The organism is uncultured Chloroflexus sp., from assembly GCF_938091255.1.
Taxonomy (GTDB): Bacteria; Chloroflexota; Chloroflexia; order Chloroflexales; family Chloroflexaceae; genus Chloroflexus.
Window position 1 is genome coordinate 57,672 of the sequence record NZ_CALLJH010000028.1, and the last position, 115,343, is coordinate 173,014.

At 57.7% G+C, this 115,343-nt stretch carries 95 protein-coding genes (2 of these 95 cut by a window edge); 41 read left to right on the forward strand and 54 right to left on the reverse strand.

Going from position 1 to position 115,343, the window contains the following annotated elements; translation table 11 throughout:
- The 3 genes from Q1A00_RS10350 to Q1A00_RS10360 form a co-directional block, all read right to left on the reverse strand.
- Positions 1-647, reverse strand: the 5' portion of a protein-coding gene (locus tag Q1A00_RS10350; protein ID WP_299756640.1) for an AI-2E family transporter. Its footprint begins 616 nt before the window's first position; 647 of the gene's 1,263 nt are visible here — the first part of the coding sequence; the start codon lies at positions 645-647; its stop codon lies off the left edge, out of view.
- 40 nt (positions 648-687) lie between these two features.
- Positions 688-1,233, reverse strand: a complete 546-nt coding sequence (locus tag Q1A00_RS10355; protein ID WP_298404886.1) for a helix-turn-helix domain-containing protein — start codon at positions 1,231-1,233, stop codon at positions 688-690.
- Between the two features lie 231 nt (positions 1,234-1,464).
- Positions 1,465-4,056 (reverse strand): FHA domain-containing protein, encoded by a 2,592-nt coding sequence (locus Q1A00_RS10360; RefSeq protein ID WP_299756644.1) that lies wholly within the window; start codon positions 4,054-4,056, stop codon positions 1,465-1,467.
- Between the two features lie 246 nt (positions 4,057-4,302).
- Here Q1A00_RS10360 and Q1A00_RS10365 point away from each other — a divergent pair, with 246 nt between their 5' ends.
- The 5 genes from Q1A00_RS10365 (at position 4,303) to Q1A00_RS10385 (ending at position 11,407) form a co-directional block, all read left to right on the forward strand.
- Positions 4,303-5,562, forward strand: a complete 1,260-nt coding sequence (locus Q1A00_RS10365; protein WP_298404880.1) for a protein phosphatase 2C domain-containing protein — start codon at positions 4,303-4,305, stop codon at positions 5,560-5,562.
- A 10-nt stretch (positions 5,563-5,572) separates the two neighbouring features.
- Positions 5,573-7,297, forward strand: coding sequence for a Stp1/IreP family PP2C-type Ser/Thr phosphatase (locus Q1A00_RS10370; protein ID WP_298404877.1), 1,725 nt, complete (start codon positions 5,573-5,575; stop codon positions 7,295-7,297).
- Positions 7,294-8,589 carry a serine/threonine-protein kinase gene (locus Q1A00_RS10375; protein WP_298404875.1) on the forward strand — a complete coding sequence of 432 codons (1,296 nt, stop codon included), beginning with the start codon at positions 7,294-7,296 and terminating at the stop codon, positions 8,587-8,589. Before Q1A00_RS10370 ends, Q1A00_RS10375 begins: the two co-directional genes overlap by 4 nt.
- Before the next feature lie 53 nt (positions 8,590-8,642).
- Complete coding sequence (locus tag Q1A00_RS10380; RefSeq protein WP_298404873.1) at positions 8,643-9,890, forward strand: VWA domain-containing protein; 1,248 nt, start codon at positions 8,643-8,645, stop codon at positions 9,888-9,890.
- A 68-nt stretch (positions 9,891-9,958) separates the two neighbouring features.
- Positions 9,959-11,407 (forward strand): zinc ribbon domain-containing protein, encoded by a 1,449-nt coding sequence (locus Q1A00_RS10385; protein ID WP_298490352.1) that lies wholly within the window; start codon positions 9,959-9,961, stop codon positions 11,405-11,407.
- On the opposite strand, the gene Q1A00_RS10390 is transcribed toward Q1A00_RS10385, so the two are convergent.
- The 3 genes from Q1A00_RS10390 to Q1A00_RS10400 all read right to left on the reverse strand — a co-directional run bounded on the left by Q1A00_RS10390 (position 11,400) and on the right by Q1A00_RS10400 (position 14,460).
- Complete coding sequence (locus tag Q1A00_RS10390) at positions 11,400-11,792, reverse strand: hypothetical protein (RefSeq protein ID WP_298404869.1); 393 nt, start codon at positions 11,790-11,792, stop codon at positions 11,400-11,402. The genes Q1A00_RS10385 and Q1A00_RS10390 overlap by 8 nt on opposite strands.
- A gap of 237 nt (positions 11,793-12,029) precedes the next feature.
- Positions 12,030-13,460, reverse strand: coding sequence for a VWA domain-containing protein (locus Q1A00_RS10395; RefSeq protein ID WP_298404868.1), 1,431 nt, complete (start codon positions 13,458-13,460; stop codon positions 12,030-12,032).
- Positions 13,461-13,470: 10 nt separating this feature from the next.
- On the reverse strand, positions 13,471-14,460 hold the full coding sequence (locus tag Q1A00_RS10400; RefSeq protein WP_298404866.1) for a MoxR family ATPase: 990 nt from the start codon (positions 14,458-14,460) through the stop codon (positions 13,471-13,473).
- 238 nt (positions 14,461-14,698) lie between these two features.
- On the opposite strand from Q1A00_RS10400, the gene Q1A00_RS10405 reads away from it, so the two are divergent.
- Positions 14,699-15,352, forward strand: a complete 654-nt coding sequence (locus tag Q1A00_RS10405) for an HAD family hydrolase (protein ID WP_298404865.1) — start codon at positions 14,699-14,701, stop codon at positions 15,350-15,352.
- On the opposite strand, the gene Q1A00_RS10410 is transcribed toward Q1A00_RS10405, so the two are convergent.
- From Q1A00_RS10410 to recO, 4 genes are all read right to left on the reverse strand, one after another.
- Positions 15,349-18,144: a C1 family peptidase gene (locus Q1A00_RS10410; protein ID WP_298404862.1), complete on the reverse strand. Its 2,796-nt coding sequence runs from the start codon at positions 18,142-18,144 to the stop codon at positions 15,349-15,351. The two genes, Q1A00_RS10405 and Q1A00_RS10410, sit on opposite strands and share 4 nt — an antisense overlap.
- A gap of 161 nt (positions 18,145-18,305) precedes the next feature.
- Positions 18,306-19,124, reverse strand: coding sequence for a purine-nucleoside phosphorylase (locus tag Q1A00_RS10415; RefSeq protein WP_298404860.1), 819 nt, complete (start codon positions 19,122-19,124; stop codon positions 18,306-18,308).
- Between the two features lie 245 nt (positions 19,125-19,369).
- Positions 19,370-20,059, reverse strand: a complete 690-nt coding sequence (locus Q1A00_RS10420) for a PH domain-containing protein (RefSeq protein ID WP_298404858.1) — start codon at positions 20,057-20,059, stop codon at positions 19,370-19,372.
- A 44-nt stretch (positions 20,060-20,103) separates the two neighbouring features.
- Positions 20,104-20,859, reverse strand: coding sequence for a DNA repair protein RecO (recO, locus tag Q1A00_RS10425; RefSeq protein WP_298404855.1), 756 nt, complete (start codon positions 20,857-20,859; stop codon positions 20,104-20,106).
- Positions 20,860-21,153: 294 nt separating this feature from the next.
- On the opposite strand from recO, the gene smc reads away from it, so the two are divergent.
- From smc to dnaG, 4 genes are all read left to right on the forward strand, one after another.
- Positions 21,154-24,723: a chromosome segregation protein SMC gene (gene smc, locus Q1A00_RS10430; protein ID WP_298404852.1), complete on the forward strand. Its 3,570-nt coding sequence runs from the start codon at positions 21,154-21,156 to the stop codon at positions 24,721-24,723.
- Positions 24,720-25,334, forward strand: coding sequence for a hypothetical protein (locus Q1A00_RS10435; RefSeq protein ID WP_298404849.1), 615 nt, complete (start codon positions 24,720-24,722; stop codon positions 25,332-25,334). Before smc ends, Q1A00_RS10435 begins: the two co-directional genes overlap by 4 nt.
- A gap of 104 nt (positions 25,335-25,438) precedes the next feature.
- Positions 25,439-26,506, forward strand: coding sequence for a deoxyguanosinetriphosphate triphosphohydrolase (locus Q1A00_RS10440; RefSeq protein WP_298404847.1), 1,068 nt, complete (start codon positions 25,439-25,441; stop codon positions 26,504-26,506).
- Positions 26,507-26,524: 18 nt separating this feature from the next.
- Positions 26,525-28,561, forward strand: a complete 2,037-nt coding sequence (dnaG, locus tag Q1A00_RS10445; protein WP_298404843.1) for a DNA primase — start codon at positions 26,525-26,527, stop codon at positions 28,559-28,561.
- A gap of 201 nt (positions 28,562-28,762) precedes the next feature.
- Here the strand turns inward: dnaG and bchE are convergent, their stop codons facing one another.
- From bchE to Q1A00_RS10465, 4 genes are all read right to left on the reverse strand, one after another.
- Positions 28,763-30,418 carry a magnesium-protoporphyrin IX monomethyl ester anaerobic oxidative cyclase gene (gene bchE / locus Q1A00_RS10450; RefSeq protein WP_298404841.1) on the reverse strand — a complete coding sequence of 552 codons (1,656 nt, stop codon included), beginning with the start codon at positions 30,416-30,418 and terminating at the stop codon, positions 28,763-28,765.
- A gap of 77 nt (positions 30,419-30,495) precedes the next feature.
- Positions 30,496-31,107 carry a bacteriochlorophyll 4-vinyl reductase gene (gene bchJ / locus Q1A00_RS10455; protein WP_298482189.1) on the reverse strand — a complete coding sequence of 204 codons (612 nt, stop codon included), beginning with the start codon at positions 31,105-31,107 and terminating at the stop codon, positions 30,496-30,498.
- A 171-nt stretch (positions 31,108-31,278) separates the two neighbouring features.
- Positions 31,279-32,070, reverse strand: coding sequence for a TlyA family RNA methyltransferase (locus Q1A00_RS10460; protein ID WP_298404835.1), 792 nt, complete (start codon positions 32,068-32,070; stop codon positions 31,279-31,281).
- A 1-nt stretch (position 32,071) separates the two neighbouring features.
- A complete protein-coding gene (locus tag Q1A00_RS10465; protein WP_298404833.1) occupies positions 32,072-32,413 on the reverse strand; it encodes a hypothetical protein in 342 nt (113 codons plus the stop codon).
- A gap of 86 nt (positions 32,414-32,499) precedes the next feature.
- Between Q1A00_RS10465 and Q1A00_RS10470 the strand changes: the two genes are divergently transcribed.
- Positions 32,500-33,057: an energy-coupling factor ABC transporter ATP-binding protein gene (locus Q1A00_RS10470; protein ID WP_298482201.1), complete on the forward strand. Its 558-nt coding sequence runs from the start codon at positions 32,500-32,502 to the stop codon at positions 33,055-33,057.
- Positions 33,058-33,192: 135 nt separating this feature from the next.
- On the opposite strand, the gene Q1A00_RS10475 is transcribed toward Q1A00_RS10470, so the two are convergent.
- The 3 genes from Q1A00_RS10475 to Q1A00_RS10485 form a co-directional block, all read right to left on the reverse strand.
- Positions 33,193-33,702, reverse strand: coding sequence for an NUDIX domain-containing protein (locus tag Q1A00_RS10475; protein WP_298404831.1), 510 nt, complete (start codon positions 33,700-33,702; stop codon positions 33,193-33,195).
- Positions 33,703-33,787: 85 nt separating this feature from the next.
- Positions 33,788-34,852 carry a GTP-binding protein gene (locus Q1A00_RS10480; RefSeq protein ID WP_298404829.1) on the reverse strand — a complete coding sequence of 355 codons (1,065 nt, stop codon included), beginning with the start codon at positions 34,850-34,852 and terminating at the stop codon, positions 33,788-33,790.
- Between the two features lie 11 nt (positions 34,853-34,863).
- Positions 34,864-35,100: an FmdB family zinc ribbon protein gene (locus Q1A00_RS10485; protein WP_298404826.1), complete on the reverse strand. Its 237-nt coding sequence runs from the start codon at positions 35,098-35,100 to the stop codon at positions 34,864-34,866.
- A 293-nt stretch (positions 35,101-35,393) separates the two neighbouring features.
- On the opposite strand from Q1A00_RS10485, the gene Q1A00_RS10490 reads away from it, so the two are divergent.
- The 3 genes from Q1A00_RS10490 (at position 35,394) to Q1A00_RS10500 (ending at position 37,090) form a co-directional block, all read left to right on the forward strand.
- Positions 35,394-35,891: a glutathione peroxidase gene (locus Q1A00_RS10490; RefSeq protein WP_298404823.1), complete on the forward strand. Its 498-nt coding sequence runs from the start codon at positions 35,394-35,396 to the stop codon at positions 35,889-35,891.
- 232 nt (positions 35,892-36,123) lie between these two features.
- On the forward strand, positions 36,124-36,543 hold the full coding sequence (locus tag Q1A00_RS10495; protein WP_298404820.1) for an NUDIX hydrolase: 420 nt from the start codon (positions 36,124-36,126) through the stop codon (positions 36,541-36,543).
- Between the two features lie 103 nt (positions 36,544-36,646).
- Entirely contained in the window at positions 36,647-37,090 is a 444-nt protein-coding gene (locus Q1A00_RS10500; RefSeq protein ID WP_298404817.1) for a hypothetical protein, read from the forward strand.
- Between the two features lie 81 nt (positions 37,091-37,171).
- Here the strand turns inward: Q1A00_RS10500 and Q1A00_RS10505 are convergent, their stop codons facing one another.
- Both Q1A00_RS10505 and Q1A00_RS10510 read right to left on the reverse strand, forming a co-directional pair.
- Positions 37,172-37,663, reverse strand: coding sequence for a plastocyanin/azurin family copper-binding protein (locus tag Q1A00_RS10505; protein ID WP_298482191.1), 492 nt, complete (start codon positions 37,661-37,663; stop codon positions 37,172-37,174).
- Between the two features lie 117 nt (positions 37,664-37,780).
- Positions 37,781-38,905, reverse strand: a complete 1,125-nt coding sequence (locus Q1A00_RS10510; RefSeq protein WP_299756663.1) for a pseudouridine synthase — start codon at positions 38,903-38,905, stop codon at positions 37,781-37,783.
- Between the two features lie 298 nt (positions 38,906-39,203).
- Here Q1A00_RS10510 and Q1A00_RS10515 point away from each other — a divergent pair, with 298 nt between their 5' ends.
- Positions 39,204-42,656, forward strand: coding sequence for an adenylate/guanylate cyclase domain-containing protein (locus Q1A00_RS10515; RefSeq protein ID WP_299756666.1), 3,453 nt, complete (start codon positions 39,204-39,206; stop codon positions 42,654-42,656).
- A 34-nt stretch (positions 42,657-42,690) separates the two neighbouring features.
- Here the strand turns inward: Q1A00_RS10515 and Q1A00_RS10520 are convergent, their stop codons facing one another.
- The 3 genes from Q1A00_RS10520 to pdxH all read right to left on the reverse strand — a co-directional run bounded on the left by Q1A00_RS10520 (position 42,691) and on the right by pdxH (position 44,447).
- Positions 42,691-43,143 (reverse strand): septum formation initiator family protein, encoded by a 453-nt coding sequence (locus Q1A00_RS10520; protein WP_298403513.1) that lies wholly within the window; start codon positions 43,141-43,143, stop codon positions 42,691-42,693.
- 101 nt (positions 43,144-43,244) lie between these two features.
- The gene (locus Q1A00_RS10525; RefSeq protein WP_298403514.1) at positions 43,245-43,670 is read right to left on the reverse strand and encodes a polymer-forming cytoskeletal protein; all 426 of its coding nucleotides are present in this window, start codon (positions 43,668-43,670) and stop codon (positions 43,245-43,247) included.
- 138 nt (positions 43,671-43,808) lie between these two features.
- Entirely contained in the window at positions 43,809-44,447 is a 639-nt protein-coding gene (gene pdxH, locus Q1A00_RS10530; protein ID WP_366144837.1) for a pyridoxamine 5'-phosphate oxidase, read from the reverse strand.
- Between the two features lie 46 nt (positions 44,448-44,493).
- On the opposite strand from pdxH, the gene Q1A00_RS10535 reads away from it, so the two are divergent.
- On the forward strand, positions 44,494-45,051 hold the full coding sequence (locus tag Q1A00_RS10535) for a hypothetical protein (protein ID WP_298403519.1): 558 nt from the start codon (positions 44,494-44,496) through the stop codon (positions 45,049-45,051).
- 32 nt (positions 45,052-45,083) lie between these two features.
- Positions 45,084-46,304: a glycosyltransferase family 4 protein gene (locus Q1A00_RS10540; RefSeq protein WP_298403521.1), complete on the forward strand. Its 1,221-nt coding sequence runs from the start codon at positions 45,084-45,086 to the stop codon at positions 46,302-46,304.
- Positions 46,305-46,346: 42 nt separating this feature from the next.
- On the opposite strand, the gene Q1A00_RS10545 is transcribed toward Q1A00_RS10540, so the two are convergent.
- The 9 genes from Q1A00_RS10545 to Q1A00_RS10585 form a co-directional block, all read right to left on the reverse strand.
- Complete coding sequence (locus Q1A00_RS10545) at positions 46,347-47,096, reverse strand: amino acid ABC transporter ATP-binding protein (protein ID WP_298403522.1); 750 nt, start codon at positions 47,094-47,096, stop codon at positions 46,347-46,349.
- Between the two features lie 39 nt (positions 47,097-47,135).
- Positions 47,136-48,368: an amino acid ABC transporter permease gene (locus Q1A00_RS10550; RefSeq protein ID WP_298403524.1), complete on the reverse strand. Its 1,233-nt coding sequence runs from the start codon at positions 48,366-48,368 to the stop codon at positions 47,136-47,138.
- Positions 48,369-48,378: 10 nt separating this feature from the next.
- Entirely contained in the window at positions 48,379-49,581 is a 1,203-nt protein-coding gene (locus Q1A00_RS10555) for an ABC transporter permease subunit (RefSeq protein ID WP_298403527.1), read from the reverse strand.
- A 272-nt stretch (positions 49,582-49,853) separates the two neighbouring features.
- On the reverse strand, positions 49,854-51,014 hold the full coding sequence (locus tag Q1A00_RS10560; RefSeq protein ID WP_298403529.1) for an amino acid ABC transporter substrate-binding protein: 1,161 nt from the start codon (positions 51,012-51,014) through the stop codon (positions 49,854-49,856).
- Positions 51,015-51,341: 327 nt separating this feature from the next.
- Complete coding sequence (locus tag Q1A00_RS10565) at positions 51,342-52,100, reverse strand: MBL fold metallo-hydrolase (protein ID WP_299756674.1); 759 nt, start codon at positions 52,098-52,100, stop codon at positions 51,342-51,344.
- Between the two features lie 17 nt (positions 52,101-52,117).
- Positions 52,118-52,771: a response regulator transcription factor gene (locus tag Q1A00_RS10570; RefSeq protein WP_298403533.1), complete on the reverse strand. Its 654-nt coding sequence runs from the start codon at positions 52,769-52,771 to the stop codon at positions 52,118-52,120.
- A gap of 199 nt (positions 52,772-52,970) precedes the next feature.
- Positions 52,971-55,151, reverse strand: coding sequence for a GAF domain-containing protein (locus Q1A00_RS10575; RefSeq protein WP_298403535.1), 2,181 nt, complete (start codon positions 55,149-55,151; stop codon positions 52,971-52,973).
- 320 nt (positions 55,152-55,471) lie between these two features.
- Positions 55,472-56,218 carry a ScpA family protein gene (locus Q1A00_RS10580; RefSeq protein WP_298403538.1) on the reverse strand — a complete coding sequence of 249 codons (747 nt, stop codon included), beginning with the start codon at positions 56,216-56,218 and terminating at the stop codon, positions 55,472-55,474.
- 112 nt (positions 56,219-56,330) lie between these two features.
- Entirely contained in the window at positions 56,331-56,819 is a 489-nt protein-coding gene (locus tag Q1A00_RS10585) for an HDIG domain-containing metalloprotein (protein WP_298482197.1), read from the reverse strand.
- 183 nt (positions 56,820-57,002) lie between these two features.
- Between Q1A00_RS10585 and Q1A00_RS10590 the strand changes: the two genes are divergently transcribed.
- Positions 57,003-57,554: a TlpA disulfide reductase family protein gene (locus Q1A00_RS10590; protein ID WP_298403542.1), complete on the forward strand. Its 552-nt coding sequence runs from the start codon at positions 57,003-57,005 to the stop codon at positions 57,552-57,554.
- Positions 57,551-58,402, forward strand: coding sequence for a DUF2085 domain-containing protein (locus Q1A00_RS10595; RefSeq protein ID WP_298403544.1), 852 nt, complete (start codon positions 57,551-57,553; stop codon positions 58,400-58,402). The genes Q1A00_RS10590 and Q1A00_RS10595 overlap by 4 nt, the downstream gene beginning before the upstream one ends.
- A 121-nt stretch (positions 58,403-58,523) precedes the next feature.
- Here Q1A00_RS10595 and Q1A00_RS10600 read toward each other — a convergent pair whose 3' ends face one another.
- The gene (locus Q1A00_RS10600; protein ID WP_298403547.1) at positions 58,524-58,964 is read right to left on the reverse strand and encodes an Rrf2 family transcriptional regulator; all 441 of its coding nucleotides are present in this window, start codon (positions 58,962-58,964) and stop codon (positions 58,524-58,526) included.
- 485 nt (positions 58,965-59,449) lie between these two features.
- Here Q1A00_RS10600 and Q1A00_RS10605 point away from each other — a divergent pair, with 485 nt between their 5' ends.
- The gene (locus Q1A00_RS10605; protein WP_298403550.1) at positions 59,450-61,870 is read left to right on the forward strand and encodes a 3-hydroxyacyl-CoA dehydrogenase/enoyl-CoA hydratase family protein; all 2,421 of its coding nucleotides are present in this window, start codon (positions 59,450-59,452) and stop codon (positions 61,868-61,870) included.
- 279 nt (positions 61,871-62,149) lie between these two features.
- Positions 62,150-63,328 (forward strand): thiolase family protein, encoded by a 1,179-nt coding sequence (locus tag Q1A00_RS10610; protein WP_298482975.1) that lies wholly within the window; start codon positions 62,150-62,152, stop codon positions 63,326-63,328.
- A 44-nt stretch (positions 63,329-63,372) separates the two neighbouring features.
- Here the strand turns inward: Q1A00_RS10610 and Q1A00_RS10615 are convergent, their stop codons facing one another.
- From Q1A00_RS10615 to leuB, 8 genes are all read right to left on the reverse strand, one after another.
- The gene (locus tag Q1A00_RS10615; protein ID WP_299756683.1) at positions 63,373-64,404 is read right to left on the reverse strand and encodes an NAD(+)/NADH kinase; all 1,032 of its coding nucleotides are present in this window, start codon (positions 64,402-64,404) and stop codon (positions 63,373-63,375) included.
- A gap of 103 nt (positions 64,405-64,507) precedes the next feature.
- On the reverse strand, positions 64,508-65,905 hold the full coding sequence (locus Q1A00_RS10620) for an alpha/beta fold hydrolase (RefSeq protein ID WP_299756686.1): 1,398 nt from the start codon (positions 65,903-65,905) through the stop codon (positions 64,508-64,510).
- Between the two features lie 30 nt (positions 65,906-65,935).
- A complete protein-coding gene (locus Q1A00_RS10625) occupies positions 65,936-66,970 on the reverse strand; it encodes an alpha-ketoacid dehydrogenase subunit beta (RefSeq protein WP_298403561.1) in 1,035 nt (344 codons plus the stop codon).
- A gap of 36 nt (positions 66,971-67,006) precedes the next feature.
- A complete protein-coding gene (locus Q1A00_RS10630; RefSeq protein WP_298403565.1) occupies positions 67,007-68,023 on the reverse strand; it encodes a thiamine pyrophosphate-dependent dehydrogenase E1 component subunit alpha in 1,017 nt (338 codons plus the stop codon).
- 425 nt (positions 68,024-68,448) lie between these two features.
- Entirely contained in the window at positions 68,449-69,792 is a 1,344-nt protein-coding gene (locus tag Q1A00_RS10635) for a phosphomannomutase/phosphoglucomutase (RefSeq protein ID WP_298403569.1), read from the reverse strand.
- Between the two features lie 221 nt (positions 69,793-70,013).
- Positions 70,014-70,937, reverse strand: a complete 924-nt coding sequence (gene meaB / locus Q1A00_RS10640; RefSeq protein ID WP_298403572.1) for a methylmalonyl Co-A mutase-associated GTPase MeaB — start codon at positions 70,935-70,937, stop codon at positions 70,014-70,016.
- Between the two features lie 3 nt (positions 70,938-70,940).
- Positions 70,941-71,348, reverse strand: a complete 408-nt coding sequence (locus Q1A00_RS10645; protein WP_066786266.1) for a cobalamin B12-binding domain-containing protein — start codon at positions 71,346-71,348, stop codon at positions 70,941-70,943.
- Between the two features lie 443 nt (positions 71,349-71,791).
- The gene (gene leuB, locus Q1A00_RS10650) at positions 71,792-72,868 is read right to left on the reverse strand and encodes a 3-isopropylmalate dehydrogenase (RefSeq protein WP_298403577.1); all 1,077 of its coding nucleotides are present in this window, start codon (positions 72,866-72,868) and stop codon (positions 71,792-71,794) included.
- A 114-nt stretch (positions 72,869-72,982) separates the two neighbouring features.
- On the opposite strand from leuB, the gene Q1A00_RS10655 reads away from it, so the two are divergent.
- Positions 72,983-73,201 (forward strand): hypothetical protein, encoded by a 219-nt coding sequence (locus Q1A00_RS10655; RefSeq protein ID WP_298403580.1) that lies wholly within the window; start codon positions 72,983-72,985, stop codon positions 73,199-73,201.
- 2 nt (positions 73,202-73,203) lie between these two features.
- On the opposite strand, the gene Q1A00_RS10660 is transcribed toward Q1A00_RS10655, so the two are convergent.
- A complete protein-coding gene (locus Q1A00_RS10660; RefSeq protein ID WP_298403581.1) occupies positions 73,204-76,698 on the reverse strand; it encodes a BTAD domain-containing putative transcriptional regulator in 3,495 nt (1,164 codons plus the stop codon).
- Positions 76,699-76,838: 140 nt separating this feature from the next.
- Here Q1A00_RS10660 and Q1A00_RS10665 point away from each other — a divergent pair, with 140 nt between their 5' ends.
- From Q1A00_RS10665 to Q1A00_RS10680, 4 genes are read left to right on the forward strand one after another with little or no spacing between them, the layout of a single operon-like run.
- On the forward strand, positions 76,839-77,714 hold the full coding sequence (locus tag Q1A00_RS10665) for a hypothetical protein (RefSeq protein WP_298403584.1): 876 nt from the start codon (positions 76,839-76,841) through the stop codon (positions 77,712-77,714).
- Entirely contained in the window at positions 77,711-78,334 is a 624-nt protein-coding gene (locus Q1A00_RS10670; RefSeq protein ID WP_298482971.1) for a YigZ family protein, read from the forward strand. Before Q1A00_RS10665 ends, Q1A00_RS10670 begins: the two co-directional genes overlap by 4 nt.
- Before the next feature lie 8 nt (positions 78,335-78,342).
- Positions 78,343-78,774, forward strand: a complete 432-nt coding sequence (locus Q1A00_RS10675; RefSeq protein ID WP_298403589.1) for a DUF2231 domain-containing protein — start codon at positions 78,343-78,345, stop codon at positions 78,772-78,774.
- A 10-nt stretch (positions 78,775-78,784) separates the two neighbouring features.
- Positions 78,785-79,465 (forward strand): 1-acyl-sn-glycerol-3-phosphate acyltransferase, encoded by a 681-nt coding sequence (locus Q1A00_RS10680; RefSeq protein WP_298403593.1) that lies wholly within the window; start codon positions 78,785-78,787, stop codon positions 79,463-79,465.
- Positions 79,466-79,488: 23 nt separating this feature from the next.
- Here Q1A00_RS10680 and Q1A00_RS10685 read toward each other — a convergent pair whose 3' ends face one another.
- The 3 genes from Q1A00_RS10685 to fmt form a co-directional block, all read right to left on the reverse strand.
- Entirely contained in the window at positions 79,489-80,082 is a 594-nt protein-coding gene (locus tag Q1A00_RS10685; protein WP_298403596.1) for an SH3 domain-containing protein, read from the reverse strand.
- Positions 80,083-80,104: 22 nt separating this feature from the next.
- Positions 80,105-80,539, reverse strand: a complete 435-nt coding sequence (locus Q1A00_RS10690) for a hypothetical protein (protein ID WP_298403598.1) — start codon at positions 80,537-80,539, stop codon at positions 80,105-80,107.
- A gap of 123 nt (positions 80,540-80,662) precedes the next feature.
- A complete protein-coding gene (gene fmt / locus Q1A00_RS10695) occupies positions 80,663-81,616 on the reverse strand; it encodes a methionyl-tRNA formyltransferase (protein ID WP_298403600.1) in 954 nt (317 codons plus the stop codon).
- A gap of 96 nt (positions 81,617-81,712) precedes the next feature.
- Here fmt and Q1A00_RS10700 point away from each other — a divergent pair, with 96 nt between their 5' ends.
- From Q1A00_RS10700 to Q1A00_RS10725, 6 genes are all read left to right on the forward strand, one after another.
- Entirely contained in the window at positions 81,713-82,657 is a 945-nt protein-coding gene (locus Q1A00_RS10700; protein ID WP_298403602.1) for an alcohol dehydrogenase catalytic domain-containing protein, read from the forward strand.
- A complete protein-coding gene (locus Q1A00_RS10705; RefSeq protein WP_298482969.1) occupies positions 82,650-83,591 on the forward strand; it encodes a response regulator in 942 nt (313 codons plus the stop codon). The genes Q1A00_RS10700 and Q1A00_RS10705 overlap by 8 nt, the downstream gene beginning before the upstream one ends.
- Before the next feature lie 204 nt (positions 83,592-83,795).
- Positions 83,796-87,137 carry a tetratricopeptide repeat protein gene (locus tag Q1A00_RS10710; RefSeq protein WP_298403607.1) on the forward strand — a complete coding sequence of 1,114 codons (3,342 nt, stop codon included), beginning with the start codon at positions 83,796-83,798 and terminating at the stop codon, positions 87,135-87,137.
- Positions 87,134-87,742: a hypothetical protein gene (locus Q1A00_RS10715; protein ID WP_298403610.1), complete on the forward strand. Its 609-nt coding sequence runs from the start codon at positions 87,134-87,136 to the stop codon at positions 87,740-87,742. Before Q1A00_RS10710 ends, Q1A00_RS10715 begins: the two co-directional genes overlap by 4 nt.
- Entirely contained in the window at positions 87,739-88,545 is an 807-nt protein-coding gene (locus tag Q1A00_RS10720) for a formylglycine-generating enzyme family protein (RefSeq protein WP_299756700.1), read from the forward strand. Before Q1A00_RS10715 ends, Q1A00_RS10720 begins: the two co-directional genes overlap by 4 nt.
- A 131-nt stretch (positions 88,546-88,676) precedes the next feature.
- Positions 88,677-89,516 (forward strand): YecA family protein, encoded by an 840-nt coding sequence (locus Q1A00_RS10725; protein WP_298403615.1) that lies wholly within the window; start codon positions 88,677-88,679, stop codon positions 89,514-89,516.
- Positions 89,517-89,520: 4 nt separating this feature from the next.
- On the opposite strand, the gene Q1A00_RS10730 is transcribed toward Q1A00_RS10725, so the two are convergent.
- The 3 genes from Q1A00_RS10730 to Q1A00_RS10740 form a co-directional block, all read right to left on the reverse strand.
- Positions 89,521-93,057 carry a GAF domain-containing protein gene (locus Q1A00_RS10730; protein WP_299756704.1) on the reverse strand — a complete coding sequence of 1,179 codons (3,537 nt, stop codon included), beginning with the start codon at positions 93,055-93,057 and terminating at the stop codon, positions 89,521-89,523.
- Positions 93,058-93,260: 203 nt separating this feature from the next.
- Positions 93,261-93,992, reverse strand: coding sequence for an amino acid hydroxylase (locus Q1A00_RS10735; RefSeq protein ID WP_298403619.1), 732 nt, complete (start codon positions 93,990-93,992; stop codon positions 93,261-93,263).
- 81 nt (positions 93,993-94,073) lie between these two features.
- Positions 94,074-94,391, reverse strand: a complete 318-nt coding sequence (locus tag Q1A00_RS10740; RefSeq protein WP_298403621.1) for a metal-sulfur cluster assembly factor — start codon at positions 94,389-94,391, stop codon at positions 94,074-94,076.
- Positions 94,392-94,510: 119 nt separating this feature from the next.
- On the opposite strand from Q1A00_RS10740, the gene Q1A00_RS10745 reads away from it, so the two are divergent.
- From Q1A00_RS10745 to Q1A00_RS10765, 5 genes are all read left to right on the forward strand, one after another.
- Entirely contained in the window at positions 94,511-96,139 is a 1,629-nt protein-coding gene (locus Q1A00_RS10745; RefSeq protein ID WP_298403623.1) for an aspartate:alanine exchanger family transporter, read from the forward strand.
- A 295-nt stretch (positions 96,140-96,434) separates the two neighbouring features.
- Positions 96,435-97,667: a zinc metallochaperone GTPase ZigA gene (gene zigA, locus Q1A00_RS10750; RefSeq protein ID WP_298403626.1), complete on the forward strand. Its 1,233-nt coding sequence runs from the start codon at positions 96,435-96,437 to the stop codon at positions 97,665-97,667.
- Between the two features lie 63 nt (positions 97,668-97,730).
- A complete protein-coding gene (locus Q1A00_RS10755; RefSeq protein WP_298403629.1) occupies positions 97,731-98,096 on the forward strand; it encodes a SaoD/DsrE family protein in 366 nt (121 codons plus the stop codon).
- A gap of 172 nt (positions 98,097-98,268) precedes the next feature.
- The gene (gene rpmB / locus Q1A00_RS10760) at positions 98,269-98,517 is read left to right on the forward strand and encodes a 50S ribosomal protein L28 (RefSeq protein ID WP_298403632.1); all 249 of its coding nucleotides are present in this window, start codon (positions 98,269-98,271) and stop codon (positions 98,515-98,517) included.
- Position 98,518: 1 nt separating this feature from the next.
- Positions 98,519-99,682 (forward strand): FAD/NAD(P)-binding protein, encoded by a 1,164-nt coding sequence (locus Q1A00_RS10765; RefSeq protein ID WP_298403633.1) that lies wholly within the window; start codon positions 98,519-98,521, stop codon positions 99,680-99,682.
- A gap of 100 nt (positions 99,683-99,782) precedes the next feature.
- On the opposite strand, the gene Q1A00_RS10770 is transcribed toward Q1A00_RS10765, so the two are convergent.
- Positions 99,783-100,832: a hypothetical protein gene (locus Q1A00_RS10770; protein ID WP_298403635.1), complete on the reverse strand. Its 1,050-nt coding sequence runs from the start codon at positions 100,830-100,832 to the stop codon at positions 99,783-99,785.
- A gap of 316 nt (positions 100,833-101,148) precedes the next feature.
- Here Q1A00_RS10770 and Q1A00_RS10775 point away from each other — a divergent pair, with 316 nt between their 5' ends.
- The 3 genes from Q1A00_RS10775 to Q1A00_RS10785 are packed head-to-tail and all read left to right on the forward strand — an operon-like array spanning position 101,149 to position 103,998.
- Positions 101,149-101,967 carry a tripartite tricarboxylate transporter substrate binding protein gene (locus tag Q1A00_RS10775; RefSeq protein WP_299756711.1) on the forward strand — a complete coding sequence of 273 codons (819 nt, stop codon included), beginning with the start codon at positions 101,149-101,151 and terminating at the stop codon, positions 101,965-101,967.
- Complete coding sequence (locus Q1A00_RS10780; protein WP_298403640.1) at positions 101,964-102,455, forward strand: tripartite tricarboxylate transporter TctB family protein; 492 nt, start codon at positions 101,964-101,966, stop codon at positions 102,453-102,455. Before Q1A00_RS10775 ends, Q1A00_RS10780 begins: the two co-directional genes overlap by 4 nt.
- Positions 102,456-102,468: 13 nt before the next feature.
- Positions 102,469-103,998: a tripartite tricarboxylate transporter permease gene (locus Q1A00_RS10785; protein ID WP_299756714.1), complete on the forward strand. Its 1,530-nt coding sequence runs from the start codon at positions 102,469-102,471 to the stop codon at positions 103,996-103,998.
- 158 nt (positions 103,999-104,156) lie between these two features.
- On the opposite strand, the gene Q1A00_RS10790 is transcribed toward Q1A00_RS10785, so the two are convergent.
- The 6 genes from Q1A00_RS10790 to Q1A00_RS10815 form a co-directional block, all read right to left on the reverse strand.
- Entirely contained in the window at positions 104,157-106,889 is a 2,733-nt protein-coding gene (locus tag Q1A00_RS10790) for a phosphoenolpyruvate carboxylase (RefSeq protein WP_298403646.1), read from the reverse strand.
- A gap of 181 nt (positions 106,890-107,070) precedes the next feature.
- The gene (locus tag Q1A00_RS10795) at positions 107,071-109,662 is read right to left on the reverse strand and encodes a hypothetical protein (RefSeq protein WP_299756717.1); all 2,592 of its coding nucleotides are present in this window, start codon (positions 109,660-109,662) and stop codon (positions 107,071-107,073) included.
- A gap of 129 nt (positions 109,663-109,791) precedes the next feature.
- Positions 109,792-112,377 carry a VWA domain-containing protein gene (locus Q1A00_RS10800; RefSeq protein ID WP_299756720.1) on the reverse strand — a complete coding sequence of 862 codons (2,586 nt, stop codon included), beginning with the start codon at positions 112,375-112,377 and terminating at the stop codon, positions 109,792-109,794.
- A gap of 53 nt (positions 112,378-112,430) precedes the next feature.
- Positions 112,431-113,027 carry a TadE/TadG family type IV pilus assembly protein gene (locus Q1A00_RS10805; RefSeq protein WP_299756723.1) on the reverse strand — a complete coding sequence of 199 codons (597 nt, stop codon included), beginning with the start codon at positions 113,025-113,027 and terminating at the stop codon, positions 112,431-112,433.
- Between the two features lie 12 nt (positions 113,028-113,039).
- Complete coding sequence (locus Q1A00_RS10810; RefSeq protein WP_299756726.1) at positions 113,040-113,612, reverse strand: TadE/TadG family type IV pilus assembly protein; 573 nt, start codon at positions 113,610-113,612, stop codon at positions 113,040-113,042.
- 144 nt (positions 113,613-113,756) lie between these two features.
- Positions 113,757-114,473 carry an alpha/beta hydrolase-fold protein gene (locus Q1A00_RS10815; RefSeq protein ID WP_298406963.1) on the reverse strand — a complete coding sequence of 239 codons (717 nt, stop codon included), beginning with the start codon at positions 114,471-114,473 and terminating at the stop codon, positions 113,757-113,759.
- 219 nt (positions 114,474-114,692) lie between these two features.
- On the opposite strand from Q1A00_RS10815, the gene Q1A00_RS10820 reads away from it, so the two are divergent.
- Positions 114,693-115,343, forward strand: partial view of an MFS transporter gene (locus Q1A00_RS10820; protein ID WP_299756730.1) — the 5' portion only. It continues 537 nt past the right edge of the window; only the first 651 of its 1,188 coding nucleotides appear in the window; its start codon is at positions 114,693-114,695; its stop codon lies beyond the right edge, outside the window.

The following is a 115,343-nucleotide window of genomic DNA, read 5'->3' on the forward strand; positions in this document are numbered from 1 at the left end:
GAGAGCATCGCCCACACATCAGCTCGCAAGCGCGGGTGGATCAAGTTGTTGAAATACTCGCGCCCGGCGCGGGCATCCATCAAGACATAGAAAAGCCAAAACGGGACAAGAAAGAAGCCAAGCAGGAAGGTCACAGTATTGAAGACCGAGAGCACGCTATTGATCAAAAACTGGCCAATTCCTTGCAAGTAGCCCACGAAATTAGCCCGCAGCGTGCTCAACCCCTCAGCAGTGGCTGAGGCAATGGCATTCTGCACTTCCGCCTGCACGGGTGGCGGCAAGCTAGCCAGCAACTGTTCGTACTCATCAATCAGCCGGTTGGCTTCGCGCTGAATCGTCGCAATATCCGGCAACGCGCGGACCAATTCGGCGATCTGGGCAATGAGCGGCGGCACCACAAACGCAATCGCAGCGACAATAACGCCGAAGATAACCACATAGACCGACAGAATTGCCAGCCAGCGCGGCAGCCACCGCTCAAAACAATTCACTAACGGCAAGAATAGATAAGCGAGCACACCACCAAAAATAAACGGTGTAATCGCCGAAGTGGCGTTGCTCACGAGCCAACTAACGAGATAGAGCGAAACAGCGACTAACAGCCAACGCGCACCAAGACGGATCCGTTCAGGGGTGAAGAAGTTCATGCAACCTCTACAACACTACCGGCTTGGCATCGATCGAGCATCAGCGTTCATCACGTGGGTTCAACGTACTGACCGTCAACATCGTTGCGATCGAATTGCCGGTATTTGTCCAGCTATAGGCCGTATCATCACGAAAGAAGAGCGTATCGCCAGCGGCGAGGTCATATTGCTCTTCACCTAAAGTATACCGCACATTGCCGGCCAGCACATATACCATCTGGCTGCCCCGCGATGAGAAACCCTGCTGGCTGCTACCGGGATAGGCCTCGATCAAGCGCGCATCAAGATCGCTATTAGGTGGCAGCAATGAAAAGACTTGCACCGGCGCATCATCAAGCGACAAGCGCACCCGATCGGCAGGCCGCACGATCTGACCAACTTGCTGATTATCTTCACCCTCGAAGAAATGGGTCATCTGCACGCTGAAAAACTGCGCCAGTTTGCGCAGATTAGCCACCGAAATATTGACTTTATCACGTTCGAGGCGGCTGAGGAATGATGGGGTCAACCCCGATCCTTCAGACACCTCTTGCAGCGTCAGACCACGCTCCTGACGCAATCGCCCGATCTTTTGTCCGAGTGACATACACTATCTCGAAATAATACAAAAGTAAGCGCACACAACCGGCGCGCTCTACGGTTGCCATTATCTCAACTGTTTCAATTTGTCAATTGTGATTATACGCCAACGGTAGCCTTACGTCAAGGTGTTGCACAGGGGTAATAGCAAAGGTTTAGACGATATTAAAGCAGGATGACGCAAAAAATGCACAGGTTTCATTAATGTAAATGACGTATTAGTTCATGCGATGGATAATTATACCATCCGATCACGACGGCGCAGCACCCATGCTGCAATCGCCAAACAACCGATCGCATACCCGATCAAGGCCAACCAGCGCCCGACCAGATGCACTGGATCGTGGCTGAACGCGGCTTCCGTTTCGAGAAAAGCCGGTGTGCAACCGGACGGAATACTACCCTGATCATCCGTATTCGGCAAATTACACAACTGATTAAGATCTAGGCTCGCGCCCAGCGCATCCATCGCCCAACGGCTGATCGTCAACCACGAGAGCGGGGTAGCTAGCCCTTCGATCGTGAAGATGAGGCCGGCAAACAAAATCTGGGGGATTAGCGCAAACGGCACCAGACTAATCGCCCGATCAGGCGTCGCCGAGGCCGCACTAATAGCTAATCCCAGCGCCATACCCGCGCTGGAAGACAAGACCAGCGTGAGAAACGTTTCAATGAGCGGCGGCAACAGAATGCCGACCTCACCCGGCAATGCCACTTTCAGCAACACCATGCCGAGCAAGACGATCGTCTGCACCAATACCAGCGCGCTCAGCACCGTCACTTTCGAGAGGAGGTACGGACCGATACGCAGATTCACCAACCGTTCACGCCGGTACACGGCTTGTTCTTTCGTAATTTCGCGCGCCGCGTTAATGATACCAAACCAGACACTCACCGTTGCCAGCATAAAAAGCAGCTTCTTGGCCTCACCGCGCTGGATGAGGTCTTGGGCCTGCACACCAGTCAGCGCATCGCTGCGCGCCACCAACAGCAGCAGCAACGCAATGATAGGCGCTTGCAGCAACAAGATTAGTAGGTTCCGCCGATCTTGCAGCATCAGGTCAAAATAGCGCCGGGTGAGCAAGACAAACTGCCGCCACGCCGACACGCGCTGCGGCGACTGCACGGTAGCGTTCCTCTGCACCGGCGGCCCGCTTGGCGTTGTCGCCAGCCGGTTGGCGACATATTGCTGGTACAACGGCGAATGACGATAGCGGATCTCCCATAATTCGGCCAAACTAGGCGGCGTCTGCGCTGCCGGATGGGCCGCTCGCCACCCCTCATATTCAGCTCGCAGATCTTGTTGCACCACTGGATGATCGGCAGCGGCCACTCCCTCGATCTTGGTGTAGATATCAGCAAAATCGCCGCTGGTAATTTGAAAGAAGCGCAGCGCCTCAGCCGGCGGGCCAAAGAAGACCATGCGCCCGTTGCCAGCCATAAAAATCACGTGGTCGCACTGCGTGATATTGGCGGTAGCGTGCGTTACCAGCACCACCGTGCGCCCACTGTCGGCCAATCGGCGCAGAGTATACATCATCTTCTTTTCGAGACCGGGATCGAGGCCACTGGTCGGCTCATCAAGGAAGAAGAGGCTAGGGTCAGCAAGCAGCTCCGCGCCAATGCTCACCCGCTTGCGCTGGCCGCCCGATAGCGCCTCAATCGGCTTGTCACGGTGCGGCGCCATTTCCACATCGTCGAGCACGCGCTCGATCCGCGTCTTCACCTCGCTATCGGCAGTGTCCGCCGGCAACCGCAGCCGTGCGGCATATTCCAAGGCCCGCTGCACCGGCAACACCCGATGGAGAATATCGTCTTGCGGCACGTAACCTAATACCGCCTGATAAGCCGCAAAATTGCGGTAAAAATCATCGCCATTGACCAGTACCTGCCCCCGCTCGGCGGGAGCATAACCGCAGAGCGCTTTCATCAGAGTACTTTTGCCGGTACCGGAACCGCCGACAATCGCGACAAATTCGCGCGGCGCAATCGAGAGCGAGACATCGTTGAGAATCACCCGCTGCACACCGTTACGGGTAACGACCCGCGACAGATTGCGCGCATCAATGCGCAATACCCCTTGTTGATCGTAGCGATCAAGACTGGTAACGTTGTACACAAGCTTGAACGCACCGATCTGGATCACATCACCGGCCTTGAGCGACACTGGCGTCATCACGCGCTGGCCATTGACAAACGTGCCATTGGTGCTGCCCATATCGCGCAGAACAACGCCGCCGGGAGTGCGATCAAGCTGGGCATGAAAGCGCGACACTTGCGGATTATCGAGAATGATGTCACATCCCACCCGGCCAATGGTTATTTCTGGATCGTTAGGATCGAGCGGAAATTGGGTCGGAGCCGCACGCAGCGCATCCGCCGTTGCTAACGCCGCATTGCGGTAGGTCAATGAGACAAAATTGCCGGTCGCCGGATCGCCAATCCGGATCACATCGCCATCGGCCAACACGCGCTCGGTGACACGCTGGCCAGCAAAGAGCAGACCATTGCGGCTGCCCACATCAACAATCCGGTGGCCTTGACCATCCGGCTCAATCCGGGCATGGCGAGCACTGACAAAACGCGACTGCAAGACTAGATCATTATCCGGGGCGCGCCCAAGCGTAACCGGTTGCGCGCCTAAGACCACATCACGTTCGACGCTAGGTTCGCTGATATGCAACACCGCACTGCCGGCAGCGATAATTGTCGCTGGTGTATAAGCCGCAGACGCGGGCAACGACCTCCCGCACGACGGGCAGAAGCGAGCGTCAGCGCGGGCCAGCGGGGCTTGGCAAAACGGGCACAACGGCGGCTGGGCAATCGCCACAGAACGGCTCCTATGCTATAATGCGAGGCGTTCGAACCGATCTTGTGATAGCACAGATTACCATGATTTGCAACTAGATGCGCCCCAACCGTTGCGGCTATCCACTATGAAACGCGCTTTGGGAGGGTCGGGCAAGTTGCAAGAGGGTAGGCCTCGTTACCTGAACCTCATTGCATCCCGTCTCTTTTTCTGAACGTCATATCACGCAGGCAGCGTAACGCATCTCGGCAGCGACAAGGATCAGCGGTGGCAACACAAGATATCGGGCGATGCAGAGTTTGCGGCAAAGCAACCGGGACAGCCCAGCAGGTTTGTCCACACTGCGGCGCACCGCTGGATCCCTTCCCCGAACGAGTAATCGTAACCGGCGAACGGCAATTAGCCCTTACCACCGACACCATCAGCTTACATGATTTGGTAGCGCTTGTGGAAGCGGGGGTTGCGTTCTGGCGGCGGCGCTACGAGAGTTCCACCGGGGTGGCGCGCGAGCAGGCAGCGTATGCGCTGCATGAATTGTCGCAAATGCTCGCCAGCCTTGCCCAACAGATCGCGCAAGGGCGCGAGACAGTGCAAATCACCACTCGCCTTCCCGTCCAGCGCCGTTACCCGCTTGCCTGCCCGCTCTGCGGGCGCGGCAACCGTGCCCAAGCGCGGTTTTGCGTCTCGTGCGGCGCGGCGCTGCAACCATCGCGGCGGGCTGGCGTCCCGCCACCGCCGCTGCAAGCCCAAATTGCCGTGCGTAGCCACATTGGTCAGGTGCGTGCGGTCAACGAAGATACGGTATATGCCGGCACCCTGAGCCGCGGCGATGAACCGTTTGGCGCATTGTTGTTGGTCGCCGACGGCATGGGTGGCGCGGCTGCCGGTGAGATTGCTTCACAGATCGCCGCCGAGACGGTCAAAACCAGCTTGCAACAGGCATTGAATCAAGCCTTGCCCGATCATGATGATGGCTGGCTGGCGCTGTTGCAGGCAGCGGCGCAAACTGCGCACGAACAGGTCGCAGCGGCGGCTCGCATTGATCAGCGCCGGGCCGGGATGGGCACCACGTTGACGGTTGCGCTTGCGATTGGCCGGCGGGCGTATCTCGCCCACGTCGGTGATAGCCGGGCCTACCTGATCACGCCGGGCAGCTCTGGCGAACCGCCAGCGTGGCAACAACTAACTACCGATCATACGATCGTAGCGCGCTTGGTTGATATTGGTCAACTCAGCCCAGCAGCAGCGCGCACGCACCCGCAACGCCACATCCTTTACCGTTCGCTCGGGGCCGACCAACCATTAGCAGCCGATACGCGCGCCCAACCACTGGCATCCGGCGATATTTTGCTACTCTGCTCTGATGGGTTGTACAATCACGTCAGCGATGATGAGCTGGCCCGCTTGGCCGTCAGCCAGTCACCAGATCGGGCTGCTACGTCCTTGATCGAACTCGCCAACCAGCGTGGCGGCCAAGATAATATCTCAGTCGCGATCGCTCGCTTTACGAACCGATCTGCAACTTAGGCTAAGGTTTATGCGTTGTTCTATATGTGGGGCGGAAAATCGCGCGCACGCTCGTTGCTGCGCTGTCTGCGGCCAGCCATTGCCGGGACGCCAGCCATTGCCAGCCAGCGAGGGGTTGCTGAGCGAGATGCTCACCCAAGCGATTGCGCCACCAACATCACTGTATGCCGGCGAGGAGGAAACGATGGAGACCAACTTGCCACTCTTTGCCAACCGGTTTGCGCCGCTCTATCCTCTCACCGAACCATGGCCGGTTGGCCCGCTCAAAGTACGCGATCTGGCACCGTGGCAACGCTGTTGGGCCTGTGGCTCAACCGCTAACGACGCCAACGAGTCGTACTGCATCGATTGTGGCGCCGCGCTGGAAGGGCGTGTCTACCCCGCTTTCCTCTCGCAACGCGATGAGCCGTCTGGCCCAGCTTTGATTGACCGGCTGGCCGACCCGCTGGCCCGCGCTATCTTACCCGACATTGTCGAACAGTGCGATTTGAATGGCATGCAACTGACGGTGCTAGCCGATACGGAGTTGACGCCCTTGGCGACACCGCTCGATGAGACAACAGCGTTGACGATTGGCGCCTCGCTTGCCCAATTGCTGGTGAATCTGCATGGCTCCGGTATCACTCTTGGCTCGCTCACGATCGATGATCTCGGCTTGAGCGGGCCGGCAACGGTCTGCTTGCGGCAGGCCAACCAGCTACGGTTAGTCAGTGACACCGAGCGTGAAGCTGCGTTTCAGGCCGACTTGTTGGCGTTGGCGGAAGCGCTGGAACGGCTGACCGCCATCCCGCGCACGACCCAACGGTTGAGTGAAGAAACGGTGGCGGACGTTGAACAGATACCCGATGGCTTAGGGGTGGTCTTACGCCAGATCCGCACCGGTGAGCTGCGTGATGCTGCCGCAGTCGCAGCCCGCTTGACCGCCTTACGCGATGAACGTACCCATCCCGTGCCTCTCTTCCAACTCGCCGGTTCGTATACCGATGTCGGGCGCGTGCGCGATCACAACGAAGATAGCCTGTTTACGCTGACCCTTTGCCTCGAAAACAATGGCCAGCGCCAGAGCTGCGGCGTGTACATTGTCGCCGACGGTATGGGCGGCCATGCCGCTGGCGAAGTCGCGAGCGGGATGGCAGTACGCACAGCGGCGCGTGTAATCATTGACAACTATCTGCAACAAATGATCGCTGGATCGCGTCCGTATCACGAGACTGAGATACGCGAACTGGTGCGGCAAGCAGTGTTATCCGCTAACGAGGCTATCTATCACGCGAGCCGTGTCCAAGCGAACGATATGGGATCGACGTTGACCATGGCGTTAGTCATAGGCGATCGGGCTGTGATCGCAAATGTTGGCGATAGCCGCACCTATCTATTTCGCGATGATAAGCTGCGCCGGATTAGCAAAGACCACTCGTTGGTGATGCGGCTAGTGGAGCTTGGCCATCTGCGCGAAGAGGACATCTACACCCACCCGCAACGCAATGCGGTGCTCCGTTCGCTCGGTGATCGAGCTGAGCCAGAAGTTGATCTCTTTAGTCTACGATTGCTCCCCGGCGATGCGCTCTTGCTCTGTTCCGACGGCCAATGGGAGATGACGCGCGATTCGGAGATGGAACGGATTATAACCGAAGAACCCGATCCGCAACGGGCCAGCGCCGCGCTAGTCGCCGCGGCTAATCGGGCTGGTGGCGAGGACAATATCGCAGTGATTCTGGTGAGAATGACACTATGAACTGTCCACAATGCGGTGCAACGATCCATAATGACGTACTTTTCTGCCCTGAATGCGGCGCGCGCATACCCACCAGCGGCCAGCTAGCGAACGCAGCGCCACCGTTGCAGGTGTTGCAGGGCCGGTATGAATTACGCCGCCGGCTAGGTGCCGGTGGCATGGGATCGGTCTATCTGGCGACTGATCGCCGGCTCACAACGGCTCAATGGGCGGTGAAGGAAATGAGCGACATGTCGATCACTTCACCGCTTGAGCGCCAACAAGCTCAAGCGGCCTTCCGGCAAGAGGCGGAGTTGCTGGCTAAACTCAACCATCCCTATTTGCCGCGCGTGACCGACCACTTTGAAGAGAATGGCCGCCACTATTTAGTCATGGAGTTTGTGCCCGGCGAGAACTTGCGCGATTACACCAATCGTGTCGGTTTGCCCCGGCCCCTGCATGAAGTTTTACGCTGGACAGCGCAAATCTGCGAGGTGCTTGCTTACCTGCACGCGCAACAGCCGCCGATTATCTTTCGCGATCTCAAACCAACCAACGTGATGATTACGCCTGACGGCACAATCAAGTTGGTTGATTTTGGCATCGCTCGCCTGTTCAAACCGGGCAAAGAACGCGACACCCAAGCCTTCGGCACCCCCGGTTACAGCGCCCCCGAACAGTACGGTCGCGGTCAGACCGATCCACGATCTGACATTTATAGTCTCGGCGTGTTGATGCACCATCTGCTGACCGGCCACGATCCAAGCACCACTCCGTTCCGGCTGCCACCGGTCAACCAACTCAATCCCTCAGTTCCGCCATATATCGCGGCTGCCATTACGCGCGCCACTGACAACGATCCTGCCAAGCGGTTCGCTAGCCTGATCGAGTTGCAACAGGCCCTGTTCGGAAGCAGCAATTTGGTAAACCGACAAGCCGGCCTGCCCCCGGTAGCGCAAGCGGCGCGCGTTGAAGCGATGGCCCCCGCACCGGCGATGAGGGCGGCAAGCACTGGCTTGGCAACCGCCGGACTCTGGATTGGGATTATCAGCACGGTGCTGATGGTGATTGCATTGGGAATGGTTGGTCTTGATCCGGCCCTTGAAAGTAATGATATATTGGCTGGTTTGGGCGTGTTGATTGCGATAGGCGCCGCTCTGTTCGCTGTCATTAGCGGCATCCTGAGTCTGATCGCTCTCGTGAGTCCGAATACGGCCCAAACCGTGCATGGCCGCCGTGATGCCGCGATCGGGTTCGCCGCCAGCGCCGGCGCGTACCTGCTTTGTTGTGTGTTGGGGTTTTTCATTGCGTAGCTAGGCGGATATGTCGCCGACGTTGCGTTCGATGCTATACAAGGATGTTGCGTATGTCTCTGCAGATCACGCTCACCTGCCAGTGGGGCCGCGCGCCAATCCCAGCTAGCGCTACGCCGCAAGTCGGCTATTTGCTGGTCGAGGCTTTGGCGCCGGCTTCGCCGGCAACGGCAATGCCGCTCAATCTCTGTTTTGTGCTCGATCGCTCAGGCTCGATGCAGGGCGCCAAACTCGCCAGCATGAAAGCCGCCACTCGCCGGGTAATCGAACTGCTCCGTCCCCACGATGTCGCAGCCATCGTGATCTTCGACGATACGGTGCAGACACTGGTGCCAGCAGCGCCGGTTGGCGATAAAGCGGCGTTGCTAACCGCCGTTGATACTATCACCGAAGCCGGTGGCACGGCGCTGTCGCTTGGGATGCAGGCCGGACAAACCGAGCTGCAAAAGTATCTCGGTCCCGATCGCATCAGTCGTATGGTATTGCTCACCGATGGCCAGACATGGGGTGACGAACTGCTCTGCCGCGATTTGGCTCAAGAACTTGGCAAGGCTGGCGTGCGGATCACGGCGCTGGGGCTGGGGGCCGAGTGGAACGAGCAGTTGCTCGATGATATTGCCGCTGCTAGCGATGGTCACTCTGATTACATAGCCGAGCCGGAACAGATCACGACCTTCTTCCAACAGGCAGTGGAAGCGGCACAAGCGACCGTCGCCACCGATGCTCGCCTATTGCTGCGGTTCGTCCGTGATGTTACGCCACGCGCAGTCTATCGGGTCAAACCGGTCATTGCCAATCTGGGATACCAGCCCATTGGTGACACTGCGGTGGCTGTGCGGTTAGGCGATCTGGCAGGCGGCCAACCGGCAGCCGTGCTGCTTGACCTGATGCTGCCGCCACGAGCTAGTGGCCGGTTTCGGCTGGCGCAGGCCGAATTGCACCTAACGCCGGTGGACCAAACGGCTGAAATGATCATCAAACAAGACGTACTGCTTGAGGTAGCCGATCAGGCCGGGCCAGAGAGTTACAATCCTACCGTGATGAATCTGGTCGAGCGTGTGACAGCGTTTAAGCTGCAAACGCGCGCGTTGAGTGAAGCGGCTAGCGGCAACGTCGCCGGCGCAACCCAGAAATTACGCGCCGCAGCGACGCGCTTGCTTGATTTAGGGGAACTGGAGCTAGCTGAAAAGACTAACCAACAAGCGGCAGCGCTCGAACAGGGCCAACAACTAAGCGCCGCAGCGCAGAAAGAGCTACGCTATGCGACTCGACGGCTGACGCAGCGGCTGGAAGATGAGTAAGCAAACGATGCGATGGAATCGCGCAATCGCCATTCGGGAGCGATTGCTTGCCAAGGTGAGGAACGACTATGATCATCTGTCCTTCCTGTGGAGCGCAGAATGAGCCTACCAACCGCTTCTGCGATCAGTGCGGCACCCGCTTAACCGGCGCAGCGCCAACCGCTCCCGCGCCCACAGCCGTCTCGCCCGATCAACCTACCGCTCTCGCGCCATCCTGCCCGGTGTGCGGCGCGACGGTACTCCCCGGTGAACGGTTCTGTGACAATTGCGGCGCCGACTTGCTGGCAACACCAGTTGCATCGCCAATAACACCTGATCAGGCAACGTTGCTCGCGCCACCTAGCGCACCGCAACTCTTCTGCCCTGATTGCGGCGATCCGGTGTTGCCCGGCGAACGGTTCTGCGACAATTGCGGCGCTGACCTGAGCAGGTTGTTTGCCCCGCCGCCCGCCGCTGACACGCCTACCGTCATTGCCCCGCCGCCGGTAGAAGAGCCTGTTGCCGTCCATACGCCACCGGCAAGCGAAGCACCAGCTCCTACGCCAGCCATCCCGGCAGAAGGGCCAACCATGATCGCGCCGCCAGTGGCCGAACCACCCGCGCCGCCAGTGGCCGAACCACCCGCGCCGCCAGTGGCCGAATCACCCGCACCGCCAGTGGCCGAACCACCCGCGCCGCCTGCTACGTCAGCCGCCCCAGCAGTTGCACCTATCGATCTAATAGCCGAGCGTGCCCGGCTGGAAGCGTTGCTGGCTGCACACCGGGACACAGTCGCCCAATACGAACAGATGGCTGCCCGCTATCCCGCCGGCAGCGTACCGACGTTCATCACCGCTGGGCTCGATGCGGCACGGGCCGAACTGGCCAAGACCGAGGCGGAATTGGCGGCGCTCCCCACCGGCCCTGATCCGGCAGAGGTTGCTCGGCTCGAAGCATTATTGGCGGCGCACCGCGACACCATTGCTCAATACGCGCAGATGGCTGCCCGCTATCCCGCCGGCAGCGTGCCAGCATTCATCACTGCCGGTCTCGATGCAGCGCGGGCCGAACTAGCCAAGACTGAGGCCGAACTCGTTGCCCTGACCGGCAGCACCCCAACGCCAGCGGCACCTGCGGCAGCGCCGGCTGAGCCAGTAGCCGCCCATCCGGCAGTCCCAACCCCCATTGCTACCCCTATCCCAACCCCACCGCCAGCGGTAGCCCGGTTGGAGCTAGCTGATGGCAGTGAGATTATCCTTGAGCCGGGCAAACACGAGTACGTGATTGGACGCGAGGACCCGGTGAGCAACATCTTTCCCGAAATTGACTTGACCTCTTACGGTGGCGAGTCGGGTGGCGTGAGTCGCCAGCATGCCAAAATCGTACATACCGGCGATCAGTGGAGTATCGTTGATCTCAACAGCACCAACCACACACGGGTGAACGGCACGCGGATCGAACCGCAAACGCCAACCCCGATTAGTGATGGCACAAAATTGCAATTCGGGCGATTGGTGGCAACCTTCCGGATCAGTTAACTGTAGGGGCGGTGGCGCCGCAAACCGCACATACTAGCGGATCGCCGGTTGCCACCGCCCACACGTTGCAAGCTGGGCAGCGAAAACTGAGTACACGCGGCGTTGGCGTAGGCAGAATCGGCGGTTGCCGCCACGCCGTGCGTAGACTGGCATAATAAGGCGCACCGAGCAAGGTCGCATGCTCGACTCGATCACCAGCAAACTGCAACTCAAGGATCATCCCCGGTACCAGCAGGTGGCGCGCAATCACATTGGTTAGCGCCGCATCGTCGATCGTCACCGTCTGCTCAGGACCACCATCCGGCCACGGCTGCGCCGCCAACGTCACCGTCTCGCCAGCAAAAAAGCCGCCGACATTCAACACTTCCCGAATCACAACCCGCATTACGCATCATTCCTTATTATGTAGAGTGCAGCAGCCGCATTGCCGCACTCTATGAACTCGTGCCGAACAAGAGCATGCTAGGCAATGATACAGCCAACCAGCGCACTGCTCAAACTCTCGCCGGCAACAAAGCCGCCGGCGTTCAACCTGATGCAGAGTGCAGCAGCCGCACGCTAGAATAGCGCTTAACCCGTGCCGAGCAAAAGGGTTTGATACGCGGCAGCAAAACATTCCCTGCTACGGATGCAAAAACAACCGGTCAATCGCTGTCGCCAATTGGCGCAACGTCGTCACCTCATGCATTGCATCGCACATCGGCGCATACTTATAGATATCGCTACTCAGCGAACCGGGATCGTAGACCCCCCACTTCGCGCGCTCTTCAGTCGCAAACCAGACGATGCGGCGGGCACGACGGCGAATCTGCTCGAAGGCTGGCAAATTGGGATCATTCTCGTTGTTGCGGCCATCGCCGAGCACAATCACCGTCGTGCGCCCGTCAACCAGATGCAACTGATCGCGGCAAAACTCGCCGAGGGCATTCCCCAAATCGGTGCTATAGCTGCGGGTAGGCCGGATTTCGGCCAACACCTGCGCAATCGCCTGTTCGGGGCGCGATTCGGCGAAGTAGTGAGACATATCGTAGAGCCGGTCGATGAAGGCAAAAGAACGGGTGCGACTAACCTGATCGTGCAGCGCATAGATCATCAGCAGCATGCACGACATCACCTGTTGCGTACTGACGCTGCGGTCACACAAGATGACCAGCTTCGGCTTGAGATGGCGTTTACGGTGGCGCACGAGCATCGGCACACCACCAAAACGCTGGTTGGTGCGGATGGTTGCCTTAGCGTCGAGCGTGCCGGTCTTGCCGCGGCGCTGGCGTAACGCCAACCGAGTGCGCAGGCGCGCGGCCAATTTGCGCACCAGTGTGCGCATTTCCGGCAATAGGCTCTCATCGATCCGCTCGAGCGGCATATCGAGCAGCTCGCGCTCGCTGGGCCGACCTTGACCTTGGCGAGGCCCTTGCCCTTGCGCCTGCTCTTGCATCTGCTGGGACACTTGCTGGCCGATCTGCTGCTCAAGCGCCGCGAGATTTTCGCGCGCCGCCTGCTCGATCGCGCGCAGCGCCTCTTCGCGCATGCCTTGCTCACGCAGTTGCTCAAGCAATTGGCGCAGCATCTGCTGCAACCGGTTCATCTGCAATTCGCGCATTGCCTGCCGCGCCATCCAATCGCGGTAGCGCGGGTTGGTGAGGTGCGGCGGCGAGACGTTAGCCAGCATTGCGCGGATTTGCTGATTGCTGAGCGGTTGGCCGCTGACCATGCTCTGAAAGAGCTGGCCGAGCGGGCTAGGTGGGAATTGGGCGAGCAGTTGCTGCAACTGGCGCAAGAGCTGCTGCTGCTCTTCGGGCGAGAGCTGGCCGCCGCCGGGTTGCTGCATCGCCGGCGGCGCATCTTTGCCAAAATAGAGCGGAAAGAGATCGTTAAAAATCGCCTGATCCTGCCGCTCTTTAATCAACGCCGCCTGCAATGCCAGCCGGAAGATATTGCGATCGCTAATGCCGGCCTGCTCAATCGCCCGCAAGGCATCAGCCGACTCGGCCACGCTGATCCGCACGCCAGCCGCACGCAACCCGGCAATAAACTCGGTAATCCGTCGCTCCATACTTGCTCCGCTAGTTATTGCTCCAATCACCGCCACGATAACCGCCGCGCGGACGGTCGGGCCGGTCGGGCCGATCCGGACGGTCAGGGCGGTCAGGTCGGTCGCCCTGCTGCAACAGCCGGCGCGCCCGTTGCAAATCGCTCTCGTACTTGAGCAGCACGTTGAGCGTGGTATCAAGGGTCGCCTTATCAAGCTGGCGAGCGTTCAATTCGACCAGCGCCCGTGCCCAATCGAGCGTCTCGGAGACGCTGGGATGCTTCTTGAGGTCAAGCGTGCGCAGGCGCTGCACCAGCGCTACGGCCTCGCGGGCCAGCTTGGGCGCAAGGCCGGGCACCTTCAACTGCACCACCCGCAACTCAGCCTCGAGGTCGGGGTAATCGATGTGAATGTAGAGGCAACGGCGCTTGAGCGCCTCGCTCAGCTCACGGGTATTATTCGAAGTGAGAATAACGGTCGGAATATGCTTGGCCCTGAGCGTGCCCAATTCCGGCACCGAAACTTGAAAATCGCTCAGCACTTCAAGCAGGAAGGCTTCAAACTCGGCGTCAGCCCGATCGATCTCATCGATCAGCAGCACCACTGGTTGATCGCTGGTAATGGCGCGCAACAACGGGCGTGGCAGCAAGAAACGCTCAGAAAAGAAGACATCCTCCTGCGCAGCGAGCCGATCGGCGGCTTCGCGCAGACTTTGCGCATCGCCGAGCATCTCGGATAACTTCTCGCGCAACAGTTGGGTATAGAGCAACTGCTTCGCGTATTCCCACTCGTACAACGCCTTGGTCTCATCGAGACCTTCGTAACACTGAAGGCGAATGAGCTCGCGGCCCTGCGCCGCAGCCCACGCTTTGGCCAGCTCGGTCTTGCCGACGCCAGCAGGTCCTTCGGCGAGCAACGGCTTGCCTAGCCGTTCGGCAAGGAAGATTGCAGTGCTGATCTCATCAGAGGCGATATAATTGTGTCGCCCCAACATTTCACGCACATCGGCCATTGAATTGAGCATGCCGGGGGCCTTTCTGTGATGAGTAACGACGTGAAGGATGGCACATATACGTAGCCACAAACATCGCAACTAGCAAGCGCAGCAAGAGGAGTTTCATCGAGCCAATGGTTGCACTGCGCCACCCAACTTACCCGCAGGAATCTCCTGTTTCATGACCCTGCACCATTAATTGGATATTTTCATTATAGCACCGTTTCTTGGCGCAAACCGGCCATCACTCTTGCGGTATACTAACTGCATGAGCAGACAACGACCATTTCGTGCCATCTTATTCGACCTTGACGGCACACTGACCGACCCTTTCACCGGTATTGCCCGCAGCGTTAACTACGCGCTGGCACAGATCGGTCACCCGCCGCTACCCGATGACGAACTGCGCGGCTGGATCGGGCCGCCGCTGCATGCGTCATTCGAGCAATTGCTTGGCGATCCGGCGCTGGCCGATCAGGCGGTTGCCCATTACCGACAACGCTACTGGGAAATTGGGATGTTCGAGAATGCGGTCTTTCCCGGCATTCCCGACCTCTTGCGCGACCTGCACGCGGCTGGGGTACGGCTATTCGTCGCCACTTCCAAGATTCGCCCGCCCACCGAACGGATCTTGGCCCACTTCGGGTTGCAAGCCTACTTCGAGGCCATCGCCGCCGTTGACCCCGACGACCGCAACAGCAACAAGGCAATGGTCATCGCCACCCTGCTGCCCCGGCTCGGCACCGACCGGGCATGGGCCGTAATGGTTGGCGACACCACCTACGACATTGCCGGCGCGCGGACACACCGGATGCCATGCATTGCCGTCACCTACGGCTACGGTGCCTACCACGACCTTTATCGGGCCGCGCCGTTAGCGCTGGCCCGCTCGGTGGCGGAATTGCGGGAGTTGGTGAGTTAAAGCGCCAACCGGGCCGCCGGATCGCCGAGCAGCATATAGTTGCGGGCGTCATTGCGCGCCATCCACAGCGTGGATAACTCGCGCGGTTCGGGTTGCTTGCCAAATTTGATGTTCTCTAACTCTTCGGCGAGTGTCATCGAGCGAGCGGCTTGAATGATGTTGAATTGATCGGTCGCACTGCCGAGCCGTTTGCCGGTGATCAGCCGCCCAATCACATCTTCAAAGCTTTGGGTCTGGCTGCGCGCGCCATCCATGCTGAAGCCATACGTCCATGCGCGTTCGACATGGCCAACCACGCCGAGCGCGCCGCGCAGCAGTATCTGCTGCGGCAGTTGGGCAACGAAGGTGAAGGGCGCGATCAGCGGGCGGCCTCTGTTGGGATCGAAGATAAATTCGTCTTGCCGCGGACAACCGGCACCATAGCAGGCAAACAGCAGCGCCACCATCCCTTCGAGCGAGAGGGTGCTTGGCAGGTCTTCGGCAGCAAACCAATGCTCGCGCTTGATTCCACCGAAGCCTGTCCAGTCTTGCGTCACTAGGGCGCCTTGGTATGGGATCAGTTCGCGGTCGTTGGCCGGCAGGCCAAGGCCATGGGTGGCACTGAAGAGGATGGCTGGCGGCTGATTATCCTCACGCAGCGCCTGTTCAAGGTTGCTGCGAGTAGCATCGTTGGCCAGCAACAGCCGTTTGCCATACCCCAACCGCTGCGGCAGGCTTTGGTCATGCCAACGCGAAAGTGGCGTCACTAGCTCAATCGCGCTGCGCTCGGTCGATTTATCAAGGTCGTGGCGGGTGCCGAAATAGACAATTTCACGGCGTAAGCGTATCTCGTTCGCCTTGCGTCGCTCGTAGTCAACCAGCCGTTGGGCGTAGGTCGTGTAATCAGCATAGCGATGCTGGCCGCGTTCATCGGTAAAGCAAACTCTTCCCACCCCCCAGAAGATATCGAGTTCATACTGGAAGTTGAAGCTGATGAAGGCTTGATCGTTCGGCGCCAGCGGGCCGGGCCGGGCCGCGATCAGCAGGTAGAACGGCACGCCTTGGCTCGGTTTGACCGGACCGGCCATTGTGCCGTGGCGGGCTAACCAACCATTAACCCGCTCGTTTGGACGGCACACCAGCACCGGCACGCGCTGTTCCCACGGCTGGCGGATGTCGGCGTAGCGGCTGGCCCATTCGGCGCAGGTTTCGCCGGGGCGGAAGGTGACTGCCGGCAAGGAAATGCCTTGTTGCTGGGCACGATGATCGATCAACGGCCACAGCGCCTCGATCAGGCGAGCGTCATCGGTGGCGCTAACCACTAATGCCCAGCGCGCTTGAGCCAAATCCTCTTGATCGACATCAGCAACCACGCCGAAATGCTTCTCTTCGGCCTCGTTACGAGTCTTATGCAGAGTCTGCAACTCTTTCGGATCTTCGCTGCGTTGAGCGAGATCGCTGGCGGTTTTAGCGTCAATCCGCAACAACGGCTCGCCGCGCCGGCCATCAATCCCGTTGGGGTAGAGTTCGTCGGTGCTCTGTTCATTGGCAATCAAGATGAGCGGGCCACTATAACCGGCGACTACTGGCGACAGGATTGGTTCCGGCGTTACTGGCGCTACCTCAACCGGCGCCACTGATTGCGGCTGGCCGCCAGCTAACGCACCGATCCGCTCGATTAGCGTGTCGAGGCGTGTACGGATGGCCTGCACTTCGGCAAGGATAGCGGCTAAGGTTTCACCGGAAGCAGCGTCTAATGCCGGCGTTGCCACCTTCGGCTGTTCAACGATCACCCCAGTGGCGATCAACGCTGCCAACCCTTCATCAAAGATTAGTTGGTATGGCACATAACAATAGCCGGGGCCATCCGGGTTCTCGTTCGCCCAGTCACTCCCCCACGAATTGCGCACAATGAAATAGCCGCCACCGGGGGCGGAAGGGTCATCGCGGTAGCCCAAAGCGCACATTGCATGCCCACCCAACCGCTGCTCGCCGGGCAAGGCGCGGCGCACCCGTCCGATCCGGCGCACTTGGCCGCTGCTCGTCCAATGCTCACCGATCATCAACCCGATCAGCACCGGCTTACCAGCGGCCAACGCCGCCTTGATCTGATTGACATCGCGGGCCGGCAACTGATCGATGCCGGCAATCCGGCGCTGCTTGGCCTCGCGGAAGGCAACATCGCTGGGTCGTTCGTGGCCGGGATTAGTATGGTCAACCGGTTCTGGTCGGTACGGCCACGTCTCTTCGCGGCAGACCCCCAATTCGGCAACCGCGCGCAGCGCTACCAGCGGGTTTGTGCCGACATCGCCGGGAATACGGTCACGTTCCTTGCTGATCCAATAGATAAACTGCTCGGAGAGATCGGTGGGATCGTTGCTCAGCGTCTGCACCATAGCCGCGATAGTAAACGCGACACAAGTATTGCGCGGCCCTTGGCTGACCGGTGGCGGCAGGGTCATCAGCGGCGGTACTTCGCTCGGCAGACCGACCGGCGGGCTAAAGGCAGCGGCATCAACTTCGGGCAGATCGTCGAAAATCGCGCCAGTGCCGACCGGTTCCATCGCCACATCAACGCTGAACGAGCTAGCATCAGGCACGACCTCGAGCGCCGCCATCACCATAGCCCGCACGTCGTCATCGCTGCGGCCCAGCGCCTGCGCCAGCGCAGCCAGCCCGCTGCCCAAGCCGGTATTGCTCGACCGCGCAGTCGCCACCAACTCTTCGACGCTGGTAATCCAATAGGCGGCCAAGGCTGTGCGGGTCGCTTCATCTATCGCGGCTACTTCGGTCAGCGGGGTCAGGGTGCGCATAACAATCTCCTTGGAACGCAAAGAGTGCAAAAGGTTTGAACGCAACGACGCGAAGGGCGCAAAGGGTTTGAGATGTTGCACACAAGCGCGCTTATACCATCCTCTAAGAACCTTCGCATCGTTGCGTTTATCATCCTCTGCGGCTTTGCGCCTTCCTCCATTCACATTCGTGCCAAGATTCCGCGCAACAACGCTGCAAATCGCGGCTTGGCCGCCTCACCGGCTTCGATCACCTCAATGTGATTCGCCGGCGGCCCATCGGGCAGGGCAAGGTTGGTAATCAGCGAAAAACCAAGCACACGCATCCCGCCGTGAATGGCAACGATAATCTCTGGCGCGGTAGACATCCCTACGGCGTCAGCTCCCAGCATGCGCACCATCCGAATCTCGGCGGCGCTCTCGAAATGCGGACCGCTTAACATGCAGTAGACCCCTTCGCGCAACGTGATGTTGAGATCGGCGGCAACGGCGCGGGCCAACGGTACCAGTTCATTATCAAACGCACCTACCATAGCTGGAAACCGCGGCCCTAGCCGCTCGTCATTCGGCCCGCGCAGCGGATGGTGGCCAGCCATCCCCGGCAAAAAGATCTGGTCACTAATCCGCATAATATCGCCGACCTGCCAATCGGGGCATAACCCGCCGGCGGCATTCGTGACAATCAATGTATCACAGCCGAGCGCGCGCAACACCCGCACCGGGAAGGTCACCTCTTGCATGCTGTAACCCTCGTAAAAGTGAAAGCGCCCACGCATCACCGCCACCGGCTGTCCGGCCAATAACCCAACCGCCAGCTCGCCGCGATGGCCAATCACCTTTGGCTCGTGGAAACCGGGAATATCGCGGTACGGGATCACCGCTGCGTCATCCATTTCATCTGCCAGCGCACTCAGACCAGAACCAAGGATCAAGCCAACCCGCGGTATGTGGCGCAGGCGCGGCGCAATCGCAGCGCGAGCCTGTTCGATATCGTTATACATGCGACACCTACTTGGTTATTCAACGTACAAGGACTATAACGGTTTCTCGAGTTGATTGCTATTGCGCTGGCGCTCCTCGTTGTTCATCGCATCGCCGTGCGTAGAGACAGTGCGATGCCCTATCCCCGCGCGGCGATGCCGCCCTGTGAGCACAGAATCTATCAGCTCAGGCATCCCTGAGGCTAAAACAGGCGACTGCTTCGGGGGCTGCGCCCCCGCGCAATGACAACCGGGTTGACCAACGACTAAATCCGGCTCAACAGATCGCGCTTCTTGGCCTCAAACTCTTCGGGGGAAAGAATGCCACGATCGCGGAGGTGAGCCAGTTCTTCCAGTGTGCGCTGGATATCGATCGCCCGACCGGATTGACGGCTGGGAGTGTACCCATCGGTATCAAGATAGCCATAGCCGCGATCGAGGTTATGCTTAGCTTCGAGCAGCATTCGCTTGAATTCAACCGGCGCTTCAATGCGATCCATCACGTTGGCGCCCTCGCTGCCTGATGCGGTCAAGATTTCAATCGTACCAAAATTGAAGATACGCCCCAAAATGCTCTGGCGTAGCTCGATGTCGTTGATCTTTTCGAGCGATGAATCGATCACTCGCTTATTAAACACACCGCGCACTTGCAAGACCCGCCGATCAGTAATGATGATCTGCTCGGAATTCCAGCGTAGAAAGTCGATGAATCCGCTAATGAGCACAATAATGCTGATCACGATGCAAATCAGCAGGATCAAATTACTGATACTAATCCCGCCAATCATCGCCGTTGGGTTATCGCGAAACGCCATATTTGAGGCGACGCCAGCCGCAACCAATATGGCAATTAATGTGAGTTCGGCCAAAATGTTGACAATAAGCACATAAATGTGCTGGCGGGCAACGTATAGGATTTGTTCTCCCCGCCCGAGCAGGCTTTCTACGTAGTTCATGGCCCGCCCTCCTCTGTTGTTGGCAACGTTGTAGTCATACTATCCTACCGCGACGAAAGTAGACGATCGAGAAAATCAGCAGATTTGAGATCGCGTTCCAGCAGATGGCGCAAACTGGCGCGCAGCAACTCGGCTGCTTCCCGGCGTGTCGCTGCCGAGATGCGCAATTCTTCACTAGCGGCGACTGGTTGGGCCTGAAGGTAGCGTAAGAGGCGAAAGGTCGCTTCGCTCATCGGCAAGGCAGCCGGGTCAGCCGCTCGATCACGCGGGCAGAGCACACCGCCAAGCGCCGGACTGTAGCGATCGGCTTCAGGGGTGAGCAGTTCATCGCACACCACACAGCGGTGGAGTTGTGGGCGATAGCCAAGCAAGTGCAGTAGGTGCAACTCGAAACTGCGCAGCGCTAGCTCAGGCAGAGGACTACGATCGAGCGATCCGAACGCCTCAACTAACAATTGGAACAGCGGCGGATTCTCCTCCGCTTCAGTGGTGAGGCGATCGTACAATTCGGCGACGTAATAGCCGCACCCAAGCCGCGTTAAATCGGTGCGCAGCACCGGAAAGGTATTCACAATTTGACTCTGAGTGACAATATCAAGATTACGCCCGACGGCAAGCATCATCTGCGCGTGGGTGAAGAGTTCGATATGGCCTGCGAGCCGGCTCTTCATCTTGCGCGCGCCTTTGGCGATGACCCATCGCTTCCCGGTTGGCGTAGCAATGAGTAACAGGCGGTCGGCTTCAGCCACATCGCTGCGGCGAAGGATCACCGCTTCACTGCGATAGACTCGCTCTCGCATGGATCTGGTCGCCATTGCGCGCCGTCAGGCTAGGCTGGCGATGCGCCTTGCGCGGGAATTCATTGATTGCCCGCCAGATAATGATACTCACTTGATCGTTGATCAGTTCATGACCATTGCAATTCTCTTGCACGCTGTATTATAGCCGCTCATAAGAGGCCGATCAAGCAGGTTTTCGCTTTACCACTGCACCGGTCTAGGGTACAATAATGAGCCGGTACGCTTGGCACTATCACTGCAATGCGCAAATGTAGGAACGCTCTGCGGCGTTCCTAACCGTTACGGTTAGCCCAGATGTATCTCAAACGGCTCGAAATCCAAGGCTTTAAAACTTTCGCTGCCCGCACCGTGTTCGAGTTTCAACCGGGGATTACTGCCGTGGTTGGCCCGAACGGTAGCGGCAAGTCAAATTTGGCCGACGCGGTGCGTTGGGTACTGGGCGAGCAGAGTATGGCGACGCTGCGCTGCAAACAGGCCAGCGAGCTGCTGTTTGCCGGCGGTGGCCGTCGCCCGCCCGCCGGTCTGGCCGAAGTCGCGCTGACGATTGACAATACCGACCGCTTGCTGCCGCTCGATTTTGATGAGGTGACAATCACCCGCCGCGTCACCCGCACCGGTGACAATGAGTATTTCATCAACCGCGCTCGCGTCCGTCTGCGCGATTTGCTGGCTGCAATCGAGCCACTCGGCGGTTCGTATACGATTATCAATCAGGGGTTGGTTGACGCTGCCCTCACCCTACGCCCCGCTGAGCGCCGTCGCCTGTTTGAAGACGCGGCAGAAATCGGCGGCTATGAGCTGCGCAAGGCCGAGGCCCTCCGCCGTTTGCGCGAGAGCGAGACCAATTTGCAGCGCGTGACCGATTTGCTGGCCGAGCTGGAGCCGCGCTTGCGCGCGTTGCGCCGGCAGGCCGGTCAAGCTCGCCAGTACCGCGAGTGGCAGGCCGAATTGCAGACGTTGTTGGCCCACTGGCACCATGCCCAGTGGCGCGAGGCCCAAGCCCAAGCCCAACAGGCGCAAGCGCAGGCGCAACAGGCCGATGACGAGCTGGCTCGCCGGCGCGCGGTGCAGGCTGAAGCGGCAGCGGCGGTGCAGGCCCGCCGCGTTGCGCTGCGCGAACAGCGCGAGGCGCTAGGTGCGTTGCACCATCAGGCTTCGGCGCTGCACCACCAAGCCGAGACATTGCAACGCGAGCTGGCCGTCGAGTATGAGCGGATCGCCGCTGCCGCGCGCCGCCACGACGAGCTAGAGCGGCAAATGTCGGCACTGGCGGAACAGCAGCGGCTGGCCGCGCAAGAGCGTGATCGCGTGGCTGCCGAGGCCGCGCAGGCCGCGCAAGAGGTGGCGGCAGCACGGCGTGATTTGGCGCTGGCCGAACGCGAACGGCAGGCCGGCGAACATGCGCGGATCAGATTGGCTACCGAACTCAAGGCTGCGCAAGAGCGCGCGTTGCAAGCTGCCCGCGCCGAAGCGACGGTCGCGAGCCAGATCGAGCAGATAATCGCCCAACAGGCCCGTTTGCGCGCCGAAAGCGAACGCTTGGCCACCGCTTTGGCACAGGCTGCCGGCACAACCGGCGCGGCCCAAGCTGCCGTGGCTGAAGCGCAAGCTGCGCTGGTCGCCGCTGAACAAGCGTATCAGGAGAACACAGCGGCGGTACAAGCCGCGCGCCAAGAACTCGATCGCCTGCGCGCGGCCCGCGCCGCCGCCGACGAAGAGCGCGCTACCCGCCGCCACACACTAGCCGAACGTGAAGCCCGCCTAGAGGCACTTATCCGCCTTGCCCGCTCGCATGCCGGTGCGTTTGCCGGTGTTAAGGCGGCGTTGGAATGGGCCGAACGCAACGGCCGCACCGGCTTTACGCTGGTGCAACAGATCATCCGTGTGCCCGCCGAATTGGAAACCGCGATCGAAGTTGCGCTTGGCGCGCGCCTGCAACACATCGTGGTCGAACAGTGGCGCGATGCCGAAGAGGCGATTGCCGAATTGCGCCGCACCGGCGTCGGTCGGGCTACCTTCTTGCCGCTCGATACGCTGCGCCGGCCCAGCAGCGATTCCCGCCGCCCTGCCTTCTCGGCGCAGGTAATCGGCGTCGCTGCCGAGCTGGTCGAGTACGATCCACGCTATGCCGTGGTGGTCGCACAGTTGCTTGGCCGCACACTGGTTGTCGCCGATTTGGCGACCGCCCGCGCCGAGCTGCGCCATTTGCCGTCCGGCTGGACAATTGTCACGCTTGCCGGCGAGCAAGTGCAGAGTGGTGGCGCTGTCACCGGCGGCGCTCCTACCCGTGAGAGCGGCGCGTTGCGCCGTGAGCGCGAGCTGCGCGAACTGCCAGAACAGGTTGCGGCGGCGCGAGCCGCGCTTGAGGCGATTGACCGGCAGCGCGTCGCGCTCGATCAAGAGTTGCAGTCGGCTACTACCCGCCTGCGCAGCGCCGAGCACGCCGAACGTGAAGCGCAGCGCCGACGTGAAGCGGCCCGCAATGCGCTCGATCAGGCCCAACGCCGCACCCGGCAAGTGGAACAAGAACAACAATGGGTGATGGCGCAACAAGAGCGGCTGGGGCAAGAGTTAGCAACGCTCGCCGAACAGTTGACCGCCTTGCACGAACGCCAAACCGGTTTGCACGCCGAACGCGCCGCTGCTGAAGCAGCTCTCACCGCAGTGCGCGAACGGCAAGAGCAGCAGGCTAGCGCTGATCGCGCCAGCCAAGAGCGGTTGGCCAACCTGCGCGCTGCACTCAGCGCCGCCGAAAGCCGGCAGGGCATGCTCTCTGAAGTGCTCGCCGGCCACGAACGCACGCTCGCCAACCTCGTGCGCCAGCGCAGCGAACTGGAAACCACGCTACAGGCATTGCGCGACGAGCGCACCCAACGCGAAACGGCATATGCGGCGGCACTGGCTCGTCAGCAGCAATTGCTGGCCGAACTGCACGGCCTGCAGGCGCAGATTGAGCCGGCGGAAACCGAATTGGCTGCCGCCGAAGCCGAATTGGCTCGCCTCGAAGCCGCTGAAGCGCAAGCTACTACCGATCTATTAGCCGCCGAAGCCGCCCATAGCCGGTTGGCCCGCGAAGCGCAACGCGCTGCTGACCGCCTTGAAACGCTCTTCGAGCGGGCCGTCGCCGATGGTATTGACCTGACCGCACCGCCTCCCGCCAACGATAGCCCACCGTTAGCCGAACTGCCGGCAGCGATTGAAGCGTTACGCAGCCGCATCATCCGCCTCGGCACGGTCAACCCGCTGGCACTGGAAGAGTATGAAGAGGCCAACAACCGCTCTGCCTTCCTCACCGCGCAAGCCGATGACCTCCGCGCCGCCAGCGCGACTCTCCACCAACTTATTGATGAACTCGATCGCGCGATGAACGACCGCTTCCAGCACACCTTTCAAGCCGTCGCCGCCGAATTCAGCGCCACCTTCCAAGAACTGTTCGGCGGCGGCAGCGCCCGCCTTGAGCTGATCGAGACCGATCTCGACAGCAGCGAGAGTAATGGCAAACGCCCCCAGCAAGGCGTCGAGATTATCGCCCGCCCGCCGGGCAAACGTCCGCAAAACATTGCCCTGCTCTCCGGCGGCGAACGCACACTCACCGCAGTGGCGTTGCTCTTCGCGATTTTGAAAGTCAATCCGAGCCCATTCTGTATTCTCGACGAAACTGACGCTGCGCTCGATGAGAGCAATGTGGGCCGGTTTCGCGAGATGTTACAACGCCTGACCGATCGCACTCAATTCATCGTGATCACCCATAATCGTGGTACGATTGAAGTAGCCGATACGCTTTACGGAGTGAGCATGGGTGACGATGGCGCTTCGCGGGTAGTCTCGTTGCGCGTGGAAGAGTACGTGGGGGAAGAGGCATGATCCATGCTGCCGAATTGGCCGACCTCTTGAGCGGGCGAATCGGATCGTTGACGATCACGCCTGATGGCGCATTGCGCCACGACGATCCCCCGCCGGGAGCGATCTTTCCCGGCAGCTTCAACCCGCTTCACGCCGGGCATCTGGGGTTGCAACGAGCAGTGGTGGTGATGACCGGCCAGCCAGTGCATTTCGAGCTGACGATACGCAATGCTGACAAAGGCGAGTTGCCGCTGGCCGAGATTGAACGGCGCGTCGCCCAATTCCGCGGCAAGCATTATGTCATTCTCGCTGCTGCGCCGCTCTTCGTGCAAAAGGCGCGCCTCTACCCCAGACGTGCCTTTGTGCTGGGGTACGATACCGCGCTGCGGCTCGTCGATCCGCGTTACTACGGCAGCGCCGAGGCGATGTCAGCCGCCTTCGCTGCCATTGCCGCCGCCAACTGCCGCTTCTTCGTCGCCGGTAGGCAGATCGACGGGCGGTTTCACACGCTTGCCGATCTCACCTTGCCGGCGGGGTACGAATCGCTCTTCATCCCGGTGCCCGAACACCTCTTCCGGCATGACATCTCTTCGACCGAATTGCGCGCAAAAGCGGTGCAAGAACAACCCTAACCTAGACGCAACGTGTGGTAAAGTAGTGACACAGCGTTGCTGTGTCCTACCCAAGAAACATAGCAACGCTGTACCCCTACATTCCACACCAACGGAGCACCCGTATGACCCGGCCTTCGGTGCGTGAAATGCATGAAGCGCTCGAAGCGCAAATCCTCTCGCCATACGCGGCCAAGAGCGCCGATGCCGTGCGCGACCGGCCCGAACCGCCCTGCCCGATTCGCACTGCTTACCAACGCGACCGTGACCGCATCTTGCACTCGAAACCGTTTCGCCGGCTCAAACACAAAACCCAAGTCTTTATCGCCCCCTTGGGCGATCACTACCGCACCCGGCTCACGCACACGCTGGAGGTCACGCAGGTGGCGCGCACCGTCGCCCGCGCATTGCGCCTCAACGAAGACCTGACCGAGGCGATCGGTCTCGGTCACGATATTGGTCATGCGCCGTTTGGTCACGCTGGTGAAACTGCGCTCAGCCGGATCTGTTCCAGCCACTTTCGCCACAACGAACAATCGCGCCGGATTGTCGAAGTGCTGGAACAGCACGGCGAAGGGATGAACCTTACCTATGCCGTGCGCGAGGGGATCTACATGCACTCCAAGGGGCGACGCGACATCACTGCCAAAGCGTGGGGCACCGCCAGCACCCTCGAAGGCCAGATTATCAAACTCTGCGATAGCGTGGCTTATATCAACCACGACATTGACGACGCTATTCGCGCCGGCATTCTGCGCACCGAAGACCTGCCCGCCGATTGCATCGAGCTGCTCGGTGACAGCCACAGCAAACGCCTTGCCACCATGGTCGGCGATATGATCGAGCATAACTGGTGGGCAACCGGCGAAGGCGTTCCGCCTGACCCGCCATTGATCTCGATGAGTCCGACCATCTTGGCTGCCACCAACAAGCTGCGCGATTTTCTTTACCAAACTGTCTATTGGCGGTCAGAAGCGAAAGCGGAAGATGAGAAGGTGCGTTTCATTATTGAAACGCTCTACACCCATTTTATGCGCCATCCCGAAGAGCTGCCCGCTGAGTTGATGGCGATTATCGAACGGCGGGGCGAGCCGGTTGAACAAGCGGTCATTGATTATATCGCCGGTATGACCGACCGGTACGCATTGACCGTATTCAAACGCATATTTATCCCGCGCACGTGGGGCGGGTAACGGCTGAGATGCACGGTCGTGCGTCTCCTTGATACCGTCTACGATAACCATCACGACCATGGCATTCACAGCATTGGCACCATGAGCGTCATCGACGAAATCAAAGCCAACATCGACATCGTTGACCTCATCAATTCGATGGGGGTAGGACTGCGGCGCAGTGGGCGCAGCTTTGTCGGTTTTTGTCCATTTCATCCCAACAGCCGCACCCCCGCCTTCCACGTCTACCCCGACACCCAGAGCTTCTACTGCTTTGGTTGCCACGCCTCTGGCACGGCCTTCGATTTCGTAATGCGCAAACAGGGCCTCGATTTCAAAGGGGCTTTGGAGTTATTGGCTGAACGGGCCGGCATCCGGCTCGAACCCAAAAATGACGCCCAACGCCAAGAAGACGCACGCCGGGCGCGGCTGCTAGAGATCAACGGCGTCGCTGCTCGCTATTTCAACTATGTGCTGCTCAACCTCAGTCGCGGCGCTCCCGGTCGCGAATATGTCGCTCGCCGCGGCATCAACCAAGAGGCGATTGATGCCTTTCAGATCGGCTATAGCCTCGACGACTGGGGCCACCTCTTTACCTATCTGCACGACAAAAAGGGCTATAGCGTCGAAGACATTATCGCCGCCGGTCTCGCCATCCCCGGCGAGCGTGGCCCGTATGATCGCTTTCGCAACCGCATCATCTTTCCCATCCGCAACGCGCGCGGCGAAGTAATCGGCTTTGGCGGCAGAGCATTGGGTGACGCCCAACCCAAGTATCTCAACACGCCGGAAACCCCGCTCTTCAAGAAGAGCGAGGTGCTCTACGGCCTCGACCTCGCCCGCGACGCCATCCGCGCCACTAATCGCGCCATCGTGGTTGAAGGGTACGTTGATGTCATTACCGCCCATCAACACGGCTTCCGCAACGTAGTGGCGCCGCTCGGCACGGCGTTAAGCAAAGCGCATATCAACCAGCTCAAACGCCTAACCGACGCCGTTTATCTAGCGCTTGACGCCGATGCTGCCGGCCAGAAAGCGACCTTGCGCGGTCTCGAAACTATCCGCGCCGCTACTGAAGAGGAGGGCGAGGGCCGGATAGTGACAACTGCCCAAGGCATTGTGCGACTCGAAAACGATGTCACCATTCGCATCATCAGATTGCCGGCGGGGCGCGATCCCGACGAGGTGATCGCTGCTGACCCCGCACTCTGGCAACAGTTGGTTGAGGAAGCTGCGCCGGTGATGGATTTTTACCTCGAAGCCTACACCGCCGGCCTCGATATGCACGATCCGGCCCAACAGCGGCTGGCGCTTGAGCGGATCATCCCGCTGCTGAGTGAGCTTGACGGCGCGGCTCAGCGCGTCTACGTAGCCCGCGCTGAGCAAATGACCGGCGTGCGCAGCGAGCTGATCGTCGATCTGCTGCGGGCGCGAGTGCAACCGGCTCGGCGCAACGAACGAGCGCGCCGCAATAGCCCGCCGCCACCCCCGCCGCCACCCGCACCGGCGCCGATTGCTGCCTCGCCACTCGACGAGCGCCGTCGCAAGACCGAAGCCTACCTGCTGGCGCTGGCGCTGCGCTACCCCAGCGTCAATGTCGCGATTGAAAAACTGCTCGAAGAGTACAATGCCCGCTGGCGCGAGGCAGGCGAACTGTTCGGGGCCGGTTTGGAAGACCTGCTCGAAGAGCCGTTGCATCAAGCGATTTGGCGCGCTTACCTTGCCACCCCGCTCGAACTGCGCCCCACCGATGCCGAGAGTTTGCAGGCGTGGGTTGAAACCCTTGGCGAACCGCTCACCAGCGAAGCCCAAGCATTGATCGCGACGCTCAACCGCCGGCCCGACGACGTGCGCTACCGCCACGAAGCTGAACAATGCGCTCGCATCTTGCGTAAAGCACAGGTGATGGCTCGCATCCACCGTTACAACGAACGCCTACGCGAACTCGACAACGAGGAAGAGATTCAGCGCATCTTGCACCACATTCGTGAATTGAGTACCTACGCCGAACAGATCACCCAACCCCGCCGGTCGAGCACCTTCCCCGATCTGCGCGATCTCTTAGGACAAGGATAAACTCTGGTGCAGATGCGGTTTACAGCAGCGGGCTTCGTAAACCAAGCCCGGCCCTAAAGGGCCGGGCTGAAGCGTAGCCACCAAGAGCTACAAAAGATACGAAAACACTCGCATGGGTTGCGTCTGGTTGTGGCCTTTGCTCACCAATCCCTTCTCCCTCTCTCCCGCCGGGAGAGGGGGTAAGGGGGTGAGGGCCGCCACTTATGACGCCGGCTTGGCCGGAGTCGCCGCATGAGCGTTCTCGTTCACCGCCACTTCCAACGGCAAGTTGAGCGGATTCTCGGCCTGAATCTTGATCTCTTCGGGATCGATGCCGGGAGCCGCGCCGCCGAAGGTGGTATCGGCATTCATCTCTTTGCGCTGCTTCATCGCCGCGATCTGCTCCGGCGTCAGCACGCGCGACTCGTCAAAGCCGAGATCGATCTCGAGCTGGGCACCACGCATGTGGATGCGACCAAGGTCATAGAAGCGGCGAGTGACGGTGGTCTTCATAAAGGCGCGCAAACAACCGAGCATGTAGCGCCGCTTGAACGGATCCTTGATAAACGGGTACTCAAGGAAGGCCTTGCGCATATAGAAGCGGGCATAGTTGCGCAACACACCCTTGAGCACATCTTCGCGATCCATCAGCTCAGGCTTCATAATCGGCGTCACGAAGTTGTACTTTGCATAGTCGCGCACCTCGACCTTATCACCCAGCTCTTCAAACAGCTCGGCAAACGGCCACGGCGTGTACATATTCCAGTTGGCCATATCCGGCTTCCAGTCGAGCACGTAGCGATAGGTCTCTTCGATCGTCTCCGGCGTCTCATTCTCCATGCCCATAATGAACTGGGCCTCGGCCACCATGCCGTGCTTCTTAATCAGCTCGATCGCGCGCTTATTCTGCTCGATCGTCGTCTGCTTGCGGAAGCGGTCAAGGTTCATCTGAGCAGCAGCCTCGGTGCCGAGCGAGATATGCACCAACCCGGCGGCGCGCCAGAGCGGCAACTGCGCTTCATCACGTAGAATGTCGGTCACACGGGTGTTAATGCCCCAGTAAACCGGCAGTTTGCGCCGTACCAGCTCTTCGCAGAGCGCGGTGAACTTCTTGCGGTTGATGGTCGGCTCTTCATCGGCCAGAATGAAGAAGCCAATTTGATGCTCGCGCACCAGCGTCTCGATCTCATCAACAAACTTCTGCGGGCTGCGAGAGCGATAGCGCCGCCAGAACTTCCACTGCGAGCAGAAGCGGCAGGTGAAGGGGCAGCCGCGGGCGAAATTGGGCACGGCCACCCGCACATTGAGCGGTACGTAGATATAGCGCTTCCAATCGTAGAGGCTCCAATCCGGGGTGAGCTTGTCGAGATCGGCGATCGGATCACGGGCCGGCGTCGCCACCACCTTGCCGTCCTCGAGGTAGGCAATCCCCTTGATGTTGGCCCGGTCGCGCCGGTCGGTGCCGGCCTCAATCGACTGCATCAGCTCGACGATAATCTCTTCACCCTCGCCGCGCACAATGTAGTCGATCCATGGCGCCTCGGTTAAGACCTGACCATACATGAAGGTCGGGTGAATGCCGCCAAGAATGAGACGAGCATTCGGCACTTCTTCACGCGCGATCTGCAACGTCTCTTGCGCCTTGTAGATCATCGGCGTGATCGCCGTGGCCATCACCACATCAGGCCGATTATGGCGCAAGATCAGGCGCAATTGCTCATTGGGCAGATCTTCCGTCATCGCATCGACGAAACGCAGGTTGTTGAAGCCTGCGGTGCGCAATGCGCCGCCGATGTAGGCGACCCAGCTCGGCGGCCAGTTCCCAGCAATTTCAGCCCCACCGGCATGGTAGTTCGGCTGGATCATCATGATCCGCATGCGTGGCCTCTCTTCCTTTCTGACGACCAAGTCTGAACTACAACAACGCAAAGACAAACGAAATCGACGCCCCCGGATTACCCCTCACGTGATACGGCAAACGTGCAGCGCGGCGCACCCATAGCCCGGCATGCCACCTCGCGCACACGGATCCGATCGCTCACTACCCGTCGCAACAAGCCTTCAAACGCCGCCCGGTAGTAACTGCACACCGGCTCGGCAGCCTGCACTCCACGAGCTTCCACGCTATTGGCCAGCGTCAACTGCCATTGTGGCCGTAACGTATAGCCAAATTGCCCGCTGCCGGCGAACGTCCACGCATGTTTGGCAATGGCTGGAAGAAAGATACGCAACGCCAACCCCACCGGCAAGCGCGGTAAGAGCAGCCTGATTAGTGCCGGTACCCGGTTCGTCGCCACATAGTTCGCGGTGAGTTCGCCCGAACGGTCAAGCACTCGCATCGCCGCCGGCATCCCTAGCCAGTCGCGCAAGTCACGGATCATCGCGCCAAATTCGCTCTCGGCCAGCATGTGGTCGGGCATCGTTTCAAGGAAATGGCCTCGCCCACTGCGACGCAGCCAAGCTGCGGTGGTCTCGGCGCCATACTGCTCGCGCAAGGCCGCAATGGTCTGGATGATCGAATTTGGCCCGATCCGGGCAACTTCAGCGACGTGTGCTACATCTTGCATACTATGCCCACTGACATTGTTTGAAATGTCAACGTATGCAATAAATGTAACATCTTTACCCGATTTTGCCGGTTGTAAGTCATTCACTCAGGGTAAAAACTGGGTAAACAAAGGTGTGCAGATGACGGGCAACGTAGTGACATACGGTAGCGATGCAGCGGCGCTGTGTCGCTACGACGCTCCGCCTCCCTCCACACAGGCTATGATCGCGCGTTGGGGTTCGATAGACGGGCGCTGGGGATGGAAGAGGACGAGAAATTCGACGTTCCCCGCCGGGCCGGTAATCGGCGAGCGGGTGAGGCCAGCAGGGTTGAGCTGGTGCGTCGTTGCAAAGGACAGAATATCGTGGATCACCTGCGCATGCACCGCCGGATCGCGCACCACACCGCCTTTGCCCACGTGTTGCGGTCCGGCTTCAAACTGCGGCTTAATCAGCGCCACAATCCACGCGGTTGGTGTGATGAGTCGCTGTACTGCCGGCAAGACGAGCCGCAGCGAGATGAAGCTGACATCGATCACGGCGCAATCGACCAGCACGCCACCAGGCAGCGCGGTGAGGTGGCGAATGTTGGTGCGTTCGAGCGCAACCACCCGTGGATCGGTGCGCAGCCGGTGGTCGAGAATGCCATAGCCGACATCAACCGTAAACACCCGCGCCGCACCGCGTTGCAACAATACGTCGGTAAACCCGCCGGTGGAAGCGCCAACATCGATCGCTGTCAACCCTGCCGGATCAAGCCCAAACTGATCTAGCGCATGCGCGAGCTTGAAGCCACCGCGGCTGACGTAGGGCAAGCCGCCACGCACATCAATCTGGGCGTCGAGAGGTACCATCGTGCCGGCCTTGGTCTGCACGTGGCCGTTGACCAGCACCTGCCCGGCCATGATCAGCGCCTGCGCCCGCGCGCGCGTCTCTGCCAGACCAAGCTCGACTAGCAGCGTATCGAGACGTTGGCGGGCCATGCTACTCTTCTCGGCGCAATTCAACTTCAAGGCGGGTAATTTCGTCTTCCAACTCAGCCACCATCGCCCGCAACCAGTCAGGCGGCGGATTGTGCGGATCATGCAGTTGGGCGCGCAACATGCGCAATTGGTTGCGACGCAGCCGCAACTGCTCACGAATGGTCGCCTGCCGATCGACCGGCGCCGGTGCTGGCGGCAATGGTTGGCCGGCCAGATAATCGTTCACCAGCTCGGTCATGAAGTCATCCAGCTCGATACCGCGCTCGCGGAGCAGCCAGTAAAGCTGGTCGCGTTGCACCTCGGTAAGCCGGATGCGAGTTGGAATGGTGTAGTGTCCACTCATAGCACACGCATTATACCGTATCTTGGGGCACGTAGACGCACTCCTATCTTGATGGGACACCCGCCCTCCGTGGAATTGATCTGACGATCGCTGCTGGGGAAAAGGTAGCGTTGCTGGGAGTGAATGGAGCCGGCAAGAGCACGCTCTTGCTTCAGCTCAACGGGACGCTTCGCCCATCAAGCGGCACGATCGTGGTCGACGGCCTGCCCGTGACGTCATCGAATCTCGGTCAGATTCGGGCACGGGTAGGATTGGTCATGCAACATCCCGATGATCAGCTCTTCTCGCCAACCGTCGGTGACGATGTTGCGTTTGGACCGCGCTATATGGGTCTCGCACCGACAGAGGTTGACCGGCGTGTCCGGCAGGCATTGCAGGCGGTCGGGATGACCGGCTATGAACAGCGTCCACCCCACCGGCTCAGCCTCGGTCAGCGGAAACGGGTGGCCTTGGCGACGGTGCTGGCCATGCAGCCGAGCGTGCTGGCGCTTGATGAGCCTTCCGCCGGTCTTGACCCACGCGCCCGTCGCGAATTGAGCACCCTGCTCCGTACCCTACCGCAAACGATGCTCGTCGCAACCCACGATCTGGCACTGGTCACCGAGGTATGTCCGCGCGTGATCGTGATCGCGACGGTCGCGTGATAGCCGATGAAGCAACCTCCTCACTCCTCACCGATCACGATCGCCTCATGCAGTACGGATTGATCTAACCACCACGCGCTTCCCCTGCCACCGCGGCCTATGGGGAAGCGCGAACTGCTGCCAACAGCGTCCCCGCTACATCAAAGGCCGCCATTGGCGCAGTTGGGTGAAGAACCGCAAGACCATCTCGGTATGCAGTGGAAAGGCTAGCTCAGCCGGCGCAGTGATAATGACCCGATCAGCAGCTTCGCTATTGGGGAGAAAGACTGGTAGATCCTCGCTGCGCAGTTGCGGCCCGATCCCAAACACGAGCAGATAGCCATCGGGAGTGCTGCGCGCAGCAAAATCGCTGACCAACGCCGGATCAATCTCTATCCCAGCCTCTTCGTACAGCTCGCGGGCGGCTGCGTCTTGCCAACGCTCTCCCATCTCGATAAAACCGCCGGGTAACGCCAACTGCCCCCGGCGCGGATGCGCCGCCCGCCGGATCAGCAAGAGTCCATCATCAACTGGCTGCAACAACAAGACCACTGGCAAGGGATTGCGATAGGTTGTGCTGCCACAATGCGAGCAAATGCGGGGCCATGACTGATGTTCGGCAAACGGATGGCCGCAGAATGAACAGAACGAATACTGGCGATACATGACTTCCTGCGCAACGAGCGACGGATCCAACAAGATTTGTAGTATAACATAAAAATGACGCTGCGCTCCGTCATTGGCCCGCTCTTCACGATCCCACCGGACGCTGCCACGCTTGTGAAGCGGCTATCGCTTCCATGACCGGCTGATCCGGCTGATGCAAACACTGATCGAAGGCAGCGCGCAGCGCGGTTTCATCCATCGCTCCCGGCACACCAATAAACACCATCTGAGTCTGAGGCGACTGGTCACCCCACGGCTCACTCACCGTCACATGCACCCGCGTCCCTACCACCTGCAAGACGGCGCGCCGCTGGGGAACTTCGACCAGATAGACCACCCCTTTAGCGCGGAAAATGGCCGGCGGTAAGTTGAGAATGGTTCGTCGAAACGCATTGAGCGTAAACGGACGGTCACAGACGTAATGCCACGTGGCGAATTCGGCGCCGTGGTCATGGTGGTGGTGTTCGCTATGATCATCTGCCGCAGGATCATGCTCTTCGCTCTGATTGGTGACAGCAACAAAGTGTAGCGCTGCGCGCTGCTGAAAGCGGCCTACATCTAGCACAAGCGACAACGGTACGTCACCATACGTCGCCGGCAAGATTCGCGCCTGTGGCACGATCCGGCGCACCCACTCTTCGATGCTGACCAGTTGATCAGGCGTAACCAAGTCAACTTTGTTGAGTACAACTATATCAGCAGCACTAATCTGTTCGACAATCAGCGCCTCATAGTCCGGCTGCTGGCGCACATAATCGGCGTCAACAACCGTGATCACGCTATCGAGACGGAAATATGGGCGCAGTTCAGGCATGAGAAACGTATCGGCCACGGCCCATGGATCACTCACCCCGCTCGCCTCAATAATAAGATACTCCGGCGGTACTGGCCGATCTAAGAGTTGCAATGCCGCGCGCAGCAGATCATCGCGGATGGTGCAGCAAATACAACCGTTGGCCAGCGCAATCGTATCGCCTTCAAGCCCAACCACCAACTGGGCATCAATATTGATCGCGCCAAAATCATTCACCAGCACCGCCGTGCGCAAACCGTGATCGGCGTGCAGAATCCGGTTGAGCAAGGTGGTTTTGCCAGAGCCAAGGAAACCGGTCAGAATCGTCACTGGAACTGGATGGGCAGACATTTCCATGCGGGTTCTCCTTACCCACGCCGGCGAGGCCGGCAGCAAGGGCAATCGAGACCGTGCCTCACCTGTGCCACGTGAGCCGGGGTCGCGTAGATCGGTTCTGGCGCGCGCCGGACATAACACGTGCTGGTGACGCGCAAGCAAAGCCCGTGGCAAACCGGACACTCGACCGGATCATCAGCGCGCCACATCGGGCGCAGCTCCTCTAACTCTATCTCGCATTCAGGGCACTCATAGACGTACAGTGGCATCGCAACCTACCGGTGAACACAGCAACAAGACATATGAGACAATATATCATCTTTATTCGTCGTTGTCAAAGCGCGCTATGCGCTTTGACCTATCACCTCTCTACGCGCACACGCTTGTGCGCAGAGATGGCAATCCGCAGGGCGGAGGCGTGCCAACTGTTGCACCATCTATCGCTAGCAGATAATTTGTCGCAACAACTACAACCCCGCAATTATTTTACCTTGCCAGTAGTATTATTTGTGGGATAATACCCTTGTATACAATTTGCACATACCCTGCAAGGAGCAATATTATGTCAATATACCAATTCACGGCCCAACGGATCGATGGCACGATGCAGTCGCTGGCCGACTATCGCGGTCAAGTGCTGCTGATCGTCAATGTCGCGAGCATGTGTGGGTTATCGCCGCAATACGCTGGCCTTGAGCAACTCTACCGCCGCTATCGCGATCAAGGTTTCAGCGTGCTCGGTTTTCCCAGCAACCAATTTATGCAAGAGCCGGGCAACAATGAATCGATTGCCCAATTCTGCGAGCGGACGTATCAGGTCACCTTTCCGCTCTTCGCGAAGGTTGACGTGAACGGCCCTCATGAGCATCCGCTCTTCACCTATCTCAAAACTCAACAACCGGGATTGTTTGGCAGCACCGCGATCAAATGGAACTTCACCAAATTTCTGGTTGACCGCAACGGCAAGCCGCGCCGGCGCTACGCGCCGACCGATCTGCCGTCAATGATCGAAGACGACATTGTGGCCTTGCTGCGCCAACAACCCGCGACAGTGAGCTGAACGACCTCTGTCCGACTGCCCATCCTCCGTCAAGGCGTAGCTTTGCTACGCCTTTCTTCATGTAGTGAACGCCCAAGCTTATCATCTGTAACTACTGTATTCCTTATCTTGGTCACAAATCAACCACACGATACGCCTCTATGCGGTACGATAGAACATAACAACATGCAAACCCATGGCAGCCTTCTAGCGACACAACTACTGGCTCATTGCTTCAGAAAGCGTAACGGTCATGAAAACGGTATATGGCGTTGGCGCCGTCGTGTTCCGGTCGCAACCTGATCAAACAATTGAAATCTTGTTGATTCGGAAGCGTAAAGGTTTTTGGTCACTCCCAAAGGGCAAACTTAAAGTAAACGAACCACCGCGCAAGGCGATAGTGCGCGAGGTGTATGAAGAGACCCACGTTATCGCGGAAGTCATTGATCTGATTGGCAGGACTGATTACCTGATCAATGGGCCGCGAGGAACGCAGCGCAAGCTGGTTGATTACTATTTGCTGCGCGCGATCAAAGGTTGCGCTCGGCCAACCGGAGGGAGTGAGCAAATCATTGCCGCCGAGTGGGTGCCGTTAGCGGAAGCCATTGAGCGCATCCAACGTCCCCGGTTGCGCGCTGTAGTGCGCGTAGCGCAATCGTGGTTTAGTTGCTAAGATTTGCACGAAGAATTTCCATGTAATTCATGCCTTATGCACAGAGCCGGCCTTAAGAGCGGCGTGCTATAATAAAGTGGCATAGAGAGGAAGGATGGCACGTATGGATGAGATCGCTGCCACCCAACTTGCCCGCCGCGTTGATGATCATCGGCAAACTATCGCTGAGCGTGTTGCCGCCCGGCTGTTACGCGCATTTCCCGAACTGACGCACACCTTGCGCTTAGAAGAAAACTACGGCCCAATCGAACGTATGGCAGAAGTAGCTGTGCGCCCTCTCAGCGATTTGATCCGGGCAATGCTCTTGTTTGACGCCCTTGAAATTGCTGAAACCGAATTGCGCTGGGCCCGTGGCGTCTTGCCACGCTGGGGAGTGTCATATGAACATACGACAGCGATGATCCGCTGGTATTTTGAGGAGCTTGGCCGGTTACCGCTCTCTCCATCCGAACGAGTAGTAGCCACTGAAGTGGAACAGCACCTCTTGAACTTAATGGTACGCCTTTACCGCACAGCAGAGCCAAATCAGCGTGCAGTCACCGCGTAGATCAGCAACAATTCCTTTGTGAAATGAAGCAAGGGGCGACAAAAACGTCGCCCCTTGTCATTGTCTGCTACGATGACCAAATTAATTGGTGACAATCAGCTTACCTTGCATCAGTGGATAATGGCCGGGTACCGTACAGATGTAGATATAGGTGCCAGCTGCTGGCGCAGTAAAGGTGACTTCCACCGTCTCATTGCCATTGGCCAGCGGCGACTCAGCTAGAACATTGCTCTTGTCAGCCGGCAAGTAGTTTGCTGCCGGGCCAGCCGTCAGACCGGCATTGACAATCGCTGCCGCTTCAGCATCGCCACCCTTGACCAAGATCCAGTTGTGCTGCTGCACCGCTGAGTTGTTCTTGAAGCGCAGCGTCACCGTCTGGCCAGCAGCAACCCGCAACTCGGTCTTATCATACGCCAATTCTTCACCTTTCGAGCCGATCTCTAACGTGACCGGCCCGCTGCTCTGACCGCCACCGCTCGAACCGCCACTGTTCCCACCGCCGCCACAGGCGACTAACACCATTGCAAGCGCAGCTAGAACGGCGAACGCCATCATACGCAACCAGATTTTCATTGCTCTGTTCCTTCCTTGTGGTATCTATCACAAAATTGCAACGCTCAATTTATACCACTATCCCAACCATTGTCAAGCAGATTAGAGCATATGATCTAGAGTTTGTATTGATAGAAGCTATTCTTGATCGTCATAACGGCGAGGCCGTGGATCACGCCGGCGACTATCGGGTGTCGATTGATCCGTTCGTTCCGAACGACGCTGGGATGACTGGTCGGTATTTGAGCTACGCCGGGATGGCGGTTCACGGCGTGCTTGATTACCACCCCGCCCCGCCCCTCGCTCGTCACTCCGGCTGCGCGGCGGGCGCTCCTCACGCCATCCCCGCCCCGACCCCCGCTCGTCACTCCGACTGCGCGGCGGGCGCTCCTCACTACGCTCGCGGGGCACAGACCGCTCTACCCGTTGCGCACGTGGGGCACGTTCTGATGCAACTGGTGATTCGCGCACTGCCTCTGCCGATCCACTCCCACGCCACGCCGCCGGCACAGACTCCCTAGACCGTTCCGGCACCGACCAGCGTGTAGGAATGTGGGCGCGGAGCGCAGCGACCTCTTCGTCGGTTAGATGCCGCCATGCGCGCGGTGGCAAATCACCGAGCTCCAACTCGCCTTCACGCACCCGGATCAGGCGCAGCACCTCATAGCCCAAGAGCTTCGCTACCGCGCGAATCTGGCGTTTACGCCCCTCGCGCAACACAATCCGCACCCAGACCCCCTCCGGCACCGTACCAATCAACTCAACCCACGCTGGCGCCGTCATCTCGCCATCGAGCAACACGCCATTCCGCCAACTCCGCAGCGCATCAGGCGTTAATGCCCGATCTAACAACACCCGATACTCTTTTTCAACCTCAAAGCTCGGATGGGTCAGAGCATGGGCTAGTTCGCCATCATCAGTGAGGAGAATCAACCCTTCACTATCGAGATCGAGTCGGCCAACTGGAAAGACACGCGCCGGCACATCAACGAGATCGACAACTGTTGGACGACCGTGGGTGTCTTCCGCCGTTGAAACCACTCCGGCCGGTTTATGAAGCATAATATAGGTGCGCTTGGCCGGCATCCGCAGTGGCTGACCATCAACCAACACCTCGTCGTGCTCAAGATCAACACGCGTACCGGGTACAGTGACCACCCGGCCATTTACCATCACCCGTCCCGCAGCGATCAATTCTTCACAATCGCGTCGTGAAGCGATGCCGGCGCTAGCCAACACTTTTTGCAATCGTTCAGGACTCACAGATAGCCTTTCTTTCTCATCCAAACCAGACTGTGAATAACGTTCTTTACTCAACGCTCATCATCTTCCCATCGAGAATCTGCCACTGTTCGGGCTAGATGGGAAAGGATACGAACATATTGGGAAACGGGCTTCACAGACCGTAACCAGCATTTGCGCGACGCGGCGAAGAATCAGCTTTTGCCACCGATGGTTGCTAGAAATGACATCAACCATCGTTTGACAGTATACCATACCGATTTTCGCCGCCTGAGTCAGGGTACAATAGAGTTGAACAACCAACAAGCTACCCCTACCAATGGAACAGCAAACCTCCAGTCAACTCTTTCGGCCTTACGTACCCGCAGCCCTGCGCGATGCGCTTGGTGCCGGCCTGCTCCGTCCGGGGCAAGTACAAACCTACCACGCAACCATTCTGTACACTGATTTGAGCGGATTTACCCACTTAACTGCAATCTTTGCCACCCTCCCTGACGGAGCCGAGCGGCTGCATAACATTTTGCGCAACTACTTCGAGACCATGATTGCAACCATTGCCGCCAATGGCGGTGACGTAATCCACATCGCTGGCGACGCCTTCACCGCGTGGTGGCCCAACATCAATGATCCCGCACTCGCTATTCACTGTGGGTATGCGTTGCATAACGCTATCGCCGCCCTTAATCCAATCATAACGCCTGCCGGACCGTATAATCTCGAATTGCGCGTTGGGGTGAGCGTTGGACCAGTCCATCTCGCCTTGGTAGGCATCCCGAATCAAGGCATCCATCCCGTCTTGATCGGCCAACCGATCAACGCAGCGAGTCTGGCCGAACAACAAGCGCAACCGGGCGAGGTGAAATTGCTCATAATGAATAGCCAGCCTGCACCAGTGGTCGAGTATCAACCGCCAATTGATGCACCCATCTTGACGTGGGAACACTTTCTGCCACCGAGCTTTGCCCGCCGCCTCCGCCTCAACACACTCGTGGCCGAATATCGCTGGTGCGTTCCGGTCTTTGCCGCCTTTGATCTGCCTGAAAACCCGATCGAACTGCAACCATTAGTGATGCAAGCGCAATCAGTTGCGATGCGGTGGGGCGGATGGTTGAACGAGATTGAGGTTGGGAACAAAGGCGCCGTTATGGTCTTTCTCTTTGGCGCACCGGTTGCGCACGGCGATGATACTAGCCGCGCAATCGGCTGCGCGCTTGAGCTGCGCGACCGGGGGGTGATTCGGAAAGCGGGCATCACTGTTGGTTCCCTCTTCGTGGGTGAAGTCGGCAGCCGGCTCCGCCGCGTATACACCGCGCAAGGCGAAGATATGAATCTTGCCGCGCATTTCATGGAACATGCCGCCCATGGGGAGATTTTGGTTTCAGGGCGGGTGCGGCAAGACACGGTTGGCCGCTACCGCACCAGCCCGCCGCAACTGATGAGTATCAAGGGGTACGATCGCAATATTCCCGCGGCCACAGTGCTTTCCGATCGCATACGCACTGACGAACGCGGTTCGCATGCGTTGCGTGCCGCCTTGCCCAGTCATATCACCCTGATCGGACGTGCCCAAGAACGTCTGATGATCGATCAGATTATTGATCGATCAAGCTATCACAGCAATATCTTGCTTATCGAGGGCGAGACAGGTATTGGCAAATCAACACTGTTGTACTACCTTAGTTTGGAATGGCTCAAGCGAGGGCGTCACGGCTTTCGGGGCGAATGCCACAGCGGCACTCAAGAACGCCCCCTCCACCCTTGGCGTGCGATTGTTGGCGATTTATGCGACATTGACGATCATGCGCCAATGCATGTGCGCCGCGTGCGCTTGCAACAGGCATTGATCGATCTGCCAACGGCCTTGCCCCATCAAGTAGCCGCGCTAACACGGCTCCTCGACGTGGAAGGATTTCCACCGCCGGCAAAGCTGATCGACCTTGCCCCATTAGTGGTCGAACTACTGTTAAACCGGCTGAAACGCGAACCCATCTTGATCATACTTGAGGATGTCCATTGGGCCGATCCTGAATCGTTACGGTTGCTCCAAAAGATTATCGACACACTGACGCCGCATTTACCGTTGTTAGTCGCACTCTCATATCGCCCCTTGCCGGAACATCTCGTGCCGTTCGTCCAATCATTGCGCCAACTCCCGTTTACAACCTATCATCTGCTCGAGCGGCTGCCGGTCGCCGACCGGGCAAATCTCATTTGCGAACTGATCGGGGTACGCACAATTGACCCTCGTCTTCTTCAGTATCTCGAACGATATGCAGCCGGACAACCGCTCTTCATCAAAGAATATGTGCGACTCTTATTGCAAAAGGGACTGATTGCGATTGAACACGATGAGGCGCGCCTGCTCGGCCCGCTTCCGCACGTCCAACTCTCCAGCTCGGCGATTGGCATTGTGCAAGCTCGGATCGATCAAATGGACGAACGCACCCGTCTGACTTTCAAAGTTGCTGCGGTGATTGGGCGTAGTTTCCCATTCCGCTTGCTACATCACATCCACCCCGCACGTATCAATGAAACCGAACTGCAACACGATTTGGAAACGCTCGCTCGCTATCAACTCATCGAAACCGAGATGGCCGATCCAGAGCCGGTATACCGCTTTAGTTTCGGGATTGCTCACGAAGCCGCCTACACAAGTCTGCTTTTTGCGCAACGGCGCGAACTGCATCAAGCCATTTACCATTGGTATGCGACCGCATATTATGCCGAATTAGCCCAGCGTGAAGCTCCGCTCGCTGTATACGATGTCATTATCCACCATGCGCGGCGTGCCGAACTATGGCCGGAGGTCATTGAGCATTGCCAGCAAGCTGCTCTAATCAGTGCGCGCCGTTCTCTGTTCAACAGCGCGTTACGCTATATCGAACAAGGCATTGGCTTACCGGGCTATGTCGAACGCCGCGCCGAACTCCTTGCCTTGCGGATGTTGCTCAACGATCGCACTGGCAATCATCTGCACCAAAGCGAAGATTTCGCGCTCTTGCAAAGCTTGTTGCGCGAGCGCGATCAACCGCATATCACTGCCATCGCGGCAGTATTACACCTGCGCCACATCCTCATCAGCGGGGCATTACACCTCTTTGATGCGCATCTCACCTACGCCCAAATGCAAGTCGATCGGCTCAGTCACCACAATGCCCTGCTCAGCCGCCTGTTGCAGGCCAACATCTGGCTCATCAAGGCCCAAGGCTTAGCGCTCAAGCGTGAAGAGCGGGAAGCCCTCACCCTCCTCCAACGGGTTGACCGGCTCTGCGCGATGTTGGTGCGCCAATCAACCCCGGATCACGCTGTCGCAAGCCTCATACCCATCGAGAATATCGCCGCGCAAAGCCACGAACTGCAAGGCTGGATCCTCTTTGAAATGGGCACGTTTCAACAGGCGCACCAGCGCTTTCAGCGGGCAAGTGCGCTTGCTCGCACGGCCAATGATTGGATCGTCGAAAATCGCGCATTGATCGGGCTGTGTCACATGATGCTGGCCGGTAATCAGCTCGATGAAGCCGAGCGCCAATTACAGCAGGCATTACACATTGCACGCTCGATTGGTGATCGCTATGGGCAGGTATTAGGGCTGCGCACACAGGCACTCTTGCACGCAAACCGTCAAGATGGCGCGACAGCGCGCAGCCTGATCTGGCAAGCCATCGCCATTGCCAGCAGCTCGCGCATCGCCATTCTCGAAATCGCGCTCGTAAATCAGCTTGAAGGGCTAATCAGCGAGTTGGAACAACGTGATGACATTGCAGAGGATTGAAGACGGGACGGCAACCGGCCTCTTAAACATCACTCTAGGGAAAGAATGCCTGCCACCAACGCTGCCAGTTAGGCGGCGGCGGCGGCAACGGGACAGGAGACGGCACTGCCGCCGGAGCCGTGGCCAGCGCAACCTCCGGCGCCCGTTCCGGCACGATCACGACATCACCCTCACGGGCCAATCCCAGATCGCGCGCCCAAGTTTCTGCCGCGGCATCTGAGCGTTCGTACTCAAGCCGCGCCTCTAGCGCCTGCGTCGTCGCTTGCAAACTGGCCACTTGGTCGTTAGCAGCCGCCAACTCACGCTCAAGATGGCGCGCAATGACCAATTGATTCACTAGATTCACCGCCATCCCGCCAGTCATAATCAGCAGCATCGCAATCAGCGCCAATGAGGCTAGCGTGCGTCCGTTACCGGGAAACGTCGCGACCAGCCAGCGCCGCACCCGACCACGCAGCATTGCCCAACTGCGCCGGAGGCCAATCATGAGAGTTGCAGGTGACGAGGGTTGGCGAGAGCGTGGCATACGAAGGTGTTTGCGCGGGAACGCTAAGCTATGCTTTCCCGCGCGCAATCAACCGCAAGCGTTTACGACTCAGACGATGACCGTGATTCACGGGGCGCTTCCAACAGCAATGGCTCTTCGATATTGGTCGTCATCGAGCTCTGGCCGCGGAAGAGACCACCCGGCTCAATATGCAAGGCAGCAGTGGTAATATCACCCCAGACCTTACCGGTCGGCGAGATTTCCAACTGTTCGAGCGCGGTAATTTGGCCTTTCACCGCGCCTGACACATGCACATTCCGCGCCTTTATTGTCGCAATTACCCGCCCTGTTTCACCAATGATCAGATTGCCGACAACCTCAATATCGCCTTCCACCGCGCCATCGATGCGGACATTACCCTCGGCATTGAGCGTGCCGACAAAGCGAGTATTGGCTCCGATCACCGTCTCTGGCCGGCCATTGACCATTGGTTGCGGTTGAGCGGATTTGCGATTAGTACCAAACATGCGCGCGATCCTCCTCCACATAGCCGGCCACCTGTATCTACAAGCATTTGTACGTAAGAGGCCGGAAGACTGCCCGATCATGATCGGGAAATCGTTGTTGCCATTATAAACGATACTGCCAGTCGGGGCAACGGCTAATTATGGCGCAAGCCGCTCACGCTGCCAACCGGCAGGGGTGCGCGTATAACAGAGCCGGTCGTGCAGACGCGATGGCCGCCCTTGCCAAAACTCAATCCGATCGGGGATCACCCGATACCCGCCCCAAAAGGGCGGGCGCGGCGGTTCTTGCGCGGCAAACCGAGCTGTCACCTCGGCAACGCGCTGTTCGAGTTCGGCGCGGTTGGCAATGGGCCTGCTCTGGGGCGAGGCCCACGCCCCGATCCGACTTTCGAGCGGACGAGTAGCGTAGTAGGCATCCGATTCCTCAGCGCTGATTTGCTCGGCGTAGCCTTCAACCCGCACTTGCCGTTCGAGTTCCGGCCAGTAAAAGACCAATGCCACCGCCGGATGCGCCGCTAACGCCCGCCCTTTGCGGCTCTCGTAATTGGTGAAAAAGACGAAGCCACGCTCATCAATCCCTTTGAGCAAGACCATCCGCGCCGAGGGTCGCCCATCGGGATCAATGGTCGCCAGCGTCATCGCGTTTGGTTCGATAAGGCCAGCTTCAGCCGCCTCGCGCAGCCAGCAGGTAAACTGAGCAATCGGGTCAGTGTCCGCTTCGCTTTCCGATAAGCCGCGTTGCGTGTATTCCTTGCGTAATTCGGCCAGATTCATCAATGTACTCCATTTGCACAAGAACGATGGCTGACATACAATAGCGCCGATGATGAACAACAGCGCCGCGATTTACGTTGCCCATCATGATAACGCTGCCGTTGCGACAGCGCTGGCCGCTATTCTTGCCGAACAGGGATGGATTACGGTTGACCTCCCGCCGCATGCGATTAGCGGCATTATTATGATACCTGATAAAACCTCCCGCCACTTTTTCATTGCGCCCGCCACCCAAGGGTGGGTCGCAATCTGGGAAGATCCCCGCTATTTTGCCGACCGGAATCTTGCCCGCGCCTTGGCGGTCCGGCTGCATACCCGTAGTGTCTGGATTGAAGTCGGCGGCAATGGCGTCAGTTGGGCGCGCGGCTTGTACGACGGCGACACCGTTTGCGAAGAGCGGTTTGAAGCCGTCGAAACCACCTTCTACGGCGAGCGCGGCGTCGTTCATCTCGTCTTTGATCCCGACCCATTGCCCGAAGAATGGATCGGCCAATTAGGGCTACCGTATCCCGAACTCCACTATGAAGCGATTCTGGCTGGCACAATACCGCCAGCCGGGCCACCGTTGCACCTTGCCGTGCAACGTCGCGCCGACGCCGCCCGGTAAGCGGCTATTCTTGGCTAGCGCCACGTACTGCTATGCCGTACACCATTTTAATGATTGCCTCGACCAGCTTCTTTTCCGACTACGGCAACCACGTGCGGATTTTGGAAGAGATCCGCGCTTTGCAACGACGCGGTCACCGGATTGTGCTGGTCACGTACCACAACGGTGATGACATTCCGGGTATCACCATCTATCGCTCATGGGATGTGCCGTGGATCAAGCGCGCTGTCGTCGGTTCATCACGCCACAAGCTCTACCTCGACGTAGGGTTGGGGTGGCGCGCCTTGCGCACCGCCTTACGCATTCGCCCTGACATCATTCATGCCCACACCCACGAAGCCGCTGCGATCGGGTTACCGCTACAACGCTTACTCAACCGGCCCTTGATCCTCGACTATCAAGGCAGTATGACCAGCGAAATGCTCGACCACGGCTTCATCCGGCGCACCAACCCGCTGTTTGTGCCATTGGCCCGGCTCGAACGGATGCTCAACCGTGCCGCCGATGCGGTCATGACCTCAACCCATAACGCGGCCAATCTACTGCGCCGCGACCGCTCGGTGCCGGAAGAACGCCTCTTTACGATTGCTGATGGCGTAGATACCGAACGTTTTCGCCCCTACGACGGCTCGCCGGCATGGGCCGCCCAGCGCGCCGAACTGCGCGCGCAATTGGGTATTCCGCCTGATCGCCGGATCGTTGTGTATATTGGGCTGCTAGCGCCCTACCAAGGCACCAATCTGCTGCTTGAAGTGGCCCAGCAGATGTGTCAGCGCCACCCTGATCTGCACTTTTTGATTATGGGTCACCCTGATCCACAAAGCTACCGCAACCTCGCTGCCAGCTTAGGCATCGCCGATCACGTCACCTTGCCGGGTCGGATCATCTACCGCGATTTGCACAGCTATCTGGCCCTCGGCGAGGTGGCGGTCGCGCCCAAGATGAGCTTGACCGAAGGCAACGGCAAGATCGGCAACTATATGGCTATGGGGTTGCCGACGGTTGCCTTTGATACACCGGTCAACCGTGAGATTCTGGGGCCTTACGGTTTCTACGCCAAACTGGGCAACGCCGCAGATTTCGCCGCTCAGCTCGAGCTTGCGCTGACCAACCGTGAGCTGGCCGCCGAGCGCGCTGCCGGAGCGCGAGCGCGGGCCGTGACCGAATTGTCGTGGGAACGGGCCGCGATTGCGATTGAGGGGATCTATGCTGCTGCCATTGCCCGCCGCCAAAGTGAGGACGACGACGAATGAGCGCAGGGCGTTTATCCGGCAACGGATACACGCCCCACCCGATCACAAAATCTGGCTAAGGAACAGTTTCGTTCGTTCGTTACGCGGATTAGTGAAGAATTGGTCGGGAGTGCCCTCCTCGACAATCTGGCCCTGATCCATAAAGACAATCCGGTCAGCCACTTCGCGGGCAAACCCCATCTCGTGGGTCACGCAAAGCATCGTCATACCGCTGCGGGCCAGCGTCTTCATCACATCAAGCACCTCTTTCACCATTTCAGGGTCAAGCGCTGAGGTCGGCTCGTCGAATAGCATAATCCGCGGTTCCATCGCCAAGGCGCGCGCAATCGCCACCCGCTGCTGCTGGCCGCCAGATAGTTGACCGGGGTATTTGTGAGCCTGCTCACGAATACCCACCCGTTCGAGCAACTCAAAGGCTTTCGCCTCAGCCTCTTTGCGGGTCTTCTTGCGCACCCAGATTGGGGCGAGAGTAATGTTCTGCAAGACCGTGAGGTGGGGAAAGAGGTTAAATTGCTGGAACACCATACCCACTTCACGGCGAATGGCATCAATATTGCGAATATCGTTGGTCATTTCGATGCCATCAACGATAATTCGCCCTTCCTGATGTTCTTCGAGCCGATTGATGGTACGGATGAAAGTGCTCTTGCCGCTGCCGGAAGGGCCGCAGATCACAACCACTTCACCGCGTTTTACCCGCAGACTCACATCCTTCAAGGCATGGAAATTACCGTACCATTTATTAACGTTTTCGCAGATGATAATTGGTTCGCTACTGCCATTTCCGCTCATATATCACATCCTTCGCTCGCAAACAGGGAACAAGCCGCATTAGTGCCGGCTGCGCGCAATTTGATCCTCGATCCGCTTGCTAATGCGCGACATAGTAAAGCTAAACACCCAGTAAATCGCTGCAATGACGAGAAACGTCTCGCGCCACACACCGCCGGGAATGCCCAGCCATTCAGGCTGGCCGACGATATTCTGCGCTGCGCCGAGCAGATCGACAAGACCAATAATGACCACCAATGACGTATCCTTGAACAGCGCAATGAACTGGCCAACCAGCACCGGCACCACTGCGCGCAGCGCCTGCGGCAGCGTAATCAGCAGCGTCGTCTGCACAACGTTCAGGCCTAGCGCACGCGCCGCCTCAACTTGGCCTTTCGGAATCGACTGCAAACCGCCGCGCACATTCTCGGCCAGATACGCTGCGCTGAAGAGCGTCACCGCAATGACAGCCCGCACCAGCGCATCAATGCTCTCGCCGCCGGGAAGAAAGAGCGGCAGCAACAGCGCACCCATAAAGAGCACTGTTACCAGCGGCACCCCGCGGATTAACTCGATATAGAGTACACAGAAGGTGCGGATAACCGGCAACGAGCTGCGCCGGCCCAACGCCAGCAGCACCCCAAGTGGGAACGAGAGCACAATCCCGCTCACGGCAAGAATAAGCGTCAGGATCAACCCACCCCACAGCTTTGTCTCAACCACCGGCAAGCCGATGCCGCCGCGCAAGATCAATATCACAGCCGGGTAAGCCAGCAGCCACGCGATGATCAGCGGCCAGCGCACTTTATTCCCGATGAGACGGGCCACCTGATCACCGCCAACTAGCAATACCGCACAGATAAACATGAAGAGCCAGCCGGGAAGCGAGGTCTGACCGGGCAAATCAGGGAAGGTAAACGCGACAACACCGAGACCAACACTGATCGCTGCGGCACCTAACGCCACCATGCGCACGATACCGCCCCACAAACCTGAACTCAGACCAAGCAACAACATCACCAATGCCATTGCCGCCTGTGGACGCCAAAGCTGATCAACCGGGTACGTCCACGTTAGCAACAGCTTGATATTGGTAAACGCCGCTGGCCAGCCGGGAGCAGTCACCATCCACGAAACAAAGCTCGTCACCGTCTGCACGATGATATAGAGCAACACCACTGTGATAATGACGTTGTACCACGTCGAAAAGAGATTTGTGCGCAACCACTCAATCAAACCGATCTGCTGGCGCGGCGCGCGACGGGAAGTTGGGCGACTAACTTCGGTTGCCACAGGCGTCTCCTTAGCGCTCAACGAGTTGAATGCGGCGGTTGTACCAATTCATAAACAGCGACGTCAGCAGGCTGACCGAGAGGTAACTCGCCATCAACATCAAGATCACCGGAACAGCTTGGCCGGTCTGATTATTTATCGTGCTCGCTACGTAGAACAAGTCAGGATAGGCGATAGCCACTGCCAAGCTGCTGTTCTTGGTCAGGTTCAGATATTGGCTCGTGAGCGGCGGGATAATCACGCGCAGCGCTTGGGGCAGAATCACCAACCGCATCGTCTGGCCGGGGGTTAATCCTAGCGCGCGCGCCGCTTCACGCTGACCTTTACTAACTGCCAAAATACCGCTGCGCACAATCTCGCCGATAAACACAGCGGTGTAGATCACCAAGCCAACCAAAAGAGCGGCAAAACTATTGGTGACGGTAATGCCTCCTACGAAATTAAACCGCTGCAATTCGGGGATGGAGAGGCTCACCGGCCATGCGCCGTAGACGAAATAGGTCGTAAAGAACCCGATGAAGGCCACACCCACGGCAATCAAGAAGGCTTGCGGCATTGCCACGCCGGGCCGGTCGCGGCGGGCAAACTGGATGCGGCGGATCGTGTAATAGATGATTCCGCACGCAATCCCGCCGTACACCCAGACCATCCACGTATCGAAATCGTTGGCCGCCTGCGGCCATGCCAGCGTCGCGCCGCGGTTATGCAGATAGAGCAGGCCGCCAATATCAATACTCTCTTGAATACGGGGGAACAGACGGGTCAGCGAAAACCAGAAGATCAATTGCAAGAGCAACGGCACATTGCGCACAATTTCCACATACACCAGCGCCACATTCCGCAACAGCCAGTTGTCAGAGAGGCGAGCAATGCCAAGAATTAAACCTAGGATGGTTGCAAGAACAATGCCAATACCCGCTACTCGCACCGTATTCAAAATCCCGACCACAAACGCGCGTCCGTATGTCATTGAGGGATCATACGGGATCACGCTTTCGGCGATTGGAAAGCCGGCAGGAACCGACAAAAACGCGAATGTCGGCAACAGATTAGCCTGCCGCAACCCATTCATCATGTTCGAGTAGAGGTACCAGAGCAAAGCTATGACCGCGATTGCAAAGACGATTTGCACGATAATCGCAATAATGCGAGTGTCGCGATAAAACGGAATTGTTCCTTTATCGGAAGGAAGTGGTGGAGAACCAGCCGCCATAGGCTACTCCTTATATGAGAATTATCCAAGTAGAGTAGAAAGCAACCAATAACCTCTCCCAAATTGTCTCAATCATCTTGATTTACAACACAGTAGTACGGTCAACGCTGACCATCGCGAGAGATGATCACGCCTCATCATCAGCCAGCAGCCGCTGTTTTGCGCGGCGTTGCAATGCAACATCTTTTTTTTATTAAAGGGGCGACGTGTTGCGTCGCCCCTCCAATTCACCCCCAAGCGAACCTATCCGCCATAAGCTAGCCGTTCGATGCCTAGCGGAAGGGCGGCGAGTAGAGCAGACCGCCTTCGGTGTAGAGCGCATTCAGACCACGCGGCAGGTTGAAGGGCGTATCGGGGCCGAGGTTGCGATCGTAGATCTCGGCGTAATTACCCACGTGGCGAATAATGCGCACTGCAAAGTCGTTCGACAAACCAATGCCCTTAGCCAGATCGCCTTCAATGCCAAGGAAGCGGCGGATCTCAGGTACGTCGCTACTGAGAAAATCATTCACATTTTGCGACGTAATGCCATATTCCTCAGCTTGGAAGGTCGCAAACACAATCCAGCGCACGGCGTCGAACCACTGCGCATCACCCTGCCGGACGGCTGGGCCAAGCGGTTCCTTCGACATTGTCACTTCAAGAATCTTGTGATCAGCCGGGTTGCTAAGCAAAGTCAAGCTCGAAATCAAGCCCGACTTGTCGGTAGTGAAACCATCACACTGGCCGGCATCATACGCAGCGCGGGTCGAGTCGCCATCTGGGAAGACCACCGGCGTAAAGGTGAGACCACGGGCGCGGAACTGGTCGGCCAAGTTCAATTCGGTGGTAGTGCCAGTCTGGACACAAATAGTCGCACCGTCCATATCCTCCAGCGTCTCGATGCCGCTGTCTTTGCGCACCATCATGCCTTGGCCGTCGTAGAACGTCGTCGGCGCCCAGTCGAGGCCAAGATTGCCATCGCGGCCCAACGTCCACGTACTATTGCGGATCAGCACATCAATTTCGCCGGTCTGCAAGGCGGTAAAGCGCTCTTGGGCGCTAAGCGGACGATACTCAACCTTGTCCGGATCGTCGAACAACGCCGCAGCAATTGCGCGGCAGAAATCGACATCGAAACCACGGCGGACACCAGCCGTATCGACGGTGGCGAAGCCGGGCAGCGGATTATTGTTGACACCGCAGATCAGCGTGCCACGGGCCAGAATCCGCTCAATCTGACCGCCGGCTGCGGGTTGGGCAGGCGTGCCGCCGGCAGGCGCTGCGGTCGCAGCAGGTGCAGCGGTCGGCGCCGGTGCAGCAGTCGGCTGCTCAGGAGCCGTGGTGGCCGGTTGGGCCGGCGCTGTGGTGGGCGACTGCTGAGCTTGGCCGCCGCAGGCAGCCAATATCAAGCTAAGCAAACCGGCCAGAACTAGGGTGATGTGTTTACGCATGTCCTCTCCTATACAATCTGATACGGTTGCGCGCTCACGCCGGACCTTCCGGCGCTGCGAACCGTGCGGTCCCTTTGGAAATGAGGCGAACTGGCCCCACGCGGCATCGTTGCGCTACATTGACTTCATGTCGTTCGGATTGGGAGAATGATACCATGATTTGCCAGAGTGTGCAAATTGTGTCAGGGTTGCACAGGATCAAGCGATATGGCGGTGACCAACCTACGCTGCGCCTCTGAATCCGCTTTGGCGTTGAACCAGTCGGATGCGCAACCGGTCATCAATTTCGCGCGTCGGCATCGGCGGGAGCCGCACGGCCGTGCGGTGCTACAATGGGAACGATTGTAAATCGTGACCAACCTGCGCTACGCCCCTGAAGCCGCCTGCGGCCACCTCGGCCAACGCCTGCGCGACCGGCATTGTCCAGCGCGGACTGAAATGCACCAACACCAGTTGGCGCACTCCGGCGGCAGCGGCTACCGCACCGGCTTGACGCGGGGTGGTGTGACCGGCCAACGGCTCAGCAACCGTCGCCTCGTGAATCAGGAGATGCGCACCGGTGGCCAGTTCGGTCACTGCTGGGCATGGCTCGGTATCAGCCGAGTAGCACACCGCCGGCAACGATGGCACGGTAAAACGCAGGGCAATGCATGGCCGGCTATGCGCGGTTAACGCCGTCGCTATCTCTAAACCATCCGTCAGAAGCAGCCGGTCGCTAGCGGCGATCGGTCGCCATTCCGCCAGATCCGCCCATTCTTCCAAACCTGCTGCTAGCACGTACTCACGCGCTAGTTCGAGGGTTGGCGCGAGGCCGTAGACCGGCAGCGGCTCGGTGCGCCCGCCTAAACGCAGGCTGAATAGTAACGCCGGCAGACCATTGACGTGATCGCAGTGGCTGTGGGTGAGAATGACACCCTGTAAGGTTTGCGGGTCAATCCCCGCCGCCAATAAACGGCGGTAGCTCTCGCCGCCAACATCAACCAGCAACGACCCTCCCGGCCCGTCCCAAACTAGATGGGTATAAGCGCGATCGGGATCGGGCAAGCCGGTGCCAGTGCCGAGCAAAACAATCCGTGCGTTCATCATAGGGTTGTCCTTATGGCTTACTCCTCATCAATCGGCACAAGCCGCTTGCGTAAGGCATAAATCGCCACTTGTGTGCGATCAGCTAAGTGGAGCTTTGAGAGAATGTTGCTGATGTGGGTTTTAACCGTCTTTTCCGAGACGATCAGTGTATCGGCAATCTCCTTGTTTGACATGCCCTTAGCGACTAACCGCAACACATCCATCTCGCGTGGGGTTAGTTGCTCGACCGGCGCTTCGTTGGGGCGCGGTGTGTTGAACTCTTGCATTAACTTGGCCGCGACATCGGGATGCAAGACGGCTTCGCCGCGGCAGGCGGCACGGACGGCATGGGCCAGCTCTTCCGGTGAAATATCTTTGAGCAGGTACGAGATAGCGCCGGCTTTGATCGCCGGAAACACTTTATCATCGTCGGCAAAGCTGGTCAGTACTATTACCTGAGACGAGGGACTGACCGCTTTGAGCCGGCGGGTGGTCTCGACGCCATCAATGCCGGGCATGACTAAATCCATCAGCACAACATCGGGCAAGAGCTCGCGGGCTAGTTCCACCCCCTCTTCACCGCTGCCCGCTTCGCCGACCACCTCGATGTCGGGTTGCAGTTCGAGGAAATCGCGCAAGCCTTGACGCACGACGCGATGATCATCAATCAACAGCACGGTTATTTGTTCCATCAGCCGGCCTCCTGCGGAATGAATAAGCTAAGGAATGGCGGCGCCATGTACCATCAGCTTGCGCCGACCACGTATTGCTTGGTATGACCTAATATCGGGTAGTCTCTAGATACTTGACCCTTACCCCCCCTCTTCGTTCGCACGCGGGGGAAGAGGGAGCTTCCCGATTCTGAAACGTACCATCCCCTCCTCCCACTCCCTACTCACTCCCCGCATTCCGCCCGCGTAGCGGTACCACCACCTCGATCTCAGCGCCCGCACCGGGATGCGAATAGACAGCGAAAGTACCGCCAAGTTCGGCAGCCCGTTCGCGCATGCTGAGCAAACCGAGATGGCGACCTTCACCCGAAGGTCGCGCGGCGGGGTCGAAGCCTTGCCCGTCATCGATCACACGAATGCGCACCTGATCGGCAGTAAATTCGAGGTGAATCTGGACATTACGGGCCGCGGCGTGTTTGACGATATTGTTGAGCGCTTCTTGCACAATCCGAAACAGCGGCTGTTCCATACCACGAGCATAGCGCTCATCGCCGATCACGTTCAGCTCGATCCGTAGTCCTTCGCGATGGGCCAAATGCTGGGCATGTTGTTGAATAGCGGCTACCAACCCCTGATCGCGCAACGCTGGCGGGCGCAATTGAAAAATGAGCGCGCGCATTTCGGCCAACGCAGCAGTAGCCGTCTCTTGCAGCCGGTCGAGCAAAGCTGGCACGCGGGCCGGATTCCGCTCAAACTGGGCGCGGGCTGCTTGAGCCGTCAGAGTCATGCTAAAGAGTTGCTGGCTGACGCTATCGTGCAACTCGCGGGCCAAACGGTTGCGCTCTTCGAGCGCCGCCGCCTGTTGAGCGCGTTGGTACAGCCGGCCATTCTCAACTGCACCAGCCAGCATATCGGCCACCGTTTCGAGCACCGCTGCATCCTCAGCGGTCAAGCCAGCCGGTTGCGGCGATTCGATATTTAGAACTCCTAAGGTTTTTCCATTAGCGATCAAGGGCACACACAACTCTGAACGAATATCGAGCCGCTCGCTCAAACCGAGATAATCGGCTTCGCTGGCCACATCTTCGGCGCGCACAATGCGCCCGCTGCGCGCAGCCCGCCCCACCAAACCGAGATTGATGTGTTGGCGATAGCCCACCCGCGAGGGCGCATACTGGCCGGCGGAAGCAACGAGCACCAACTCGCTGGCATCATCTTCAAGCAAGAACAGATCGACTTGCGGGTAGCCAAAACCTTGCTGAATACGCTGGGTAGCCAGCGGTAACGATTCGCGCAGATCGAGTGTAGCGGTGACGATGCGTGCAATCGAATTCAGCACCGCCAATTGGTCGGCGCGGCGCTGCACTTGCGCCGCCAACTGCTGCGACTCGGCGTAGAGCTGGGCGCTGACAATTGGCCCGCTGACCTGCGCGGCAATCGCTTCGAGCAGATCGACATCTTCATCGCTAAATGCACCGGCGCGGCGGCTTACCACACTCAGGACGCCGATGACCCTGCCGCCACTACGCAATGGCGCAATCACGCACGAGGCCACCTCTGGCCCGAACATCAACGCCTCGCGTGTGGCTGTCCGGCAATCGTCAATCACGAACGGTTGGCCGCTCTGCGCTACCCATGCCAACATTCCATCGAGCAATGGCAATCGTTGGCCAACCATGTCTGCCAACGATGGCGATGCCGCAGCGACGAGCAGGTCGTTGGTTTCATTGAGCAGCGCCACTACACCGCCGCCGAACGCCGCAGCCAATCGATCAACGGTCTGGCGCAAGATGACCTCAAGATCAAGGGTCGCGCCGACAGCGCGCCCCAATTCGGCCAATAGTTGCTCTTTCGCCAACAGACGAGCGCTGCGCTCAGCCAGCCGCACGTTTTCCACCGCCAGCGCCGCTTGGCGTGCAATCGCTTCGACCATCCGCACCGTTGCCAGATCGGGCGGCTGCGGCCACGCAATCACGATCACCCCGATGAGCCGCTCGCCACGCCCCCGCAATGGCGTCAGCAACGCTGCCGCCGGCGCAATGGCTACTGTGTCAGGTACACTGGCAGGCAAGGCCTCAGCCGGAACGAGGTACGAATAACTGAGCCGGTATTCGGGCCGCAACAAGGGCTGGTACAGCACTGGCTCAACCGGCGCGGCCTGTAACTGTTCGGCAAACTGTAGAGCGACGCCGGCGAAGGCGACGGCGTGCAGTGTATCACTTTCATCATCGCGCAGCCGCGCATAGACGCAAGGACTGCCAACAATTCGCCGCAGCGTCTCCACCACTTCGCCAAGCAAACCTTCCGGCGAGTCATCGGCGCGCAGTGCATCGCCAAACGCCAGCCAGTCGCCGAGCGGGAGTGATTGGTTTGCGGCTGTAGGATGCGAAGCGCCAGTCATAGTTGTTGCTCGTAACGTTTGGCAGCTCCCCTCTCAACACCCCGCTGAGGGAGAGTTTTATGCCCCCTCCCAGCCTCCCCCGCTGGGGGAGGAGGGGGCAGAACCCATAAGCGCAAATGTGGTTGATGGCGTTGCGATGCGCCAGTTCACCCTCGCTCCCAGCCCCTCTCTCACTGGCGTGGGAGAGGGGAGCGTAGCACCGGGCGTTGAGGCATCGCACAGCGATTAACGGTTATGATCGACCACATGTTCTGTCTACCCTTAACCCGCTACGGGGAGGGGTATTTATGTATTTGCATTGTCGCACATACCGGCACTGATTACAACTCACGCTCATCGGCTTCGCTGGTCTCAATCGGCGACTCGCCGCGCCCGATCAGAATCGGGCCAAATAACGATATCTGCTCGACCACAATCGCGCGCCGCTTGAGCAATTCCAACATCGCCCAAAACGATACGATCACCTCTTCGGGGGTTGGTTGCGCGGTAAGCAGATCGCTAAAATCGAACCATGCCGCGTGTTCGAGACGGGCGCGAATGCGCGCAGCGACTTCAGCTACGGTCAGACGAGGCACCAGCACGATCCGTTCTTCCGGTTCGAGTGGCAACTGCAACTGAGCGCGGCGGGCCAGCGCCTGCAACAGATCGGCGACGCGGTAGCTGGATGGGGGCGGAGCGATCGTGAGCGGCGGCGGCGCAACCCGGACGAAGGTGCTGCGTCCGCTCTCGTGCCAAACGCGCAGCAGCTCGGCGGCTCGCTTAAAGCGTCGGTACAACTCAAGTTGGGCAGCCAACTGCTCGGCATCTTCATCAACCGGCGCTGCCGGCGCGCTCGGCGAACGGGGCAAGAGCGCGCGCGACTTAATCAGCACCAGACGAGCAGCCAAACTCACAAACTCGGCCAGCTCGTCCGGTTCGACCGCTTCCAGCGCGCGCACATGAGCCAGATACTGGTCGGTCACTTGCGCCAGCGCGATGGTAGTGATATCGAGTTCGGCCCGTTCGATCAGGCGGAGCAGTAGATCAAGCGGGCCGGTGAAGACAGGTAACGTAATTTCGTAGGGCATAATGCTTGGTACAAACGCAAGACGCGAAGATTTTTTATCATTATGGCAAAATTATGTTAAGCTACACAATCATCCCTTTGCGCCTTTGCGTTCCCCACCCCTTCGCGCCCTGCTAGTTCTGCTCGTCAGCCCACTGCAAGCGGGCAGCACGACCGGTCGGATGCGGATCGTGATAATGACGGATCGTCTCAACAATTTCGGGTGGAGACCCGGCCGCTGCCGCCATCCGCGCGCCGCGGGCAGCATGCTCGGCATAGACGGCGATTGCCGGCACGAGCCGGGCGGCAATCAGATAAAGCGCCGGCCAGCGCTTGAGGATTGTCGCCAGCACATACCAGCCGAGCGCCATCGGGCGGCCTGCATCATCAACCTTGCCGCAATCGTGGTAAAGCGCCGCGCGCAACAACAACTCATCACGCTCGCCGGCGGCGATCAGTGTGTGGTAGACATCGAGACAGTGGCGCTGGTCGTAGAGCGGCATCTGCCAAAACAATTGTTGTTCGGCTGGAGTCAGCAATTGCGCAACCAGCTCATATTCGGCGGGTGAAACTTCGGCACGCAAGGCGTTGCGAAGTTGGCGAATGCGGTATGATACAGACATGAGACGATCGCTTGTTGCCATTGATGGTTATCATCGGCGAAGCATTATACCGCCGGAAGTGACACCGGCGCAATTGGCCCGCTTCGCTTGAAAGAGTCGCAGAGGATACAGAGGAACGCAGCATGAGTACGTGACCCGCTGCGCTCAGCGGTGCAACTGATTGTACCATGGTAGAATGAGACTATGAGACACGCTATCATCTTGCTCAGCTTCATCTTCATCCTTGCTGCCTGCACTGGCACACCGCAAGTCAACCAACCACTCGTGGTTGGCGAAACACCAATCGCATCTGAGAGCAAACTCATCGACACCAAACCAGACTGGGCCGCCATTCCCGGCGAGAAAGCGCCCGATTTCAGCTACACACTGGCCGATGGCACCTACAAATTGAGCGATCTACGTGGCAAGCCGGTGATCGTCAACTTTTGGGCCACGTGGTGCTTGCCTTGCATCGAAGAGATGCCGGAATTTGAGGCAGCCCGCCGCACGAATCCCGATCTGGTGATTCTGGCGGTCAACCGTAATGAGTCGACCGAAGCGATCGCCGCCTTCGCGCCGAAAGTAGGGGTCAGCTTCCCCCTAATCACCGATCGCGACGGCACCATTGGTGAGCGGTACGGCGTGACAAATTTACCGACTACCTTCTTTATTAATCGCGATGGTACTATCGCTGCCCGCCACCTTGGCGCGTTAACCGCCGTGCGGCTGGCCGAGCGATTAGCGGAGGTTCGATGAGCGAACGTTCTCCTGATGAGATTCTCCGTATGGCGCAAGAGCGGATTGCGGCGCGGAAGGAGGCTGGGAGGCGGCCTATTCCGTGGGGGCCAATCTTTCTCGGTAGCTTCAGCGCGCTGCTGATAGCCCTGCTCTTTAGCCCCGGTATGCCGCTGGAATGGAAGATGTACGCGGTAGTGCATGGCATTTGCGCCCAGCAGCACAACATCTTTGTCGGCGGGTTGCAATTTCCGCTCTGCGCGCGCAACAGCGGCATCTATCTGAGCTTTATGCTCACCTTCCTCTATCTGTACGCAATCGGGCGCGGGCGGGCCGGTAAGATTCCGCCGTGGCCGATTGCGCTGACGCTGGTGGCTTTCGTCGGTATTATGGCGGTTGACGGCTTCAATTCGCTCCTCCTTGATCTAGGGCTGCCCAACTGGTACCAGCCCGACAACTTTTTGCGCACCCTCACTGGGATGGGCATGGGGATCACGATTGCCAGCGCGTTGCATATCGTGCTCAATAACACCCTACGCCAAAATGTCGATCCGCACCAGCCGATCTTTGCCAATTGGTGGGAACTGCTCGGCATTATCGTCATTGATCTGTTGGCGCTGGCCGCTATCTACGGCAATCTCGGCATCACCTTCTGGCCGCTGGCATTCCTCGCCTTCTTCGGCATTCTCGGCGTGCTCTATTTGGTCTGTTTACTGCTGACCAGCCTGTTTATGGGCTATGAAGGCAAAGTGACGAGTCTGCGCCAACTGGCTGGCCCGGCGACGATTGCACTGTTCCCAACGCTTTTGATCGCAGGCGCGATGTCGTGGTTGCGGTTCTGGATGGAGAGTATGGGGTTGATTCTGTAAACGCAAAGGAGCGGGGATGGTAAAACGCAAAGGCGCAAAGGTTTTATGATAGGGAGCAGAAGAACGGATGGGCGTGATCTCCCTTTACCCAATACCCCTTTGCGATCTTAGCGCCTTTGCATTAAATATAATACATCACTGCCCCATCATGACTACGCTTGCGCTGACAAAGATCATCGAGCGTCATCGAGGCCAAGCGCTGCTCGATGGCCGCACGCAATTCACTCCAGACTTCATCGATCAGTGACCGATCAAACGGCTCGGTAGGTTGTAAGTCGTCACGACCACTCTCAGCCGGCAAGATCGGCCCCTCTAGCACCGTCAGCGCTTCAAGCAACGTGATCGTCTCGGGGGAACGAGCAAGGAGATGACCACCTTGCGGCCCGCGCAGACTCTCAACCAACCCCGCCCGGCGCAGCGTGATTAGCAGTTGGTTGAGGTAATTGACCGGAATCCCCTGTCGGCCAGCGATAGCTTCGCTCTGGATCGGCCCCTCGCCATAGCGCTGCGCCAAATCAAATAGCGCGCGCAACCCGTAGTCTCCTTTGCTCGAGATGCGCATTGTTGCCTCCATAGTCAAGTAGATCACTTAACATTGTAGCAATAAGGGCAACGGGCGTCAAACAGGGCAATCAGTCCCCCTTATTGTTTGCATGCTACGTTAGCGTGAACAACGGCTTTCACCCGCTCACCCAGCCCTCTGAACGCACCTGCCATTGCTCTCGCGGTATCGGACTCTCACCATTACTAACGTTATCTCGCCCTATCTTCATCTCTCATCAAGCATTCACCACAAGTTTTCTCTCGACCAACATCCGCACAAGCAGCCCGCGCAGCGCGCGTCACACCCTCTCGCCTAGCTCTTTCAGACCGGGGATACAGGCCGGGCAAAACATGCTAATCCTGCCCCTTCCCCAATTCGCTCAACTTGTGGTATGATACGCTTATTCCATGACGCAGTGCGTCTAAACACACGGTTACGAATATGCAACCGCGTGACAAGCGCACGAGAGTCCGCAATGGAGAGACATGGTCAAGGAGGACCCAATGACCTATCAGATCAAGCGAGTTGGCGTGATCGGCGCCGGGACGATGGGGGCCGCGATCGCTGCGCTGGTCGCCGGTACCGGGATTCCGGTATTGTTGCTCGATGTGCCGCCCACCTCACTCACCGCCGAGGAGGAAGCAAAAGGCTTGACCCTCAGCCATCCGCAGGTGCGCAACCGAATTGTGCAGCAGGGATTTGAGCGTATGCGCAAAGCACGCCCATCTAATCTCTACAGCGAGCGCAGCGCCGAACTGATTACGCTGGGCAATACGGAAGACGATTTTCACCGGCTGGCTGAATGCGATTGGATCGTCGAGGCAATTGTCGAGCAGATCGGCCCCAAGCAGGCGTTGATGGCGCGACTAGAGAAGGTGCGGAGTCCGAACGCAATCGTCACTACGAATACCTCCGGCATCCCAATCCGGATCATCGCCGAAGGCCGCAGCGAGGCCTTCCGCCGCCACTTCTTCGGCAGCCACTTCTTCAATCCGCCCCGTTATCTGCGCCTGCTCGAAATCATCCCCGGCGACGAGGCCGATCCGGCAGTGGTCGCTGCCTTCCGCCGCTTCGCTGAAGAGCGGCTGGGCAAGGGGGTGGTGATCTGCAAAGACCGGCCCAACTTTATCGGCAACCGCATCTTTGTGTATGCCGGGCAGGTGCTGCTCAATTTCGCTCTCGAACATGGCTATCAGGTGGAAGAGGTCGATGCGCTGACCGGTCCGCTGATTGGGAGGCCTAATACGGCTAGCTTCCGCTTGCTCGATCAAGTTGGGATCGACGTGATGGCTTACGTGGCCAGTAATCTGTACGACGCCATCCCCGCTGACGAGAGCCGTGAGGTGTACCGTCACAACGATCTATCGCGGCGGATGGTCGCCGCTGGCAAGTTGGGCAAGAAGGTTGGGCAAGGCTTCTACAAAGAGGTCAAGCGCGACGGTAAGCGCGAGTTTTGGCCGCTCGATTTGCAGACGCTCGAGTATGTGCCGCCGCAAGGTACCACATCGGTTGATGAACTGATCGCCTCAGCGCGCAAGATCAAACCGTTGCCCGACCGGCTACGCTTTATCCTCGACCGAGCCGAAACCGGCGATCGCGGCGCGAAGCTGGTGGCAGCGGCGATCTACCCGATGATGGCGTATGCCGCCCGCCGCTTGCCCGAAATTGCCGATAGCGTGGCCGATGTTGATAACGCGATGCGTTGGGGATTCGCCCACGAAATGGGGCCATTCCAGCTTTGGCAGGCGATGGGCATCGCTGAAACCGCAGAGCGCATGCGCACCTTTGGCGAGAGTCTGCCGGCGTGGGTTGATCAGCTTATCGCTGCTGAAGGCCGTTTCTACGGCGAGGTAGATGGCACGCCAGCGGCGTACAATGTCGCTACCGGCCAACTCGAACCAATCGCGCGCGATCCGCGCGCCATCGATCTGGCTGCGCTCAAGACTGCCGGACGCGAGCTGTTTGGCAATGAGAGCGCCAGCGTGATCGATCTCGGCGATGGCGTGCTCTGCTACGAGCTGCACTCGAAGGCCAATACCATCGGTGGGCAAGCGGTTGAGGTGCTGATCAAGGCCCTCGATGAACTTGAGCAGGGGCCGTGGGTAGGTATGGTCGTCGGCAACCAAGGCCCGCGCTTCTCGGCTGGTCTCGATCTGAACGACGTTGGCGCGGCGGTGATGGCCGGCGCATGGGACGACATCGACGAGTATGCGGCGTTGGTGCAGCAGACCTTCCGCCGTATGCGCGATAGCGCCAAGCCGATTGTCAGCGCGCCGTTCGGCCAGACGCTGGGTGGCGGGGTTGAGTTGTCAATGCACAGCGCGGCGGCGGTGGCTGCCGCCGAAACCTACATGGGATTCGTTGAGTTTGGCGTCGGTGTCATTCCAGCGTGGGGCGGCTGCACCGAGATGAACCGGCGGATTATCGCTACGGCGGCGCGGAGCGGCAACGATCCGCTCAAAGCCTTCCAGCAGGTGTTTGAAACGATTGCGCTGGCGAAGGTCGCCACTAGCGCCCACGAAGCGAAGGAGTTGGGCTTGCTGCGCCCAACCGACCGGATCGTCTTCAACCCCGATTATCTGATTGGCGAGGCCAAGCGTGAAGTGCTGCGGCTAGTGGCCGATGGTTATACACCGCACATCACCGCTAAGCCGTGCTACGCGCTTGGCCGCGATGGGTTGGCGGCGGCGCGGATCGCGATTTACCAGATGCGCGAAGGCGGCTTTGCCACCCCCTACGATGCGGTGCTGGCCGAGAAACTGGCGTATGTCTTGTGCGGCGGCGAATTGAGCAGCGCGCAGTGGGTTGACGACGTATACATGCATAACCTTGAGCGAACGACAGTGATTGAGCTGTTGAAGGACGAGCGCACCCAAGCTCGCGCTCGCTACATGCTCGAACACGGCAAGCCGCTCCGGAATTAAAGCCGCAGAGAGGGCAACGACGCAGAGGATGATACGCGCAAAGGCGCAGAGGAAGGTAAACGCAAAGGCGCAAAGGTTTTTGATATGGAGGACGTGCCGAGCCATAATGAGGTATGGCGATGGGGATCGCAAAGACGCAAAGGTTTTTGATATGGTTTGGCATCAGCGCGTTGGGGAGGAAACCCATCAGATATCTTCGCGTTCTTGGCGAACTTTGCGCCTAAGCGTTGACAACACGTTGCGTCTTGGCGTGACTCGTATAACAAAGGAGTTATCGCGATGCGAGAAGCAGTGATTGTTTCCGGGGTACGCACGGCAGTCGGCAAAGCTGGACGCGGCGCGTTGCGCACGGTGCGCCCCGATGATTTGGCGGCGATTGTGATCAAAGCAGCCATTGAGCGAGCAGGTATTGAGCCGGCACTGGTCGAAGATGTGATTATGGGCTGTGCAATGCCCGAAGGCGAGCAGGGCCTGAATGTGGCCCGCATCGCTGCTCAGCGCGCCGGTTTGCCTGACAGCGTCTGCGGGGTGACCGTCAATCGCTTCTGTTCGTCGGGCTTGCAGACGATTGCGATGGCCGCCTACCAGATTATGGCCGGCCAGAACGAGGTGGTTGTCGCCGGCGGCACCGAGAGCATGAGCATGGTGCCGATGAGCGGCAATAAATTCTCACCCAACCCCTATCTAGCCCAGCATGATCCGGCGGTCTACTTGGGCATGGGTTTGACCGCCGAGAACGTTGCCCGCCGGTTCGAGATCAGCCGGGCCGATCAAGACGCCTTCGCACTGCGTTCGCACCAGCGCGCGTTGGCAGCGCAGGCAGCTGGCCTGTTCGACCGCAGCATCGTGCCAGTCGAGATTGAAATTGTCGAGCCGGGAGCGGATGGTCGTCCTCAGCGGCAAGTATACATCTTTGACCGCGACGAAGGCCCGCGCGCCGACACCTCGGCAGAGGCGCTGGCGAAGTTGAAGCCGGTCTTTGCCGCCGAAGGGACGGTCACTGCCGGCAACTCGTCGCAGACGAGTGATGGCGCGGCGGCGGTGGTAGTGATGAGCGCCGAGAAGGCGGCTGAGCTAGGACTGAAGCCGCGAGCGCGCTTTGTGAGCTTTGCGGTGGGTGGCGTCGAGCCGGAGGTGATGGGGATTGGGCCGGTGGTGGCGATACCAAAGGCGCTGAAGCAGGCTGGGTTGACGCTGGCCGACATTGATCTGATCGAGCTGAACGAGGCCTTTGCCGCCCAAGCGATTGCCGTCATCCGCCAGCTCGGTCTTGACGAAGAGCGGGTCAACGTAAACGGCGGCGCGATTGCGCTTGGTCATCCGCTCGGCTGTACCGGCGCGAAATTGACCGTGCAGATCCTCGATGAATTGGAACGGCGCGGCGGCCGGTACGGGATGGTGACGATGTGTATCGGCGGTGGCATGGGAGCAGCGGGGATTTTTGAACGGGTAGAGTAATCGTTAAGCCGACGGAACGCGTAGGGCGGGTTTTATACCCGCCCTTACGACGATACTGGCACCGGCGTAGTAAAAAACCCAGCTTGCGCCGCCACCGCAATTGCCCGTCGCGGATCAATCACTCGCGGGCCGTGAGGATTTAGGCGTAACAACGCCCAATCGTTAGTGTGCAATTCCAACTCGCGTTCGCCATCGAATGCTAACACAGCGGGCCGGTCGCGATGCACACGCACGGCATCGCCGGGAGCTAGCACACGATGCGCGGCAACATGGACTGTTTGCATCAATCCCGGCGCGACCGGCGCCCGTACCGGTTGGCCGCTTGCTGCCAGATGCAGGTACAATCCATGGCCCGACGGGTAGTTGCCGGCCAGAAAATTGGCCCCGATTGACGACAACCCAATATTGCCCGGCTCAGCGCGGGTCAGCACTATATCACTGATCCGCGTACTATCCCAGATTGCGCGCGCAGCGACAAACCGCTCATCGTACACCGCCGCATCAACCAAGGCAATATCGTCAGGCGGCGCATCAGCAGGCAGATCAGCTTCGGCCTGATTGGCTCGTAGCCGGTAGACATCAATCCGCGGCGCACGCGTGACCGCTGCTGATGCACGTCCGCACGCCACCAAGCCAGCGGCAAGGCCGGCAGTGGTAGCTTCGATCATCATCGGGAAGACATTATTGGTGCCGGTTGAGATCGGCATCAGCGGCACCTCACCGCACCCCTTCGCCACCAAGCGGTTGGTGCCGTCGCCACCGAGAGTCACAATGCAGCCAACGCCGCGCTCGGCCAGCAGTTGCGCTGCTCGCCGCGAGTCGTCAGGAGTAAACCACGCCGGCATGTCAAGCAAGGAGGCTTCGATCTGTAATGGCAAATTGTCGAGCGCCTTCAGACCAATGCCGAAACGATCTGGCATAATCCAGACTCGCTGCACACCAACGGCTTCTAACCCCAACAAGACTCGTTTGACGATGCTAACCTTCTCTTCATTATCGAAGACCGATCCATGGGCAACCAGCCGTCGGATGTCCTTACCTGAGGCTGGATTGGCGATGATACCGACGGTCATCATAACAATATGCCGCGAGATGGATGCATCCCGCGCTCCACAATGATGGTTAGACCAGAGCACACCAGAGAGCTGCCCGACTGTGCAGCTCTCTTAACATCAAGACCTATCCCACTGCCACCGGCAATGTCTCGCGCAAAAATGCAACCATGCTATCGGTGACGCGCGCAAACCCAGAACTACCGGGTAGCACCCAATTGAAATGGGTCATACCGGGCACTACCTCTAATCGACACGAAGCACCAGCAGAGGCGGCAATCGATTGAGCTTCTACCAACGGCACCAACCGATCTTGGTCGCCGTGGATGATCAACAGCGGGCGCGGCGCGATGTCATCGACCACCGCTTCAGGCACATACTCGATCAGCGCCTCAGCACTCTCTAACGGCACCGTGACCTTCATCTGCGGAAACTCAGCACTAACCTGATCGAGAAACGCACGTGATTCAGGATCGGGTAACACAATCTCTAACGGATCGACCCATGCCGAGACGCCAGTACGCACTCGTTGACGACGATCCGCATCCAAACGAGCAAGAAACTCGTGCCACTCCCAATAACGACGCAGGCTACGCAACCAGCGCTCCCCGTTACCCGGCGGTTCTAGCGCCACTACAGCTTTAACCCGCTCATCAACCGCAGCAGTGGTAATAGCATGCGCACCGCCGAGGCTAATCCCCACCACTGCCAATCGATCAGGATCAACGGTAGGCTGCTCGCTGAGGAAGGTCAGTGCTGCCCGTGCATCGGCCACCTGTTCGAGCGGCTGCAAGCGACCACGTGGGCCTTCACTATCACCAAAACCACGATAGTCAAAGACGAGCGCCACATAGCCAGCAGCGTTCAACACCTTGGCTACATCGGGCATCACCATCGTCTTCAGATAGGTGTAGCCGACCAGCAAGACGACGCCGGGCCGCCGCTCACCTGCCGATAGACCGCGTGGCGTATAAAGCAGCCCATCGAGCCGATACCCGGCGCTGTAAAACTGTACGCGCTGCACCGGCTGCACCGGCGCCGAACGGGCAGCAATCGCGCGCTCGACATCCTCTTTGACAATCGCACCAGCAGGGCCACTACCGGTTAACGTGCTCAAGTCGATCCCATGCTCTTGAGCCAACTTGCGCGCCGCTGGCATCGCGCGCACCCCACCTGCCGCTGCTGGCAGCGATGGTGAAGCTAGCTTTGGCGCCGCCACTGCCGGCGCGGGAGCAGTAGTTACCGTTTCGGTCGTGCCATTGGAAGCCACATCAGCCAAATGCTCGCCGGGAGCGGTGATGTAGGCGATGACCTTCGTCACCGCCACCACACTGCCTTCAGGGTAACAGAGCCGGGCCAGCGTACCGCTGGCCGGCGCCTCAACCACATTCGTAATCTTCTCGGTCTCGACCTCGGCAATCGGTTCGCCCTTCTGTACCGCTTCGCCCTCGCGCTTGAGCCAGAGGTTAATCTTTCCTTCCTGCATACTCAAGCCCCACTTGGGCATCACGACCTCGGTAGGCATGACAACTCCTGCAACAACGGCCCGCCACGCTCAGCCAAGCGTCGCCCGCGCCGCGGCCACAATGCGTTCCGGCGAGGGGATGTAAGCGTCTTCGAGCGTCGGGCTAAAGGGTACCGGCGTATGGGGTGGCGTGACTAGCTTCACAGGTGCGTTGAGAAATTCGAGCGCCTGCGTCGCTGCCAGCGTGGCAATATCAGTTGCCACACTACAACGCGGATTGTCTTCATCAACCACCACGAGTCGGCCCGTCTTGCGGATCGACTCAAGCACCGTCGTCTCATCAAGGGGTGAAAGTGAGCGCAAGTCAACGACTTCAGCACTGATTCCTTGTTGCGCCAACCGCTCGGCGGCGGCGAGCGCGTGCAGCACCATGCGCGAAATCGCCACAATCGTCACATCACCGCCCTCACGCTTGATCTCAGCTTGGCCGAGCGGAATCACATACTCGCCTTCGGGCACCGGCCCTTTCACATCGTAGAGCAGCTTATGCTCGCAGAAGATCACCGGATCATCGTCACGGATAGCTGCCGCTAACAAGCCCTTAGCATCGGCAGGAGTTGCTGGCGCCACCACCTTGAGACCGGGGAAGTGAACGAAGGTCGAGTAGATCGAATCAGAATGCTGCGCAGCAGCGCGGAAACCAGCGCCGATCATCGTCCGAATCACAAGCGGAATGCGAGCCTTGCCACCAAACATATAGCGCATCTTGGCGGCCTGATTAACGATCTGATCGAGACAGACACCCATAAAACCGATGAACATCAGCTCGACCACCGGGCGCAAGCCGGTGGCTGCCGCACCAACCCCAGCGCCGACGAAGCCCGACTCAGTGATCGGTGTATCGCGCACCCGCTGGCGGCCAAACTCATGCACTAACCCCTTAGTGACCCCTAACACCCCGCCCCACGCATCGAGATGACTTTCGTCTTCACTATGCGATGCACCGGTCACGTCTTCACCCATCAAAATCACCGTCGGGTCACGCCGCATTTCAAGGCGCAACGCCTCGTTAATTGCCTCACGGTAACTCAGGGTACGTACCGCCTCTTCGACCATTGCCGTCATGGTTTCACCTCACCATTGAGAATACTTTAGCAAGCACTAGCGATACACCGGAACTGCCGGTTCTTGAAATGGCCAGAGTGCCGCCATCGGATAGTCAACATAAACGTCAGTCAGCAATTCAGCCGGATCGGGCATCGGGCTATCAGCCGCAAACTGACTCGCCTCGTTGATCGCGGCGCGGGCACGAGCATCGATCGCATCAAGCTCGGCCTCAGTCAACAACCCTTGCGCAGTCGCAGTCTGGCGGAAGCGGTAGAGACAGTCGCGCGAGCGATAGTGTTCTTCTTCTTCGCGGTTGCGATAGCGGACCGAGTCACCTTCGAAGTGGCCATAATAGCGGTAAGTCTGGGCCTCGATGAAGGTTGGCCCTTCGCCGCGCCGAGCGCGCGCAATCGCCTCACCAGCCGCTTCATACACGGCAAAGAAATCGAGGCCATCGATGGCAATACTCGGCATACCGAAGCCGCGCGCACGGGCAGCAATATCTTGGCCAGCGACCGAATACTGCGGCGAGGTGGTCTCGGCGTAGCCGTTATTTTCACACACAAAGACCACCGGCAGCTTCCAGATGCCGGCCAAATTGAGACCCTCGAAGGTGGTGCCCTGATTGGAAGCACCATCACCGAAGAAGCAGACCGTCACCTGATCGGTGCCTTTGAGTTTGGCGGTAAGACCAGCGCCACACGCGAGCGGCGGCCCGCCGCCGACGATCCCGTTCGCACCGAGCATCCCCTTGTTCACATCGGCAATGTGCATCGAGCCGCCCTTGCCTTTGCACGCGCCGGTCGCTTTCCCATAAATCTCGGCCATCATCTCGCGCAGATCGACCCCTTTGGCGATACAGTGACCGTGGCCGCGGTGGGTGCTGGTGATGAAATCATTATCGCGCAAGTGCGCGCAGAGGCCTACCGCAACCGCCTCTTCTCCAGCATAGAGATGAACAAAACCGGGGATTTTACCAGCGGCAAAATCGGTGTGGAGCCGATCCTCGAATTCGCGAATGAGCCGCATCCGCTCATACGCCCAAAGGAGCTTATCCCGACTGATTTCCATAGCCGTTTCTCCGTTCAACAGCGAACAACGCCTATATTCTTGGCTCGCCAGCGAGCCGGTGAGGAGCATCAGAACTGGGATTGCGGGCAGTGAAACCGACAGGGAGGGAAAGAGGAAGGGTTCGTCGGTGGGGTATTAATTCTACTTAGGAATACGTTTGATATCTCTATGATACTGATTCAGAGTAGATGTGTCAAGGGTGATTGTCCCGATATGAACGAGGAATAGCCATTGGTGAATGGAGGGGGATAGGGTGGAGCAACGATTCCGGCGTATGTCACATGTTCATCGATCATTGGCCGTGCGGTACCAACCCCATGCGGTGCGACGGTTGTTGTATCGTTGGCGTTCGCCATTTATTTGTTTACAGTTCACCGGTGGAGCCGCACGGCTGTGCGGCTCCGCATGACGTCACCAAACTGGCATTACGACCGGATCACCGCCAACACCTCATCGCGTTTGGCCTCCATTTCAGCGCGCGAGGCAATCGACTCGAGGTTCAGGCGGATCAGCGGTTCGGTGTTAGAACCGCGCACATTAAAATGCCATGTGTCATAGCTAACCGAGACACCATCAAGTCGCTCGATCTTGCCATCACTATACCGTTCGGCAATCTCATCAAGCTTCGCCCGCACATCACTCACCCGCGAATTGATCTCGCCGGAAATGAAGTAGCGCGATTCGAGACGGCTAAGCAGCTCGCTCATCTTCACCCCCCGCTTTGACAGCATCTCAAGTAGGTAAAGCGAGGGAATGATGCCCGAGTCAGCAAACGCGAAGGCTTTGAAGTAATAGTGCCCAGAGACCTCGCCGGCGAAGATTGCGTCTTCATTCGCCATGCGTCGCTTGATAAAGGCATGACCTACTCGTTCAACCAGCGGAATACCGCCGGCAGCGCGCACCTCATCGGGCACCGCCCACGACGCGCGCACATCGTAGAGAATCTTCGCCCCCGGCTCTTTTTCGAGCAAGTAGCGGCCCAAAATCGCAGTAAGAAAGTCACCGGAAATGAACTCACCGCGATCATCGATGGCAAAGAAGCGGTCGCCGTCGCCATCGAAGGCAAAGCCAATATCAGCGCCTTCGTCTTTGACCCGCTGCTGTAATTCAGCTCGATTTTCTGGCATCAGCGGATCGAGACCGTGATTGGGCAAGGTGCCGTCGGGATCGAGATACATCCCGGTTAATTGGATTGGCAAGCGTGCATACACCTCTTGCAGGATCGGGCCGACCATACCGTTGCCGGTATCAACAATCACCTTCAACGGCTTCATCGCCTCGACATCGATCAGCGAGAGCACTTTCTGCACGAATTGCTCTTTAAAATCGTATTCACGGCGTTCACCGCGCCGGGTCGGGGTTGGAAACGCTTCGCTCTCAACCAACCGGCGTAAATCCTGAATGCCCTCATCACCTGACAAAAGGTAGGGCATACGGCGCACCATTTTGAAGCCGTTGTACTGCTTGGGATTATGCGACGCCGTCACCATCATACCGGGTAAACCGAGCTGGGTACAAGCGAAGTAGTATTGATCGGTGCTGACCATACCGATGTCGGCCACGTCAGCCCCTTGATCCATAATTCCACGAGTGACTGCATCGAACAGAGCAGGGCCAGAAGTTCGCATATCGCGGCCAACAATCACCGTCTCAGCGCCGAGGAACGTCACAAACGCACGCCCGATCAGGTAAGCGACCTCTTCGTTTAATTCAGTCGGGTAGATACCACGAATATCGTAGGCCTTGAAAATTGACGGATTAACCTGCACGGAAATACCTCCTAGATATAATCCGGGATCTGTCGTTCGGGTGGGGCTTACCGCGCCCCTACCGCGCCATACCCATCACCCTTGTTTGGGCGGGGCATACCCCGCCCCTACCGCGCCATACCCATCACCCTTGTTCGGGCGGGGCATGCCGCGTCCCTACCGCGCCATACCCATCACCCTTGTTTGGGCGGGGCTTACCGCGCCCCTACCGCGCCCTCGCCCTATCCATCCAACAACTCACTCGCGGCGGCATACGGATCGCGCCGGCGAGATGCAATCTCACTCACCAATTCCTCCCAACGCTGGCCGCGCAACCGTTCGAGGATCAATTCCTGCACAGCGGCGACTAACTCACGCTCGGCCAACAACCGCGTCCGGCCAGCGTGTACGCCATCACGGACAAGGTGTTGCCGGTGGTGCTCGACCGCATCGACAATCTGCGCGCAACCCTCGCCGGTGGTTGCTACCGCCGTCAACACTGGCGGCGACCAACCATCAGCCGACGCGCCGCCTAATTGCAACATCGTGCGGAGCTGACGCACCGTCTGATCGACACCGGGCCGGTCGGCTTTATTAACGACAAAGATGTCGGCAATTTCGAGCATGCCGGCTTTAATGCTCTGCACATCATCGCCCATACCCGGTACTTCCACCACGATCGTGGTATCGGCAGTCTGGGCAATATCAACTTCATCCTGCCCTGCGCCAACCGTCTCGATGATCACGATTGGAAAGCCGGCTGCTGCGATCAGCGTAACAGCATCAGCCGTAGCACGCGCCAACCCGCCCATCCGGCCCCGGCTGGCCATACTGCGAATGAATACACCGGGATCACCGCCGAGCGCCTGCATGCGGATGCGGTCACCGAGCACCGCGCCGCCGCTGAACGGCGACGACGGATCAACGGCGACAATTCCGACTGGTACGCCACGACGACGCCACTCTTGCGCTAATGCAGTCACAAGGGTAGATTTACCAGCACCGGGAGGGCCGGTGATGCCCACCCGATGGGCCTGAGCGTAGGGATAAGCCGCCGCCATCACTGCACGTGCCACTGGCCCTCCGTGTTCAACCAGAGAAATGGCGCGCGCCAATGCCCGCCGCTCACCGTTGCGCAAGCGCGTCACCAATTCGTGCTCGCTCATAGCTTAACCCCGGGTCAACTGGACGTTAGAACGGATAAAGTCGATAATTGCCTGCGTTGACGAGCCGGGACCAAACACTTCGGCAATACCATGCTCGCGCTTCAGAATCTCGGCGTCTTCGTCGGAAATGATCCCGCCGGCGACGACCAGCACATCGGTCATACCCTGCTCGCGCAGCAACTGCATCACTTTAGGCAGCAGCGTCATATGCGCGCCAGAGAGGATCGAAAGACCGATCACATCAACGTCCTCTTGCAACGCTGCCTCAACGATCATCTGCGGTGTCTGTTGCAGACCGGTATAGATCACTTCCATCCCGGCATCGCGCAGGGCGCGGGCGATGACCTTGGCGCCGCGGTCGTGGCCATCGAGACCGGGTTTTGCGACCAGCACGCGAATCTTTCGCTCCATTGAGCGCTCCTTCTGTTGCGATAACGAGTGAGATTCGGTTGCGTGGCTGCCAGTATAGCACAGGGCAGTACGCGCTGGTTCAAGTATACCGCAGAGCACGCAGGGGAGGACGAATCCTCCCCTAGCATGAGGGACAGAAACGGACAGCACATCTGATCCGGAAGCCTAGGGTTACGCATCACACTGCGCGGGCTGCTGGCCCTCACCCCTAGTCCCTCTCCCACTGATAGGGGAGAGGGGAAGGCAGTACCGGGCTTTACGGCATTGTACAGCGATCAATGAATTACACTCGATCACATGCTCTGTCCGTCCCTTAAAGCGGGGGGAGGTTAGGATGGCGCTGAAAGAAAGGCAGCGTTCGTGCTAAACGACACCAAGGGCGCAGAGGATGAAACGTACAACGACACCCTCTGCGTCCTTGGCGCCCTCTGCAGTAAACCTCACTACTCAGCCACCGCAGCGGCGACCGCATTGCCAACCGCAGCAGTGCTATAGGTAGGCTGGCCGGGAGCGGCAATATCGGCGGTAACAATCCCGTGCTCGATTACCGTTGCTACAGCCGCTTCGACACATTCCGCTTCGGCGGCCAGATTGAGCGAGTGGCGCAACAGCATCGCCACACTCAAAATCGTCGCCAAGGGGTTGGCCTTCCCCTGCCCAGCAATATCGGGAGCCGAACCGTGGATCGGCTCGTACAGCCCCATCCGCCCGCTGCCTAGCGACGCCGACGGCAACATCCCCATCGAACCGGCCAGCATTGCCGCTTCGTCGGTGAGAATATCGCCAAACATATTCTCGGTCACGATCACGTCAAAATCGGCGGGACGACGGATGAGATGCATCGCACACGCATCAACCAGCATCGTCTCGAATTGCAGATCAGGGAACTCATTATGAACCAAGTGAGTGGTAACACTCCGCCACAAGCGACTTGTTTCGAGCACATTTGCTTTATCAACCAACGTCAGTTTACCGCGCCGACGGCGAGCCAATTGCGCAGCAACCCGCACGACGCGGACAATCTCCTCTTCAGTATAGATGCAGAGATCGCTGGCCCACTCGCCATCCGGGCCACGTTCGCGCCGCTTCTCGCCAAAATAGATCCCGCCGGTCAACTCACGCACGACGATCAGATCGACGCCTTGCAGCCGCTCAGGGCGCAGCGGCGAAGCATCGATCAAGCGCGGATGCACCTGCACCGGGCGCAGATTGGCAAACAGACCGAGCGCCTTGCGAATACCGAGCAAGCCCTGTTCAGGCCGCACCTTCGCCTGCGGATCATCCCACTTGGGGCCGCCGACCGCACCAAGCAACACCGCATCAGCCTCGCGGCACAGTGCCACCGTTTCGGCAGGCAACGGCTCACCGGCAGCATCAATCGCGCACCCGCCGATCAACGCCTCGCGCAGGGTAAAGGTGTGGCCAAAGCGGGACGCCACCGCCTGCAACACCTTTACCCCCTCCGCCACTACCTCCGGCCCGATCCCATCTCCGGCTAATACTGCAATCACAGCTTGCACAGCAATCCTCGCAATAACATCTAGATCATGGTTATAAAATGGTAAGAACGCCTCAGTATGATACTACTAAGTTTGCTAGTCGTGTGACAGATGATAGAGCAAGGAAAGAAAAATATGGCGACTCGGCGAGTCGAATCATTTCTGGTGCGGATTGTGGTGGCCGAGCATGAAGATGCTGCGGTACAACAGTGGCACGGGCGAATTCAACACATTGGCACTGGTCTTGAAAGCCGGATCGACCAACTCGACGAGCTCTTAGCTTTTATCGCCAACCATTTACAGCACAACCCTTCAACCAATCCCGCTGGAAACTCTTCCAGTTCCACCACCTAAAATTACGATGCACGTTTACCGCGCACCTGTTCAAACAGTGCTACTGTCTCGGGCAACGGATCAACGCCGAGATCATCACGCAGCGCGGCAACACACCGTTGGTACAACCGGATAGCCGTGCTGCGCTCACCAATTGCCCCATACCCGCGAATCAGCAACTGGTACGCCTCTTCCTGCGCTTTATCGTATTCAAGCACCCGCCACCCTAACGCGATAGCGTCGTGATACTTCCCCTCGTCAAACAGAATGCGGCCCAAACTGAGCGCTGCATCGGTAAACAACAGCCCTAATCGTTCCCGCTCCACCACCGACCAATCTTCGTACAAGCTATCAGGCAAAAACTGGCCAGCGTAGAGAGACACGGCTACTTGGAAAGCCTCGCGTGCTTCGGTGCGACGGTTACGCTGCAATTCGCGCCGTCCGTGCTCCACTGCCTGCACGAAATCAGCCACATCATACGAATGGTCGCTCTCGATATTAAAGCCGTAGGTATCACCTTGCTGAAGAATATAGTAGGTCGGCGCACCTTCTGGCCGATCCGGCTCCAGCGCCTTAATCAACCGACTGATCGTCACCCGCAGATTATTGGAAGCCGACTCGTTATCGAGACCGGGCCAGAGCATATCCATAATCTGCTCGCGTGGCAGCATCCGCCCGCGCTCAATCAGCAACAATTGCAGCAACTGGCGAGCTTTGACACTCCGCCAATCGCGATCGCGCACTTCTTGATCGCCGCGCAACACTTGAAAGCCGCCCAGAGCGCGGATCATCAGCCGGTAAGGCGGGCGATAACTCAACCGCTCGAGTGCTTCCTGAGCAGCTTGGCGAACGTGGGGCGAGCGATCCTTTAATAATGCCCGCAGCGTCCCATACGCATTAACGACGCTCAGATCACCGATCAGGCCCGCGCTACGCACGCGCAACGCAACCGGAAAAGATTCATCAAGCAACGGAATAAGAATAGAGGCCAGCGTCGTCGTGTCAAACTGGCGGAGGGCAGCGATCATCGCCCGGCTCGACAAGCCAAGCTGCAATGCGGTCTTGATCGCCCAGAGCATCGCCGGGCGCGGCAAAAAGGGCAGCGACTCAACACCAACACGATCGCAAATCGTGCATGCCGATAGCAAATCTTCCTTAATCGCAGGCGAGCTGCTCTGACACTGCGCCACCAAATAAGCCCGGTAGATGTGGATCAGGGCACGGAACAAACCATCATAGCGCCGATCCATGAACGAGAGCAGTTCATCTGCCAGCGCCAGCGCCTGATCACGTTCGCCACCTTCGCCGATAGCAATCAGCAACAGACTCTGCAACCAGAGATCCTGCGTATTAAGATACCGGCTATCGCAATAGGGAGAGTGCTGAGCGCTTGCCGCCGGCTGATCACGCAGTTTTTGCCAGAATGCCAGCGCATGCGCTGCCGCTGCGGCAGGCTGGTGGTTGCGCAACATGCCATAGATTTCAACAATCCGGGCACGCGCCCCTAACAGGCGGTCATCAAGATGGGCCACGATCTGCCGTACGCGCTGCAACGATGTGGCAGCCTCTTCAAATCGATCATGCTCGATCAACAACAGCGCCAAGATTAAGGCTGCGTTGCCGGCCAACACACTCCCGGGAACATAATCGCTCAAACGGTAATAACATTCTTGCACTTGATCGAGAGCGGCTTCGCCTTTACCCTGCTGAAAGAGCGCCATAGCCTGCAACAACAGCAACGACTGGCGCAGCATATCGTTCCGATCGATCCGGGGCAACTCAAGCGCAGCATTAATCGCAGACATCGCCTCTGCCGGGCAGCCCTGCTGGGTATAGATCGATGCCCGCAGCGCGGCCAGCAACCACTGCCAGAGCACACTCAGCGGGCGGCGATCAGCCCAACGCGCAATCCGCAATGCTGCCCGAAATCGTCCTTGACTATAGGCCAACGCCATCAAACCGACCAAGGCTGCACCGCGCGACCACGCATCGTTGGTGCGCGCCGCCGCCGCTATAACACGACGGCACACCGCTGCAAACTCAACCGGCGCATCAGACCAGAACAGGAGAACGGCCATATCGCGCAACGCGCGCAGCTCTTGCGCCGGAGCGTTGGCCAGCCGGTATTGTTCAGCAGCTTGGCTGATCAACTGCAACGCGCGTTCGCGATCGGTATTAAACAAACTCCAACCGTGCATGTGGAGCAACTCAGGATCGCGATCGCGCACTTCCGGCGGGAGACGCTCAATCCAATTCCGCAAACTGTCGCGCTGGGGCGAGTCGATCAATGGCCATGCATACTCGCGCAGGGCGTGCGCAATCGCTGCTGGGTTATCAGTCGCCGCCAAATGGCGCAACGCCGCTTCGATCTGATCATGACGCGCCAGCACCATCCCAAACCGTTGGTGCAAGTCGCGCACCGTAACTCGATCAAACCGGGTAAGTGCTCGATCGGCCAACAGGCGCTGCCAGAGCGGATGAAAGCGGAAAATCCGCTCACCATTGGATGCGCCGGTGTCAACCGTCAGCGGCAGACCAAGCGCAATCGCTTGTTCGATCAGTTGGGCGCTGTCATCAACCCCAAGCGCCTCATCGAGCAACGATGGGTTTGCTTGACCGAGCAGCGCAGCGCAGATCAGGCGATCGACTAAACGTGGCGGCAACGCTGCCAACACCTCTGAAGCCAAATACTCAAACAGATCATGCTGATTTGTCGCCAAGCCTTGCAGATACACCCGGCGCTGCTCAGGCGTCTGGCGTGCCAACGTGCGCACCGCCAACTGCACACTCAACATCCAACCGCCGGTGCGTTCAAGCAACAGATCAAGTTCAGCATCCGCCAACGCCACCCCAGTTCGTTGCAACAACTCGATCGCCTCGTGCCGTTGCAGCAAGAGATCATTCGCCCCGACCTCGAGCAAAAGTCCTTCAGCGCGCAGGCGTGGAAGCGGGGCAAACGTCAACGGACGGCGCGAAGCCATCACAATGTGCAGATTAGGCGGTGCGGCGCGTAAGAGATAGCCCAGCAGATCAGCCGTGATCGGGCCATCGCTCACCAGATGCACATCGTCGAGCATCAATATTGTTTGTGATTGCAGCTCACGTTGCACATCACTCAGCAATGCGCCAGCCACCAGCGGCCAATCCCGTTCCAAACCGGATACGCTCTGCAGAATGCGCAATGCTTGCTCGCCAGCATGAGGCAAAATCCGCTGGATCACGCCGATCAGATACGCGAGCAGCAAGGCTGGTTCTTGATCGCTCGCCTCAAAACTAAGCCACGCCACTTGCGCTCCGGTGCGCGCGAGTTGATCAGCCCACTGGGCCAATAAGGTTGTTTTGCCATACCCAGCCGGCGCCACTACCGCTGTTACCGGCAGCAAGCGTACTTCGGCTAATAACGCTTGCAAATCCCGGCGCAGCATTTCATCTTCTCGTACCGACGGCGGCGAGAACTTGAGGGGTAATAATGAGGCGCTTACCGCAACCGATGGCGCGTGTGCGGCCAATTCGGTCATGGACTGCTCCTTAAACTACCAGAAAGTGTTACGAATAGGCGGCGTTTGCCATGATGGGCGCATCAGCGCAGTTGCCGAGCAATGTGTGATACAGTTGTATACTATATCCTAATGTGTATTGTAACACGACCCATAAAGCTATGCGCACACTCCTTGACGGTATTCCAGCTCCCCATCACGCCCTGCTGTATACCCGCACCGAACGCGATCAAGCGGTTATCTTCGAGCCGGCTTGCGCACCCTTTTTACGACCGGTGATTGATACCGGCACGCTTCGTCCGTGGTATACGCCGACTGGCGACCACTGGCTGCTCGCCCTGCCACCCGGTTATAGCCAAAACAACGCGATCGGCAGCTTGGCAGATTTGATTCAGCGTCACCCCGGCCTCGGGCGGCGGCTGAGCGCCTATGCTGACATATCAGAGCCGTTATGGTGGGAATTGCCGCCCGCAGCGACACCTGCGCTCTCCGCCCCTATCCCGCGTATCTTGATCGGCGTTGGTGAACGCCCAGCAATTGCATGGGATGCCGGCAATGCCATCCCTATCGCCCCGATCCGCCTCCTCGCGCCTGCCGATCATCTTTCATTAGCCCTGCTTGCAGCTAGCGCCGGTCGCTGCCGCTTACAGCAAGTTACTGACACCATTGCCTTGCCATCGCCGCCAACCACCATTGCCGGTCGCCTTGCTGAACTAGCGGCGCAGGCCGTAGCAATGGCCCACGAGCAGTATGCGCTCTCCCGCGAATTTGCCCGCCGGCTACTGGCCGATTTTGGCCCTCCCGGCAGCACGCTGAGCGCGGCGCTGCAACGCTGGTGGGAACTCGAATTTCGCGAACTGCTCGCCGAGGTTGCCCGCGCGTTGCGCAATCCGATCCCCGAACCGTTCCAGCCCTTCTGGGCCGCGCGCCATGCCGAAGGCCGTGCCCGTTACTATTCACTTACCGCCGAGTTAGCAGCAGTAGAAGCAGCTATTGACGAACTTGCCAATCCGCTTTGGCAAGCTCAAGAGCTATGAGTGCTACACACTATCCTATTCCAGCCGCCCCAGCCCGCACTGAAATCGTCGTGCGCGGATCACGCTTCATTGCCCAAGCCATCCCTACTGCTACCGTTGAAGCTGCGCGCATAGCCATTGCATCAGCCCGCACCGAGATGCCCGACGCTACCCATCACTGCTTCGCCTACCTGATTGGCTATGGCACGAGTACCATTGCCGGCATGAGTGACGATGGCGAACCGGCTGGCACTGCCGGTCGCCCGATGATGGCAGTCCTTCGCGGGGCCGATCTTGGCGACATTACGGTGATCGTCACCCGCTACTTTGGTGGTACTCTGCTCGGTGTCGGCGGGCTCGTGCGCGCCTACAGCGATGCTACCCGCGCCGTGCTCGCCATTGTGCCGCGTACTCAACGGGTGATCTATCAACGGATGACGATCCGCTTGCCCTATTCTGACTACGCTCCTACCCGTCGGATACTCGAAACGAACGCTACGGTGATTGTCAGTGAGTCGTTTGCCGCTGATGTGATGATTATCGCCGATCTTCCGGTTGATCAGATTACTACCATAACGCAACACATTCGTGAGCAAAGCGCTGGCCGAGCACACATCGAGCCGGTGACGACTATGGTATAATTAAGGCAATGTATGCATTGCATCCTGCCACTGTCCATATTCCGATTGGGCTGCTGCTAGCCAGCAGTCTCTTTACGTTGATTGCGCTGCGCACTGGGCGTATGCAATGGGATCAAAGCGCTTTTCATTGCCTAATCTTCGGTTTACTCGGCGCGCTCATTGCTATCGTCAGCGGTTTATTTGACGCTGCGCGCCAATTGGTCGGCCTTGCCATTGACGATCCAGTGATCGTATGGACGAACGGCCACGCCGCGGCGAGTTTGGCCGCCAGTGCCTGTTATGGCCGGGTCTGGCTGATGCGGCGCCGGCAACCGGCCATTCTCAACGACTCTACCCAACGGAAGGCCTACCTCGCTTGGCATATCGCTGGCGCAAGCTTGCTCCTTGTGGGTGGGTGGTTAGGTGGCCGGCTTGTCTTTGGGTTTGATCTGGGCCGCTAGTGAGGGCGTAATGTTTGCTTATGTCGTCTATGGGTTGCTCTATATCATCATTTACTTTTTCCGCCTGATTGGCTGGTGGCGCTGGTCGATCGAGGGGGTTGAGCGGTTGCCACCCCGTGAACAAGGCGGGATGGTTCTGGTGATGAACCATATTAATTGGGTGGACATCCCAGCCGTTGGCGCATTGCTACCATTCCGCTATCGATTGTCATGGCTGGCCAAGATCGAGATTTTTGCCAACCCAATAGCCGGCTGGTTCTTCCGCAATATGAATGTGATCCCAATCCGGCGCGGCAAGCGCGATTTGGCGGCGCTCGATGCGGCCGCCGAAGCGTTGCGGAATGGGGCAGTGCTACTCATCTTCCCCGAAGGCCACCGCAGCCGTAATGGCATTTTACAGCCGGGGCGCGGCGGCGCGATTCGGTTGGCAATGCAGGCTGGCGTACCGATCGTGCCGATGGCAATTACCGGCACCGAGCACGGCTTCCGCGGCACCTTGCGCCGCGAACCAGTGCATATTACGATTGGCGAACCGTACTGGATTGAGCCGTTGCCCGATAACAAGATTCCGGCTGATGTTATGGAACGCCTAACCACTGAGATGATGCTCAAGATTGCTGCGCTGCTGCCACCTACCCAGCGTGGCCCGTATGCCGCACTACTCGAGACGGCCACGCCGACGAGGCAATAGGAGAGGTGGGTGTATACCCGCCTCTACTGGCCTGCCGGTTCTAAGAACTGCGTCCCATCCGGCGCGACCACAGCGCACCATCCACGCTGATTGCCAACCTCAACCTGCCACCATGTGTATCCATCAGCGAGCACCGGTCCCTCGCGCAACACCACTTCTCTTCCGCCGGGCAGTGAGCCAACCACTCGTGCCTGCAAACCGGGTGCAGCCCGCAACCGCAATGGCGCATTACCCACATTGACTACCACTGCTCGCCCGCCAATCTGCAATGTTGGCGGCGGCGGGGTCGGGATCGGCGTAGGTGAAGGAAGCGGTGTCGGCGAGGGGGGTAATGAGGTCGGCGTGGGAGTCTCGATCACGGCCGCCGGTGAGGCGACCGGTTGGGCGACTGCGGAAGAGCCACGCTGCCCGATCAGCCACACCGTGACAGCTCCGCCAAGTGCAATAATGGTGATCACAATGAAGAGTCCGGCCAGCGGAAACCGAGGCCGGTAGCGGCGTCGCACCGAGTCGTACCCTTGCCGGTAGTAGTAGTAGTGCTGGTAATAGAAAGGGTTAAACTCGCCCCGTTCGGCATCAGCGGCGCCGCGTTCATACATCTCGCTCGTGGTTGGCATAGGCGCAGCGAGTAAACCGGTACTACTTGGTTAAGACCAGATCTTCGCGCCCCATCTCTCGCAGCATGTTTGGGTACATCGTATACAAAGGCTCAACTGCCGGTAAGAGTTTCAAAATCTTTGGAATTGGCCCCTTAGCGATAATCTGACGTCGAGCCAGCGCCGTCATCAGATTGATCTTGCCATGCCAAAATTGATGCGCAATATCAGCCTTCATACTCATCTCGACGTCTGGTTTCAGGCTGACCTCACCCCAGAAGACATCACAGTATGCACCGGGTTGGGTTGGTGGATGCGCGGCATCGATCGTGACGACGCCATGCGGCTCTTCGTAACGAAACTGGATGACAATCCGGCCTTCACAAATCCGCGGCGCAATCTGCGCATCACACTTCACCCGATCATAAAGCGTGCCTAAAATGTACCGTAGTTCTTCCTCGTCTTTGAAGAATGGCATACTTCATCTCCTGCGCCATCAACCCAATGATGACGCACTGTCTTCGGCAAATCCTGTGAGTGTGATTATACGCGGTTCATGACCAGAACGCAAGATGAAATAACGCGTCGCGTTAGATTAGCTTCAACTATTACTATTCTGCGCCGTTTCGCCCAACCGGATCTCACTCGCGTGGATCCCGGCCAACCACGCCGCACCACTCATCGGACGCCGGCTAGCTGGCTGCACCTCAATAAGCTCTAGTGCGTCGCTGCCGGTTTGCACCAATGGATTACCACGCGCGCTGCGCCCAACCACCACCCCCGGCCTCGCCGCAGCCGCCGTTGCGCTCACCGCTGCGCTGATTACCCGCAACGGCTGGCCCTGCCAAAAGGTATAAGCTCCCGGCCACGGATCGTAGGCCCGCGTCATCCGCTCGATCACAATGGCCGGTAGTGACCAATCGATTCGCCCATCTTCTTTTTTGAGCATCTTGGTCACGGTTGCTTGACTGTGATCTTGCGGGCGCGGCTCGATCTCGCCGCGGGCATAACGAGGCAATGTCTTGATTAACAGTTCGGCTCCTAAGCGGAACAACTCATCGGTCAACGGGCCAGCCCGCGCTGTCGGCGGCAGATCGACTACGGCTTGCGCCAAAATGGGGCCGCTGTCCATGCCCGGATCGAGCAGCATAATCGTGACGCCGGTCACTGTCTCACCGGCTAAAATCGCACCGGCTACCGGGGTTGGGCCACGGTAGAGCGGGAGCAACGAGGGGTGGATATTAAGATAGCCGAGCGGCGGGATCGCTAACACTGCCCGTCGCAAGATCTCGCCATACGCCGCCACCACGCCAACATCAGGTTGCAACGCTGCCAGTGTGGCGACCACCGCCGGATCGCGCAACGTTTCGGGCTGGAATACCGGCAGGCCGTGGGCGAGCGCCGCTACTTTAACCGGCGGCGGCGTCAGCCGGCGATCACGTCCGGCTGGGCGATCAGGTTGGGTGACAACGCCAACAATATCATACCCGGCAGCCACCAAGGCGTCGAGCGCATGGACGGCAAATGATGGACTGCCTAAAAACAAAACTCGCATGATGCTACTCCTTGGTCACGCTTGCCCGCAACACGGCAAGCAGCGGCATATAGTATAATAGAGTTTGATATCTTTCAAAGCGAAGTCTGCAACCTTATGCGAGCAATTGTTTTTGATGGCGACCTGCGGTATAGCGCCGATTACCCTGAACCTGAACGCCCACCGGGAGAAGCGCTGATCCGTCCACGTCTGGTGGGTATATGTAATACCGATCTCGAAATCACACGCGGGTACATGAATTTTCGCGGCGTTCTAGGCCATGAATTCGTTGGCACTGTGATCGCGGCCGATAATCCATATTGGCACGGGCGGCGCGTCGTTGGCGAAATCAATGCCGCCTGCCGCCACTGCCCCACCTGCTTGCGCGGCAATGAAAGTCATTGCCCATACCGCACCACGCTTGGTATCGACCGGCGCGACGGCGCGATGGCCGATCTTTTTACTCTCCCCGAAGCGTGTTTGCACGAAGTGCCAGCCGGGGTGAGCGATGAGGCCGCTGTCTTCACCGAACCGCTGGCCGCTGCGTTGGAAATTGTGGAGCAGAGTCACATTCGCCCAACCGAACGAGTGGCTGTGGTGGGTGATGGTAAATTAGGCGCGATGATTGTTCAAGTGTTGCGGCTTACCGGTTGCGATTTGACGCTCATTGGCCGCCACCCTGAACGATGGGATCTCTACCGGCGGCAAGGCGTTACGTGCGTACCGAGCACTGATGTGCCACCACACCATTTTGATGTTGTGATTGATTGTACTGGCAACCCGGCTGGTTTGGCAATCGCTCGGCAACTAGTGCGCCCACGAGGGCGGCTAGTGCTCAAGAGCACGTTTGCCGCCGAAACCCACCTGAATCTGAGCATTCTGGTGGTTGACGAAGTGCAACTAATTGGCTCACGCTGTGGCCCGTTCGCCCCAGCGCTCCGCTTGCTCGAGCGCGGCTTGATCGAAACGCAACCCCTGATCAGCGCCCGTTATCCGCTTACCGCAGGGTTAGAGGCGTTTGCTGCTGCTCCCGGCCAACTTAAGGTTTTGCTCAGTGTCTGAAGATATTCATTTGCCGACGGTTCTGATTGCGGACGACGACCCGAACCTTCGCCTCTTTCTCGGCGAAACATTAGTTCGGGCCGGTTTTGCGGTCTTGTTCGCCGAAGATGGTCTCAAGCTCATTCAGCTAGCCCAAGAGCAGTTGCCCAATGTGATCTTGATCGATCTTATGCTACCCGTGATCGACGGCTATGAGGCTATTCGCCAGTTGCGTAACGATACCCGCACCGCCCATTTGCCGATCATCATCGTCACCGCCCGCACTAGTCCGACCGATGTCGTGATTGGCTTTGACACCGGCGCTGATGATTATGTCACCAAACCGTTCAATGCAGCCGAATTGATCGCCCGCATTCGCTCGTTGCTGCGCCGCACTACTCAGCGTTCAGTCCGTAATCCGCTCACCGGTCTGCCCGGTAATCTCCTGATTAGCGAAGAGATTCGCTATCGCCTCCAGCGCGGTGAGGCATTTACGCTGCTGTACATTGATTTGAATGATTTTAAGGCCTTTAACGATGCCTACGGCTTCGCCCGTGGCGATCAGGCGATCCGGCTCGTGGCCGAGATTTGTGAACAGGCGCAAAACCATTTTGCCAACCATGCGATCTTTCTTGGTCATATCGGCGGTGATGATTTCGTCGTGCTTTGCCCTACAGCAATTGCCGCCGATCTTGCCCGCTGGATCGTCCACCAATACGAACAAGCGTCCGGTGTGCTGTACAACGAAGCTGATCGCGCGCGTGGCTACTTGGTTGGGCATGACCGCGCTGGTAACCTCGCTCATATCCCGATCGGCGCTATCGCCATTGGTGGTGTATCGAGCACGCCTACCTCCACAGTTGACGAGTTATCGCGTGTTGCTGCGATGATGAAACACACTGCCAAAACGTTTGGCGGCAGCGCGATCGTAATCGATGGCACACGGTTGCGCTAATGCGAAGGTTTGGCACCGATTAGAGAACCGTTGCCTGTCAACAGTTCTCTGATCAGACAACCCCATGACCTCAAACCCTGTAAGCCATTCTTCTGGCTCACTTTGAGCAACCATAAAGTCAAACTCCTTCCTGCTCGCTTGAAATATCGTCAAAACTGCTTACAATAAGAGGCAATGTGGCGCAGGATGGCAAGGAGCTGGAACATGCAATGGCCTTGGCGACGGACGCGAACAGAGCGCATTATCGAACAAAGCGACGATCATCCTGAACAGCGCCGGCATGGACGCCACTGGCGCCGACTGTTGATTATACTGGCCTTGATTGGCATCGCGGTAAGCATCTTTTTGCTCCTTCGCCCCTCTGATCCGCGCTTTGTGATTGTAATTACTCCCTTTGCCGATCACGATAATCGCACCGGCTCCCAGATCGCCGGCGCGCTAGCGCGCCAACTCCGCGCCCAAGGGGGGAACCTCGTCCAAGTCATTACCAGCGCCACCCGCCCGACCAATAGCGCCGAAGCGTTGGCGCTGGCCCAGCAAAACAATGCCGATGTGTTAGTCTGGGGCACTGTCGAACCCGGCGGAATGATCGATAGTCCCAGCTTGCGGCCAGAATTGATCTATCTCCCCCACAATATTGATGTTTCGCAAGCATGGCAGAGCTTTGCCATTCGCTTCGCGCTCCCTAACCGATTTTCCTTGAGCACCGCGCCTATTAGTGGTCAAGCCGCCCTCGCGCCTTACCTGCTCGCCTTAGCTACCTATCACCACGGTGAAGCTGATTTGGCGATCGATCAGCTTCACCGCTTGCTTGACCTTCATCCGCAGTTGTCGCCGCTCTTGCCCCAATTGCTGCGCGGTAATCTGCTGTGGGCTCGTGGCTGGTACACCGCCGCCGCGACTGAGTATCAGACCGCGCTTACGCTCGCAGACGGCGAGCGGGCGTTGGTTGCTAACAATCTTGGCGCTATTTTGTTCGATACCCGCCATCCCGATGCGCCACGTTATTTCGCCGAAGCAATCGATCTGCTCGATGGCCGCGATCTCGGCCAATTGCGCGTCAATCTGGCGCTTTGGGCGTTGCGCGAACAGCGCGCGCGCGACGCCGTCTCTGACCTCGAACAAGCGCGCAATCTACTGCCGGCGCATCCCGATTTAGAACTTCTCATTGCTACTGCCTACCGCGAAAGTGGCCAACTCGACGATGCAGCAATGGCGCTCAACCAGCTTGCACCGGCCAAAACGGTGCTGCTGGCGCGCACACCCATCGCTATCCGCGCACCGGTTGAGACGCGCCTCAACGCGACCCTCACCGAAGAGCGCGCACTGATTCATCTGGAACGCTTGCTGCCGCTGGCTGGCCCGCTCTACTGGGCGCTGGAAACCGCCGATCCGTTGCCGCCTGCCGCCGAGCTGCGCAGTGTCCGTGACCAACTGCGCACCGCAACTGAGCTTAGCAACCGCTCGGTGAGTCTGTGGCGCCAACGAGCCGCCAGCGAAGCGGCCATCTTTCCCGGTACCGGCTTGATGGCCACCGGCCAAGCTGAGCAGAGTGAAGCAACCGCGCGCCGCCAGCGCTTTGCCCTTGCGTTGATTGATGCAGCGTTACAAGCGGTCGAAGGCCGCAATGCGCCCAACCCTGCCAGCCAGTTGATCGGAGCGCTCTTTGGTGCGGCAAGCCCGGCTAATCCAACCATTGAAACGCTCAGCCAACTGCGCGATCAACAACCTGATAATGTCGCGATCTTGCTCGCACTCGGTTTTGCCTTGCGGATTGATAAGCAGTTTGACCAAGCTGCGCAGACCTATCAACAGGTCATTGATCTCGCACCGCAGTTGCCTGATGGGTATGCCGGCATTGGCAAGGTAGCGTTGGCGCGCAACGACCGGGCCGGCGCCTTGGCGTTGTTTCGCGCTGCGTTGGAACGCAACAACCGTTTCTTTCCGGCCCATCTAGCGCTTGCCCGCCTCGCCGAAGGCGATGGCGATTGGCCGGCGGCGATCGACCATTGGCGCGCCCTTGTCGCTTGGCAAGAATCGCCGTACACGATCATTAATCTGAGTCGGACACTCCGGCGCAGCGGTGCAAGCGGATTCGCCGAAGCTGAACGCCTCCTCGTCCCTCTCGCTACGACCAACGCCGAGGCCGCCATCGAGCTGGCCCGGCTCTATAACGATGCCGGTCTGCCGGCTGAAGCCGCTGCGGTCTACCGCGACGCACTGATCCTCGAACCACGTTCGACCGTCGCCGCATTCGAGTTGGGCGAAACGTATATCAGATTGGGTGATCTGAATTCGGCTGAACGCATGCTGCGCAATGCGATTGAGTTTGATGATCGAAATCTCGATGCGCGCCTGAAGCTGGCCGAGTTGTACGAAGGCCCGCTTAACCAACCGAATCGCGCGATCGAGCAGTACCGGATTGCGCTGACCCAAGGCATCAATGACCTCAACCGGTTGATTGCTATTGGTCAAGCGGCCCTAGCCAGCAACACCGCGACAGTCGCGATTCAAGCGCTTGAGCGTGCGCTTACCCTGCAACCCGACTCGGTGACAGCCCGCCAATTGATCGCCCGCGCCTACTTTGCCGGCAACCGGCTTGATGCGGCGACGCAAGCAGCCCGTCGCACGCTTGAACAAACAGCGAATCGCGCTGATCCTGAAGCGATTGCTGCGCGCGCGAACGCTTGGCTGACGCTGGCCGATGTCGCGCGTCGCCGAAATGATCCGGCTGCAGCCGAAGAGGCCTATCGGCAGACGCTGGCGATTGATCCGCAATCGATCGCTGCTCATATCGGGTTAGGCGAACTGGCCGGCGGGCAAGGCAATTGGGGTGTTGCCCTTGCGTACTTTGAAACGGCGGCCAATTTGCCGGGTGGCGATACTAACGCAACGGCCCAGTTTTGGCTCGGCGAGGCGCTGCTGCGCAACGGTCAATTGGCCCGCGCCCTTGCTGCATACCAGCGCGCATTGGCCCTACAACCACAGTATCCGGAGGCGTTGCTGGGTATGGCCCAAACCCAATACGCGCTGGGCCACGCTGATGAAGCATTGCAAACGGTTGAACAGGCGATCCGGCAGCAGAGCAACTACGCTGAAGCCCACCTCTTTCGGGGCAAACTTCTGCAAGAGGCAGGCCGGTTCAGCGAAGCCCGCGCCGCTTACGATGCTTCCATCAGCGCCAACGATCGCATTGCCGAGAGTTTTTACCGGCGCGCACTCTTAGCCATTCGCGCCAACGATTACGACCAAGCTGTCCGTGATCTCAATCGGGCGGTGGCTCTCCAACCCAACTTTCCCGAAGCGCATTATTGGTTGGGCCGCGCCTACTATGCCCAAGGTCGCAACGCGAGTGCGCTGCAAGCAATCCAGCAGGCGATTACGTTGAATCCCGATTATAGCGAAGCCGTTTTCTACAGCGGTCTGATCGCTGAAGATCAGGCCAATTTCACTGCCGCCCGCGCCGCGTACCAGACCCTGATCGCTCGCGAACCAACTAGCGAATGGGGCCAACGCGCCCGCGCCCAACTCGAACGCCTGCCATGAATACGCTGCGCCAGTATCGGATTGCGTTGCAAATCTTCCAGTCGAATCGCCTCCGCCGCGATTACCGCGATCTGTCGGAAGTGCCAGAGTATGAGCCGCTCGGCGAGTTTTTCTTTAACGAAATGTACGGCCCGCGCGATTTTAGCCAACGCGACCAAGAGGGACGCCGGCTGCACCATTTTCTCGGCATCCTGCCCGGCGTCCGCCTCCGCGATCTGGAAGAGGTGCTAGAATTGCTCGAACTCACCTATCAGCTTGATGAGGATCTGGCCCAGTGGATGCTGGCCGCCGATATCGGCACCGACTTTGATGAGCTTACCTATGAATACTTTTACCGGCTGGCCGATAAGTATGACGAGCGCTTCCGCCAATTAACCCTCGTCAGAAGTTCGTTGTACAATGTCTTCCAGTTGTCGCGCTCACCTATCCTCGGCTTGGCCCTCCGCCGTTCCCACTTCGTCGCCCGCCTCGCCGGGATCGGTACCGTTCACACCTTCCTGTTGCGCGGTTACGAAGCGCTACAAAACGTTACCGCCATTGAACATTTCGCCGAGACGATCTACCAGCGCGAATTGGATCGGCTCAATCGTATTTATCAACGATGAATCCATTGTCTGAATTCTTGCCGGTGATGATCGTCGTACCCGGCCAAACCTTTCCGATGGGCACGCCGGCCCGTGAAACCAGCGAGCTTGCCCGGCGCTACGGCGGTACCCGCGAGAGTTACCACGAAGAGACGCCACAACACGACGTGACGCTGCCGGCATTTGCTATCGCTCAAACCCCGGTCAGCGCCACACTCTACGCCTTCGCTGTCACCGCCGGCGTTGTACCACCACCACCGATCTGGCGCGGCCCGATTCCGCCGCCAATGATGACCGATTTGCCGGTCACCGATATTAACTGGCACGAAGCGCAGGCGTTTTGCGTATGGCTGAATCGCCAAAACGATCTGGCTGTGCGCTTCATTGATGCTAGTGGTCAGCCGCTTCCATCGCCCTCCCTCCAATTTCGCCTTCCCACCGAAGCTGAATGGGAACACGCAGCACGCGGGACCGATGGTCGCCGCTTTCCATGGGGCGACGAGTTTTATCCCCATCTCGCAAACACCCGCGAGAGTGGACGTGCTGCACCCAATCCACCCGGTGCTTACCCTGATGGACGCAGCCCCTACGGGATTGAAGACATGGCTGGGAATGTTTGGGAGTGGACAGCTTCACTCGATCTGCCGTACCCCTACCGGCCTGATGACGGACGCGAAGACCTTCGTGCGCCGGGACGGCGGATTTTACGCGGCGGTTGTTATGCGAACCCACAGGGCTACGCACGCTGCGCGTGTCGTTTTCGCCTACAACCGACTATGCGCAACCAGTTTTTGGGGATGCGACTAGCGATGAGTATCGCGTGAAAACGCAAATGCGCACCGATGCCAAGGTATGGACGGCCTAACATGCTCGTGCCAATATTACTCTTTGCGTTCTTTGTACCTTTGCGTTGGCCCTCTTTGCATCTTTGCGTGTAACAAAGGAGAGATATCCAATGAGCCGACCCAGAGCACTCAAACTTGGCCGCAACGATCCTTGCTACTGTGGCAGTGGCCGTAAATACAAAGACTGTCATTTACGTAAAGAAGAAGAATGGCGCAGCCAGCAGTTGCGCTTGCGCAACGCCCAAGACAATTTGCTCCAGCGTATTTTGACCCTCGCAACCGAGGCAGACGCCGCCGATCTCCGCGCTGCGTTTGATCGCTATTGGAACGGACGTTATCAGTTTGAGCAGTTGGCCGAATTAAACGAACGCGAAGGGTACGGCGCCGACCGGTTTATGGTCTGGTTTGCGTTTGATTACCGCCAAGCCGATGGGCACACGTTGGTCGCGCGGCTAGCGGCGAATCTAGATCAGAGCAATCTCGGCGATCTTGAACGCCAATTATTGCCAGCGTGGGTTGATGTGCGGTTACGGCCCTATCGCGTCGAACGACTGCGGCCTAACGCCGGCGCCAATCTGCGCGACCTCTTAACCGGCGATCTTGTCATCTTGGCTGACAGCCACGCCTCGCTGCGCCTCGAACTCGATGAGGTGATCGTTGGCCATCTGGTGCCGGTTGATACGCCGATCGGCAGTAGCCAACCTAACTACTACCTCGCCGGCCCAGCCGCCCACCTCACGCCCGACACCGCCGAACCGCTGCGCGCGTTTGCCAATGTCCATCTAGAAGCGTTCCGCCAAGAATACCCCGAAGCTGACTGGCTCGATCTGCTACGGGATCGCTCAGAGATCTTTAGTCACTTTATCTTGATCTTACCGACCGATAAACCCGATCCTGAACGCCTGCAACGGTTCGTTGCCGAAACGCGGCAACAACTGCTCGGCGCCTAATACGCTACTCACCACTAATCTCGGCCAGCGGCAGCGTGACATGAAACGCGCTGCCGCGATCAAGTTCACTCTCCACCCAAATCGTTCCTTGATGCGCCAAGACCGCCAACCGGCAGAACGCTAATCCCAATCCGCTGCCTTCACTCCGCTGCCGGCCAGCTTGGCGAAACCGATCAAAGATATGGATCTGATCTTCCGACGGAATTCCCTGCCCTTGATCACGCACGACAATATGCGCTACCCGATCACCGGGGATGGTTACGATCAATTCATCTGAAACGATGATCTTCTGATCGGAGCCGTGGGCCGGTGCAACCTCTACCTCAATCGTGATGGTAGTTCTAGGTGGGCTGAATTTCAGTGCATTATCAAGCAGATTCTGCAATACTCGTGCAACAATAACACTGTCAGCATACAACATCGGCATTTGCGGATCGACTCGATGCAATACCTGCACTCCCTTCAACTGGGCTTGGATAGCAAACGGATCAATCACGCGCTCGATTAGAGTTTCAACCGGTACCGGCCCGCGATCAAGCGGCATTTGGCCGCTCTCAAGCCGCCCAATGTCGAGCATCGTATTCACCAAATTGAGCAATTGTCGGGCGCTGTTCTGACCAATGCGCACCGCCTGTTGCTGGCGTTCCGTCAACAGTTCGCCCAATTCACTCATCAACTGTTCGAAGGCCAGCATAATGCTGCTCAATGGCTGGCGCAGATCGTGAATCACCATGTGCGTTAAATCCGCCCGCAACAGCTCAGCTTTCTTGGCCGCCGTAATATCACGAATGGTCAGCAAGAACATCTGGGTATGGTCAGACGATAGATCACCCGCCTGAGTCAGTGTCCATGCGAAGATACCATCACTGCTCGCCAACTCACCCTGTGCATTAGCCATGGTGAGCGATCGTTGTAGCCGCATGATCGCAGCTTGATCGATCGAGCGCTGCGCCGCCCACTGCATCAACAGCTCGTCAAGCAACGTACCGCTGATGTGCTGCAACGGCGGTTCCCACGCTGTTGTGTGCGCCAACCGACAAAACGCCTCATTAGCGATAATCACCGATCCATCCGCAGCAAAGAGCAGTAAGCCATCTTCCACTGCTGCCATAGCTCGCGCCAGATTATCACGTCCGCGTCGCACCTCTTCCAACAAGCGCATACTCTCGATAGCAACCGCCGTTTGGCTAGCGTACAACAGCAATATTTCAACATCGGTCGAGTCGAGCGAGTGATCCCCACCAACGACAATCACTCCAATCATGCGCTGCGTGCCACGCAATGGGACCGCAATCGTCGTTGCCGAACGGAAGACAGGCTGCCGGTTGATAATTGCGCGCCGGGCGAGCGTGATCACGACATCGCGGTTCAATAAGCAGATGCCGATCGTGCGCTCGATCCGCAGCTCATCACGGTCTGCGTCAAATAGCACGATCTGCGCCCACTTGGCGCCCACAATCTCGATCATGCCCCGTGCCGTCATTTCCAATATTTGCGGCTGCGGTAATGACTGAGAATGGATCACCATTCCCAAGCCATTCAATGCAGTTAGGCGGGCAAGGCTCTGCTGTTGGCGATCCCGCAACAGTGCCATATCAATCGCTGCCCCGGCAATACTCGCGTAAATGCTCAAGACTTGGAGATCGGCGATCTCAGGCCGCTGCCCGCTCACCGGTTGATCAAGCAGCAACACTGCCCGCACTTCACGATTGGCAGCGCGCAAAAACGTGACGAGCAGATCATCAGCAGTCCACCTCGTCGCACCAAAATCGAGCCATTGCTCACCTGACGGTAACGGTAGATCAAACAACCTAGCAAATGTCTGGCTCCGGCGATTGAGCAAGAAACAATGCTCGCCAAATGACCACTCGTTTGCTAACACATCTAACCGGCTTGCCGAAAGATAGGAGCCGATCGAGAATTCATTAGCCAGCGCGCCGGTTGTTGCCACACACTCCAGCATCGCGTGGCTACTGTGCTCACGACGGTTTACAAAGAGTGCCGCACCGAGAAACTGCATTCGCTGACTGATGGTATCAACGATCAACTGGAAGAGTTGTTCTTGCGATGATGCACTGAGCAATTCACGATTGAGCGCCAGTACTGAAAGCAGATCGGCATTTCGTCGATCAAGATCGCGCACGTGTTGGATAATACTGGTCTCAACCTGTGCTAGTTGCTGTGAGCGATCGAGAACGAGACCGATCAGAGCCGTAACTGCCCTAATTTGCTCGATATCCTCTTCATTAAATGGCGCACCTCGCCGACGGTTGATGTACTGCAATGCAGCCCGCACCCCAGCAGGTGTCGTAAACGGTACGACGATCAGGTTATAACACGAGACACCAATAGTCTGATCAAGCGTATAACTACGGCGCGGATCTTGCACCGCATCGTTCACAATGATCGGTTGGCCAGAGGCAAATGATTGACCAATGAGGCCATGGGTAAGCGGTAGCCGAAATCCCAACAATTTGTGCGGTTGGGGGCCAGAGGCGTACTGAAAAACGAGCACTCGCTGCTGTTCATCAAACAGAAACAGACCTCCGCCAAGCACATCAAGTAAGCGACAACTCGTATCGAGAATGGCCTGCAACGTCCGATCTAGATCTACCACGTGCGCGCTAGCGGACACAATGTCTGCCCACGCTTCACGCCGCTCTTGCTCCTCCTGCACTGCGCGCCGCAGCAGGATCGGTCGCAGCAAGTAGCCAGCATAGTATGCTGCTTCATCTGCTAATTGCCGCTGCGCTTCACTGATCGCTTCGATTGCATTACTACACAGGTATACTGCACCTAGGGTTTCGCCGGCAAAGCGAATCGGGGAACCAACCCAGTACGTCGGCGCTGTTTCGGCAGTATTGTGATCAGGATGGGGGCGAACATTATAGTGTATACAATCGGTAAGATACGCCACCGAACTAATCGGCACACCACGCTTGATCACGACACTGCTGAGATCGGTATCAACCGACCAAAACCGCTGCTTGTCTGACATGGGCTGAGCACGATATTGTGCGATTAACTCAAGCCATGTACTACGCTTGAACGGAACGACTACCCCAAGATCGACCGGCGAACCCATCAGTTCACCGATTACTTGGCTAAGCTGTCGGCAAATCAGATCAGGATCGTCGCAGTCGCGCAGTACCTCTACCTCGAAACGCAAGCGTTGCCGCCAATGTTGGCGTTTAGAATGCTGTAATACTCGTTCATACCCAACACTGATCAATCGTTCAACCGCCTGCACCACCGCAGTTTCGGTGGCTGTTAGCTCAGCCGGTTGATGGATGAGCCAACCATACTGTTCGGTATTCCCTAACACTCGCACCGCCACTTCTGGATTACACGCCGGTTCACCTTGGCCGATCCACATCACCGACACCCGGTGCCGAGGCAACGCGATCTTGCAGACGGCGAGCGCCACGCGTTCCAGTTCGTCCAGTTGCTGTGCATTGGTAATCGCCGTGACAAGATGAAGCCACGTGGCGATATCAATCTGCGCAGGCTGCTCAATAAGCGAGTCTTCCTGATTAATCATAAACTCATTGTACCGCGTTCTGGCAATGAGAGGGGTGGATTGGGAAACTGCTATGTTCCCTCAGACGCTCCCTCCCGTTTCACTTGCGTGAGCAGGAGGGATGGCGTCTCAACTGTTCACAGACTCGGACAAAACGGTAGAGCAGGGGAGAAGCTACGCGCCTTCTGCAATGGAAACATGAGTAACGGGTAGGGTGATCCAGCTCACACCATCACTGGCGGCAGACTTTCCATTATCGCGTATTCACGCAAGATCGCAGCAACGTGCTCCAAATCTTCCAGAATAAAGTAGGTTTCATGCATTGCATACGCTGCGCCGGGTGTGTTAGCCACCCGCCGGATATCGAAAGGAACCCGCGGCGTATCCGGTGCAAATGCATGATCGAGTTCACCAATTGACGAAAGCAAACCGGCGCCAAACGCGCGCAGTTCGCCATCTTCACGAATGAAGCCGAACTCGATGCTATACCACCACAGCCGGGCAATCTCTAGTCGCTGCCGTTCGTCGCCGGCAAAGTAGAGCGGGCCAAACGCCTGCGCAATTTCGGCAAAGCGCTGATCGGTGAAGAAGGCCAGATGACCGATATACTCGTGAAACAAGTCTGGCATCGGCGTGAAATCCAGTTCATCCATGCGTCGAATGTAGTTGGTCACCGGGAAACGCCGCTCGGCAATATGCTCGAACCACTCGGTTGGATTGAGATACTCGTTCTGAGCATCGCACAACGTCCAACCGGTAAAGCTGGCTAACCGCTCGCTCACCTGCGCCGGATCGGGCAGACGTTCGAGATCGAGGTTGAGCTGGCGGAATCCTTCGCGGAACAGGCGGCAGGCGTACCGTTCAAGCCGGGGAACTTGGCGGGCACAGAGCGCTGCCCAGACCGCATGATCTTCTTCGGTATAGGCCGGCAAAGCGGGTGGGGCGATAGTTGACATTACAATACCTCCTTGTATTGCATGCTGTCTATAATGGAACGAATGGCCGGCGCCACTAAAACCGGCCATTCGCTATACCCGCTAGAAGAAGCCCAACTCTTCACGCGCCTCTTCTGACATCATTGATGGATTCCAGAAGGGCGTCCAGACAAGGTTAATCTTGACATTTTCCAGCTCTTTGTAGACCTCGCTCAACGCCATAACCTCCCGCTGCGCCTGTTGCAGAATTTGCGGCCCAGCCGGGCAGGCTGGCGTCGTCAGCGTCATATCGATATCGACCGTCTTCCCGCCGTCGAGAATATCGATCCGGTAGACCAAACCGAGATTCACCACATCAAGGCCAATCTCAGGATCAACAACATTCTTCAGTGCAGCACGCACCATCTCTTCAGTAATCATACGATCCCTCTTTCTTAACTGTGCGTTGATACTTGCATGATACCATACACGGCGGGATGTGACGAGTTTATCACCCGCGTGATCCCAGTCTGATCACGCTTCACTAAGCGAGCAACCGTATGATTGACATTCTGGCAGGCAACCCGCTCCTTCTCCTCTTTACCGTATCGGCGATCGGCTACCTCATCGGGCGCATCCGCATCGGCGGCGTAAGTCTCGGTGTGGCTGCCGTACTCTTCGTTGGGCTAGCTTTCGGCGCCATCGACCAACGGCTACGGCTGCCCGATATTATCTACTTGCTGGGCCTTGTCATCTTTGTCTACACCGTCGGTCTTAGCAGTGGCCCCGGTTTCATCAATTCGCTCCGCCGACGTGGGTTGCGCAACAACCTGTTTATTGGCGGTGTACTCCTCGCAGCCGCTGGGATTGCCCTCGCGATCCGCACCATCCTTGGTCTCAATGGCGCTCAAACTGCCGGTTTGTTCGCTGGCAGCTTAACGAACACCCCGGCGCTAGCGGCGGTGATTGAACAGCTTACCCAACTCGGCGCCGACGAAGCGCTTCGCGCCGAGCCAGTCGTTGGCTATTCAGTGGCCTACCCGATTGGTGTGCTCGGCATGATTCTCGCTGTCTATCTCACCCGCCGGCTCTGGCAGGTTGATTTCGAGCGCGAAGCCCAACAATTGCGCGAACTCGGCACCGTCGGTGAGCATTTGGTTAACCGCACCATCCGCGTGACTAACCCAGCAGTGGCTGGTCAGACGATCGCCGAATTGGTGCAGCAGAACAAGTGGAATGTGATCTTTAGCCGGTGGCAACACAATGGTCAGACCGAACTTGCTACCAGCACGACCCAATTGCATCCCGGCGATCTCATCAATATTGTCGGCTCACCTGAAGCGGTTGAGCGGGTTACCACAGTTTTGGGCGAACCGAATCCTGAACAGCTCGAACTCGACCGGCATACCCTTGACTTCCGCCGCATCTTTGTCTCAAACCCAGAGGTGGTAGGCGTACCATTGCGTGACTTGCACCTACCTTCCACAATGGGAGCAGTCATTACGCGCATTCGCCGAGGTGATGCTGAACTCTTGCCGCACGGTGACACGACGCTTGAACTTGGCGACCGCGTGCGCGTCGTTACCCAGCGCGACAATATGGAGCGCGTGACCCATTTCTTCGGCGACTCGTACCGCTCGCTGGCTGAGGTTGACGTGGTCTCGCTAGGGCTAGGTATGGCGCTCGGCATGCTGGTTGGCCTGATTCCCTTCCCACTGCCCGGCGGCGGCAGCTTCTCGCTTGGGTTGGCCGGCGGGCCGCTGATTGTTGCTCTCTTTTTGGGTTGGCGCGGACGCACCGGCCCGATCGTCTGGAGCCTTCCGTATAGCGCTAATTTGACTTTACGTCAAGTTGGCATGACCCTCTTCCTCGCCGGTGTTGGTACCCGCTCCGGCTACAGCTTTGTCACGACCCTCACTCAAGGCAACGGCCTCTTGCTCTTCCTCGGCGGCGCGCTCATCACTATTCCAGTGGCATTTGCCACTCTCTTTATCGGCTACAAGCTGCTCAACATCCCATTTAGCCTGCTGGCCGGCATGCTCGCCGGCTTGCAAACCCAACCGGCGGTGCTCGCCTTTGCCAACGAACAAACCGGGAACGAAGCGCCTAATATTGGCTACGCGATGGTCTATCCTACCGCGACCATTGCCAAGATCATTCTGGCCCAGCTTTTGGTTGGCGTTGGGTGATCGGGTTAGGGGCCGTGGTAAAATAACGGTAATTCTTCTTCCAAAGCTGCCCTCGCTGCGGTAGCCTAAGGACGGCGAGGACAGCTTTTGTCATTGTGAGAGTGTGGCTGGACAATGGGACATTGCCTAGTCCACCCGCAGCAATCTCCATTGAGTGCGCCAACCATCTTCCTCAAAAGTGTCTTGTCCGCAATCGCGCTTGCTTGACAACTTTCTTGATATAAGGTATCATTTTGACGCTGTCGCCTATAGCGGCATTTCTTTTCGCCCGAAATAATTAATACCTTGTATCACTATGAGCCAACACCAGTCCCCATCTCGACCCTTACCAGTGACGGTGCTCTCTGGCTTTCTCGGTAGCGGCAAGACCACCCTGCTTAATCACGTACTCGCTAATCGCGCCGGCCTGCGCGTTGCAGTCATTGTCAATGATATGAGCGAAGTCAACATCGACGCACAGTTGGTGCGCACCGGCGCAGCAACCCTGAGCCGTACCGAAGAGCGGCTCGTCGAGCTGACCAATGGCTGTATCTGCTGCACCCTACGCGAAGACCTCTTAGTTGAAGTAGCCCGACTAGCGCGGGAAGGTCGTTTCGACTATCTGTTGATCGAGTCAACCGGCATTGCTGAACCGCTGCCGATCGCCGAGACCTTCACCTTTCCCAGCCCTGATGGTACGTCACTCGGCGAGATGGCCCGTCTCGATACGATGGTAACGGTCGTCGATGCCTACAATTTTCCCCGCGATCTGCTTTCACTCGATGAATTGCGTGATCGTGACCTAGCGAGTGGTGACGAAGATGATCGCACTGTCGTCGATCTGCTGATCGAACAGGTTGAATTCGCCGACGTGATTGTACTCAACAAGATCGATCTGGTCGCTGCCGACGATCTCGACCGGCTGGAAGCGCTCTTGCACAAACTCAACCCGGAAGCGCGCATTATTCGTAGCACGTTCGGCCAAGTACCGCTCGATCAGATTCTCAACACCGGTCTCTTCAGCTTCGAGCGAGCAGCGCAGATGCCGGGTTGGTTGAAAGAACTGCGCGGCGAGCATACCCCCGAGACGGAAGAATACGGTATCAGTAGCTTTGTTTTTCGCGCTCGTCGTCCTTTCCATCCCCAACGTCTCTGGGATCTCTTGCACGACGAATGGCCCGGTGTGTTGCGCTCGAAAGGCATCTTTTGGCTGGCAACCCGGATGAACCAGTGCGGCCTTTGGTCACAGGCCGGCGCTGCCTGCCGGATCGAGCCGGGTGGCTGGTGGTGGGCAGCGAGCGATGAGCAGCCGGATGATCCGACCGAGCAGGCAGCACTTGCTGCGATTTGGGACGAGCAATGGGGTGATCGTCGCCAAGAGCTGGTTGTGATTGGGCAAGAGATGGATGAAGCCGCCTTGCGCGCACGACTCGCAGCCTGCTTACTCACCGACGAGGAAATGGCGCTTGGCCCGGCTGGTTGGGTGGCTTTCCCGGATCCGTTTGGTAGTTGGGACGTTACGTTTGCGTTCGATGACGAAATGGCATAATACACTCCAATGGTTGTTGCCGTTTTTGCACGTTTTCTCTATCGAAAGGAAGGGCACTAGCGTATGAAAGTCGCCTATATCTTCGCTACATCCGGCCACACTGCTAGTTACAAACTTGGCAAGATGATCCTGCCGCAGCTTGAAGCCGGCACCCATGGTGCGCAGGTCATTGGTATGTTTTTCTTTGATGACAACACGTATCTGCTTCGGGCGGGCGACCCGATGGGTGAGCGGTTGGCAAAAGTGGCTGCCGAGCAAGGCATCTTGCTGATGATGTGCGATCAGTGTGCGCTCGAGCGCGGGCTTGCGGTCGGTGAGCCGGGCAATTGTCAAACGACCGGTACAGTGGCCGGTGTGCAAGTTGGTTGCTTCCCCGATCTTTATGCAGCACTGGCCGGTAATCCGCCCGATCAGGTGATCACGTTATAGGAAAGGCGTAGAGCGAGCAAAGGTGCGACAATAGTTGAACGTAAAGGCGCCAAGAACGCCAAGAGTGCGAAGATTTTGCGGTGGCCCCGCCAAGCGCGCTTGAGCCACCTCTTACCCAACTCGCTGCGCCCGTTGCGTTCTTTGTGCCTTTACCCTTCGCTACGGAGGTTTTATGTCACGTCGCTGCGATCTGACTGGTCGAGCACCTTCATTTGGTCACAATGTCTCCTTCTCGAAACGCCGCACCAATCGGCGCTGGCTACCCAACGTTCAAGAGCACCGGATTTGGGTACCAGAAGAACAGCGCTTTGTGCGTCTCAAATTGTCGGCGGCTGCCTTGCGTGAAATCGAGCGCAAAGGTCTCCTTCAGGCCCTTCGCGATCGCGGGCTGACCCTCCGCGACGTTGAACGTCGTAAATAATATGGCTCTCGACTGGCTTATTATCGGTGGCGGCATCCATGGCGTTCACCTTGCGCTTGTCCTGCGCGAACGGTGCGGGGTTGCCGCCGAACGCATCAGGATCGTTGATCCGCACGATCGACTGCTAGCACGTTGGGAAGCCTGCACAGCCGCGTGTGGCATGCAATATCTGCGCTCGACGATGGTGCATCACCTTGCGCCCGACCCCTACGATCTGCTCCGCTTTGCCCAGCGTAGTAACGCCGAACCGCACCATTTTCATGGTCGTTACCAGCGACCTTCGCTTGCCATCTTCAACGCCCACAGCCAAACCCTCATCGAGCAGCACCGTCTCGCCGACATCACCCTACGTGGCCGCGTATGCGGATTACGCCGGCATGCCAACGACTGGCAGGTTGAAACCGATCACGGTACGCTTGTAGCGCACAACGTTATCCTAGCCTTGAGTATCGGCGAACAACTACGCTGGCCAGCATGGGCGCACACGGCCCGCGCTACCGGTGCGCCGATCTATCACCTCTACGAACCTAGCTTCGACCGTCGTTGCATCACTCCGGGAAGCACGGTTGCGATTATTGGTGGCGGTATCAGCGCTGGTCATGCGGCACTCACCTTCAGCCAAACCGCCAACGTTACGCTTGTGATGCGCCGACCAATTCAGATTGCACCTTTCGATAGCCCACCGGGCTGGATGGGGCCAAAAGAGTTGCGTCGGTTCCATGCCGAACCTGACCCTAGCCGACGCCGGGCAATGATTGCCGGCGCCCGTTTGCCGGGCACAATGCCGGTAGAGTTGGCACAAGCCGTAACGAGCGCTGCACAGCAACAGCGGTTACGGATCATGATCGACGAGGTATCCGCAGTGATATACCGCGATGGTGCGTTCACACTCTCGCTTAACCAGCAATCACTGACGGTAGATACGATCATTCTCGCCACCGGCTTCCTTCCCCAACGGCCCGGCCAGCCGTGGCTCGACGAAACGATTGCGACAGTCGGGCTACCAATTGCTGCGTGCGGCTACCCGATCGTTGGTCCCGATCTGCAGTGGGCGCCGGGCTTGTACGTCACCGGCCCCCTTGCCGAACTAGAGATTGGCCCGGTAGCGCGTAACATTATTGGTGCGCGTCACGCTGGTGAACGTTTAGCTCGTGGGGTGCGGTAGCGTAACGGCATATGAGAAGGAAACGCTATGATGCGTAGATGCAAGGATAGACGGTGAAAAAACATATCAGTGTTTTTGCGTCTCAGTATCTTTGCGTTTATTATCCTTTCTGTCGTTGCCATCGCTGTGGCACGTAAATACCATTGTGCAGCACAAACTCGCCATCGGCCACTGCTCTAGCTTGCAGCTCCCTGATACGCATTTCAAGCAACTCGATCACAATATCAAGTACACGCAAGGTGACCAGTATGCGAAAAAAGTAGTATAGTGGAAAGATAGCGATCCCCAAAAGAAACAATGTAGCTATACCAATCATCAAACCCCTGAATTCATCACCAAGCATCTGCTCAGCAAGACCAAGCAGAGCACGTACCTCTTCTTGGGTAAAGAGCAGTGCTACCAATCCAAATAGGCTGAACGTAGCGACAATCGAAGCCACAGTTTGCGATTGCACGCCAAGACTGGCCTGCTTGCGTTGAGCCATTCCTTGTAGATAGTTGATCTGATCAAGCCGCAGATCGCTAATCCTATCCTTGACTTGTTCAATAACTCGAAACACGATCTGATCAAATGAAGGAACGAAAGTTTCTCGCTCTCTATTAACTGGCCAATCGAGTACAAAGAAAAAAATATATGATCTTAGCGAGGAAAGCCAAACTATGATAGTTGTGATAGACAAACTAATCGTATTGGATAGCACTATCCACGAAATAACCAATCTCATTATATCTAGCTGTTCAAAAAACAAACTGTTTATGAACCACTGAGCAGTACCAAATCCACTTGGATACAAACTGATTAGACAAATTTGTCTCAAACGCACTCGTATTTTTGCTGATTTTACACAATCAATCAAGAGTGCAGGCAAGATTATGACGATACTTAGTGACACAAAGAAAGCGATTACAACAAGCAAAAAATTCCGTAATTTATTCGGATATATTGCCAGAAAAGGAAAGTCTATCTGTAATGGCCACAGCAATACTATCAAGGAAAGCAAAAAAAAGACAATCATTCCAACCACCATCACTTGCTCAAACACATGCCACCAATAAGCGGGTTTACGTATTAGCGAGAATTGCGCCTCACTGTAAATCTGCTGGACAGCGCGTAACACATCGGCTTGCAGCTTTTCAAAGATCTGTTCCATATAAAGACCTAGACTTCGTATCAGTTTGACGACCTGATATTATAACACCAAATAACCTGTCATCTCACTCCTGATCTTGGTAATTTTTAAACCATCTGTGATATAACAAGCAGCGTTTCTTCCTGAGAGATATAGATATGCGAAAGGATATGCCATGCGTCGCCTTGCACCCATCGTATTCCTGATTGCGATGCTGATCAGCGCATGTGGCAACTAAGCCACTTCCACTTCGCAAACGTTTCAGTATCCAACGCAGTCAATCAACATTACGGCACCAGCGTCACCCGGCGGCGGCTGGGATAGCACGGCCCGCGCAATGCAAGCTGCGCTGTCAGCCACTACTGGTCAGACGGTGCAGGTTTACAATGTCAGTGGCGCTGGCGGCACCATCGGTCTCGCCCAATTCGTCAACGAGGCAAAGGGTAAGCCGCACGAGCTGATGGTTGGCGGATTGGTGATGGTTGGTGCAATTCAAACCAACAAAGCACCGGTTAGCTTGTCACAGGTGACACCAATTGCCCTCCTAACCGCCGAATCTGAAGCGATCGTCGTGCCTGCCGACTCGAAATATCAAACGCTCCAAGAACTGATCACCGACTTTAAGGCTAACCCGACTGCTATCGTATGGGGCGGTGGTTCAGCCGGTGGCACCGATCATATTTTGGTAGGCCTCATTGCGAAAACTGTTGGCGTTGCTCCGAACCAAGTCAACTATATTGCCTATTCGGGTGGTGGTGAGGCAACCGCAGCGATCCTCTCTGGTGCAGTGACGGCAGGCGTCTCTGGAGTGTCCGAGTTCGCCGAGCAGGTGGCCGCTGGCACGATGCGCATGCTGGCTGTTTCGAGTGAACAGCGCATAGAAGGCGTTGGTGCGCCAACCTTGAAAGAAGCCGGCGTCGATGTGGCGCTGATGAATTGGCGCGCTGTCTTTGGCGCACCTGACCTCACAGCCGAACAACGTGCCGCCATCATCGCTACATTTGCAAAGATGCATGCCAGCAAAGAGTGGCAAGATGCGCTCGCCAAAAATGGCTGGAGCGATTTCTTCCGCACCGGTGATGAGTTCAATTCGTTTTTAAATAACGAGATGACGCGCATTGGCGGAGTGTTGCGCGATCTCGGATTAGTGCAATGAATCATCGAGCACGTACTTTGCTCACCCTGCGGTTAGCAGCATTAGCAATACTGGGTCTGGGAGGGATGATCCTTGCTCAGACCCCATCTATTAGTCAAAGCGCCGGTTTTACAGTGGTCGGGCCGCGTGTCTTCCCGATCATCGTTGGTACCGGCTGTCTCTTCTTCGGCACACTGTTTTTTCTGCGTGCCACTGTGATCCCAGATCGGGCATTGATTGAAGACATCATTGCCGAAGAACAGCGCACCGACTGGTCAACAACTCTGTTGTTGTTGGGTATACTCATCACCTATGCAGCAATACTGTCGCCGTTGGGCTATGTGATCGCGACTACTCTCTTTTTCCCCTTAAGTAGCCGTGTGCTCGGTAGTCCACGACTGCGTCGCGATACACTGGTCGGGTTAGTCATCAGTGTCGTGATCTATGTAACCTTCACCCGTCTGCTTGGAGTTCGCTTGCCTGCCGGTCTGCTAGGCGCTCTATTGTAGGGACGGATAGTGGATGTTATCAGCCATTTCCGGTTTTGCCAACGTATTAACGCCACAGTACCTTCTGTTGGCTGCAATTGGCGTAACTATCGGTACTGCGATTGGGGTCTTGCCCGGCATTGGCCCGGTATTGACCGTCACATTGCTGCTGCCGCTCACCTATAACTTTGATCCAACCGGCGCTCTCATTATGTTTGCTGGGATTTACTACGGCGGCATGGACGGTGGCTCAACAACATCGATTTTGTTGAACACGCCGGGCGAATCGGCATCAGTAGCAACCACCTTCGAAGGCTTCGCAATGGCAAAATCAGGCCGAGCTGGTGCAGCATTGGCTACTGCGGCCGTTGGTTCGTTTGTCGCCGGCACTCTCTCGCCAATCCTGTTGACGTTTGTCGCACCACTGTTGGCCCGAGTTGCACTCCTCTTCCAACCTGCTGATTACTTTGCGCTGACCGTCTTGGCATTTGTTAGTGTCACTGCGCTGGTCGGATCATCGGTGATCCGCGGTATGATCAGTCTCTTCATCGGCCTCTTCTTTGGACTGATTGGAATCGATATCTTGTCTGGACAGGTACGGATGACCTTCGGGATCGTCGAACTACTCGATGGCATTGATGTCGTGGTTGTGGCGGTTGGATTGTTTGCCGTCGGTGAGGCGCTATATGTCGCGTCCCAACTACGTCATTCTAAAGAAGAGATTCTTAGTGTGCGCTCATCGATCTGGATGAACTGTGAAGAGTGGCAGCGTTCGTGGCCGGCATGGCTGCGTGGCGCATTGATCGGTTTCTCACTAGGAGCCTTGCCGGCAGGCGGTGCTGAAATCCCAACGTTTCTCAGTTATACCATAGAAAAGCGCCTCTCAAAGCACAAAGAAGAGTGGGGACATGGCGCTATTGAAGGTGTTGCTGGCCCTGAAGCCGCCAATAATGCTGCTTTTTCTGGTGTATTAGTACCACTTCTTACCCTTAGTCTACCTACTTCAGCTACGGCAGCTATCTTACTCGCATCTTTTCAGATCTACAACTTGCAACCGGGTCCATTGCTGTTTCAAAAAGCGCCTGATCTTGTATGGACACTTGTCGCCAGCTTGTATATTGGGAATATGATGCTGTTGATCCTTAACTTACCGTTGATCCGGATATGGGTTAAGATACTAACCATCCCGCGTCCACTGCTCTACAGCGAGATTCTGGTATTTGGCACGCTAGGCGTCTATAGCATGGCCAATAGCTTTATCGATGTGTTGCTGATGTACGCAATTGGTGTCATCGGTTTCTTCATGCGTCGTTTCCAATTACCGGTAGGGCCGGCCATTCTCAGCTTGATTTTGCTGCCGTTAGCTGAAGCCCAATTCCGCCGCGCACTTGCGATTAGCCAAGGCGATCTGAGTGTATTTGTGCCCCGACCGCTCTCGCTGGGATTGTTATTGGCAGCGCTTGCCGCACTCGTGCTGCCCTATCTGCCCGCGCTGGCAGCCCGGCTCACGGGCAAGCAAACTGGCCCCAGACGGCTTGTGTTTGGTAAAGGCGACGAGGACTGAAACGCAAAGACGGAGAGACTGCACAGGCGCGACGATGGTTGAACGCAAACGCGCAGAGAGCGCCAAGATTTTGAGGTGGCCCGGCTAAGCGCGCTTGAGCCACCCCTTACCCAACCCTCTACGCCTGTTGGGTTCTTCGCGTCTTTGCGTTGACATATTTACCCTGTCGTGCGCAAACCGGCAGCAATCGCGTTCACCAACAAGAGCAGATCGGTCAGCGTCTCTGCGGCAGCCGGATCACCAGCCGCCTGCTGCGCCCGCCATTCCCTAAGCAACGCAATCTGACGCCGATGCAATGGCGCCAGACCAATCTGGCGACGAGCCAGAGTCGCTGCCACCTGCGGACGCCGCTGGGCAAGCGGCATGCCGAAGATCGCCGTTAGTGTTGACTCGGTTCGCTCAAACTCAGCATCGATCAGATCGAGAAAACGCTGGCGGATATGCACATCTTCAACTAACTCGGCATAGGCATACATTGTCTCGCGGTGCGCCGTCTGCAAACTGGTGGCCACATTCGCCAAGAGATACCGCAATGGCGGCCAATTCCATTGCTCGGCGCAGAGCTGTTGCCACGCAGTGGGATCGGTTTGCTGCAACGCAATAAGAGCGCTGCCCACACCATACCAACCCGGGAGATAAAAACGGGCTTGATTCCAGCTAAAGACCCACGGTATTGCGCGCAGATCGGCTAGCGTCGCTTGTCCAGTTCGCCGGGTCGGACGCGAACCGATCCGACCTTGCTCGATCACGTCAATCGGAGTGGCTTGTCGGTAAAAGGTCATGAAATCATCGCATTCGATCAGATTGCGATAGGCAAGCCGCGCCTGTTGCGCCAACCAATCCATCACCGGCTCAAGCGGATGTGGCGTAGTGCTTTGTCGGCGATGCAGGAGAGTATGCGTCGTGGTGCCGGCGATCAGCAACTCTAGATTGTAGGCGGCGGTCAAACGATTCGCATACTTTTGCGCAATCACTTCACCCTGCTCGGTTAAGCGCAGCTCACCGTCGAGAGCGCCCGGCGGCAGCATCGCGATAAACCGGTTTGTTGGCCCAGCGCCCCGGCTGATAGTACCGCCGCGACCATGGAAGAAGCGGATGCGCACCCCACGCGCGCGCCCCACTTCGGCCATGGCCCGTTGGGCACGGTATAGGGTCCACTGACTCGCCAGAATCCCGCCATCTTTGTTGCTGTCGCTGTAGCCGATCATCACTTGTTGTACAAGCTCGCCACCGTTCGCCTGAGCGATCAAGCTTCGGCGTGTCACCGGATGATCGAGAATGTCAGCCAAGATATGAGGGCTTCGCTCAAGGTCTTCAATCGTCTCGAAGAGGGGAACGACCGGCAAGCGACAAACCAACCCTTCTGGCGTAGCATAGGCTAACCCAGCCTCGCGCGCTAGGAGATAGACGACCAGCACATCAGTTACATCGCGGGTCATACTGATAATCAGCGGGCCAATTCCAGCCGTTCCGTGGCGGGCAATATGCGCCGCCAACACGCGATAGCACCCAACTACTGCCTCTGCTTCCGGGCCAAGCGGCGTGTCAGGATGAGCAAATGGTCGTGGCGATGACACTTCACGTTCGAGCATCGCCCGCCGCCGTTCAGGATCGCCGCCTAATAGATCATCAGTTGACAAGCCTGCCACTTCCATTAATTGGGCTAATGCCCGATCGTGAAACTGACTGTTCTGACGAATATCAAGTGTAGCCAGATGAAAGCCAAACGTCTGCACCAATTGCATCAACGGTCGAACCTCAGCATCGGCTAACCGATCAGCACCAATCTCACGCAGATACCCCGTTAACTCACGCAGATCACATAACAATTCAGCAGCATCGCGGTACCGATCAGGTTCATCTACTAATTGCGCAGCCTCAGCCGGAGCATCATCAATCGGTAGGCGGGCTATCATCAAATTGAGCACCTGCCGCCACGGTTCATTAGGATTACGGTCAATCGCACGCTGACCACGTTCGCCCAAAACGGCCGCTAGGCGATTGATCTGAGTGACGAGACCAGACGGCACTGGGAAGAGCAGGTCAGAAATACTGAGATGGCTGGCCGCTAACCGTAACCGGCGACGTACCAACCGCAACGCTTGCAAACGCATCTCGCGCAGCGTCTGGGCAGTAATCTCAGCCGTCACCAAGGGGTGACCATCGCGATCACCGCCAACCCATGAGCCAAAGCTCAGCCGAGGCCAGCGATCGGCCAACAACTCCGGATCAAAGCCAGCCATTGCCCAAGCATAGCGCAACTGGGTATCAAGCACCGGTAACACATCGGGGAAGACATTTACTAAGTAATGTAACACATTGCGCACTTCAGACGGCACCGCCGGTTTGTTCAGAAAGATATCACCAGTGCGCCACAACCGTTCAAGCGTTGTCTCAATCTCGGCCTCAATCTCCGCCTGTTCAGCCGGTGACCAGCGTTGACTTTCGTGACGCACCATCAGCAGGTATAAATCACGATTATGCGACAACACCGTCGCCCGTTTCACTTCAGTCGGATGCGCGGTCAATACCGGTTCAACCCAGATCGAAGGCAACGCATCAGCGATCTCAGCCGCACGTAAGCCAGCCCAACGTAATTTCTGCAACGCATCACGCCAGCGCCCCGTCTCAGGTCGGCGATCCGGATCGCGATCGGCCACGCGACGCTGCTGCACGGCTGCATTCTCTTCGGCAATATTCAACAACTGAAAGGCAATCCCCAACGCTCGCACCAACGATCGCGTTGAGATCGTCGAGTCATCAGGCGCAGCACGGAGCCACGGCAACGCCTCAGCTACGTGATGTTCGCCGACGTGTTTCAACACGGCACGAAAATGCTTCAACAAAAAGCCGAAATCCTGATCGACCTTCGTCTGATCAAATGGTTGCATCGGCTATAACCTTTCGTTATCACCCATACCAAAACTGGCCGGACTTTTTGATAGATGGGGTTTGGATTAACCATATCATACCACGAGCGCATAGCTATCGCGCTAACGTTCTACCTACAAATTGGGACAGCCGCGTTGGCTGCCCCGACGAGTAAGTTCATATTCACTGTGACTGATACAGTTAGCGGAACACCACCGGTACAAAGACCTTCGGATTCTCTGGCTCTGGACTCGGCGGCGCAATGATCGTCACCGTGCGAATGATACCATTGGGCGGCGAAACGTTCTCACCACGATTGTTGCTGCGACCTTCGGCATCTTCACCAGCCATCACGTTATAATCAACGACGATCCCAATGTCATACGTGCCCGGCTCACCAAAGATCGTACTCCAATCAGCGGACTGATTCGTTTGCGAGTTCACCCACGCACTTAGCGGAATAGTATATGTTGCACCCGGCACCAATGTATGCTTCGGCACCTGTGCTGATACCGTTGCACACGAGGGGGTTGCGCTCGAACCAGCGCTTGGATTCGGCGCCGGTACCGCCGTCAACTCCGGTGTCGATGGATTCGTGCGCCGCTTAATACAGAGATCAACGAAGAAGCTACCACCACCGCTAGCAGCCTCCACACTGCGTGTAGCAGCGAGACTATTCCGGCGCAGATTACGTAGCGTCAGGCTAATGTTTGCAAAGCTACCGCTGTTAGTAGTAACGTCAAAGGTGTCGATTAAAATGTCAGGCTTTGCCGCTACCACCTTCTCGACTGCAACATAGTACAGCTTTGGCGAGAATGTTCTATCACCGGGGTCTTGAATGAACTGCGCTCGGTACTGCATACAGGTCGCCTGTATCTCTTCGGTCGGGAAGGCATCGATCAGGCGAATGATATTGAGACCGTGCTGTGAGCGCAGCTGCGAACTAGTATCACTATCTAGATCGCGCCAGCGTGAGGGATTGGTTGGCGCCATTGAAGGATCGAAGTCGCTCTCACGACACGTGCCGCTCGTGACCACAGCTCGGAACTGCAACCGAATGTCGGCTTCGGGGTTTGATGGTGGACGATTCAGATCAGTCAGCCATTTGATGGCGAGCAACCGTGAAGTTTCGCCACTTGTAAGCACCTCAAACGGTTGCGAGTAGTACCAACCCTCTGAAGCTCGGTTTGTACCGGTTGACTCATTAGCACCACCTACCCCACCAAAGAAAATGGTGTCGGTCGGTTGATTGGTCTCATTTGACCCGCCAACCACGTACACCCACGCTGCATTGACTTGAGTCGTAGCATTATCCGGCGGCACCGCCGGTACAATTGCAACCGCAGCGTTGAGGCGCTTATTCGGCAATGGCAAAACGTAATCACTTACTTCATTGGTACCGACAACATAGGTACCACTGCCGGTCAAATCCTCGAGCAGGAAATCATCACCATATATCGCAACCGGAATGGTTGCAGTGGCACCGGACGCACCGGGCGAGCCGGTTGCGGTTGAACCGGTGACATAGTATAGCCGGTTGTTGAAACTGAGACCGGTTACCCCCTGCCGTCCTTGAATGTTGATTACCTGTGTACTGTTGCCCACACGCGCCACTTGATTTGTCCATGTTAGCGCACCGGTAGTCGGATTGACGTCAGCTCGGTAAACTGAGGTATTCAAGGTATTGCATTCAACATCGGTACAGCCACCAAGCAAAAAGATCGCTGCGTTTTGGCTCGAACCACTGGTGGCGTACGCAGCGATAGCCGTACCGGAGTGCAAAGGAAACGGCAAATCGGCTAACCTTTGCCAGACCGTCTGTGTCGACGCACCGGTCGGATGGACGAGATTGCCGTTAGCGCCAACCTTGGTGTAGAAGACATACGGATAGACATCTTCCCGCAAAAACTGGCTAGGCGCAATGCTCAATCCGCCAATCGCATAGATATAATCATTGCCGGCGCTGGTACGGATATGTACGAGTTGGACGTTCTGAACACCGCGTAGGTCAGGTGAGTCGGTAGCCGTAATGATATTGCCGCTATCATCCAGAGTAGGAAAACGCCAACTCGATGGGGCACTCCAGCCAGAAGATATAATATTCCCGTTGGCATCGACCGTAGCTCGCTGCACGATATTGGTCGAAAAGTCGTAGGTAGCGCAGTCTTGGTCATACATACTGCCGCCAACAATAAACAAGTATCCAAGGTTTGTACCAGTCGTTGCTGGCACTGCAACCGCACCAGCCCGTGAACGTGCAGCCAGCGGTGTATCACATTCAGAGCCGGGATCAACAGCCGGAATGGAAATGGCAGTAAACGAGTCATTGCCGGGAGCAACCGGCGCATGTGTCTCAAACCCACCGGTAGCTTGATTGACAACACCACGATAGATGTAAGAAGAACGGTTCTCTTCATTGGCAATCGGACTAGTCGCGCCACCGATCACAAATAAGTATCGCCCTAACGCCACCACCGGCGCATCACTCAGTGCTTGAGGCAATGCTGCTGCAGAAGTGGTCCAGTTGTTTCGGTTCAGCGCACCCACCGGCGCTAACTCAATCGCACCAACCACGTCTGGATTAGTCGGCGACGATGGTGCCGCCGATACCACCGTGCGCTGGAAGACACCACTGGCGAAGTCAGCTTGTGAGTTGTCTATGACTTGGTCAGTACCAGTTTCATCGTCAAGCGCGCGGGCTGGCGATGGCAGCCACGTCGGCACAATGAGCGCAATCAGGGCTAAAGCTGCCAACAGCATAGAGGGGCGGAACAAGCGCGGACTAAACATCATTGGAAACCTCCCCGCGAGCATTGTGGAAGCGTGACGTCGACTGCACGTCAGCGTAGGAGAGACAGAGGGAACGGGGTTCGGGAGCAGGAGCATGCTGCCGTTCCCGAACCCTCTTCAATTAATTCACCGCTAATTCACCGCACAAACATTACCGTTGAGACGCAAGCGCAGGTTCTGTTCGATAGTGGTAATAAAGCCGGCGCCTTGACCATTCGGCTCAAGCACAACCACCATATCCGACTGGCTCGAAACGCTATTAAAGATTTGGCTGTACATTCGCGGGCCGGCGGTCGGCGGATCGAGCGGGTGGCGGTAGAAGAGATAGGCTTGCAAGCGATAGGTACCGCGCGGGATCGACTCGAAGGTATAGCGTACCCGTCCATCAGTACTGGCAACAATCGGCGCCCGATACACACTGTTAGTTGAAATATCTTGCAAGATCACCTCACCAACGTTCGGGTAGCTCAGACCACCAACCGATTGGAAGTGATAAACCGGAATAATACCACGCCACTCGCCGTCTTGACCGCTGATACACGGCCCATACTCAACCTCGGCATTGATCGCCAACATAATGCGGTCAACGTTGTTCAGACCGTCTGGCCCGCGTTCAAGTGTCTCGGCAGTGTAGAAGTGACGGCGCGTGGTCGCCACACCATCTTTCAACCCAGTCGGTGGAGTAACCGAGATCGCCAGCACATAAATGTCGGTCTGAACCGATTGATCGGCCTTGATCGCCTCTGCCTGCTGCACCATCTGGGTAATGGGGCGATCCATGTTATTGTACTTGCCGCCAATTCTGGTTGTTTGGCATTCTGCGTCATCAAGAACTTTCATCTTTAGATCTCCGCAAGTTGGATTTCCTACATAGGTGGGCGGATAACCGGAACTGGAAATACCGTTGCTGCTAGGAATACTGTAGAGGTCTGGTTTACTGCGATCGAGGAAGACGTTTGACACACCATCGGTCACGAGAATAATCGCTCGCCGATATACCCACTCACGGCCAAGGTGATTGGTCGTCTTCGGCGCATTCTGTAACAGTTCCCGCGCACGGTACAGAGCCCCGGCAACATTAGTAAAACCTGAGGTCAAGTACGGATCTGTGATATTCCTAGTCTTGCCGGCATTGAGCACCGCATTCTTCAGTGCCGCCGGATCCGAACTGAAACCGAAACGATTGGTCAAAGGAACGCTCTGATTAAACCAGATCAGGGCCATCTGATCGGGGGGCCGCGTCGGGTCATAGTCAGTATTCCCCGGCATGTTGGTCTGATCGATCAGCATCTGAATAGCTTTCTTAGCGACGTAGATCCGGCGCTCGGTCTCCGGCCTCCACGCGTGTCGATAGTTACCGACGCATCCTTCGACCGGAGGCGGCGATCCGGGATGGCCTACAATGCATTGGACGGGCTGGTCATTCATATAGCCTCGGCCAAAGAAGTCCATACTCATCGATCCAGATACGTCGAGCACAACAACATACTGCACCGGACGGCGTTCATTGGCTACCACCTGATACTCCGGCCACAGCTCGACACTACCGGTCAAGCGAACAATACTCGTATCCTCTGGCGGCGGCGGGGTCGCCGAGCAAGCCGTGCCCTGCCGGTTCGGATCGCCGAGGAAGATGAAATCCATATAGGGCCGGTTGCGTTCACGCCCATACTCGGTTAACACAAAGAGACCGAAGCGCACTACGCGATACGCTGCATTCGAGCCTTGCGAAACCGCAACATCGTAGATCGGTAGCACCATGCGGGTACCATTCTGAATATGGGCATCTAGCGCAGCGCGACGGTCATTGCTCGCGGTGAAGCCAGAGCTGCCGTAGACCCAGTCACCAACATTCAACTCGCCGGGCCGCTCAGGGTAATTTGCCGGGCGGGGCAGGTTGGTCGCCGGCCACGGTACCACCTCCATAAAACCCCTTGAGAGTGTGCCGGTACCGGTTAGAGCCAATTCCAACTCTTGGGCACTGTTAGCATTTGCACCACTAGCACCACGACCGTCAAGCCAGCGCAGCCAGCCAAACCCGCCGGGCACATTATTGTCGGCTAGGTAGAGGCGCATTTTGGTAAAGCCCCTGTAAGGACCATTCGTAAGCCTCTCCCAGTTATTATCGGGCCTGCCATCACCGTTGGCATCACCCGGATTGCGAAACTCATTGCCGCTGATGTACTCGTTGTTGATCGCAATTGGATACACGCCATCAGTCGGCGGACATGTGCCAGCGTAGGCAGTTGCTGCAATCGGTAACTGCTCTTGATTAACGACCCGCGCAAAGAAGGTGTCAACGTCACCTTCGAGGTTCACCTGAATGTACGCAACGTTATCAGGAGCTACGGTACCGTCACGAGTAATACGAGCACCGCCTTCAATCGGCTCGCCGCGTGCATTCAGATAGTACGCTTCCATACGAATATTTGGATTGTTCTCAACGTCGATCCCATTCGAGCGGAGCGAGTTGACAATCGCGTCATAAATGACTGTATTGGTCGTACCGGCTGGTCGGCGAACGTAGGTATTCATCGCCGACAACGATGCCGCATTTGCGGCTGCCACAGCGCGGCGTTCCTCGGAAAAGGTGCGCCCGACATCAACCGATAGCGCCACCATTCCGACCAGCACGACGATCATGAGGGCAAGCAGGGGAATACTCTGCCCGCGTACTCGTCGTGGTGTACCACACATTCTTGTTTGCTTAGTTGCCATTACCTTCCTCCATGTGCTGCGTTGCCATTTGCGGACTAGAGCTTTACAGATTGTTAGCCGACAAACTGGCTACGGATAGGCATCGTATGTGTCACTCGTAAGATGATCTCTCGCCCAAATGCCGGCGCAAAGGGAAAGAAGAGCTGGTAACGGTACCGTATTGTTACCCTGATCCAACAATTCTGGCCAGCATTGCGCATATCGACCCGCGGTGTCGTTGTCGCGCACGTGCCGCTTAGGTTAGATGGATTAGCGCCCTTCGGATTTTCTATAATCACAAACCCATTCGGGTTGGTCGGATTGTCTTTACTAAAGACTGCAGGCTGACTAACATCGTCGATCCCATCACCGTTCAGATCGAGTAGATTGGCTACTCCTGTCGGCTGCGTGCCACCAGCAGTGCGAATGCGTCTGAAAATCTCTTCATAATTCAGCGTTACCGCTGTTACTCGACCGCTATTATTCGTTACCACCAACGGGTAACTACCGTAAGTGGCACCCTCTTGAGCAGCCGCACGCAGCGCTTGCAAGGTAAAGAAGATGAGGCCGAGATCAACTGCAGCCGAAAGCAAGAGAAAGATGACTGTAGTCGAGAGAGCAAATTCAACAATGGCTTGGCCCACCGTCTTGTGACGACGTTTCTTGATCATGGTTTCCCTCGCTTATCGATCGAGTTGCATGTCTTGCCAATCGGCCACATCACGTGCACATGCCACCCCACGCGGGCTAGTCGGATCGACACCTAAGTTTTCGATAGAGCGGCGTTGTACGACCCGCAAGGTGAGCGTGCCATTCTCTAGCCCGATCAGATCGAAGAGCGGCGTGATGCTGCGTACCGGATAATTGATCTCGATCTCGATTGGCCCACGATCTCTCAAATTGCGCGTCTGACCACCGTTGGGGTAGCGAATCGTCACATAGTCCTCGATTCGGCGCCCTTCGTTGCCACTCCCATCGAACAGTACGACGTCCGAGCGAATTGCTTCCATAATCCCGCGCACACACGCATCAGCCGTGAAACCGGGAAAGTTAGCTGGCGGGTTATTGCGCAGATCGAGCCACGTTTGATGCGGTGGCAATTGCGCTGCCGCTTCAGCACCGTTGCGTGCCGCTTGGGATACCATCGAGTAGGCAAAAATGAGATAGCCAAATTCGATAATTCCAAACAAGACCATTAACATGACCGGTAGCAAGAGTGCCATTTCGACAATCGATTGCCCACGTTGCGACTTCATAACACGCACTCCCACGAATGCTTCTGCTCTAGCTGTTAGTATATGACTCACTTCAATCCTGTGGAATAGTCCGAAAGTACCGGGTTTTCAGATCACGAAATTCATCATTGTAAAGCCATAACTGTACCGGCATAACAGTTTTGGTCAATCATGCCCACCGATATATTGCACGATCATGCGTTGCCAGTAGGGCCAGTCATGGCACCAACCATCCCAGACTCGCAAGGCATTGCCGATCCCCTTGGCCCATAATTGGCTTGACAGCAATTCATTTGACCACGCCGACGGATCGTCGCGCCCTGTAACCAGAATAATATCGGTTTCACGGAGACGATCAATTGTCCACGGATCGTTCAAATTGGGTACGAAATCAACCGGATTATGAAAGTAGACGCCCTGCGTGTAGCTGGTAAAAAACCGCTTGAGATCGTACAACCCTGAGAGGCCGATGACACGCCGCACGAAACCGGGATGGCGCAATGTGAAAATCACGGCCTCGCTAGCGCCGAACGAACAGCCGGTGGCCATCAAGAACGGATTGGGATTGAGGTGGCGCACCAGTGGCAAGACTTCGGTTATCAGATAGTGCTCATATTGCTCTTCTCGCCACATTCGCGCATCGGCATCAGCGCCATAGTTATACCAACTTTCACTGTAGACGCTATCGACGCAAACAAGTTGAATCCATCCTTGCTCTAAATGATGACCAAGCGCAGCCACCATCCCGCGATCTTCATATTCGTAGAAACGTCCGTGCGAGGTGGGGAAGACCAACACCGGCGCACCGGCATGGCCAAATATGAGCAATTCCATCGTTCGATTGAGGGCAGGGCTGTGCCATGCATGGTATTGTCGTTGCATATTCCAAACGTATGCATTTCAAATTGGCGATGACAATGGGTGAAATGATAGCCTGCGCGCAATGGTCTGTCAATGTAATGGTGAGGAACACGTCAAAGAAATGCTGTTCGTTCCAAAGGAGCTTGCTGCAGGCGAGCTAGCATGATGCGCTTCATTGCGCCAGCCAGCCCTTGCCATATATCGTTTGGTATCGCATTGCTGTTGACAAGGTTTAGTGGTATGACAACCCTAACTGCTCATGACGCGCGTGCGCTGACATGGCCCCAACTGTTGACGCTGGTCTGGGGCCGCTGGCTGGTCAGCCTCACCTTCCGCATGATCTATCCTCTATTGGGGTTTTTGGCCGCCGGCTTTGCGGTTGATCTGACCACCGCCAGCCTGCTAATCACGGTCCAAGTAGCGGCGTCGCTGTTTAGCCCGTTGGGTGGGATAATCAGTGATAGCATCGGCGATCGGGCCACAATGATTGGGGGTGGGATCATCTTTACACTCGGCGCCGCTATTTGTGCGATGAGCGCTGCATTTGTCCCGTTTCTGTTTGGGTATGCGGTAATTGGGCTGGCCATCGCCGTGGGGATGCCAGCGCTGCAAAGCTACGTTAGCGCGCGCAGCCACTACGAACGCCGCGCACGGATGCTCGGCGTGCTCGAATTGAGTTGGGCGCTCTCGGCGCTGCTCGGCGTACCACTGATTACGTGGAGCGTGGAACGATGGGGGATCGCGCCGATCTTTGCCGGCCTGACGATAGCTGGCGGCGTGATGCTCATATCGTATATCATGTTACCGAACGATGACCAAACGCCATCCCGCCAACTGCACCAGTCAGCATCCGCGAATCATCTATGGCATCTCTTTAAGCAACCGAGCATT

What these genes read in the sequence shown, in the direction of transcription:
- recO (WP_298404855.1), bottom strand. Translation starts at nt 20,859, where the DNA reads ATGCGAGAGCGAGTCTATCGCAGTGAAGCGGTGATCCTTCGCCGCAGC.
- Q1A00_RS10765 (WP_298403633.1), top strand. Translation starts at nt 98,519, where the DNA reads ATGGCTCTCGACTGGCTTATTATCGGTGGCGGCATCCATGGCGTTCAC.
- Q1A00_RS10505 (WP_298482191.1), bottom strand. Translation starts at nt 37,663, where the DNA reads ATGAAAATCTGGTTGCGTATGATGGCGTTCGCCGTTCTAGCTGCGCTT.
- Q1A00_RS10410 (WP_298404862.1), bottom strand. Translation starts at nt 18,144, where the DNA reads ATGCGCACCCTGACCCCGCTGACCGAAGTAGCCGCGATAGATGAAGCG.
- Q1A00_RS10490 (WP_298404823.1), top strand. Translation starts at nt 35,394, where the DNA reads ATGTCAATATACCAATTCACGGCCCAACGGATCGATGGCACGATGCAG.
- Q1A00_RS10645 (WP_066786266.1), bottom strand. Translation starts at nt 71,348, where the DNA reads ATGGAGCGAAAGATTCGCGTGCTGGTCGCAAAACCCGGTCTCGATGGC.
- Q1A00_RS10570 (WP_298403533.1), bottom strand. Translation starts at nt 52,771, where the DNA reads ATGGAACAAATAACCGTGCTGTTGATTGATGATCATCGCGTCGTGCGT.
- Q1A00_RS10610 (WP_298482975.1), top strand. Translation starts at nt 62,150, where the DNA reads ATGCGAGAAGCAGTGATTGTTTCCGGGGTACGCACGGCAGTCGGCAAA.
- Q1A00_RS10540 (WP_298403521.1), top strand. Translation starts at nt 45,084, where the DNA reads ATGCCGTACACCATTTTAATGATTGCCTCGACCAGCTTCTTTTCCGAC.
- Q1A00_RS10545 (WP_298403522.1), bottom strand. Translation starts at nt 47,096, where the DNA reads ATGAGCGGAAATGGCAGTAGCGAACCAATTATCATCTGCGAAAACGTT.
- Q1A00_RS10625 (WP_298403561.1), bottom strand. Translation starts at nt 66,970, where the DNA reads ATGACGGCAATGGTCGAAGAGGCGGTACGTACCCTGAGTTACCGTGAG.
- Q1A00_RS10690 (WP_298403598.1), bottom strand. Translation starts at nt 80,539, where the DNA reads ATGCCATTCTTCAAAGACGAGGAAGAACTACGGTACATTTTAGGCACG.
- meaB (WP_298403572.1), bottom strand. Translation starts at nt 70,937, where the DNA reads ATGAGCGAGCACGAATTGGTGACGCGCTTGCGCAACGGTGAGCGGCGG.
- Q1A00_RS10440 (WP_298404847.1), top strand. Translation starts at nt 25,439, where the DNA reads ATGACCCGGCCTTCGGTGCGTGAAATGCATGAAGCGCTCGAAGCGCAA.
- Q1A00_RS10810 (WP_299756726.1), bottom strand. Translation starts at nt 113,612, where the DNA reads ATGAAGTCGCAACGTGGGCAATCGATTGTCGAAATGGCACTCTTGCTA.
- Q1A00_RS10520 (WP_298403513.1), bottom strand. Translation starts at nt 43,143, where the DNA reads ATGATTGGCCTCCGGCGCAGTTGGGCAATGCTGCGTGGTCGGGTGCGG.
- Q1A00_RS10465 (WP_298404833.1), bottom strand. Translation starts at nt 32,413, where the DNA reads ATGAGTGGACACTACACCATTCCAACTCGCATCCGGCTTACCGAGGTG.
- Q1A00_RS10580 (WP_298403538.1), bottom strand. Translation starts at nt 56,218, where the DNA reads ATGCCCTACGAAATTACGTTACCTGTCTTCACCGGCCCGCTTGATCTA.
- bchJ (WP_298482189.1), bottom strand. Translation starts at nt 31,107, where the DNA reads ATGCAAGATGTAGCACACGTCGCTGAAGTTGCCCGGATCGGGCCAAAT.
- Q1A00_RS10480 (WP_298404829.1), bottom strand. Translation starts at nt 34,852, where the DNA reads ATGGAAATGTCTGCCCATCCAGTTCCAGTGACGATTCTGACCGGTTTC.
- Q1A00_RS10715 (WP_298403610.1), top strand. Translation starts at nt 87,134, where the DNA reads ATGAATACGCTGCGCCAGTATCGGATTGCGTTGCAAATCTTCCAGTCG.
- Q1A00_RS10795 (WP_299756717.1), bottom strand. Translation starts at nt 109,662, where the DNA reads ATGATGTTTAGTCCGCGCTTGTTCCGCCCCTCTATGCTGTTGGCAGCT.
- Q1A00_RS10790 (WP_298403646.1), bottom strand. Translation starts at nt 106,889, where the DNA reads ATGCAACCATTTGATCAGACGAAGGTCGATCAGGATTTCGGCTTTTTG.
- Q1A00_RS10475 (WP_298404831.1), bottom strand. Translation starts at nt 33,702, where the DNA reads ATGTATCGCCAGTATTCGTTCTGTTCATTCTGCGGCCATCCGTTTGCC.
- zigA (WP_298403626.1), top strand. Translation starts at nt 96,435, where the DNA reads ATGAGCCAACACCAGTCCCCATCTCGACCCTTACCAGTGACGGTGCTC.
- Q1A00_RS10595 (WP_298403544.1), top strand. Translation starts at nt 57,551, where the DNA reads ATGAGCGAACGTTCTCCTGATGAGATTCTCCGTATGGCGCAAGAGCGG.
- Q1A00_RS10500 (WP_298404817.1), top strand. Translation starts at nt 36,647, where the DNA reads ATGGATGAGATCGCTGCCACCCAACTTGCCCGCCGCGTTGATGATCAT.
- Q1A00_RS10785 (WP_299756714.1), top strand. Translation starts at nt 102,469, where the DNA reads ATGTTATCAGCCATTTCCGGTTTTGCCAACGTATTAACGCCACAGTAC.
- Q1A00_RS10740 (WP_298403621.1), bottom strand. Translation starts at nt 94,391, where the DNA reads ATGATTACTGAAGAGATGGTGCGTGCTGCACTGAAGAATGTTGTTGAT.
- Q1A00_RS10775 (WP_299756711.1), top strand. Translation starts at nt 101,149, where the DNA reads ATGCAAGCTGCGCTGTCAGCCACTACTGGTCAGACGGTGCAGGTTTAC.
- Q1A00_RS10730 (WP_299756704.1), bottom strand. Translation starts at nt 93,057, where the DNA reads ATGATTAATCAGGAAGACTCGCTTATTGAGCAGCCTGCGCAGATTGAT.
- Q1A00_RS10670 (WP_298482971.1), top strand. Translation starts at nt 77,711, where the DNA reads ATGAGTGCTACACACTATCCTATTCCAGCCGCCCCAGCCCGCACTGAA.
- fmt (WP_298403600.1), bottom strand. Translation starts at nt 81,616, where the DNA reads ATGCGAGTTTTGTTTTTAGGCAGTCCATCATTTGCCGTCCATGCGCTC.
- Q1A00_RS10655 (WP_298403580.1), top strand. Translation starts at nt 72,983, where the DNA reads ATGGCGACTCGGCGAGTCGAATCATTTCTGGTGCGGATTGTGGTGGCC.
- rpmB (WP_298403632.1), top strand. Translation starts at nt 98,269, where the DNA reads ATGTCACGTCGCTGCGATCTGACTGGTCGAGCACCTTCATTTGGTCAC.
- Q1A00_RS10615 (WP_299756683.1), bottom strand. Translation starts at nt 64,404, where the DNA reads ATGATGACCGTCGGTATCATCGCCAATCCAGCCTCAGGTAAGGACATC.
- Q1A00_RS10630 (WP_298403565.1), bottom strand. Translation starts at nt 68,023, where the DNA reads ATGGAAATCAGTCGGGATAAGCTCCTTTGGGCGTATGAGCGGATGCGG.
- Q1A00_RS10555 (WP_298403527.1), bottom strand. Translation starts at nt 49,581, where the DNA reads ATGGCGGCTGGTTCTCCACCACTTCCTTCCGATAAAGGAACAATTCCG.
- Q1A00_RS10605 (WP_298403550.1), top strand. Translation starts at nt 59,450, where the DNA reads ATGACCTATCAGATCAAGCGAGTTGGCGTGATCGGCGCCGGGACGATG.
- Q1A00_RS10815 (WP_298406963.1), bottom strand. Translation starts at nt 114,473, where the DNA reads ATGCAACGACAATACCATGCATGGCACAGCCCTGCCCTCAATCGAACG.
- Q1A00_RS10420 (WP_298404858.1), bottom strand. Translation starts at nt 20,059, where the DNA reads ATGAACTACGTAGAAAGCCTGCTCGGGCGGGGAGAACAAATCCTATAC.
- Q1A00_RS10685 (WP_298403596.1), bottom strand. Translation starts at nt 80,082, where the DNA reads ATGCCAACCACGAGCGAGATGTATGAACGCGGCGCCGCTGATGCCGAA.
- Q1A00_RS10560 (WP_298403529.1), bottom strand. Translation starts at nt 51,014, where the DNA reads ATGCGTAAACACATCACCCTAGTTCTGGCCGGTTTGCTTAGCTTGATA.
- Q1A00_RS10535 (WP_298403519.1), top strand. Translation starts at nt 44,494, where the DNA reads ATGATGAACAACAGCGCCGCGATTTACGTTGCCCATCATGATAACGCT.
- Q1A00_RS10725 (WP_298403615.1), top strand. Translation starts at nt 88,677, where the DNA reads ATGAGCCGACCCAGAGCACTCAAACTTGGCCGCAACGATCCTTGCTAC.
- Q1A00_RS10405 (WP_298404865.1), top strand. Translation starts at nt 14,699, where the DNA reads ATGAGCAGACAACGACCATTTCGTGCCATCTTATTCGACCTTGACGGC.
- Q1A00_RS10525 (WP_298403514.1), bottom strand. Translation starts at nt 43,670, where the DNA reads ATGTTTGGTACTAATCGCAAATCCGCTCAACCGCAACCAATGGTCAAT.
- Q1A00_RS10745 (WP_298403623.1), top strand. Translation starts at nt 94,511, where the DNA reads ATGATTGACATTCTGGCAGGCAACCCGCTCCTTCTCCTCTTTACCGTA.
- Q1A00_RS10755 (WP_298403629.1), top strand. Translation starts at nt 97,731, where the DNA reads ATGAAAGTCGCCTATATCTTCGCTACATCCGGCCACACTGCTAGTTAC.
- Q1A00_RS10565 (WP_299756674.1), bottom strand. Translation starts at nt 52,100, where the DNA reads ATGATGAACGCACGGATTGTTTTGCTCGGCACTGGCACCGGCTTGCCC.
- Q1A00_RS10665 (WP_298403584.1), top strand. Translation starts at nt 76,839, where the DNA reads ATGCGCACACTCCTTGACGGTATTCCAGCTCCCCATCACGCCCTGCTG.
- Q1A00_RS10780 (WP_298403640.1), top strand. Translation starts at nt 101,964, where the DNA reads ATGAATCATCGAGCACGTACTTTGCTCACCCTGCGGTTAGCAGCATTA.
- Q1A00_RS10770 (WP_298403635.1), bottom strand. Translation starts at nt 100,832, where the DNA reads ATGGAACAGATCTTTGAAAAGCTGCAAGCCGATGTGTTACGCGCTGTC.
- Q1A00_RS10590 (WP_298403542.1), top strand. Translation starts at nt 57,003, where the DNA reads ATGAGACACGCTATCATCTTGCTCAGCTTCATCTTCATCCTTGCTGCC.
- smc (WP_298404852.1), top strand. Translation starts at nt 21,154, where the DNA reads ATGTATCTCAAACGGCTCGAAATCCAAGGCTTTAAAACTTTCGCTGCC.
- Q1A00_RS10710 (WP_298403607.1), top strand. Translation starts at nt 83,796, where the DNA reads ATGCAATGGCCTTGGCGACGGACGCGAACAGAGCGCATTATCGAACAA.
- Q1A00_RS10395 (WP_298404868.1), bottom strand. Translation starts at nt 13,460, where the DNA reads ATGGAGCGACGGATTACCGAGTTTATTGCCGGGTTGCGTGCGGCTGGC.
- Q1A00_RS10370 (WP_298404877.1), top strand. Translation starts at nt 5,573, where the DNA reads ATGCGTTGTTCTATATGTGGGGCGGAAAATCGCGCGCACGCTCGTTGC.
- Q1A00_RS10400 (WP_298404866.1), bottom strand. Translation starts at nt 14,460, where the DNA reads ATGCTCAATTCAATGGCCGATGTGCGTGAAATGTTGGGGCGACACAAT.
- Q1A00_RS10390 (WP_298404869.1), bottom strand. Translation starts at nt 11,792, where the DNA reads ATGCGGGTTGTGATTCGGGAAGTGTTGAATGTCGGCGGCTTTTTTGCT.
- Q1A00_RS10735 (WP_298403619.1), bottom strand. Translation starts at nt 93,992, where the DNA reads ATGTCAACTATCGCCCCACCCGCTTTGCCGGCCTATACCGAAGAAGAT.
- Q1A00_RS10415 (WP_298404860.1), bottom strand. Translation starts at nt 19,124, where the DNA reads ATGTATAACGATATCGAACAGGCTCGCGCTGCGATTGCGCCGCGCCTG.
- Q1A00_RS10660 (WP_298403581.1), bottom strand. Translation starts at nt 76,698, where the DNA reads ATGACCGAATTGGCCGCACACGCGCCATCGGTTGCGGTAAGCGCCTCA.
- Q1A00_RS10805 (WP_299756723.1), bottom strand. Translation starts at nt 113,027, where the DNA reads ATGATCAAGAAACGTCGTCACAAGACGGTGGGCCAAGCCATTGTTGAA.
- Q1A00_RS10385 (WP_298490352.1), top strand. Translation starts at nt 9,959, where the DNA reads ATGATCATCTGTCCTTCCTGTGGAGCGCAGAATGAGCCTACCAACCGC.
- Q1A00_RS10620 (WP_299756686.1), bottom strand. Translation starts at nt 65,905, where the DNA reads ATGCCTACCGAGGTCGTGATGCCCAAGTGGGGCTTGAGTATGCAGGAA.
- Q1A00_RS10585 (WP_298482197.1), bottom strand. Translation starts at nt 56,819, where the DNA reads ATGTCTGTATCATACCGCATTCGCCAACTTCGCAACGCCTTGCGTGCC.
- Q1A00_RS10355 (WP_298404886.1), bottom strand. Translation starts at nt 1,233, where the DNA reads ATGTCACTCGGACAAAAGATCGGGCGATTGCGTCAGGAGCGTGGTCTG.
- Q1A00_RS10375 (WP_298404875.1), top strand. Translation starts at nt 7,294, where the DNA reads ATGAACTGTCCACAATGCGGTGCAACGATCCATAATGACGTACTTTTC.
- Q1A00_RS10485 (WP_298404826.1), bottom strand. Translation starts at nt 35,100, where the DNA reads ATGCCACTGTACGTCTATGAGTGCCCTGAATGCGAGATAGAGTTAGAG.
- Q1A00_RS10380 (WP_298404873.1), top strand. Translation starts at nt 8,643, where the DNA reads ATGTCTCTGCAGATCACGCTCACCTGCCAGTGGGGCCGCGCGCCAATC.
- Q1A00_RS10600 (WP_298403547.1), bottom strand. Translation starts at nt 58,964, where the DNA reads ATGCGCATCTCGAGCAAAGGAGACTACGGGTTGCGCGCGCTATTTGAT.
- Q1A00_RS10680 (WP_298403593.1), top strand. Translation starts at nt 78,785, where the DNA reads ATGTTTGCTTATGTCGTCTATGGGTTGCTCTATATCATCATTTACTTT.
- Q1A00_RS10675 (WP_298403589.1), top strand. Translation starts at nt 78,343, where the DNA reads ATGTATGCATTGCATCCTGCCACTGTCCATATTCCGATTGGGCTGCTG.
- Q1A00_RS10515 (WP_299756666.1), top strand. Translation starts at nt 39,204, where the DNA reads ATGGAACAGCAAACCTCCAGTCAACTCTTTCGGCCTTACGTACCCGCA.
- Q1A00_RS10460 (WP_298404835.1), bottom strand. Translation starts at nt 32,070, where the DNA reads ATGGCCCGCCAACGTCTCGATACGCTGCTAGTCGAGCTTGGTCTGGCA.
- Q1A00_RS10495 (WP_298404820.1), top strand. Translation starts at nt 36,124, where the DNA reads ATGAAAACGGTATATGGCGTTGGCGCCGTCGTGTTCCGGTCGCAACCT.
- Q1A00_RS10800 (WP_299756720.1), bottom strand. Translation starts at nt 112,377, where the DNA reads ATGGCAACTAAGCAAACAAGAATGTGTGGTACACCACGACGAGTACGC.
- Q1A00_RS10700 (WP_298403602.1), top strand. Translation starts at nt 81,713, where the DNA reads ATGCGAGCAATTGTTTTTGATGGCGACCTGCGGTATAGCGCCGATTAC.
- bchE (WP_298404841.1), bottom strand. Translation starts at nt 30,418, where the DNA reads ATGCGGATCATGATGATCCAGCCGAACTACCATGCCGGTGGGGCTGAA.
- Q1A00_RS10720 (WP_299756700.1), top strand. Translation starts at nt 87,739, where the DNA reads ATGAATCCATTGTCTGAATTCTTGCCGGTGATGATCGTCGTACCCGGC.
- Q1A00_RS10575 (WP_298403535.1), bottom strand. Translation starts at nt 55,151, where the DNA reads ATGACTGGCGCTTCGCATCCTACAGCCGCAAACCAATCACTCCCGCTC.
- Q1A00_RS10435 (WP_298404849.1), top strand. Translation starts at nt 24,720, where the DNA reads ATGATCCATGCTGCCGAATTGGCCGACCTCTTGAGCGGGCGAATCGGA.